The sequence below is a fragment of the Bacteroidales bacterium genome, from assembly GCA_029210725.1.
Taxonomy (GTDB): domain Bacteria; phylum Bacteroidota; class Bacteroidia; order Bacteroidales.
On sequence record JARGFM010000004.1, the window covers coordinates 57672 to 173014 of the forward strand.

Consider the following 115343-nt stretch of genomic DNA (forward strand, 5'->3'; position numbering starts at 1 on the left):
CTTTCATAAAGGCGGGAACCCGGAAACCGGTAAAAATACGCATCAAAAGTGGGTAGAATCCCAGAATCAGCAGAAATAGTCCGATGATCACGGTTAACATATACATGCCCAGGGCGGTGAAAATGTCCGCATCTCCGGAAAAATCCACAACCAGGGCCGCCATCAGGGCGAATACTCCGATAGGGGCAAATCGCATGATCAGATCCACAATCTTCAGAATCACGTCATTGAGGCCCTCAAAGAAGTCTTTGACTACCTCGGTCTTCGGGCCAGGTACCAGTACCAGCGCTATACTGAAGAGTATTGCAAAGAAAATGATCTGCAGCATTTTGGAGTTATCCCCGGCGGCTTTGAAGAAATTCTCCGGGATCATATCTTCGAAAAAGAAGAGTGGTGATTGTTTTCCTATTTCCCGGGCCGATTCCTGCGTGATCTCCAGCTGTCCGGCAAACTTTTCCCTGTATTGCTCCTGCTTCTCATCCGGAAATACATCTCCCGGTTTAAAAATATTCACCATGGCCAGTCCGACTGTTGTGGCAAACACCGTGGTTACTATATAGATGACAATGGTTTTGTATCCGATCCTGGAGAGCCTGGTAATGTCGGTCAGACTGGAAATTCCCTTGACAAGCGATACAAAAATAAGGGGAACAGCAATAAGTTTCAGCAGTTTAAGAAAGATTGTTCCCCACGGTTTTATCCAGTTGGTGGTGAAGTTTTCCCATCCTGTCCAGACGGCCACCAGACCGAAGAGGATTCCCAGTCCCATTCCCATAAAGATCTTTGCCCAGAGCGGTAGTTTTTTCAACATAATATCTCAGCTATTATTTTCGAATCTACTTTAATGCCTCAAACAGCACCTCAACCGGATGCAGGGCCCTTCGGCCCGTACCATCCGCAATCTGATGCCTGCAACTGGTTCCCGGTGCCACTATCAGTGCTGCTGTATCGGATTCACGCACAGCAGGAAACAACACCAGTTCCCCCACTTTCATGGACAGCTCATAATGCTCCTTCTCATATCCAAAGGAGCCAGCCATGCCACAGCAACCTGAAGGGATCTCCTCCACCGTGAAGTTCGCTGGTATGGAGAGCACACGTTTGGTCGGACCGGTACTGGCTATGGATTTTTGCTGACAGTGTCCGTGAAGCTTCAGAGTCCTCTTTTCTTCGGTAAACAGGGAGCTGTCAAACAAATGATTGTCAAATGCCTGTTCCAGGTACTCCTCGATGGTAAAACAGTGCCGGGAAAGTGCTTCGGCCTGCTCTTTCAAATCATCTCCCACCAGCTCGGGGAACTCATCCCTGAATCCCAGTATGGCAGAAGGCTCAATTCCAACCAGGGGGCGCTCCCCGGAAATGAGCACGGAAAAGATCTCCACATTTTTCCGGGCGATCTTCCGGGCTTTTTTCAACAATCCTTTGGATATGTAGGTACGCCCGCTAAGGGGATGCTTTACTATGAAAACCCTGATTCCCAAACGATTAAAAAAACGAATGCTGCATATCCCAAGGCTGGTGTCATGGTAATTGCTAAATTCATCCACATAGAGTACCAATTCAGGAGCATCAACGGGCAACACACTGTTCAGGCTCTCCAGGTTCCTGGCCGCCCAACTCCTGAGGGTGCTTCTGCCCAGGGTTGGTATGCTCCTCCTGGCAGCAAAACCAAGCAGTCTCTTCAGCAGCCGGGAACTCAGCCTGCCTGTGGCCAGATAGTTGAAGACTCCCGGAAAGAACATTCCCAGGCTGTTTATCCTGGATATATTGGCTATCAGCAAGGTACGCAATGGTACAGGATGGTGATTATACCAGTGTTGCATAAACTCCGCCTTGATCTTGGCCATATCCACACTGGATGGACACTCCGATTTACATGCTTTACAGGAAAGGCAGAGATCCAGCACCTTGTAGATATCGCTCTGGTCAAATGGCTTTTTCAGATCCCTGTCGGAGAGTACTTCGCGTAAGACATTGGCCCTGGCCCTGGTGGTTGCCATCTCGTCCCTGGTGGCCATGTAGCTGGGACACATGGTGCCTCCTGTAATCTCTGTCTTTCTGCAATCGCCTGATCCATTGCATTTTTCGATCAATTGCATGAATCCGCCTTCTCTGGAATAATCGAAATAAGTATGGAAGTCCGGCATCTGATAACCCGGCTCAAAACGTAAAAAAGAGTTCATGGGCGGGGTATCGGTAATCTTCCCTGTATTGAATATTCCCTCCGGGTCGAAAAGCTGTTTTACTTTCCGGATCAGGGCGAAATTCCTTTCCCCAACCATCAGCGGAATAAATTCCCCCCTCAATCTTCCGTCTCCATGCTCACCGCTCAATGAACCCCGGTACTTCTTCACCAGTCTGGCCGTATCCAGGGCAATGTCGTGGAAGATCTGAACATGTTTCGGATCTTTGAGGTTCATGATCGGACGGAGATGCAGCTCCCCTACCGAGATATGCGCATGATAAACGCATTCAAGATCGTATTTATCAAGTATTTGATTAAACTCAGCGATGTACTCTTCCAGCACTTCAACCCGGACACTGGTATCTTCGATTACCGACACAGGCCTTCCTTCTCCCGGGATATTGGAGAGCACTCCCAAACCCGACTTTCGCAAGGCCCAGACCTTCCCGATATCGGCCCCTGTGACCACCGGGAAATGGGTCCCCAGTCCCGCTGCCTTCATCTCCTTCTCCATCTTTTCAATTCGCTTCTGCAAAACGGCCTCATTCCGGTCCATCAGTTCCACGATCAGGATCGCCCCGGGATCGCCCGAAAGGAAAAAGCGGTTCTTGAGCTGGGTAAGGTTCCCTTTGGTACAGTCCAGGATGGTTTTATCCATCAGTTCCACGGCAGAGGGGCTGTGTTTCAGGGCTTCAAGATTCCCCCGGATGGCCTCCATTACCGAATTAAAATGTATGGGAACCAAGGCTTTATATGGCGGAGGAAGTGGAACCAGCTTCAGTTTTGCCTCGCTGATCAGCAGTAGTGTTCCCTCCGAGCCGGCCAGCAACTTACAGAGGTTGAAGTCCGGGTATCTGGCCTGCCCGCCGCGGTAAGGAGGCGAATCAAGCAACTCATCCAGGGCATAGCCGGTATTCCGTCTGACGACCGCCGGATCTGGAAATCCGGAGAGGATCTCCTGCTGGTTGACCGGATCCCTGAGCATGGAATGAAGTTCGCGGTAGATCCGGCCTTCAAGTCCTTTCTTTTCAAGTTTCTCCCGAAACTCATCCTTATTCAGGGGACCAAATTCTGTCACCGTGGAATCACTCAGAACGGCCCTTACAGAATGGGTGTGATCCCGGGTGGCCCCATACACCAGGGAACGAAGGCCGCAGCTGTTGTTGCCGATCATTCCTCCGATCATACTCCGGTTGGAAGTGGAAGTTTCCGGACTGAAAAAAAGTCCCGTGGAGCGAATAGCCAGGTTCAGTTCATCCAGGATAACACCCGGTTCCACCCGGACCCAGCACTCTTTTTCATTAAGCTCCAGGATGCGGTTCATATGCCTCGACATATCTACCACCAGGCCATTACCCACCACCTGTCCGGCCAGGGATGTTCCCGCCGTCCTGGGGATCAGGGATATCCCCTTCTCCCCTGCGAAGCGGACCAGTTCCCTCAGATCCGCTTCATGTTTCGGATAAACCACTGCTCCGGGAACCTCCCTGTAATCGGATGCATCCGTGGCATACATCAGCCGTCGCAGGCGATCGGTAAAAAGTTCCCCGTCGATGCGCGCCCTGAGCTGATCAAAATCTGCCTGCCCTATTTGAGTGGATTTTTTGATAATCCAACAAATATAGCAGATTCTAAATTTCCCTGGTTACCTGTAATCGGTGCTTTCAAAGATCTTATCGGCCGAGCCTGCAATGAACCCGCTGAATAGCTGACCGTTGGAATCCCTGTACCTCCTGGCAAATTCATAGTAGCACCCCGGAATCGTTCTCTTCGCGTCACTGAAACGGACCTCCACCTGGTCAGCAAGGGTGCTGGACTGCTCAAGCAGCTGAACCGGAGTTCCCTTCACCTCGCCCCCGGAACTGTTCAGCTGAAAACCATTCGCTTTCAGAAAGGAATTGACCTCTTCAATCGCGGTAAATTTCTCCAGGTAGTTGATGCTCACCGTAAAATGGTTGGCCCTGTAACCGAAAGCGCATATCCAGGCAGCATATTCGGACTCCTTCCTGAGCCGTTCATAAAGCTCAAAGGAAACAGGATCAAAAACTGCTCCCCGGAATATCAGTTCCGGTGAATTCAGCAAACCCTCCGGGAGCTTATCCAACAGAGCACGGATGGCAGTACTGAACTCATCTGAGAACTCATCCAGGATCAGCTCACTGATAAAAACCCGGGGAGCCTCAGGATTCCCCGGAAGCTCATAGTGCCTGGCTCTCAATTTCTTCGCTTCAAAATGGTATTCGCCGGCAGCCCGGTAACCTGCTTCGGTAAAAGGGCGGGCAATCACATCTATATGGACCCTGGGATCATCGAAGGTCCGGAAAGCCACATGGTCGTTGACGACTCTTTCTCCCTCTTTTACAAAAAGATCATGGATTTGCTGCACATGTGGATTTTCTCCTGCATATTGATCCCACAGGCGCATAAAAATAGTTTCTGTTTTCATCATTTTCGGCATATTTATATGGATAACCATTCTGCTCTAAAAGTGTTGAAAAAGATGTTTTACCAGGATAGGACTATGCTTTTTTTAATTAACTTTAATGCCTGCATTCATATAACTCAAATTACTGATAATCAATGGATTTAATTAATAGAATTAGGGATAAGGCCCGCCAGGATTGCCAGCGGATCGTGCTTCCGGAAGGAAATGAAGAGAGAACAATTATGGCAGCAGATGCCATTATCAGGGAAAAACTCTGTTACATCTACCTGATTGCGGATCCCGAGCTGCTGGAGCAAAAAGTGAAACAATACGGTCTGACAAATATTGAGAAGGCTACGATAATTAATCCCAAGGATCATCCTAAAAAACAGGCTTACACCGAGCTTCTTTACGAACTCAGGAAATCCAAGGGAATGACGATGGAGGAGGCGGGCAGACTGGTGGAGGATCCGCTTTACCTGGGAACCCTGATGATCAAAGCCGGAGATGCCGATGGCGAGGTTGCCGGAGCCTCCAATGCCACCAGCGATGTGTTGCGTCCTGCTTTTCAGATTGTTAAGACCTTGCCTGGTATCAGCATTGTTTCGGGAGCCTTTATCATGATCCTGCAGGACCGCTCCTTTGGAGAAGACGGGGTGCTCGTATTTGCCGATGGCGCCGTGCATCCGGATCCCGATGAAAAACAACTGGCTGAAATTGCCGTAGCTACAGCAGCCACCACGCGCTCCATCCTCGGTTTTGAACCCAGGATCGCCATGATCAGTTTTTCCACCAAAGGAAGTGCCAGTCACCCCATGGTTGACAAGGTGGCCAATGCAACCAGACTGGTCAGGGAGATGAATCCCTCGCTGATTATCGGCGGCGAAATGCAGGCCGACGCCGCTCTGGTTCCAGCCATCGCTGCCAGCAAGGCACCTGACAGCCCCATCCAGGGCGACGCAAACGTATTGATCTTCCCCGACCTGAATGTGGGCAATACGGCCTATAAACTGGTTCAGCGACTGGCCAAAGCCGAAGCTATAGGTCCCGTTTTGCAAGGAATGGCTGCCCCCATCAATGATCTTTCCAGGGGCTGCTCCGTAAGCGATATCGTTAACCTGGTGGCCATTACCGCCAATCAGGCATCCGGAATAAAAAAATCAGAAATAGATTGTGAATCACAGAATTTAACAGACTTATAGTCATGATTATATTAGTATTAAACTGCGGGAGCTCATCCATTAAGTACCAGTTATTCAATATAGGTGAAAGGGAGGAGGTTCTCGCCAAAGGGATCGTGGAACGGATCGGGTTTACCGATGCGGTGATCACTCATAAACCCACGGAGAAAACAAAGCACAAGCAGATACTTCCCATCATGGACCATAGCACGGGAATCAATCTGGTCATGGCTGCCCTGGTGGATACCGAACACGGGGTAATAAAAAACGTGGAGGAAATTTCCGCAGTGGGACACCGGGTGGTACAGGGTGGAGAGAAATACAAAGAAAGTGTGCTGATTACCAAGGAGGTAATCCAGGATATTGAAGCCTGTATTGATCTGGCACCCCTGCATAATCCGGCCAACCTGAAGGGAATCATCTCCGTGGACGCCCTGCTGCCCGGAATCCCCCAGATCGCCGTATTTGACACTTCTTTTCACCAGAGCATGCCGCCTCATGCCTATATGTACGCCATCCCGCGCGAGTATTATGAAAAATACGGGGTCCGGAAGTACGGCTACCATGGGACCAGCCACAAATTTGTATTCAAACAGGCCAGTAATATCCTTGGCAGGGATACCCGCGAGATGAAAGTGGTTTCCTGTCACCTGGGGAACGGTGCTTCGGTAACAGCCATTGAACATGGAAGATCCCTGGATACTTCCATGGGATTCACTCCGGTGGACGGACTGATCATGGGCACCCGCACCGGCGACATTGATCCCGGTGTACTGCTCTTTCTGGCCGATAAGGAGCACCTGAGCCTGAAGGGGATCAGCAACCTGATCAACAAGCGCAGCGGCATGATGGGGATTTCCGAAATCTCATCCGATATGCGCGACCTGGAGCTGGCCTATTATGAAGGAAACGAGCGCGCCAACCTGGCCCTGACCATGTATGCCTACCGGGTCAAGAAATTCATCGGTGCCTACGCGGCTATTATGAACGGGCTCGACCTGGTGATCTTTACCGGAGGTATCGGAGAAAACGATTTTAATATCCGGCGCATGATACTTCAGAATATGGAGTACCTGGGGCTCGATTTTGACGAGCCCGGGAACCATGGGGTAAAGGGAGAGGATAAAATTATCTCCAAACCCGATTCAAAGGTGACTGCCATGGTGTTAAGAACCAATGAAGAGCTGGTTATAGCCACTGATACCTTTAAGATTCTGGAGAAGTGTTGCTAAGGACACAAATGTGTTGAATATCATAAAGAAATGCCCGGTTTACACCGGGTATTTCTTTTTCTTTGTCATGGAAAAATTAAGAATATGCTGACAGAACTTTCTCAATTGCGCGACCTGCTGGACAGAAGCCACAAACCCAAGAAACTGGTACTGGCCGCCTCTGAAGATGCTCACTCCCTGAATGCGGTAGTGAATGCTGCCCTGGAAAAGATCATTCGCCCCATACTGGTCGGAGACCGGGAGAAAACCTATGGAATGGCAGAGATCCTGAATCTGGATATCAGCAAGTTTGATTTTATAGAGGCAGCCAGCCCTCTGGAGGCCATTGCCACTTCCGTAAAAATGGTTCATGATAAGAAGGCGGATGTACTGATGAAGGGAAAGGTAGGTACTTCCGATATGATGAGCTGTGTGCTGAACAGGGATTATGGGCTAAGAACCGGAAAACTCCTCTCCCATTTTGCCTATTTCGAGGTGGAAACCTATCACAAGCTGATTGCGGTGACCGATGTGGCTATGAATATCGCTCCCAATCTGGCAGAAAAGATCCAGATTCTGAACAACTCCGTAAAAGTCCTGAATAACCTGGGCATAGCAAGGCCTAAAGTGGCTGTCCTTGGAGCTGTTGAGAAGGTCAATACCGAAATGAGCGCTACGATGGATGCTGCACTGCTCTCGAAAATGAACCAAAGGGATCAGATTCTTAATTGCATTGTGGACGGTCCACTGGCCTTTGATAATGCGGTCTCTGTGGAGAGTGCCAGGCACAAAGAGATCAAAAGCGATGTGGCCGGAGATACAGATCTCTTATTGATGCCAGATATAGAAGTGGGGAATGTTCTATACAAATCACTGGTGTTTTTTGCCAAAGCCAAGGTAGCTTCCATGATTGTGGGTGCGGCAGCTCCCATCGTACTCACTTCCAGATCCGATTCTGAGCAGGCAAAATTCGATTCCATCCTCCTGGCGGCAGTAGCTGCCGAAAACTCAGGAAGCAAGGGAAAACAGGACTAAAAACAGTCTTAAAATGGATATCTCTTACATACTGGTTGTCAACCCGGGCGCAACTTCCACGAAAATTGCGGTTTACAGGGACAACAAATCGGTTTTTCTTAAAACCATTCGTCACGATACGGGCGAACTCGATGCCTTCAGTAAAACCAGCGATCAGCTGGAATTCAGGCTTAATCTGGTGCTTTCCGAAGTGAAGGCAAACCATATCCCCTTCGACCAGGTAGGTATTATTATCGCCAGGGGAGGATTGATCCACCCGATTGAATCGGGTGTATATGAAGTGAACCAGGCCATGATCCGGGATCTGGAGGCCGGGGTCATGGGAGACCATGCCAGTAATCTGGGTGGATTAATTGCCCACCGCTTACTTCAGACCTTTACCGGAGCCGGGGCCTTTATAGCCGATCCGGTGGTGGTGGATGAACTCCAGGATGTGGCCCGTATTTCCGGTCACCCCGAGTTTCAGAGAATATCCATCTTCCATGCCCTGAACCAGAAATCGGTTGCCCGCACCTATGCCCAGTCCAGGGGGTTGGAATATGAGGACCTCAACCTGGTCATTGCCCACCTGGGGAGCGGTATCTCAGTTGGAGCCCATCAGAAAGGCCGGGTAATAGATGTGAACAACGCTCTGGATGGTGAAGGCCCCTTCGGTCCGGAGCGGTCCGGCACGCTGCCGGCCGGAGCACTGGCCAAGTATTGCCTGGAAAAGGAGGTGAGCTGGCCGGATGTAAAAAAGATGCTGACCGGAGAAGGCGGCCTTTTTGCCTACCTGGGTCACAAGGATGCCCAGAAGGTGGAGAAAGGTGCCCGGGAAGGTGATCTCCGGTCCATGCTGCTTCAGGAAGCCATGGCCTATCAGATCAGCAAGGAGATTGGTGCCATGGCCACCGTCCTGAACGGTCAGCTCGATGCCATCCTGATCACGGGAGGTATCGCCCATAACCCGGATCTGACAGGTCAGATTAAACAGCGGGTTGGATTTATTGCTCCGGTATTCATTTATCCCGGGGAAGATGAGATGAGGGCCCTGGCACAGAACGGTGCACTTTTGCTCAGTGGAAAGATGCGTGCGCGGAACTACACGGCAAAAAAAGAGCATTCATGAAAAAATTCGCACTGCTGCTATTTCTGGCTGCTCTGACTTTTGCATCCAGGGCACAGGAGGATGCGACCGGCAGAAAAGGGAAATTTTTCCTGGTTCCGGAGCTATGGCTCTCTTTCGGGACTACCACTTATATCGAAGTGGCGCCGATGCTGGGCTACCATGTGCTGGATCGCCTGGCTGTGGGCCTTGGTCCCCACTATTTCTATCAGTCGCAGAAGGCCTCCCCGGGCTTTCCCTTTGCCTATAAGACGCACTCATACGGGCTTAAAGGCTTTGCCCGGTTCTCCCTCCTTACAAATGCTGAGGAGTGGCTGCCCATAAAACTCTTCAGTGAACTGTTTGTGCATGCAGAATATGAAGTGCTAAGCCTGGAAAAGCAATACTATGTTCCTCCCTATACGGATGAGGGACGGTTTATTTACCGGGGACTTTTACTGGGGGGAGGACTCTCACAGCGGGTAGGTATTTACAATACCGTCTCCTTTACTATACTCTGGGATATTAATGAATCGGTCATCTCACCCTATTCCAACCCGGTTTTCCGGGTCGGATTTAACTCCTATTTCTAATGGAACACTTTGATTCGAACGGACTGGTCATTATCGGGTCCCTGATTATTATTATCTCCTATCTCTTTAACCTGGTAGCCAGCCGCTTCAGCATCCCCAGCGTACTCCTGCTGATCATCCTGGGAGTAATCATGAAACTCGTGGTATCGGCAACCGGCATTAAAACCCCGGATCTCACCGGTATTCTCGAGGTTCTGGGTATCATCGGTTTAATTATGATCGTTTTGGAGGCCTCTCTGGACCTGGAACTGGAAAAGGAGAAGCGAAAGGTGATCTCCAGGGCCTTCTTCACTTCCCTGGTCACCCTGCTGCTCTCGGCCATACTTATTGGTCTGGTGATGACGGTCTACCTGAAGGTGGACATGACCACCGGCCTGCTCTATGCCGTTCCTCTCTCCATCATGAGCTCGGCCATCATTATCCCCAGCGTTTCGGCGCTCCATAGCAGCAAGCGGGAGTTCATGATCTATGAAAGTACCTTTTCAGATATCCTGGGCATTATGCTGTTCTATTTTCTGATCAGCAGCATGAAGGCAGAAAGTATTGGTCAAATGAGCCTGGAAGTGCTGCTGAACCTGAGCCTGACTGCCCTGGTCTCCATAGCTGCCAGTTATTTCCTGATCTTTCTCTTTCAGAAGGTCCGCACGGAGCTCAAGCTTTTTCTTTTAATTGCGGTATTGATTCTTTTGTATGCAATCAGTAAAGCATTCCATCTCTCCAGCCTGCTGATCATCCTGGTTTTTGGACTGATCCTTTCCAACCGCCATATTTTCTTTCCCGGAAAAATGAGCCGGTATCTGAACGAGGAGCAGATGATCACCATTTTTAAGAATTTCAAAATGATCACCCTGGAATCCTCCTTTGTGGTGAGGACCTTCTTCTTCGTCATCTTTGGTTTTACCATCGTGTTGACCAGTCTGCTGAATCTGAAGGTCTGGCTGGTCAGCATATTGATCCTGGGCATCCTTTTCGGCATTCGTTTTATATGGTTCAGGCTGGTCTTCCGGAAAAATATCTTCCCCGATATCTGGATGGCCCCCAGGGGCTTAATCACCATCCTGCTTTTTTACTCCATTCCCGAAACACTGGCCGTAAAGGAATTTAATGAGGGAATCCTCCTGCTGGTCATTCTCGCATCCAGCCTTCTTATGGCAGTCTCCCTGATCAGATACCGGAAAAGCGGACTGAAGGAGACAGAATTCGAGGTGAAAGATACGCTGGTGGAAGAATAATTTAAATAGTTGTTAAATAGATCCGGAGGGCTGCCGTTTCACTTCATAAAAAGAGAAATAATTCCTTTCTTTGCTTCTTCAAAAAATAAGAGAACATGATTGCTGAAAAAAATAGTGTTGTTTCTATTGTGTATGAACTCCGTGCAGGTTCAAAAGAGGGTGAAGTGGTGGAGTCGCTCAACAACGATAATCCGCTTACTTTTCTTTTCGGAACGGGCGGATTGCTCCCCAAGTTTGAAGAACAACTGAATGGCCTGAAAACCGGAGATAGCTTCGAATTTCTGCTGAACAGCGAGGATGCTTACGGACCGGTGGTTGAAAATGCCATCGTGCATGTGCCCCAGTCGGTATTCGAAATTGACGGCCAAATCGATGAAAATTTGATAAAGATCGGGAGTATGGTTCCCATGATGGATGCTGAAGGAAGGCGCCTGAACGGAAAAGTGATTGCCATTGAAGGCGACGCCGTCAGGATGGATTTCAACCACCCCATGGCAGGAAATGATCTCTTTTTCAAAGGAGAGGTAACCGACATACGCAGTGCTACCGAGGAAGAGCTCTCACATGGTCATATTCATGCCGGCGGAGCTTGTGGTTGCGGCGGAAACGGTGAAAGTTCCTGCGAGGACGGCAACTGTGAGGATAAAGGTTCCTGCAGCGACGATGGCGGCCACGGATGCGGGTGCTAAGGCATTACTGCTTCCAGCCGGGTTCAAAGTGATCCGCATCTTTCCACGCCGGGAATTTCTTTCTGAAATTCCTGAGTTTTTCCAGATTGAGTTCTGAGTATCCCAGTCCGGATGCAGCATTCATCCGGAGCATCTCCCCTCCCATGGGGTTTATGGAGCAGCTGCCCCCCAGGGACGGGATTCCTGTTCCATCGGTACCAACCCGGTTGACGCCCAGAAGATAACTCTGGTTCTCCATGGCCCGGGCCCTGCAAAGAGTCTCCCAGACCGGATGACGGGTGGCCGGCCAGTTGGCTACATAAAGCATCACATCATAATCGCCCCGGTTCCTGCTGAATACCGGGAAACGCAGATCGTAACATATCTGTGGCAGAATCCGGAAGGCACCCAGCCTGAAGATCTTTCGCTCTTCTCCCCGACTGAAGTTCTCCTTTTCCCCTCCCGGACGGAAGAGATGTCGTTTATCGTAAAAACCCTGGATTCCATCCGGTGAAACCCACAGCAGACGATTATAGATCCGTCCGTCCTTTTCCCTGAATATCAGACTTCCGGACATATGGCACTGCTTTTCCCTGGCCATCCGCAGCAACCACCGGACGGCTTTCCCATCCTCCCCTTCCGCCAGTTGTACCGAGCGCATGGTAAAGCCCGTTGAGAACGTCTCAGGAAAAACCACCAGGCCAGTATCCTTTTCAAGCGTTTCCAGCATCCCTTCCATCAAATGCAGATTGGCTTCAATATTTTCCCAGACCAAATCTGCCTGTACCAGGCATACCTTTAATTGCTCCTTCATCTTTGTATCCTTCCAACAGAACCTAAAAGTAATCGATTTTTTATACTTTTACATTTCGTATCATGCGGACATGAACTTAATATTAATTTAACATACCTTTTTCATTTTAACTCTATTTTTGGCTGGGAATCTAACAACTACTTTTCATGGAGGCATACTACATTCTTATTGTTGCTGTTCTTTTTCTTCTGGCTGTATCAGATCTGGTTGTCGGGGTAAGCAACGATGCGGTGAATTTTCTTAATTCGGCCATTGGATCCAAAGCTGCTCCCTTTAAAATCATCCTCACCATTGCTGCCGCCGGGGTCCTCGTAGGAGCTGTATTCTCCAACGGAATGATGGAAGTGGCCCGGAAAGGGATCTTCAATCCTCAGTTTTTCGCCTTTAACGAAATCATGATTATTTTCCTGGCTGTGATGCTTACCGACATCCTGCTGCTGGATTTCTTCAATACCATTGGCCTGCCTACCTCTACCACCGTCTCTATTGTTTTTGAGATCCTGGGAGCGGCTGTTTCTGTGGCTATCTACAAGGTTTCCAGATCTGTTGACGGTTTGTATCAGATCAGTGATTATATCAATGTAGAGAGCTCCGTGATGATTATTGCGGGGATTTTCCTTTCGGTGGTCATTGCATTCAGCGTGGGGACAATTATTCAGTGGATTGTCCGGCTTGCATTCTCCTTCAATGTCAAAAAGACCTTAAAATACTGGACCGGTGTATGGGGAGGTTTTGCGATCACCGCCATATTCTTCTTTCTGCTGATCAAGGGGGCCAAGGGATCAACCCTGATTTCGGCGGAGATGCTGGAAAACATCCAGGAGCACACCACCCGGGTGATGCTGATCAGCTTTGTGGGATGGACGCTCCTGTTCCAGCTGTTAACGATGTTTACCCGCGTGAATGTCCTGAAAATTACAGTACTGGTAGGTACTTTTGCCCTGGCCATGGCCTTTGCCGGCAACGACCTGGTGAATTTCATCGGAGTACCTCTGGCGGGTTTCGAATCCTTTAAAGCCTTTATGGCTTCCGGAAATGGTGATCCCTCGGGCTTCATGATGACCGCCCTGCAGGAAAAAGTGAATACCCCCCTTTATTTTCTGATCGCTGCCGGTTTGATCATGGTGCTTACCCTTCGTTTCTCAAAAAAGGCCAGGTCCGTGACCGCAACCACCATTGATCTGAGCCGGCAGGGCGAAGGATCGGAACGTTTTGCATCCTCTTCCCTGGCCAGGTTTCTGGTAAGACGCGCCATGGAGACCAGCCATGGAATTGCCAGAATTACTCCTTCGAAAGTGGTGAGTTTTGTGCAAAGCAGGTTCGATTCTGAGAAGAACCAGCCCGTAAAAGATGAGAAGCTGGCCTTCGACCTGATCCGGGCCTCTGTAAACCTGGTGGTAGCCAGTATCCTGATTTCCATTGGAACCTTCTTGAAGCTGCCGCTTTCCACCACCTATGTAACCTTTATGGTGGCTATGGGAACTTCCCTGGCCGACGGAGCCTGGGGAAGGGAGAGCGCCGTTTACCGGATCACCGGGGTGCTTACAGTGATCGGCGGATGGTTCTTTACTGCCTTCAGCGCCTTTTTAGCCTCCTTCCTGATTGCTTCGCTTATTTTCTTCGGGAAACTGCCGGTTATCCTGATTCTGATCGTTCTCGCCATCTTCATTTTGTTAAGGACACATGCCTTTCACAAGAGACGGTCGGCAAAGAGGGAACCCTACGACAGTCATTTAATATCAGCATCATACGCCGTACTAAAATCATGTGATGATGAAGTAAAAGAATCTGTTCTCAAGGTTGCCAGGATTTTTAACTCGACCTATTCAGCCCTTCTGAAGGAAAATCACAAGGAACTGAAGCACTTAAAAAAAGAGGCCAAGCACCTTGGGAAAGAGATTACCAAAATAAGAGAGAACATTCCCGAAAAGCTCCGGAAATTTGAAGAGACCGAACTTGAAAGCGGTCACCACTATGTTCAGGTGGTAGACCATATGAAAGAGATGAGCAACTCTCTGATGCATATTGTCCTGCCGGCCTTTAATCATCTGGATAACAATCACGCCATTGACAGGGAACAGCATGCATCCTTCCAGTCTTTTATTACTAAGTCGGGAGAATTCTTCAGTTTAATGCTGAATATTTTCAAAGACAAGAGCTTCGAAGGTATTCCCGAGCTGGTCAAGCAACGTGATGCGATCATCGAAAATGCAAACTTTCTTTTGCTGCAGCGCATCAAGATTCTTAAGAAAACACAAAAAGGGGTTAAGGTGAGCATCACTTATATGGAGATGCTTTCTGAGACCAAGAACCTGTTCCTTAATGCGGTCCATCTTGCAAAAGCACATTCACAGCTGCACGAATCCATGGGGAAAAACGGCGTCATTGTCGAATCTGAGTAATTTGGCTGTTGTTAATCTGAAATTAACATTAAGTTAGTGGCTTCGTTGAAATTATTAACATCTTAACGCGGATCGATGAGGCTGTTTTTTATCATGCTATTTATCAGTGTTTTACCTTTTGTCTACGGAGAAGACAGTATCCCGGAAGAGCCTCCGCCCGGTGTTGTTTCGGCCAGAATCTTCAGCCATTTTAACTACAGCCTCGACCCGGAAAATCATGCCAGCGGCTTCGAAGTGAAACGAGCCTATTTCGCTTATAAGAGGGAACTGGACTCCCGATTTACAGCAGAAGTCAAACTGGATGTCGGAAGTATCGACGATGCTTCCGAATTTGCGCTGATCCGCAGGTATGCCTACTTCAAGAATGCTTACCTGGGATACAGGAAGGGAAAGCTGATGACCTGGTTTGGCCTGATGGATATGTTGCAGTTTAAAGTCCAGGAAAAATTCTTCGGCTACCGGTACCTTTACAGGTCGTATCTGGATGAATACCGCTTCGGATCAAGTGCGGACCTGGGAGCCGGAATTCAGTACAGCCCTTCAGGGAAAGTTACAGCCGATCTGGTCCTGAGTAATGGCGAGGGCTATAAAAGCCTGCAGTTCGACAACGTTTACCGGCTGGGGGCGGGAATCACACTGTATCCCTCTGAGAAGCTCTTGTTCCGGGCCTATTATACCATACATACCACGAAAATTCCACAGATGATCTTTTCCGGCTTTGCAGGATACCGTCTCGACCGATTCAGAATAGGCGCTGAATACAACCATCAGCTTAATTACCAGTTTTTTGAAAACCGGCAAAGGTATGGCTATTCTGTCTACTCCACCTTTACCTTTTCCGAAAAATGGGAGGTTTTTGCCCGTTACGACCAGGTCTATTCCAACATTCTGCCTGAACAGGAGCTTCCATGGAACCTGGGGAAAGACGGCAGTGCCATTATCAGTGGTATACAGTATACGCCCATTAAATTTGTCCGCCTGGCCCTGAATTACCAGGATTGGGTGGAATATGCACAGAATGGCAGCTCCGAACCCTGTCTTTATCTGAATATTGAAATTGTCTTTTAGACCGATATTTCATGAATCATGGATTTAAAAAACAGAAATATAGCCCAGATTTCAATTATTCTCCTTCTGTCTGCCTGCCTGCTCTTTCCATCCTGCAGAAAGAGCGGCTACCTCATCGATAAGGTGGAAAGCATATCCGACCAGGGTGGCGGTACAGGAACGGTGACCTGGACCGCCGACAAGGAGTATCTGATCAACGGTTTTGTTTTTGTGAATGACGGGCAAACCCTGACCATAGAGGCAGGAACAGTGATCAGGGGGCGTACCGGACAGGGAAGCCTGGCCAGTGCATTGATTGTGGCCAGGGGGGGGACCATCATTGCCGAAGGCACTCAGCTTAAGCCCATTATTTTTACCGCGGAAGGGGATGACCTGGAAGGCAGTATTCCACTGGAAACTAGAGGTCTTTGGGGAGGTCTGATCATCCTGGGGAATGCCACCATCAATACGGAATCGGGTGAAGATCTCATTGAGGGAATACCCATCAGCGAACCCAGGGGGATTTACGGAGGATTTGATGATGATGATAACTCCGGTATTTTGCGTTACCTCTCCATCCGGCATGGAGGAACCAATATTGGCGAAGGCAATGAGATAAATGGATTAACTCTGGCTGGAGTGGGGCGTCAGACCATCATTGAATACGTGGAGGTGATATCCAATGCGGATGATGGGGTTGAGTTTTTCGGGGGGGATGTGAATTGCAGGAATATGGTCGTCTCCTTCTGCGGGGATGATGCCTTTGACATGGACCAGGGTTACCATGGGAAAGGTCAGTTCTGGCTGGGCATAAACAGCTCCGGCTCTGACAAATGTATGGAGATCAGCGGGGGCCTGCAGCCTGTCCCTGCGCTTCCTGACCTCATGCCCTTAATATACAATGCCACCCTGATTGGAAATAAGACTCCGGATGCCCATCCGTCCATCCTTTTCCTTCAATACGGGGGCGGACAGCTGCAAAACTCCATCTTCCTGGAACCGGGACCCGGTGTGGCCCTTCAGTATACCGGTCAGCCGGGTGATACCTGGTCCCTGTTTCAAACCGGACGGCTGACCCTGGAAAGCAATATCCTCTACCCGGCCACGGATCCGCTTCCATCCTATTTTACCTATTCTGAGCTGGGAATGGCTCTGGATGAAGAAAACCAGGTATTGTCCGATTCCTCTGCGGCCTGGTTAACCAGCTTCGAGGATCCCGGCATTTCAGCAAATGACGGATATAGGCTCCTCCCTCCATCTGCCGAATTCAGTAAGCTGGCTGCCTATTCGAATGATTGGTTCGAGAAGGTTCCTTATAAGGGGGCATTTGGCTCCAGCAACTGGATAGAGGGCTGGACCCTCCTGTATGAATCGGGCTATATTCAGGACTGATCCGGAATGGCTCTGTGTTCCTCCCGGAAAAGGTCAAAAACCGTTTTTACCGGAGAAAAGGTCTCCACGGGAACATCCACAAAGAGAGTAAGCCATCCTGCCATGGAGCCGTTCCAGAGACCGGGAAGCTCCAGGGCTTTCAGGGATCTGCCACCTTCCGATTTTTCTGAGATAAAACCCGTATTGGAGTCCACAAACTGGCTCAGACTGAACTTCTCTCCCCGGTAATTGCGAAGACTGCAAACCAGATCCACCGGATTAAAGTGGGTGGATCCGCGGACCAGGACCGCCTTCTCCGAATCCTCCATATCAATCTGGGAGGCCTCTACAATCTGCAGGCCGATTTCTCCCGATTCGTTCCGCACGTAGAAGGGGCCTCCTCCTGGTTCTCCCTGGTTCCGGACCATGCCACATACCCTTAAAGGCCGGTTCATGGCAGACACAAGCCAAAGCTTCAATTCACCGGCATCCCGGCTCTCCAGCATCTCCGGTATGGCAATTCCCAGATCTTCATGCAGGTAAGTTACCATGCTGGCCAGCTGCGACTTCCCGGGTATCTCCTCTCCATCGAGTTGCTGCAGGTAGTTAAATATCTTCGAACGGATCTCCAGCAATACCCCTCCAAGCACCTGTTTCTGTTCCACTCTCAGAGGCTTCAGCCGGTCGGGTGCCACATTGTCGATGTTGCTTATAAACACCAGATCCCCGTCCAGGGCATCCAGGTTCCTTATCAGTGCCCCATGTCCGCCCGGTCTGAATAACAAGGTGCCATCCGGCTTCCGGAAAGGTTCATTTTCCGGATCCACGGCAATGGTATCTGTTTCCGGCTTTTGAAAAGAAAAGGAAAGATGGATGCGTACTCCCATCTCCCGCTCTATCTTTGGCAGAATTCGAGCGGCCTCCGTCTGGAAGCCGTCCAGGTGATCGGGCGAAACAGTCAGGTGGATTCTGACGATCCCCTCGCGGTCCGCGCAATACTCAAGTGCTTCCCGGACATGTTCCTCAAAGGCAGTTCTCCGGTCCGATGCCTGGTACTTATGGAACTTCAGCAGGCCTTTGGGCTTGCCTGCGTAGTGGAGCCCCTCGCTGCCCAGTATCTGAGCCAGTATGGCAACGGGCTCCACCCCTTCCTGCAGAGACAGGTCCTCGTAAAAGGGGTAATGTTTCAGATTCATAAAAAAGCCTGCGAGGTCCTTCTTTTCTGAGATCCATGCCTGCTGCTCCTCCGCGTCTTTATCTTCCAGCATTTCAAGTGCATTAAAGAGGTCTTTAAACATCCGGGAGGCCGCTCCTGAGGCAGGAACAAAGCGAATAATACGCTCATCGGGAGCCTTATTTAAAAAAACATTCCGGTAGTGCTCCTGGTCGCCTTCTGCCAGCAGCATGATACCTGTTCCGGGCGTGGCCGGCATGGTGATATCCGCAGGGGGAAAGCCGGTCTGGAAATGCTTGATTTGTTGATGGATAGTTTCGACACTAATTCCCTTGGAACTTATTTGCTTAAGGTCTTTTTGCGTAAACATATAAAGAGGATTTATTCTATAACGCCGGTCCTGCCGAATTGTTTCAGATCCTGAGCGCGTTCCGGCCCGCATTCAGGGCCTCGATATTGAGCTGCACCACATCCTCCCCTTTAGGTCCGAAAAGCGCGTATAAAGCAGCTTCCAGTCGTTCCTGCTCGATTCCCAGATAGCCGGAGGCGGCTCCGAGCATTACCATATTGGAGACCTTCTGGGAGCCGATCTCCCGGGCGATGGAATAGGCATCTATAATCATATGATTCTCTACTTTACGGATCTCCCGGAAAAGGTCCTCCGCAGCAGGATAATCCTGAATGTTCTCAAAGCTTTTACTGCTGGTTATCAGCCAGCCCTCCGGTGCCAGGAAAGGAAGATAGCGTAAGGCCTCCATGGGTTCCACAGAAAGGATCATATCACAGCGGCCCACGGGAATTAAGTCGGACGAAACAGGCTGATCCGAAATGCGCAGATGTGACTGAACATCCCCTCCCCGCTGACTCATTCCATGCACCTCGGCCTGTTTCAGATAGAGTCCCGATTCAACAGCTGCCATCCCGATTACCGCTGCTATGGAGAGGATCCCCTGTCCCCCGACCCCTGCCAGTATAATGTCTCTTTTCATGTCGATGCTTTTTTGCTTTTTTCCTTTCGAAGTCGCCTGCCGGCGGTCTGGATACATTCCCGCTGGGAAATAATCACAGAAACACCCTCATAGGCCAGCTCCTCAGAAAGCATCATCCTGCTTTCCTCGTGGTGCTTCCTCAGGGGATTCATCACCCTCATATGTTCCTCTTCCACTCCGATTCCACGACAAATATCCAACAGGCGGTTGGTGGCATGCGATTTCTGTCCTCCCGTCATTCCGGTGGTGGAATTGTCTGAAATTATAACAGTCAGAGGGGTCTGTTCCACGACTGCATCCAGCAATCCGGTCATCCCCGAATGGGTAAAGGTGGAATCTCCGATAACGGCCACTGCCGGACGAAGACCTGCATCGGATGCACCCTTGGCCATGGTCACCGATGCTCCCATATCCACACAGGAGTTGATCGCATTGTAAGGCGGAAGTGCTCCCAGGGTATAGCAGCCGATATCAGAAAAGACCCGGCCCGGGCTATAAGGCTCCAGGGCCTCATTCAGGGCATTGTACATGTCTATATGGCTGCAGCCCTTGCAGAGTGCCGGAGGCCTGTTTTTTACAATTTCCGGGACCGCACGTACAGCTTCAACGGGCAGACCCAGTGCTTTCTTTACCAGCAGAGGATCCAGTTCACCATCCCGGGGCAGCAGTCCATTCAGGCGCCCCCCGATCCGATAGTCATTCTCCAGGATACCCGTAAGTGACTCCTCCATCAGCGGAGCCCCCTCTTCGAGGACCACGACCCTGTCCACCTGTTTGACAAAATCATTAAGCAGTCCGGCAGGTACCGGGTACTGGGATATTTTAAGCAGGGGATGTTTCAGACCTGCATCCGCGGCCACCTCCTGGTAGTAGTTGTAGGAGAGTCCGCATGCGATAATTCCCAGGGATGTATCCTCCTCTTGCTCCAGGCGGTTCAATCCTGAATCAAGACTTTCCATCTCCAGCTTTTCCTGCGTGGATAAGAGCAGTTTATATCTCTTCCGTGCCAGGGCAGGCAGCAGGATGAACTGTTTCAGATCGGCAGGCAGCCTGACATCGTTTTCCTTCCGGACTTCCGAGCGTTTCACTGCAGAGCGGGAGTGGGCCAGGCGCGTGGTGATTCGCAGCATCACAGGCAATCTGAACTTCTCGGAAAGGGCAAAGCCGTAAGGGGTCATTTGATAGGCCTCCTGCTGGGTGGCAGGCTCCAGAACAGGGACCATGGCAAACTTTCCGTAAAACCTGGAATCCTGTTCGTTCTGCGAGGAGTGCATGGAAGGGTCATCGGCCACCACCACCACCAAGCCCCCGTTGACACCGGTCATTCCCGCATTTATAAAGGCATCAGCAGCCACATTTAGTCCCACATGCTTCATACATACCAGGGCCCGCTTGCCGGCGTAGGACATGCCCAATCCCGCCTCCATGGCCGTTTTCTCATTGGCAGACCACTGGGCGTGGACATTTCTCTCTCCCGCCTCTTTCGATCGCTGTATATATTCGCATATTTCGGTGGAGGGGGTACCCGGGTAGGCATAGACCCCTGAAAGGCCCGCATCCAGTGCTCCCTGGCCAATAGCTTCATCTCCAAGCAATACCAATTCCTTCATGAAAAACAGGTTTTATATGACTCTAAAATATACAAAATAAGAACGGCAGGAAGCTATTCTATAACATGAACGAACAACAGGAAAGCAGCTGTTCAGGCGCTAATGGTGATCACCAGGCGACGCGAGCCTCCGCGATTTCTGAATTCGCAAAGGTAGATCCCCTGCCAGGTTCCCAGATTCAGTCTCCCGCGGGTGATGGGGATGCTGAGCGAACTCCCGGTCAGGGATGCTTTCAGGTGAGCCGGGATATTATAGTTAATATATATTAATACATATTAAACATCTGCGTTAGGCTTTGAATATTAACATCATAGCATATGTAATCTTCAACTGAAATTTCTTTTTTGTCAGGAATAACTTATTTGTAGGACCAAAAGGGTATATTTAAGTATTTGCTTAATATATAAAATAACGCTATATTTGCCATGTAGAATCAGAAAAGGGTGAACAATGGAAAGTAATCAATCATGTACAAGGGTATTTGCTGACCAAGAACAAATTAAAGAATGCAAAGACAAATTACAGTCAAATGCGCATGCTTTTAACGAATTGAGTAGTGTACTGGCATTAGCAGGAAATGAGGTAAGACTTAAGATTATGTTCTTACTTGAAGAAGAAGGGGAACTCTGTCCATGTGACCTTGCAGACATTTTAGGAATGAGTATCCCTGCTGTTTCGCAACACTTAAGAAAGATGAAAGACGGTTATGTAATTGAAGCGAGACGAGAAGGACAGACTATTTTTTATTCTTTAATGAAGGTTCAACTTGGATTGCTTCGTCCATTTTTCGATTACGTTCTTCAAAACTCAAAAAAGGAACTCGTATGAAATCAAAAAATAAATTTTCGAAATCAGGAAAACTTGCTGGAGCGAGTATCCTGACAGCAATTGCTTCTTCACTGTGCTGCATTACACCTGTCTTAGCACTTATATCTGGTGCTACTGGTGTAGCATCCTCATTTTCATGGTTGGAACCACTCAGACCATACTTAATTGGTGTTACGGTATTGGTGCTGGGATTTGCATGGTATCAAAAACTAAAACCAAGAACCGCAGATGAAATTGCCTGTGATTGCGATGAGGATGAAAAGAAACCATTTATGCAAACAAAAACATTTCTCGGGATTGTCACGGTTTTTGCAGCGTTGATGCTGACATTCCCTTATTACTCATCCATCTTTTATCCCGACAATAAAAAGGAAGTAGTAATTGTTAATGCGTTTGACATTCAATCGCTACAACTTGATGTTGAAGGAATGACCTGTGAGGCTTGCGATAGTCATGTTGTACATGCTGCACAAGAAGTTGAGGGAGTAACAGAGGCTCGTGCTGACCATAAAACAGGTAAAGCAATGGTGGAGTTCGACAAAAGTAAAACTTCCAAGGATGCCATCATTCAATCCATAAATGCGACCAGTTACAAAGTAGTTGGAGAAAATATTAAATGAAATTCTTACTAAAATGAAATTTGCAGAATTTAAAATAGCAGGTATGACTTGCGACCATTGCGCCCAAAATATTACTAAGAGGTTCGAAGGTAAAGAAGGTGTTAAATCAAAGAACGTTAGTTATCCTGACGGTACTGGTAGATTTGAATATGACCCTGAGAAAATAAGCAAAGATGAAATTGCTGACATTATTAATATCGGTGGGCATTACAGGGTTTCAGGAAACCTTCCTGATGAGAGCCACCAATCAAATCATTTCGATTTAATTATTATTGGCGGTGGTTCGGCAGCATTCTCAGCAGCCATAAAGGCAGAGGATTTAGGACTTAGTACTCTGATGGTTAACGGTGGTTTGAACTTTGGAGGTACTTGTGTAAACGTTGGTTGTGTTCCATCCAAGAATCTGATTCGGGCAGCCGAAACAGTGTATCATGCCTCGCATTCCAACTTCAGTGGAATTAAACCCAGAGGTGCTGATTTTAACTTTTCCCAAATAATAAAGGACAAGAAAAAATTGGTTGCTACCCTGCAAGAAAAAAAGTACATGGATGTAGTTAGTGATTTTAAGAGCCTTACAATGATAAAAGGTTGGGCAGAATTCGTAGACAATAAGACAATTATTGTTGACGGTAATGAAAAATATACCGCTTTGAAATTTCTCATTGCTACAGGTGCTAAAACTAACATACCAAACATTGAAGGGCTAAATGAGGTCGGTTATCTGACCAATGCTACACTTTTTGACATAGAAGAAAAACCTGAAAGCATAACCATAATGGGAGCAGGTTACATTGGTTTGGAAATCGCAATGGCTTACAATCGTTTGGGAGTTAAGGTTCGTATAATTGAATTTACAGACAGAGTATTACGAACTCAAACATCCGACATAAGCGAGGCATTGGAAACTCAAATGCAAAAAGAAGGTATTGAACTCCTGCCAAACTATCGAGCAGTTAAATTCGAAAAGAGCGGAAATGAAACCATTATTCACTGCAAGAATCCTGACGGGAAAATCATACAACTTGTGGAAAAAGGAGAAATCGTAGTTGCGACTGGCACAAAACCCAATACACAAAATTTAGGATTGCAGAATATTGGTCTGCAACTAACCAATAGCGGACACATTGCAGTGAATGCTGAAATGGAAACAAATCTTCCAAATGTCTATGGTGCAGGTGATGTAATAAATACTCCTGCCTACGTTTATACAGCAGCATATGAGGGGAAAGTTGCCATAGAAAATGCATTTGGCGGAGCAGGACGCAAAGTAGACTATTCATCATTACCTTGGGTTGTATTTACCGACCCACAAATTGCAGGTGCAGGTTTGGACGAAACACAAGCAGAAGCAAGAAACATTCCCTTTGAAGTTTCGAAATTGGAGTTGAAAGATGTGCCACGTGCCATAGCAGCCAACGACATGAGGGGTTTTATTAAACTCATTCGAAATACCGAGAATGACCAATTAGTTGGTGCAAGAGTAGTTGCTCCAGAAGGCGGTGAACTGATTCAGCAATTGAGTATGGCAATAAAACATGGAATTACTGTCAAAGAATTAGCAGATAGTTTTTACCCATACCTGACCTTGGGAGAAGGAATAAAATTAGCAGCCATTACATTCGGTCAAGATGTTTCAAAATTAAGTTGTTGTGCAAGTTGAGTTAGCACCAAAGATTTGATGCCATACCATAGTTAATGGTAATATCAATTGTAATAGTATAATCAATAAACTAACTGACGATTGTTACTACAATACTTCTGCTTCCCCCGTGATTTCGAAATTCGCATAGATAAATTCCCTGCCATGTGCCCAGATTAAGACGGTGATTTGTAATGGGGATGGTCAGTTCAGCACCAAATAATGAACTCTTAATATGTGCAGGAATATCATCGGCTCCCTCATATATATGGGTATAAAGGGGATGGTTTTCCGGCACCATCTGGTTCATAAAGGCTTCGAAATCCTGCCGCACAGAAGGATCGGCGTTCTCGTTCAGGGTCAGGCCCGCTGAAGTATGCTGTATCAGAATATGCATGATCCCGGTCTCCGGAAGCTCTCCTACTGCATCCTCCACCTTCCGGGTGATCAGGTGGTAACCCCTTGGGAAGGGTGGCAGGCTCAGGAATTTCTGTATGATCATAGGAATGTAACTGTTAATATTTCACAAAAATACTCCTTAAAAGCGGCTGCCGGCTCTGTTCCCGCTGTTTTTTTCTCTATTTTTGCCGCATGTTTTCGGGCAGATACAAAGCAGGCAGGCGGATTCTGATGGTTTTTTTAATCCTGGCGACATTTTCCATGCATACCGATGCCCAGAGAAGAAAGGAGCAGGAGAAAGAGCTGGATGAGCACCTGGTTCAGTTCTCGGGAATGGTCAGGGACCTGGAACACCGTCCCCTGTCTGAGGTGAATATCATTATACTTACAGAGAAACGCGGGACCACATCCGACAGCCGCGGGATGTTCTCCTTTGTGGTAAGGCCCAACGATACCATACTCTTCAGTCATATGGGCCATAAAGGAACCATTCATGTCATTCCGGATTCTCTCGGGGGACAGCAGTATCCTGCCGATATTTTTATGGTCAGTGACACCTTTCAGCTGGCAGAGGTCAGGATCTACCCCTGGAAAACCTACCAGGAATTCAAAGAGGCCTTTCTGGCCCTGGAACTGCCCGACGACGATGAAAAGCGTGCCTATCATAACATCGCCCTGATCAAGACTCAGATAAAAATGAATGATTTCGGCCCCAGTCCCAATATAAACTTCAGGGAAGTTATGAAACAACAGTACAACCAGCTGTATACAGCAGGACAGACCCCTTACTACACCATCTTCGACCCCATGCGCTGGGCCAAGTTTTTTGAAGCCCTGAAACGTGGGGATTTCAAAGAGGAGGATGATTAAGAATCTGCACAATTTTCCTTCACATTCCTTAGTTAGTACTATATTCGGAAAACTTCTCTCGTAAATATGCGCCTGCTCCTGTTATCGCTTGTTCTGATTGTCGCTTCCGCTGTCAGGGGACAGGATACAGGAGTGCTGACAGGGAGTATCAGGGACAGTACCGGGCAGCCGGTTGAATTTGCCAGTATAAGCCTGCTGGGCACCCGGCAGGGGACCATGAGCAATCCGGAGGGAAGCTATGATCTGAAGGTTCCGGCCGGTCGCTCCTACACGGTGATTATCTCCTGTGTTGGATACCGGACCAGGCAATTTGCCGTACGCCTGGAAGAGGGAGAGACCAGAACACAGGATATTTCGCTGATGAGGGATATCCGGGCCATCCGGGAGATTTCGGTCAGCGCCCGCCAGGAGAGAGGCAGTACCTTTCACCGGATTGATGTGGAGGAGCTCAACTATATGCCCACCACCACCGGAAAGGTCGAGACCATCATCAAATCCCAGGCCGGTGTCAGTTCCAACAACGAACTGAGTTCCCAGTATTCTGTAAGGGGTGGGAATTTCGACGAAAACATGGTCTATGTGAACGATATCGAAATCTACCGTCCCTTCCTGGTTCGATCCGGACAGCAGGAAGGGCTGAGCTTTGTGAACTCGGACCTGGTCTCTTCCATCAAATTCTCCGCCGGGGGGTACGATGCCCGGTACGGCGATAAAATGTCCTCCGCCCTGGATATCACCTATAAGCGCCCCGGGGCGTTCCGGAGGTCGTCCTCTGTCAGCCTGCTGGGTGCCGCTGCTCACATAGAGGGTGCTTCCAGGAAGGGACGTTTTACTTACCTGGCCGGTTACCGGTATAAAACCACTTCCTACCTCCTGAATACCATGGAGACCAGCGGAGATTACAAGCCTCAGTTTTCCGATTTCCAAAGCCTGCTTACCTGGCAGCTCTCCCGCACCCTGGAGCTGAGTTTCCTGGGCAACTGGTCGTCCAGTACCTACCAGTTCATCCCCAGCACCCGGAATACGGAATTCGGGACCAAGGATCTGCCCCTGAATCTGAAAATTTATTACGATGGCCAGGAAGTGGACAAGTTCGACACTTACCTGGGCGCCCTCTCCTTCCATTGGAAACCTGTAAAAGGTCTCTCCCTGAAACTTATCGGGTCGGCCTTCCGGACCTCTGAACGGGAAACCTTCGATATTTTGGGGCAATACTGGATCAACGAACTGGACAATACCATTGATTCAGAAACTTATGGGGACTCTATCCTGAATATTGGGGTGGGCACGGTATTAAGCCATGCGCGTAACTACCTGGATGCCTACGTGATATCTGTTTCCCACCTGGGCGCTTACCGCAGCGGATACAATCATTTTCAATGGGGCCTCTCCTACCAGAACCAGGATTTCTACGACCGCATCAATGAGTGGGAGCTGATCGACTCGGCCGGCTATGTGATTCCCTATAACGGAGAGCTGCTGGAGCTGACCAGCTCCAGCCGGTCCGAAAATCATATCTCCTATGACCAGTTTACCGGTTTTTTTCAGAACACCAGCGAGATCAGCGGAAAGAAGGCAGATCTGTTTATCACTGCCGGAATCCGCGGAACAGTCTGGAACTTCAGGCGAACCACCCTGCTGAGTCCGCGACTGACCATCAGCACCCAGCCCAACTGGGAACGGGATATGATGTTTCACCTGTCGGCTGGCTACTACTTCCAGCCCCCCTTCTATAAGGAGATGCGTATGCCAGACGGCCGGATCAATCAGGAGATCGAACCCCAGCGATCGATCCACCTGCTGCTTGGAGGCGACTATATTTTCAGCCTCTGGGACCGGCCATTCAAACTGTCCGGGGAAGCCTATTATAAATGGCTCAGCAACCTGATTCCCTATAAGATAGAGAACATAAGGCTATCCTATGCGGGAGAAAATATCTCCGAAGGCTTTGCCCGGGGAATAGACTTCAAGCTGAATGGGGAATTCGTTCACGGAGCGGAATCGTGGCTGACCCTGTCCCTGCTGCAAACCAGGGAGAATGTGGAGAACGATCTTATCCAGGTATGGAACGGAAGCGAATATGTCACCGCCCCGGCCGGCGAATTTTCCCGGCCCACCGATCAGCTCTTTACAGCCGGAATCTATTTCCAGGACTACTTTCCCAACAATCCGGGCTACAAGGTACATCTGAATGCATTTTACGGAACCGGCATCCCCCTGAGCAGTCCCATCGATGAGCAATACTATACCCGGCTCCGGATGCGCCCCTACCGCCGTGTCGATATCGGGTTCTCCAAGGTGATCAAGCGGGAAACAGATATGTGGGGAGAACGCAATCCCCTGCGCTTCTTTGAAAGCATCTGGATCAGCGGAGAGATATTTAATCTTTTGGGAATCAAGAATGAAGCATCTTATCTCTGGATAAGGACCATCTCTGACCAGGAGGGAATCCCGGGCATGTACGGAATACCCAACTACCTGACCGGCAGAAGATTCAACTTAAAGATTTCTGTCAGTTTCTAAGCCTATTTGCATTTACCCTGAACCAGGAACTTACTGATCTCCATACGGGTGCGCTGCCGCTCCTCCCAGGCAGCCACCTTTTTCGGAAGCCGGGCAGGATCGCCCTTATAGCCGATGGCCATCATGGCCGTGGGTTCATAACGGGTCGGAATCACCAGGGTTTCCTTGGCCCGGTCCACATCATAACCTCCCATCTGGTGAACCATCAGACCCATGGCAGTGGCCTGTGCCAGAAGGTTTCCCACGGCCATTCCAGTCTCATAAAAAGCCAGCCTGTTGGGCCGGTTCTTGTAGATGGAAATCACCTGGGCAAGCGGCAGAACGAGCAAGGGGGCCGTGGAGGCCCAGACCTGGTTAGGCTTATCCAGCAGATCCAGCAACACCTTGTAATCAGACATCTCCCTGGTGGCAATTATAAAGCGCCAGGGTTGTGCATTTCTGCCGGAAGGAGCCCATTTCGCGGCTTCAAAAAGCAGCTGTATCTTGTCATAGTCCACTGCCTGGTCGTCAAAAGCCACCGGGCTCCACCGGTCACTTATTAAATGATGTACTTTATCCATGGTGCATTTATAAGTAAATGATGAGAATACTCTATTATAACAGTCACACCTTGAAATATGTTTTATTACCTTTATCCCTTCAATATTACTAATAATCTCTGAACCGAATCAATTATGAATACAAAAGATTACATCCAGCGTGAAGATACCTATGGTGCACACAATTATCACCCGCTTCCCGTGGTGCTCGACCGTGGAGAAGGAGTCCATGTCTGGGACGTAGAAGGCAAGAGGTATTATGATTTCCTCTCTGCCTATTCAGCGGTAAACCAGGGACACTGTCACCCGAAAATTATTGCTGCCATGACCGAGCAGGCCAAAAAACTGACCCTTACTTCCAGGGCATTCTACAACAGCCTGCTGGGTGAGTTTGAACAGTATATCACCGAGTATTTCGGATATGATAAGGTCCTCCCCATGAACTCCGGGGCCGAGGGCGATGAAACCGCTTTAAAGCTTTGCCGCAAATGGGCTTACGAAAAGAAAGGCATTCCCGAGAACGAGGCCAAAATCGTTGTTTGTGAAGGGAATTTTCATGGCCGGACCATTACCATCATCTCCATGTCGACCGATCCCGATTCCTATAAAGGATTTGGTCCGTATACTCCGGGCTTTATTACGATCCCCTATAACGACACCGATGCCCTAGCAGAGGCTCTGGAAGATCCGAATGTGGCCGGGTTCCTGGTGGAGCCCATCCAGGGGGAGGCCGGGGTCTATGTGCCCGACGAAGGCTTCCTCAGTAAAGCTTACGAGCTCTGCAAAGAGAAGAACGTCCTCTTTATTGCAGATGAGGTTCAGACCGGACTGGCCCGGACCGGCAAGTTACTGGCCTGCGACCACGAGGAGGTCCGGCCCGATATCCTGATCCTGGGCAAGGCCCTTTCCGGCGGCGTCTATCCGGTATCCGTGGTGCTGGCAGATGATGAGATCATGCTCTGCATCAAGCCCGGCGAGCACGGGTCCACCTATGGGGGGAACCCGCTGGCGGCCAAAGTGGCCATGGCTGCCCTGGCGGTCCTGAAGGAGGAGAATCTGGCCGAACGGGCCGAGGAGCTGGGAAAGAAATTCAGGGCCGAACTGAAAAAAATTGATTCTCCCATGATCGAGCTGGTCAGGGGCAAGGGATTACTCAATGCCATCGTGATCAAACCCACCAACGGCAAGACCGCCTGGGATGTCTGCGTGGCGCTGAAAGAGAACGGACTGCTGGCCAAGCCCACCCACGAACACATCATCCGCTTTGCTCCTCCCCTGGTAATCACCGAAGAGCAGCTGATGGAGTGTGTGGAAATCATCAGGGAAACCATTACATCCTTCGAGGCCTAGGCGCTTAAGTTCACCATTCAAACTTTAGCTCCGTCTATCTCTTGATATACTTCAGGGTTTCATCCGTATCCGGACCTTCCAGCCGGATGAAATAGAGGCCATCGCCGGCGCCTGAAAGATGGATCGTTCTGGCACCGCCGGAGGATATAAATGCTTCCTTCAGAATCAATCTGCCATCGGCAGCAAAGACCCTCAGCTCATATTCCCCGGCTGCCGGAAGGTCCATCATGATTAAACCGGGACCGGGATTCGGATAGATGGTAAGCTCCTCGTTTTCAAGCAAAGACATGCCCACCGGATAACCAATGTATATGCCTTCTTCGCCGATGGTATAATTCAGTCCGGAAACAATCTGGTTTCCGGCTATGGTAACATCATGGATTTGCAGCATCTCCAGTCCGGTTACCTCCACATGGAGGAGATATTCCCCGTCGGGTACATCGCTAAAGCTGAACATCCCGAATTCATCGGTCTCCACATAAGCCACCACCTCACCGGCCAGGGTCGATTTCTTGTTCTTCTTCAGCAATATGACGGATGATTTCGGAGATGGACGCGCCCGGGTCCCTTTCAGGGCATCATCCAGGGTTTCTTCCAGGGAAATGGTCCCGGACATGCTGCCCAGGCCCGAACCTGAGGGATCCACATCCACCAGTTGTATATGCATGGTATTTGAAGTGTATTTGGGAACAAGATCCTGAAACAGGGCACTTTTCCAGCCGGTCTCATTCCCATAGTAGGTTGGCAGGGCTCCCGGATACTGTTCCCTGTCCGGCACGGCCAGTAAGGCATAATTCCCGGGATACAGGCCTTCAAACAGATAGCTTCCATCGTCCTTCAGCCATACCGAATCGACCCGTGGATAGATTCCCCACCAGGTGGATTTCATGGCCTTCACATAACCCGGGTAAACCGGGTTCGCACCGGCATCGGTCACCACTCCTCCCAACGTCACATCTGAAGCGAGCTCCAGCAGCCAGCTTGTATAAGCCGATGCCCCGGTGCTTAAACGTGATTCGCCAATAACCAGTTCATTGCTTGCCTGTAATTTCACAGAGCTGAATACCTCTCCATCGGGCAGGACCTCCAGATCCACTCCATAAAGATCGCTGTATGGCTCAGTCAACAGGCTGGTATTGCTGTACCAGAGAGGTTTTCCATGGTAATCAAGTCCCACATGAAACAGAAAGCCACCGGCCACCACGGCTGGAGAAACAATCCCGTCCAGATCCTGGGAGGCGTAGTTATATCCCATGAGCGATACATTTCCGGACCGGTCCACATCAAAGCCGTATATCTTGGCATCATCGGACGATAGCGCATAACCCCAAAGGTCTGAGCCATCCCATATATCCAGTGCAGCCACATAAATACCGGTTGGGTAGCTCAGGTTCATCGGCACAGCATTCACTGCAAAAACCTGGTTTTTAAAAGGGGCTGTCAGGTAAAGTATCCGGTTTTTCCAGCTTAAAGCATCGTAATAAATATTGTTATCCAGTACCTCGCTCGCTGTTGATTTTTTCTTTCCTTCCTGCGAAGGCCCCTGGCTGTCAAAGGGCCTTTTCCAGACAGGGTTTCCTGAGGCATCGATCCGGAACACAAACTGGTTATTGGAGGATGCATCTGCAAAACTGAATTCTGTCTCCCCCAGTTTGTAATAGCCCGTACTGGTGTTACCGGCCAGAACAAAATCACCTCCCGGCAGGGGAAAAGCCTTGAAAATCCGGGTGGAATAAGCGAAGCCGTTTATCACACCGTCCAGCACCCACCGGGACTGACCGCTCCAGTCAAGCGATACCGCGAATGTTGCCTTTGTATCGCTATAGGACGGAAGGGATCTGCCATGAATCAGGGGACTGCTTTCGCTTCCATAGCTTCCCGTAATCAATACCCCGCCGTCATGACCCGGAAAAACCTGGATCCGGTCATAAGAGGGAGAGGTCCCCGACTGATCCAGATCGAAGCCCGCCTGGTAAACCCATTCAAGATCCAGGCTGTGGTCATACTTGATCAGATAGAAGTAGCTGTTAGGCGTTTCCAGATTTTTGGCCATAGTCCCGAAACCCCTGTGTTCCACGGGCATACTGGCCTTCCCATATACATATATGGAACCGTCTTCGGGATCCATAACCGCCTCGGAGTTCATAAATTGATTGTCCGTCAGGGCCCAGATATTGATGATCCTCACCAGCTGGCAATCCGGATCGTAGCTGGCCAGAAACTCCACTTCGCTGGCACTGGGAATGGGAATGATGGTTCCGCTGGCATCCACCTCCAGATCCGCACTTGCCATCAGGGTGAACCCGCCCTGGTATGACCCGGCATAGACCGGAGTATTGGTTCCCTTCACGTAATTGGATTTCAGGGGTGTTCCCTCCTTGTCGTACTTGATAAAGTAGATGGTTTGGGCATCGGGATTAACCGCCTCACCCAACAGGGGATGGTCCGAGCTTGTATACGAAGCCCCCGACACCCTGTAAAAACTTCCGGCATCAGCCTCAAGCAGGTAGGCATCCTGGGGATAGACGCCCAGGCGCACCACATCATGGGTTCCGAGAACAAGCTGTTGAGCGGCCACAGAGCCGGCCAGCAATAAAATCAGGGCTGTAAATAGATCTTTTTTCATGGTAGACAGAGTTTAATTCTTCAAATAACGGATGCCTATGACCAGAATATCATCCACCTGAGGCTCCTCACCCATCCAGTTCCTCAGCTCATTTTCCAGCGTACCGGCCTGTTTCCTGACCACCTCGCTGCTGATCCTGATCAGCAGATTTTTAAAAGGTCTGGCTTTATACTTACCCACTTTCTCTCCTCCGAACTGGTCGGGAAATCCATCGGAATAGAGATAGATCATATCTCTGTCCTCCAGCTGCACCCGGTGGTTGGTAAATGATCTTTCTTCCACAATATGTTTTCCAACGGGCATATTATCCCCCTTATATTCAATTAGTTCTCCTTTGCGGATCAGGATCATGGGATTATAGGCCCCGGCAAATTCAAGCATATCCAGCTGCGGGTCGATCACCACCAGGGCCAGGTCCATTCCGTCCTTGGCCTGTTCCGCTTCATCCTTGTGGGACATAGCCCGGATTATATTGCTTCGCAGGCGGTTCAGGATTTCCGAAGCCTTCAGGACCCCCTCATGATTCACAATCTCATTGAGAAAGGTCAGTCCCAGCAGGCTCATAAAAGCACCGGGAACCCCGTGACCCGTGCAGTCGGCCGCACACACCACAATCAGCTCCTCTTTCTTTTCCACCCAGTAAAAATCCCCACTTACGATATCCCTGGGCTTAAAGAAGATAAAATGCTCCGGCAGGACTTTCTCCAGGGTTCTTTTTCCGGGAAGCACGGCGTGCTGTATTCTCCTGGCATACTGGATGCTGGAAGTAATCTCCGTGTTCTTCTCCTCAATTTCAATCTTTTGAGCCTCTATTTCCCTGGTCCGTCCCTTAACTTTTGCTTCCAGTATCCGTTTCTCTCTGATCAACTGCCGCTCCCTGTATTTGAAGGTGCCGTATATCAGGGCCAGACCGGTGAGCACCTCCAGAAAGATGAACCAGAAGGTTTTCCAGAGGGGAGGCTTAATGGTGAATGCAAAACTGGCCTCCTGTTCGACCTCCACTCCATCCAGGTTAAATGCCTTTACCCTGAACATATAATGCCCGTTGGGAAGCCTCATATAGGGAGCGGTCCGTTCGTTCCCCGGAAGCGACCAATCCTCGTCAAATCCTTCCAGGAACCACGAGAAACTGTTCCTGGAAGGATTGAGCGTATGAATCCCGGTAAAATTGAACTCCAGGGAATTTTTGCTGTAGGGAAAGGTCATCTCTCCGGGAAAGACCCCGCTGATGTCCGAAGCTCCTTCGGGTGATCCCCTGCAAATAATTCCATCCACCACCGGGGGATAGAGAACCAGCTCCGGTGGATTTGGGTCCCTGATATCATAGCGGGGATCGTAGTGAACCAGTCCCTCCACCGTACCAATCCACAACTCACCCCCCTCCCCTTTGGATATGGCTCTTTCATAGGTTTCCAGGGGGTAGAAACCCTCATCATCCCCATAGAGGGAGAATTCACCGGTCTCCATATGGAGTACATTGATGCCCAGGTTGGTCCCGATCCAGAGTGAAACACTATCCCTGAACTCCACAAAATAAGTAGAGTTAGAGACCATCCCATCGGTCGTATTGAAATTTTCCACAGCCTCCGGCAAACTCAGGTCAATCCTGGTGATCCCCCGGCTCTTCGTAGCCACCCAGAGATTATTCTTTGTATCACAGGCCACATCCAGGCACACCGCGGAAGCCAGACCATCCTCTTCGGTATAGTTCCTGATATGCTGCCCGGACCGGTCAAAGAGTGAGAGACCGCCTTCCGTGGCGCAGCAGATCAACTGATCCATCTGCAACATGCTGTTTACCTTCAGATTAACCAGACCATCCTCCAATCCCAGGTGGCGGAATTCGCCCTGATGGAGTATATGGACTCCTGAATCTGTGCCACACCAAAGCTGCTGATCGTTTGTATAGAGCAAACTGTTGATGGTGGCCTTAAGGCCGGCCTCCCGGATGGAACTACCATTGTACATGAACAATTCGAAACCTGTTCCGATATACACATTCCGCTGCCCGTCCTCCGCAAAACAGAGCGGATGGTAATCCTCGGGGTAACCCTCTTCGGCTCCGAAGGTTTTCAACTCATCACCCCGGATGCTCACTAAATTGCCATGCGCCCCCAGCCAGATTCTTCCCTGAGAATCATAATAAACGGCCTGAATGGAGTTGGCCGGCAATCCAAAGTCCAGGTCATATACCTCAAAAATGGCCCTGCCATACTTGGAAACACCTCCCATGGTCCCGATCCAGATACTCCCGAACCTGTCCTCGAAAATAGTATTCACATTGTTGTGCACCAGGTTATTTGCGATGTTAAAATGTTTCAGGTACTGGTCATCCAGCATCCATACTCCGTCATCAAATCCTGCAATCCAGATTCGTCCACGGCTGTCTTCCACCAGCTCTCTGGCAATCGGATCATAACTGCCCCGGGGCCGGATATGGTTAAACCTTTCGTTTTCATAAATAAACAGTCCCTCCGCGTAGGTTCCGCACCAGATCCTTCCCTGGCTGTCGCGGAGCATGCTCAGTACGATCTCATCGGCCAGTCCGTCTTCCGTTCCCAGCCTTCTCTCCTTCCCCTCTTCCATCACCAGGATGCCTGATCCCTGAGTGGCATACCATATCTCTCCCGGATCCGCCTCAATGATATCGCGAACAATCTGCTCCTGAGGCAGTTTCACAAAAGTGTAAGGATCCTTGAAAATGGTAATTCCCGGGCTGAAGTAAGTAGCCAGGTGAACCCATCCCCGGGAGTCCACAAAGGCTTTCTGAACATTGTTGTCTGTCAGCGCATCCTTTTTGGAGTAAGAAAGAATGGTATCCGGAGTAATCACCGATATCCCGTAGGCGGTCCATATCCAGATATTACCGGCCAGGTCCTCGATCATTCCATCGACCCGGTCATCGATCAGTCCCTTATCTTTGGTAATCTGTTTAAAACTCTCTCCATCATAGATCCCGATTCCTCCCTGGGTTCCAAACCAGATCCTCCCGCTTTGGTCCACCAGGATACAGTTTACTTCATCATCTGGCAATCCGTGGGAGAAATTGAAATGCTCGAAGGTGTAGCCGTCGTAGCGGGCCACCCCCACCTGCGTGGAAAACCAGATATATCCTTTTGGATCCTGGTCAATATCACTTACCGTATTCTGGGGCAATCCGGTCTTCAGGGTATGGTTCTCGAGGGCATATTTCTGAGCCTGAAGCCCGGAATAAGGAAGCAATGCCAACAGCATGCAGCTTAGCCCCAGGTATAGGGTAAACGCGAATCTTTTTCTAACTTGCATCGCCAATCTCTTATTCCGAAAATTTATGAAAAAATATCTATCACTTCTCATTTACTTATTAATAGCGTCCTCCTGCACCCATCCGGGGGGAAGAACCTGGATGATTCCTGTAAACATCGATCCTTCCGATCTGGATTATACGCCATCGCTTATGGAAAGTTTCGAGGAAAGACGGGCGCAGTTGCTTGATTCTTTGAATGGTGACTATATCATCCTGAGATCGGCAGACCAGGGTAGTTCGAACCGCCACGAATTCAGGCCCAACAACTACTTTTACTACCTGACCGGCTATGCAGCACGGGGCTCTTATGCCGTGCTGAGTGCGGACTCCGGTCTGTCCTACACCCTGTCGGTACCTCCGCAAAGCGTCCGTACCCTGATTTATGAGGGAGAAGAGCTTGAAGAAGAGGAACTCCGGGAGCGCTTCGGTCCCGACAGGACCCTCTCTTACGGGGAGATGAGAGCACTGATTGACAGTATTGTGCAGACAGGAGCCAGCCTCTATATGGACCGTTCCGACCGCACCTTTCTGGCAGACCTGCAGAGGATGGCAGGAGAAAACGGAAATCCGGATTTCAGGCATATTGGTGAGCTGGCCGATGAGCTCCGGGTGATTAAGGAGCCCCTGGAGGTGGAATTCCTGCAGAAGGCCTGCAATATTACTGCCAGGGCACTGACCAGGGTGATGAAGGAATGCCGACCGGACAGGTATGAATTTGAGATGGAGGCGGTGATCGAAGGAACCTTCCTGGAATATGGATCCTCCATGCCCGGCTTCAGTTCCATTGTGGGCTCGGGTCCCAATGCCACCATCCTGCACTACGAACCGAATACCCGGCTTATGAAGGACGGGGACCTCCTGTTAATGGACATAGGGGCCGAATATGGTTATTATACGGCCGATATTACGCGCACCATTCCTGTAAACGGAAAATTCTCACAAGAGCAGCGCACCATCTATCAGCTGGTCCTGGATGCCCAGCTGGCCGCCATCGAAAAGATGAAACCAGGTTCCATGCTCATGGACGGACACATGGCCGCCAAGGAGGTGATTGTAGAGGGACTGACACAGCTGGGCCTGATTACCGATCCGGACTCCCCCTGGCAGATTAAATTCTACATCCTCTATCCCTCTTCCCACTACCTGGGCCTGGATGTTCACGACGTGGGAGATATGCAGGGAAGCTTTTCACAATTTATGGAGCAGACTCCGCAGGAATCGCAGGAGAGCCGTTTGCTGGAGCCCGGAATGGTGCTCACCATCGAGCCCGGGCTCTATTTCCGGGAGAAGGGTCTGGAGCAGCTGCATGAGATCTTTGGAGAGGAAGCGGACAGCACTGAACTGGAGCAGTTTATAGAAAAAGTGGGACCCGTCTACGAACAATACAAGAATATCGGGGTTCGTATAGAGGACGATATCCTGATCACCACCGGGGGCAACATTAACCTCTCCAGGTACGCTCCCAAAGAAATGGAAGATATTGAACAGATAATGAGATAATAATTAAACTGAAAATCATGAGTAAAGCAGAGATCCACACCCAAAAGGGGATTATGAAGGTGGAATTTTATGACCAGGATGCCCCTGGTACGGTGGAAAACTTTATTAAACTGTCCAAAGAGGGTTTTTATGACGGCCTGACCTTTCACCGGGTAATACCCGATTTTGTCATCCAGGGAGGCTGTCCCGACGGGAATGGAATGGGTGGACCCGGCTACAGCATCAAGTGTGAACTGGATGGCGGAAATCAATACCATAATCGCGGTGTGCTCTCGATGGCTCATGCAGGAAAAGATACAGGAGGATCCCAGTTTTTCATCTGCCACTCCCGCAATAATACCTCGCATCTGGACCGGGTGCATACCTGCTTTGGTAAAGTATTTGAGGGCCTGGAAGTGATTGACGATATCCGCCAGGGCGATAAGATCGAAAAAATCGTCGTCGGAGAGTAGTTTGCCCGTGCGAAAAGTAACAGGATAAATCTTTACCGTTGTCTCTGTTCCAGGACGGAGACCACCTCCCGGATATCCTTTCCCTTTGCGGATAACAGTACCAGCAGATGATACAGCAGGTCGGCTGCCTCATTGAGGAAGAGCTCATCGTTGCTGTCTTTGGATTCAATTAACAGTTCAACGGCCTCCTCTCCCACCTTCCGGGCGATCCGGTTGATCCCGTCCCGGAACAGGGAGGTGGTGTAAGAACCTGCGGGCATCTCCGCTTTGCGCTTATGGATCAGTTGCTGGAGCTCCTGGATAAAAGCCATTTTATTCCTGTCCGGGGTGGCTTTGTTCTGCTCATCAAAGCAGGTGTCATTTCCGGTATGGCAGACCGGTCCGGCCGGGTTGGCCTTAATCAACAAGGTGTCCCTATCGCAGTCTTCCAGGATTTCCACAACATGCAGGAAATTCCCGCTCTCCTCCCCTTTGGTCCAAAGCCTGTTTTTCGTACGGCTGAAAAAGGTAACCTTCCCCTCCTGCCTGGTCTTTTCCAGGGCTTCGGGGTTCATAAAACCTAGCATTAACACAATATCTGTTTCGGCATCCTGTATAATGGCTGGCACGATCCCATTTAGTTTCTGAAAGTCCATATTATCTGATTGTTATATGATTTTTCTTTAAGTACTCCTTCAATTCAGGAACAGGAATCTCATTGTAGTGGAAAATGGATGCTGCCAGAGCAGCATCGGCTTTGCCCTGTTCAAACACCTCCACAAAATGTTCCCTTTTTCCGGCTCCTCCTGAAGCAATCACCGGAATGGTCAGCTGCTCCGACAACTCCCTCAAAGCTTCGCACGCAAAACCATTCTTGGTCCCATCGTGATTCATGGAAGTAAACAGGATCTCCCCTGCGCCACGCTCCTGTACCTCCCTGGCCCAGCTAAAGAGCTCCCTGCCGGTGGGGATCCTCCCACCGTTGATAAAGACGGTCCAGCGCTCCTCCTTCCAGCGGGCATCGATGGCCACCACCACAAACTGGTTTCCGAAACCTTTGGCTATACGGTCGACCAGTCCGGGATCCCGCACAGCCGATGAATTAATACTTACCTTATCGGCTCCTGCCGACAGCAGCAGTTCTGCATCTCCCACCTGGTCGATGCCGCCCCCCACGGTAAAGGGGATATTCAGCTCCTCCGAGATACGCCTCACCAGATCGGCAAAGAGTTTTCGCCCCTCGTGGGTGGCCGTGATATCCAGATAGACCAGCTCATCGGCGCCATCGCGGGCATACCTGGCCCCCAGTTCCACGGGATCACCCACATCCACCACATTTTCGAAGTTGATCCCCTTTACGGTCTTCCCGTTTCGGATATCCAGGCAGGGTATGATCCTTTTAGCCAGCATGTCAGCGTTGATTTAAAATATAAGTTTCAAGAGTTTTCAAGGGGATTTTTCCCTCATAGATCGCCTTACCGACAATGGCCCCGTCGATTCCCTCTTTCTCCAGGAGCTCCAGATCGTCCATCCCGCTAATCCCGCCACTGGCCACCAGGTGCAGCTCCCCGTCGCTGGCTTTAAGCTCCTTATAAATCTCCAGCGAAGGTCCCTCCAGCATTCCGTCCCTTTCAATATCGGTACAGATAACCTTTTTAATTCCTTCGGAACGATAAGCGGCAATAAACGCCCCCAGTTCGAGAGAAGTGTCTTCGTTCCATCCTGAAACCGCCAGCTTACCTTCCCTGAAATCGGCCCCCAGGATAATCCTGTCTGCCCCGTAGCGCTCCAGCCATCCAAGAAAGAGATCCCGCTCCCTGACAGCTACGCTTCCCCCGGTTATCATGTGGGCGCCCGAGTCAAATACGATCTTCAGATCCTTATCGCTCCGTATTCCCCCGCCCGCGTCGATCACCAGGGATGTCCGGGAAGCGATCCTCTCGAGGATCCGGTAGTTCACCACCCTGTTTTCCCTGGCCCCGTCCAGATCTACCAGGTGCAGTCTCCTGATCCCGTGATCCTCGAACAGCAGGGCCATTTCAAAGGGATCGCCATACTCCTTTTTCCGCCCGTAGTCGCCCCTGGTAAGACGGACACAACGCCCTTCAATAATATCTATGGCTGGTATAATCTCCATCATAGTTTCAAAAATTGTTTCAGTATCAACTCTCCCGGATCTCCGCTCTTTTCGGGATGGAACTGGGTGGCATAAAAATTATCTTTCTGCATGGCGGCACTGAAAGGAACGATATAATCGGTTTTCGCTGCGGTATCTTCACCCACCGGTACATAGTAAGAATGCACGAAATAAACATAAGCGCCCCGGAGTTCACCGGGAATCAGCTTCCCGTTCACCCAATCGAGGCTGTTCCAGCCCATATGCGGCACTTTTAGTCCGCCCGAAGGAAAACGCCTCACCGGCGCATCAAAGATGCCAATACAGGACGTATCACCCTCCTCCGACCAGCTGCACATCAGCTGTTGCCCCAGGCAGATTCCCAGAACCGGACAGCGAAGTTCCTTCAGCAATTTATCCAGCTCCCGCTCCTTCAGGTACTCCATGGTACCGGAGGCCTCGCCCACACCGGGAAAGATCACCCTGTCGGCCGAAAGAATCGTTGCAGGGTCGTCCGTAATCTTTGCTTCCACCCCCAATCTTCTGAGGGCATGGTCCACCGAGCGGATATTCCCTGCATTGTATTTAATAATGGCCAGCTTCATTCAGTGTTGCTTTTTAAAGTTTCCCTTTGGTGCTTGGCAGGCGCATACTCTCAGGATCCAGTTTAACCGCCTTTGCCAGGGCCCTGGCAAAGGCCTTGAAAAGGCCCTCGATTTTATGGTGTTCGTTTTTGCCTTTCACCTCCATGTTCAGGTTGCATTTTGCCGCATCGGAAAAACTCTTGAAAAAATGATAGAACATCTCCGTGGGCATATCACCGATTTTATCCCGACTGAATTTCGCGTTCCATTCGATCCATGGCCTTCCGCCAAAATCAATGGCCACGCTGGCCAGGGAATCATCCATGGGTAAGACAAAAGCATAACGCTCTATGCCCCGCTTATCTCCCAGTGCCTGCAGAAAGGCCTCTCCCAGAGCAATGGCGGTATCCTCAATGGTATGATGCTCATCCACATGCAGATCCCCTCTCACCTCAATGTCCAGATCCATTCCCCCGTGACGGCCGATCTGATCCAGCATGTGATCGAAAAATCCGAGTCCTGTGGAGATGGCAGTACGCCCCTCTCCATCCAGGGAAAGCCTGACTGAAATCTCCGTTTCGCTGGTCGAGCGCCGCACTGTGGCACTCCGCTGCCTGGTCCGGATAAAGTGATAGATCTCGTCCCATTCCTGGCAGATCAGAGATACATATCCGGCTACTCCGGCAGATTCCATCTCCTCAGCAGCTTCCTCCGTATTCAGAAAAATTCCCCTGGCCCCCAGGTTTTTAGCAAGCTCCATATCGGTGATCCGGTCGCCGATTACAAAAGAATTCTCCAGATCGTATTCTCCCTGCATATAGGAACTCAGCATTCCGGTCCGGGGTTTCCGTTTGGGTGAGTTCTCTTCCGGCAGGGAGGGATCCAGGTGAATGGCATCAAACTCCACCCCCTCATTCCTGAATGCTTGAAGGAATTTCTCATGGGGTGCCCGGAAATCTTCTTCCGGGAAAGCAGCGGTTCCCAATCCATCCTGATTGCTGACCACCACCAGCTCATAGTCCGTGTATTGCCTCAGCTTATACAGGTTTCTGAAAACGCCGGGCATAAACACCAGCTTTTCCAGGGAATCCACCTGGAAATCCACCGGGGGCTCCTTAATCAGGGTTCCGTCCCTGTCGATGAAAAGGACTTTCTTCATGAATGATAGGTTTTAAGGGCACTGATCAATGCCCGGTTCTCTTCCGCTTTTCCTATGGTGATACGCAGGCTCCCCCCGCAAAGGGGTACCGACGAGCGGTCCCGGACAATAATGCCCTTGTTCATAAGATACCGGTATATGGCTGAGGGCTTGTCCACCCGGACCAGCAGAAAATTGGCATCCGAAGGATACACCTGCTTCACAAAGGGGAGTCCTTCCAGCTCCAGGGCCATCCGCTTACGCTCCTCCAAAATCGTTCCGATCCATGCCCGGGTCCGGTCCCTGTCCTCCAGGGCTTTCAGGGCCGCCTCCATGCTCAGGCTGTTAATGTTGTAGGGATACTTTACAGCGGACAGATAGGCGATGAGCTCCGGATGGGCAAAGAGCATGCCCAGGCGTATCCCTGCCAGTCCCCAGGCTTTCGAGAGGGTCTGTAAAAGCACCAGATTGGGCTTCTCCTTCAACAGGGGAAGAAGTCCGGGACCACTACTGAAATCGATGTAGGCCTCATCCAGCACCACCATGCAATGTACCCCGTCCACGATCTTTAAGATCGCCTCCCGCTCAAAGGAGTTGGAGCTTGGATTATTGGGCGAACACAGAAATATAAGTTTGGTCTGCTCGTTCAATGCCTCCAGCACGGCCCCGGGGTTCAGGCTGAAATCCCTGTTCAGCAATACGCTTCGCCGTTCCACTCCGTTGATCTCCGCACAAACCCCGTACATGCCATAAGTAGGGTCTGCGGTAATGACATTATCCACTCCCGGTTCACAAAGTACCCTGAATAAAATATCGATCCCCTCATCGCTGCCGTTACCCAGAAAAATCTGCTCCGTGTTTACGCCTTTGATCTCTGCAATCCGGCCTTTCAGTTTCTGCTGACCCGGGTCCGGGTAACGGTTCAGCGGAGCATTAAAAGGATTTTCGTTGGCATCCAGAAACACGGAGGCCGAACCGGAGAATTCATCCCGGGCCGACGAATAGGGATGCAGATTCCGGATATTGGGCCTGACCCGGGATGCTATGCTAAATATCTCAGCCACCTTCTCCGGAACTTAAGCGGATGGAGACCGCATTGCTGTGCGCCTGAAGCTCTTCTGCCTCAGCCATGGCCATAATGGCATCCCCGATATTCACCAGTCCGTATTTGCTGATCTCCTGGAAGGTGATCTTTTTATAGAAACTATCCATATTGATCCCGCTGTAGGAACGGGCCCAGCCGTTGGTGGGAAGAGTATGATTGGTTCCGGATGCATAATCTCCGGCACTCTCGGGGCTATAGTCGCCCAGGAAAACCGATCCCGCATTCTCTACCTGTTCGGCCAGGTCCGGATAATTTTTGGTCACAATAATCAGGTGTTCCGGAGCATAGAGATTGACCATCTCCATAATCTCCTTCTGAGTCTTAAGAAGCACCATCTTGCTGTTATCCAGAGCCTTGGATGCTATCTCCTTCCTGGGAAGGTCTTTCAGCTGCTTCTGAAGCTCAGCCTGTACCCGCTCAATCATATCGGAAGAGTCGGTGAGCAGCAACACCTGGCTATCGGGGCCATGTTCGGCCTGGGAAAGCAGGTCGGAGGCTATAAAGGCCGGATTGGCCGCACTATCTGCCACCACCGTTAATTCGGATGGTCCGGCAGGCAAATCGATGGCCACCGTATCGAGGCTCACTATCTGCTTGGCTTTGGTCACGTACTGGTTACCGGGACCGAAGATCTTACTGACTGCAGGAATGCTTTCCGTTCCGTAAGCCATGGCTGCAATGGCCTGTGCTCCGCCAACCTTAAAGACCCGGTCGATCCCCAGCAGATCGGCGATATAGAGGATGGAGGGGCTAATCCTGCCGGCACTGTCGGGCGGCGTGCAAAGAATTACCTCCCCGCAACCCGCCAGCTTGGCGGGGATCCCCAGCATCAGGACAGTGGAAAGCAATGGTGCCGAGCCACCAGGGATGTAGAGCCCCACACTGCTCATGGGAACCGGTTTTCTCCAGCAGCGGACCCCGGCAGTGGTGACAATGACTTCGCTGTGCTGTATCTGCTTTTTATGGAAGGTCTGGATATTCCAGTGCGCTTCGTCAATGGCCTTCTTCAATCTGGGGCTCACTTCGTCCCGGGCTGCCAGGATCTCCTCCCCGCTTACCTCCATGGATACGGAATCATACCCGTCAAACTCCCGGGTAAAGGCCACTACGGCAGCATCCCTCTTCCTGGCCACTTCATCAATAATTTTCTGGACCTGGTCTTCCAGAGTATCATGATTCAGCCGGGGCCGCTGAAGCAGTTCTGCCCATTTGCTTTTTTCAGGATAACGAAGAATATTCATAGTTATATGTGTTGGTTAGACAATCATTTTCTCAATGGGTATAACCAGAATCCCCTGGGCACCCAGTTCCCGGAGGCGGTCGATGACTCCCCAGAACTCCTTTTCGCTTAATACCGAGTGAACCGAGCTCCACCCCTCTTCAGCCAGCGGCATTACGGTGGGACTCTTCATTCCGGGGATGGTTTCAATAATCTGCCGGAGGTTTTCATTAGGGGCATTCAGCAGAATGTATCTGTTACTGGAAGCGGCCATGACACTGCGGATCCTGAAGATCAGATCGTTCAGCACCAGCTGTATATCCTTCTCCATATCCCGGTTGGCAATGATCACGGCCTCCGACTTCATGACCACCTCCACCTCTTTCAGACCGTTGCTGATCAGGGTGCTTCCCGAGCTGACAATATCAAAAATGGCATCAGCCATCCCGATGGAAGGGGCCAGCTCCACCGAGCCGCTCAATACATGGATATCGGCCTTTACCCCGTGTTCCTGCAGGTACCTCTCCAGGATGACCGGGTAGGAAGTAGCGATCCTTTTTCCCTTCAGATCCTCCAGGCCGGAGTAGCTCTCTGATTTGGGAACGGCAATGGAGAGCCTGCAGCGCGAGTATCCCAGTCTTTCCAGCAGATCTACCTGACACTCTTTTTCCGCATATTCATTCTCCCCGACGATCCCGATGTGGGCCACTCCGTCCTCCACATACCGGGGGATATCATCATCCCGGAGGTAGATCACCTCCAGGGGAAAGGTCTGGGCCACCGACCTCAGTTTCCTGGAACCATTATTCAGGGAGATTCCGGCCTCTTTCAGAAGCAGTAAAGATTTCTCGCTGAGACGGCCCGATTTCTGTATGGCGATTCTTAGTTTTTTCATGCCGATTGTTTTAACAAAAAAAGGTCTGCAGTATCTGCAAACCTCTTAACTTTTTATCCGGATTACAATGTACTACACAGCTTCCTAACCAAACACATGGTGATGGTGGTGGTGATGAACGCTATGTTGCCTGTAAAACCTCATGCTTTTAAAATGTTTTGCAATATTAGCGAATAATATCTAAAATTCAAACGGCTGGGAGGAATAATTTAAACCGGAGCAGGGAATCAAAGATCCTTCAGCAGGATATTGGAGGGCGACTCCTTGATGGAATGCAGGATATGCTCATGGATCCGGGTAATCTTACGGAGCTCGTCAGACTCGGTCACAATCATATGGTCGCCACCCACCAGTTCCATTTGTTTGTAAATATACTCCACGGTGATCTTATTGATATCCACCGCAGGCTGGTAAGAACGCTCCTTGGGATTATCGGCCGCCAGCTCGGCCAGGATGCCGGCCTCCACCAGCTCATATACCAGTTCATTGACCAGGCGGATGGGGATGCCCAGTTCATGACTGAGCGTTTCTGAATTCCAGGGCTCGTTCCCCTCCTCGAAGTTCCGGATAATCTGATAGGAGATCAGCAGGGTCAGTATCCGCTTATTGTTATGGCTCAGATTCAGGGCATTTTCCTCAAACTCGTAATTCTCGATATTCTGATAGGCGAAGGAGAGTTCGGCACCCATCAGAACAATCAGCCAGGTGATCTGCAACCACATAAGAAAAAGCGGGATAAAGGCAATGGTCCCGTAGAGGGTCCCCCACCGGAGCACGCCCAGCTGCAGGGTCTGATAAAGCGACTGAAATATCAGGGCAATGGTGCCGGCTATCACCCCTGCAATCAGCGCATATTTAAACTTCACCTTGGTATTGGGCATCACGATATAGACAATGGTAAAAAGAATCCAGATCGAGACATAAGGGACCGATTTGATCAGGGTAACAATCAGCGGTTTAAAGAGCTCGATTTCATTGGCCGCACTTTGTATTTTTACCATGAAGCTTCCGGAAAGCCCAATGGCGAAAGGGCTCAGGATCATGATGGCCAGGTAATCTGAAAATTTTCGCATGGGGCTGCGGGCCTTGCGGATCTGCCAGATATCGTTGAAAGAAGCCTCGATATTGTTCAATACCTGGATCACCGACCAGAAAAGGATCACTCCCCCCACACCGGCGATGACCCCTTCCCTGGTTTCCGACAGGAGATTGTCCACCATACCGGTTACCCACTTCATCACCTCCTCCTGCTCCTTCATATTGCTATTGATGAAGTTATGCAGCATATCTTCAAAGCCGAAGTTCCGGGCAATAGCAAAAGCAATGGCAAAAATGGGCACCATAGAGAGCATGGTGAAATAGGTAAGCGCAGCGGCCCTTACGGCCGCCCTGTCCTCAAAAAACCCTTTAAATGCCAGTATGTATATCTTTGACTGCCTGATCAGAAAGTTCCGGCGGCGGGACTTGGAGGTGAGGTCATGGGACCAGATCTCCTCCTTGAAGAAAATCTTGAGCTTCTGAAGCATGGATTAGCTTTGGCAAACAAATATAATAAACTTGCACAAAGGTACAGGGAAAAACTATCTTTGCATGAAAATCTGAAAAAATGACCAAACTGAAAGAACGTTTTACCAAATGGAAAGAGAACAGGTCCATCTGGCAGAAAACCGGCGATATCCTGTTCTGGGTTTTGATCATTCTGTTCCTGATTCCGGGTCCGAGGAAAGCCATTCTCACCAACCTGAACAGGGTGGTTCTGAATGTGAAAGCACCCCGGATCATGGATGAAGAGAAACAGGCCATGCTGACCGATCTGGATTATAACTGGTTTCTTGCCTGGGAGGAAAATGAACCCTTCTATTTCAGTAATTTCAGGGATGAGGTGGTGTTCATCAACTTCTGGGCCACCTGGTGCCCGCCCTGTGTGGCCGAGATGCCCGAAATACAGTCCCTCTACAAGAAATGGGGGGATAAGGTGGCCTTTATGCTGATCACCGGCGAGCATCCGGATGTGGTAAAGCCCTTTATGGAAAAAAACAATTACCAGATGCCCGTTTTTTATATGGCCGGTGCTCAGCCACCCGAACCACTCTCCTTCAAAGCCTATCCAACCACATTTATCATATCCCGGGAAGGGCGCGTGGTGAGCAAAAAAACCGGGGCAGCCAACTGGGACTCCAAAGCCACCGAAAAGATTTTCGAAGAGCTGCTTAAGTAGTGTCTGCAAGAAAACTTACAATTAATTGTCACACAATAGATTAATGTTGAAAACTTGTTTGAATGTATCGCGGCTTTCGCTTGCTTGATTCACCGAAAATACAGATATTCAGTGTATTAAGCAAAGGAGATTCGGATATTTCCGATAAACCATCAAACGAGGTTCACCAATGAGAAAGAGATTCGAGCAACAATTCATACTGGGCCACCTGCCCATCCATGAGACTCCGGTTCCCAAAGGACCGAGAGGAGGAGCGCTACCCAAATTAGTTGCAGCATTGAAAGAGATCTATGTCACCCCAAAGTGGAACGAGCGGGTTTTCGAGATACTGGAGTCAAAAATAACTGTCGGCAAGAAGCAGACCGGCCGTCCCGGCATGGATCTGTGGCAGATTTTTGTATTGGCACAAGTACGGTTAGTCCAGAATATAGGCTACGATGAACTTCTCGATCTGGCAAATTATCACACTTTGATCCGTCAGCTCATGGGCGTTGAGAGCGGCTTTGGTTATGAGAAGTACCAGTTTGAGTATCAGAATATTTATGATAATGTAACGCTATTGGATGATGAGACCGTACGTGAGTTGAACCAGGTGATCCTGGAGTTCGGTCATGAGGTGTTTAAAAAAAAAAGAGGCGGCAGCATTGTGCTTAAAGACCGATAGCTTCGTTGTAGAGAGCAATGTACACTTCCCAACAGATTACAATCTGATGTGGGATAGTGGCCGCAAAGGACTTGATATCATCGGCAAATTCATGGCAAAGTATCCGGGCGAGGTTAAAGGATGGAGAAAGATACACGACTGGTATCGCCGGATGAAAAACGCAATGAGAGCTGTAGGAAAAGCAAGCTCATCGGGAGGCAGGAACAAGGAAGATCGGATCGGGCATGAAGAAAAGGTCTTCTCCATTTTTGAGGAATATACCGAATGGGTTACCAAAGGGAAACTGCATCCCAATGTGGAACTGGGGAAAAAGCTGTCTATTACTACAGACCAGTATCATCTGATTGTTGATTACCGTATCATGGAGAACCATTCCGACTCTGAGGTGGTAAAGCCGATTGTAGAAGATATGACAGAGAAATATAATCTCAGAAGTTGGAGCTTTGACAAAGGCTACTGGCACAAAGACAACAAGGCACTGCTGGAAGAGCATGTCGAAAGGGTTGTGATGCCCAAGAAGGGCAAGCCCAATAAGCAGGAAAAGGAGGAGGAGGGCCATCGACAGTTCAAGCTTTTGAGAAATAAGCACAGTGCCGTGGAATCTAACATCAATGAACTTGAAAACAGGGGATTGGACCGGTGTCCAGATCGGGGATATATGCACTTCAAACGGTATGTTGGCCTGGCAATCTCAGCCTATAACCTGAGAAGAATTGGACAGAAGTTGATTGAGATCCAGCGAAAAAGGGAACTGGCCGAACGAGAGTTAAGGGCGGCAGCCTAAAAGCTGTACCGAAATATATGATCAGATCGTCCCATAGATGGGAATGGTATGTCCTTGAAGGCGAAATTATGATCATAATTGTGAAATCCGCGGTGACGGAAACCGGAAACTGAGGAAAAAAGGTTCGCTCTGGGTCTTCAGAAGCATAGAGGACAAGAGCCGCCTAAACAGAAATTGAAAAAACAGGTGTTTTCTTAGAGGCACTATTTATGGAGAAAAAAATAATAATTGTATCTTTCGAGCCATTGAAATGAATATCCTGAAGCAGTTTAAAATACAATCATACAATATTTTAACTATGAAAAACATCCTTTTTCTCCTCCCCCTGGCCCTGCTGTTTGCCTGCAGGCCCGGATTTGAAGAGGAGATTACCATTGCGGAAATTGAAGGCCATTTCACCTATCTGGCTTCCGATGAATTAAAAGGACGCTACCCCGGAACCGCTGAGGACCAGCAGCTCGCTGAATACCTCTCTGCCGAATTTAAAAAAGCAGGACTGCAACTCTATGAAAAAACAGGGCTGCAGCATTTTGATATTGTCAGCGAAATTGAAGCGGGACCGGAAAACCTTTTTCAATGGGACGATGTGGAACTATCGCTGGGAACAGACTACTCCCTCTTCCCCTTTAGCCATGCCGGAACGGTCCGTGGCGAAGTGGTCTTCGCGGGTTATGGCTTCCAGGTCGATAAGGAGGAGCTGAAGTGGGACGATTATGCCTCTCTGGATGTGAAAGGCAAGTGGGTGATGATCCTCCGGGGTGTACCCGGATCGCAGGAGGCCACATCGCCCTATATGAATTACAGCGAGGACCGGGGAAAGGCCCTCCTGGCCTCTGATCTGGGTGCCTCGGGTGTTATTTTCCTTTCGGGAAGTTCCCTGGATCCGGATGATCAGCTGGTTGAGCTAAAAGGAAAACAGCACCCTCTGGCTATTCCCGTGGTACATATGAGCCGGGAGGCTGCCGACCGGCTTCTTAGTTCGGCCGGACAGGACAGTCTGTCCCGGATCGATGACCGTTTAAGCTCATCCCGGCAGGCCTCCTCCTTTCATACGGGGGTGGAGGTGAATATCAGCGTGGACCTTCAACCCAAAAAGATGGAAACATCGAATGTGATCGCCACCCTTGAAGGATCGCATGCTGATCTGAAAGATGAGTATGTGCTTATCGGCGCCCACCACGACCACCTGGGCCTGGGCGGTCCGGAGAGTTCCTCCCGGGCACCTGATACCCTGGCGGTACATTATGGAGCGGACGATAATGCTTCGGGAGTGGCCGGTGTGCTGGAAGCCTCAGAATGGTTAAGCGCCCATACCCCTGCAAGGAGTGTACTGTTCGCTACTTTTGGAGCGGAGGAGATGGGTCTGATCGGATCCAAATACCTGGCAGAAAACCCGCCTGTTGATATGGAAAAGATCCAGGTGATGATCAACCTGGATATGATCGGGAGACTCAATGAAGATCGCCAGTTGCAGGTTGGAGGTGTGGGAACATCACCGGGTTTTAAAATCCTCCTGGAATCGATCAACAGCAACTACGGCTTCAATCTGAAATTCGCCAACGAAGGCTTCGGTCCCTCCGATCATGCCGCCTTTTATGCCAAAGATGTACCGGTATTGTTTATCTCCACCGGCGCCCATTCTGATTATCATACTCCGGACGATCAGCCCGCCGCAATCAACCTGGAGGGAACCCGGGAGGTAATCTCCTTTGTTTCCGAGATAGCAGCCGCCCTGGCAAACCAGCATGAACGTGTTGCCTTTACCGAAGCAGGTCCCAAGGTAAGAGGTTCATCAAAGGGAAGGCGGGGCGGAATCACTCTGGGACTTATGCCTGATATGACCTATGATGGCAGTGAGGGGATGCCCGTGATGTTTGTGACCGAAGGAAGACCCGCTGCGGTGGGTGGTATCCAGAAAGGGGATGTCATCGTAGCCATTGAAGGAAAGAGCGTTGGAAATGTTTACGACTACATGGCCCGGCTCGACGGCTTGAAGGAGGGAATGTCCATCGTGGTCCAGGTAAAACGGGACGGTGATCTCATCGACCTGCTAATCCGAATTTAAAAAGAAACAAACAGCCATATGAAACTGAAAAAGGTATTGTTCTGGGTCCTGGCCGTAGTCATTTCGCTGGCCGCCATGTTTTACCAGCGTATGACCGGTCCCACTTATCCGAAAATATATGAAATAAATTATCAGAATGAAGCGTATCGCTTCGATCTTCCCCGTTCCAGCAACGGAAGGCCCGGCGATTACCCGGTGGAGATCGAGCTTCCTGAAATCTTTTCCGCCAGGCTGATCTGGCGGCTCTTCCCCACAGATAATCCCTGGGATACGCTGGTTATGGAAAGGCAGGGAGATATTCTGAGGACCACCCTCCCCCACCAGCCTCCGGCAGGCAAGATTGAATACCACCTGGAGCTGATGGCCGAAGGCACGCTCATTGACCTTCACGAAGAGGAGAATGTGGTCATCCGCTTCCGGGGCGATGTACCTGCCTGGGCGCTGCTTCCCCATGTACTGATGATGGTCCTGACGGTGATCTGGTCCATGGCTACCATCATTTTTGCCCTGGCTGGTATTCCCTCGTACAAGAAACATATGGGAGTCACCATCATCTTCCTGCTGATCGGCGGATTCATTCTGGGCCCCATTGTTCAGAAGTATTCCTTCGGACAGTTCTGGACCGGATGGCCGCTGGGTGAAGATATGACCGATAATAAGGTACTGTTCGCACTGATTGCCTACCTGGTTGCCTGGTTCCTCAGGAAGAAGTCCTACGGGAAGTGGCTGGCCATTGGCGCCGCCCTGGTGATGATGGCGGTCTACCTGATCCCCCACAGCCTGAACGGATCCGAACTGGATGTGGAGACGGGCGAAGTGATAACCGGATCTTTGCTGATTCTGGCCGGGAGGATGGGAATAAAACGAATTAATTAAACACTAGTTCCACTCTGAACATGCAAAAATACCAGTGTAAAGTTTGCGGTTATGTATACGACCCGGAAGAGGGCGATCCCGACAGCGGCATAGCTCCAGGCACCTCATTTGAAGATGTTCCGGAGGATTGGCACTGCCCTGTATGCGGGGTTTACAAAAACGACTTCGAAGCCGTAGAATAAATCCCGATTGTTAGGCCTTTGGAGCCTGTTTTAACATCTCCAGGAGAAAGAGCCAGAATTTGTCCACGGTATCGGTTTTGATCCGCTCATCGGGTGTATGGGCCCCCTTGATCGTGGGGCCGAAGGAAATCATATCCAGATCGGGATACTTCTGCAGGAACAGTCCGCACTCCAGTCCGGCATGGATCGCTTTGATATCAGGTTCCTGCCTGAACAGCCCTTTGTAGACCTTTTCGGATATCTTCAGAACCTCCGAAGAAGTATCGGGCTTCCAACCGGGATATCCTCCGGAATGCCTGACAGAGGCTCCCAGAAGTGTGAACAGGGATCCCATCCGATCTGAAATATCCTGCTTGGCCGACTCCACACTGCTGCGCTGACTGGTCACAATCTCCAGGACATCCTCGCTGGTATGTCTTACAGAGGCCAGGTTGGTCGAGGTTTCCACCAGTCCGGGAATGGCCTGGCTCATGGCAATGACCCCGTGCGGACAGGCATAAAGGGCATTAAAAAGTCGTCGCTGGAATTTCTTTCGCATCACCAGCTCCGGTGTCGGGACCGGTTCCATGATCATGGAAAAGTCAGGTTCCACCAGCGCCATCTCTTCCTGAAGGATCTGAACAAAAGAATCAAAATAAACCCGGATCAGTTCCTGGCTGCTTGCAGGGGCCACAATGACGGCTTCCGCTTCCCTGGGGATGGCATTTCTGGCCTTTCCACCCTCCAGGGATGCCAGCCTGATACTAAAGCGCTGATCTGCATTCCAGAGGAAACGGTTGAGTATCTTGACAGAGTTACCGAAACCGCGATGAATCTCATCGCCCGAATGTCCGCCCTGCAGTCCGCCTACAATCACCTTCAGGGCAATCCAGTTTCTTTTGAGTCTGCTCCTCTTGTAGTTAAAGCTAGCCACCGTATCGATGCCTCCAGCACAACCAATGAAGATCTCCCCTTCATCCTCTGAATCCAGGTTCAGCAACACCGAGCCCTGCAAAAACGCCGGCTGCAAACCCAGGGCACCTGTCATCCCACTCTCTTCATCTACCGTGAAGAGGCACTCCAGAGGGCCATGTTCGATGGTTTCCGAAGCCAGGATGGCCATGGAAGCAGCAATCCCGATTCCGTCATCGGCACCCAGGGTCGTTCCCCGGGCCCTGACCCATCCATCTTCCAGGTAGGCCTCGATGGGATCCTTATCAAAATCGTGACGGACCCCCGCATTTTTCTCTCCAACCATATCGGCATGCGACTGCAGGATTACTCCTTTCCTGCGCTCCATGCCGGCAGTAGCAGACTTGGAAATCAACAGGTTACCTACCTGATCCTGTTTATAGTCCAGATGGTGTTTTTTCGCAAATCCAATCAGGTGAGCGATAATTTTATCTTCTTTTTTCGAGATCCTTGGAATCTCCAGTATCTCATGGAAATAAGCCCATACCTCTGCCGGTTTAAGCTCTGTTATTTTTTGCATGTAAGAGTTGAAAAGTTGGCTTTATGTTTTGCAATATCTTTTATCTCAAATATGATCTTCGGGCATAAAAGAGATGGATTAAAATTCTATTTTCGCAAAGATAATATTTCTACTACCTCACTCTATACTGTTTATAAACATGCAGAAACGAACCATTGTAGTGCTTCCCGGGGACGGTATCGGGAGAGTTGTCCTAGAAGAAACCATCAGGGTACTGGAAAAAGCCGGATTTAACGCCGGATATGTGGAAGGAGATATTGGCTGGGAATTCTGGAAATCAGAAGGAAATCCCCTGCCCGACCGTACTGTTTCCTTACTGGAAGAACATAAGATCGGCCTTTTCGGGGCGATCACCAGCAAACCCAAAGATGCTGCTGCCGCAGAACTGGATCCGGCCCTCGCCGGTAAAGGATTGATCTATTCCAGTCCCATCGTTGGCCTCAGGCAACATTTCAACCTGGATATCTGTATCAGACCCTGCCACACCTATAAAGGAAATCCACTTAACTTCATTCGCAGGGGAGCCGGAGACAGTATCGAGGAACCAGAGGTGGATGTGGTGATCTTCCGCCAGAATACCGAAGGGCTCTACGGGGGAGTGGAATGGAGCAATCCTCCCGATATCGTATACCAGGGACTGCGTTCCCATCCCAAATTTGTGAAGAACTTCGGGGATGTTCCCGTGGAGGAGCTCTCCATCTCCACCCGGATCTTTACCAAAAAGGCCACCGGCCGGATCCTTCGGGCTGCGTTTGAATATGCCAGGAAGTTTGGCTATAAGAGTGTGACCGTCTGCGAGAAGCCCAATGTGATCCGTGAGACCTCTGGAATGATGTATAAAATGGCCCAGGAAATACAGGCCACCGGGTTCAAAGAGATTGAACTCTGGAACACCAACATCGATGCCCAGATGATGTGGCTGACCAAAAATCCGGAAAACTACGGGGTCATTGTAGCCGGAAATATGTTTGGTGATATTGTCTCGGACGGATTTGCGGGACTGATCGGGGGACTTGGTTTTGCCTGCAGCGCCAATCTGGGCGAGGAGGTCTCCGTCTTTGAACCCACCCACGGCTCGGCCCCCAAGTATGCCGGTTACCCTGTGAGTATTGTGAATCCCATAGCCATGATGGAGTCGGCCTGCATGATGCTGGATCATATCTCTGAAGCAGAAATGGCCCTTCAGATCCGGAAGGCCATCGCCGGCGTGATCCTGGAAGGAAAGGTGCGTACCTATGATATGAAAAAAATGGCCGGACGGCCCGATGTCATTGAAAAAGGCGCTGCCTCCACCAGGCAGATGGCTGATGCCATCATTGCAAAGCTGTAATAACCCTGTAAGCAAAATAACACCTATGGCAAGCATAAATCCGGAGGTCCTGAAACTATGGCCCGAGCTGGACTGGATTAAAAACCAGGAGCTGCGTGAAAAAACAGCAATGGTATGGGAGAACGCGCTGGAAAAGAGTGTGCTCACCCCTGCCGATCTGAACAGGATCCCCTTTACCCTCTTATGCGGACCCGGTCTGAAAGTCACCTTTATGGAGCACAAAAGAGCCGTGGTTCATATTGCCCGGGACAGCGGAAACAAGATGAATGAATTTTTTGGCGATGAACTGCCGGTGGATATGGATGTGCTGATCGCAGGAGCGATTCTGGCCGATGTGGGCAAGCTGCTGGAATATGTGCTGGACGAGAACGGGAAAGCAGTGCAGGGTTCCTATGGAAAATACCTCCGCCACCCCTTCTCCGGGGTCTCCCTGGCCGAAAGTTGCGGAGTTCCCCCGGAGGTTTGCCATATTATTGCAGCCCATGCAGGGGAAGGAAACATGGTCCGGCGGAGCACCGAAGCCTTTATCGTGCACCATGCCGATTTTATGACCTTTCTGCCCTTTAAGCAGCGGGCTTCCTGAAGTGAAAACCTGCTTAGGGAAATGACCTGGTTTTGTTTTATGAAACTCCTGTTTTGAATTGCTGTTTGATGGAAAGCCCTTTTATAATCAGAGCTCATTCAGTATAATTTTCCGTTTCTTACCCGCTTCAAACTCCCGTTTCAGATCCAGACGGGTGATTTTGCTGTTATCCAGCTGGTATACCAGGACAAACTCCAGATCAGATACATTGATAAAGCTCGAATAGAGGGTCCCGCCCGTCCGTCCGTCTTCATCCTTCCGGGGTAACTGGACCGCTCCGGCCATGGTCCTGCCAAGAACCTTTAAATTCATGGTCTGCCTGGACTCTTCCACCAAATTCAGCTGGCTCTGAATATATTGATAACGCGGACAGGGATGGTTCCCCCGGCTGGGATCAGAAAGAAGAAAGTTGGTCATCACCAGGCGGTTGTTATACATTGGCACGACCTTTCGTTCCCCGTCCAGCCACTCCACCAACACCGAATTTCCGTTGCCGTCCCCGATCATCATATGGGCAGAGTTCAGGAATATCTCCTTCTGCTCCAATAAGGCCAGGGCCTCATCCACCGTCCGGCAGGAGGCCAGCAGTTCATCCCCAAGGTTCCCCTTTGGTCCGCTCCTTCCCTCCGGCATATCCTGTTCCGGGGTCACCGCTCCATCGAAGAACAGTCCCGCTTCATTAATTCCCCCCTGGGCAAAATGATCCCAGCCATACCAGAGACGGGCCAGCTTCTTACCTGAACCCGGAACAATCTGAATATAAGCCTTTACATCATACCAGTAATCCTCATTACTGGCTGCATAAATCTTCCCGGATTGGGGATCCATATAGTAAAGAACCGAGCAGGCCCTGGTTTCCCGGCCGACTATAAGTCCGCACAGGATCAGAAATATGATTGCCAATTTTCGCATCTCCGGATGTCTAATCCTTAAATATGGCTACGATCCGTTCTCCCTCCGAATTCCCATAGGCCCGGAACATCCCACTGGTATTGGTCACCATGGCAGGACGGCCGTACTTGTCCAGGCAGATCACGCCACCTTCTCCTCCAACTTCCACCAGGGTTTTTTCCACTAATTCCCTGGCAGCCTGCTCCACAGGGTATTCTTTGTATTCCATCAGCACCGAGATCTGGTGGGCCACGGTCCACCGGATAAAATACTCCCCGTGACCGGTGGCTGAAACGCCGCAGGTGGCATTATTGGCATAGGTACCGGCCCCGATAATAGGAGAATCCCCGATACGCCCGTATTTCTTATTGGTCATTCCACCCGTGGAAGTCCCCGCACAAAGGTTCCCGGACTGATCCAGCGCCACACATCCCACCGTTCCATGCTTATCTTTAGCGACCGCTTTTTGAAAGGACTCATAACGGTCCTTGGTGAAAAAATAGGCAGGATCCACGAGCTCCAGTCCCGCCTGTTCTGCAAAAACCGATGCCCCGTGCCCGGCCATCATCACATGCTCCGATTGCTCCATCACCGCCCTGGCGGCCGAAATGGGGTGTTTGATATCCGTTACACCTGCCACGGCACCTGCATTGAGGTCCTGTCCGGTCATAATGGATGCATCCAGCTCATTTTTCCCTTCGCTGGTAAAAACCGCTCCTTTCCCGGCATTGAACAGCGGATTATCCTCCATGTACCGGATCACGGTCTCCACCGCATCCAGGCTGGAACCCCCTCTTTCCAGCACATCCAGTCCCCGTTGCAGGGCGCTGTCCAGTGCAAGTTCGTATGTTTCCTGGTAAGGCTCAGGCATATTCTGAAAATTCATTTTTCCCGCCCCGCCATGCAGCACCAGGGCATATTCGTAAGGTTCCGGATCAGGTGTTTTTTCAACGGACTGCTCCGTGGGACCTTTGCAGGAGCTGATCAGAACCGATATATAAAGCAAAATGGATAAAATCGTTCGGTGTTTCATATCTGGAGCTTATTAGAGATTGCAGAACAGAACCTAAAATATGAAATTTTCTGATCAAGCCTCTCGATAACTTCTCTTTTTCAAGGAAATATTGGCTTATAAGTCCATAAGAGGTGCCAGGGGTGAATTGATTCTCCTCGCAGCAAGCTGCGAGGAATCATCGATTAATTGTTTATTTTAAATGTGCTCGCTTACCCCGGGTTTTTGATTTGATTTATTCTCTGCAGAAGAAATCTTAATTTATAAATTAAACATCCCAGAATGATTAAAATTCCGGGATGTTTAATGACTTCCAGGATATTATCCTGTATCTATTCAAAAGTGGAGTTTCCGTATTTGGTGATTACGCGGATGCTGGATTTGGGGCTGGAGCCCACATTGCCCCAGATCCTTACATAATTGTTCTCCTTGGTTTTGCTCATCCGCTCGCTGGTGTCAATATGGACACTCCCGTATTTGGCTTCCCCTTCAAATTTAAAAGCAGCGCCCGATTCCAGTCCCACTGTGAGATTGCCGTAGACAAGTTCTGCATCCACCTTATCAAATCCCTTGGTCAGCGTTCCGATCTAGGCCCCCGTATAGGCCGAATGCAGGCTGAAAGTCTTGTTCAGCCTTTCAATCTTCACACCCGAATACTTCAGTTCCGCCACGAAGCTGTCCGTTTCCTCAAAGGTATATTTATCGTACATTCCTTCGGTAACGATCCCTCCGGCTTTTTCACCGAGCAGCTTGGAATATTTACTGTCCACAAAAAGCATGTTTGAGACATTAATCTCCATATCGCTGTAGGCAATGTCCAGTCCGAGCCAGCCGGCTTCGTCCACGGTCCCGTGTGAATAAACCAGAGAAAGCGCATTATAGGGCTTCTCATTGCCTCTGGAAAAACTACCTGCCTTCAGGTTTCCGTATTTCATGTCGACCTGCACCAGTCCGCTGGCCTCCTGGATAAACAGATCGCCATAGGAGCTTTCCATATCCAGGTTCATCCAGGCAGGAGCTTTGATGGTAATTTCGATGGAAGTCTTCACATTCCTCGACCAGCCGTTTTCCATCTCGGTTTCCAGGTATATGTTGTTCCCCGATTTGCTGATCTTTACTTCCACTTTACTTAAGGCCTCCTCTGCCCTGCTCCTGGAAGAGGCATCCACCTCCACCACCGCAAGGATATCCACCACATTCTGATCCCAGGTAATCAACTCCACATCCGAATACTTGGTGTCGCTGTTCAGGGTGACCCCCTTACTCACATCATAGCGTTCGGAGTACTCTTTCCTGGCTTCCTGGGCAGAAAGAGAAAAGCTTACTGTAACAATCAGGAGCAGTGACAGGAGCAAACTTTTCGATTTAAATACTCTCTTTTTCATGGTTTTCAGATATGATTGTTTTCACTTGATTCAATTGGGCAATGATCTGGTCCAGCACTTCCAGTTTAAGCTGGTAATGACGGATCAGGGCACTAAGCACCCGATCATCGTTGGGATTGGCTTTCAGGTCTTTCATTAATTGCTGATGGTAATTCTCCAGGTCCTTCAATTCTTTAAGCAGAAGCGCCTTCTCTTCCGCATCACCAAAATCAATTCCGCTGATCTCTTCATAACGGGCATCGACCTCTGAGGCATAATAGACATCAGCTTCCATCACGGCTGCCGGAATCTCCTGCTGAGCTACCTTGCTGCCTCTATTGTCCTTTTTAACCAGCACAATGGCAGAGGTAAGTATAAGGGCCACCGATGCTGCCACCTGGATGGCATGCCTGAAACGGATCCTGCGAACCGGACGCCCGACAGGCAATCTCTCGAGCTTCTGACGAAACCGGTCTTCGTGTCCCTTACGGGGACGGTCGGAATCGAGCAGCAGCCTTTGCTCTTTGATCTGTTTTTCTATATCACTCATGGTCATTATTATTATCCTCTAACAGTTCGATCAGTCTCTTTTTCGCCCTGTGGTACTGGGTCCTCGATGTGGCATTGGAGATATTCAGTATGCTTGAAACCTCTTCGTGGTCGTATCCTTCCAGAAGGATCAGCGATAGTACGATCCGGTACCCTTCCGGCAGCCTGTAGATCGCTTTTCTAATCTCCTCTGCCTTATATTCCACCTCTCGATTATCCTCCGGCTCATCTGCCATCTCTCCAATTTCACCGGCATCTTCCAGGGAAAGGTTCTCTTTCTTCAATCGTAAAAAATCAAGGGCCTTGTTAATCACAATGCGCTTCAGCCAGGCCCCGAAACTTACCTCTCCCCGGTAGCTGTCCAGTTTTAAAAATGCCTTTAAGAACGCTTCCTGCATGACGTCTTCTGCATCATCGGAATCCCCTACTATTCGCAGGGTCGTGTTGTACATGGCCATATGATAGAGCCTGTACAATTCGAATTAAGCTTTCTGGTCCCCTTTTTTACACGCTTTTATCAGATCCTGGTGTCTGGGTATAAAGGATCCAGATTTCTCATTTTCTGCCACAATGACGAGGGATTAGTTGAAATGTTGCACCTAAGATATAAAAAAGCACTTATTTGCTGACCTGCCGCACCACATCGATCACGGTGCCATCGACCCACTTGATGGCTGCCACCACATTTTCCTCCAGGGCAGGAGCAGCGGGCAGGCCGCAGATCCGGTCGGCCCCGGCCTTCAGCTCCTCGATGCTTTTGATGGGTAAGCCGCTGTTTCTGGTTGCATCTATCAGATCTCTGCGCAGCGGATTGATGGCGATGCCCCGTTCGGTAACAATCACATCAATCAGTTCACCGGGTCCGCACAGGGTGGTCACCCGGTCGCGGATAACCGGAACGCGGTCCCGGAAAAGCGGGATGGGCAGGATTACGGTTTTGGAGAAGAGACAGTTCTGCCATCCCCCGATCCCGTGCAGCAGGTAGCCGTCGGAATGGCTTACCACATTGGCATTAAACTCCAGGTCGACCTCGGTGGCTCCCAGGATCACCACATCCACCAGCTGGGCAAAGTTTCCTTTACCATGGTAATTGTAGGAGGTAAAGGGGCTGGTCCATACATGACCCGGGTTTTCGGCCATGGAGCGAACCCCGTCCAGGTCAAAGGTTTGTCCGTCGAGAATAAAATCCACCAGGCCCTCCTCCAGCATGGAAACCAGGTATTTATTGCTTCCTCCACGTGCAAAGCGGGCCTTGATCCCCTCCTTTTTCATGATTTCCCGGAAATACTCCCCGACGGCCAGGGAGGTGCCGCCTGCCCCCGACTGGAAGCTGAATCCCTCCCGGACAATCCCCGCTGCCTGGCAGAATTTTGCCGTTAGTTCGGCCAAAAGCAGGCGGTCGGGCGATCTGGTGATTTCCGTGGTTCCGGAGATAATCTGAGAGGGATCGCCCAGCTTCTCCACATGAACCACATAATCCACATAATTGCCCTGGATCTGCCAGGGGATGCAGGGGAAGGGCACCGGGTTATCGGTGGCAATAATCACCTTTTCGGCATACTGTGAATCGGCCAGGGCAAAGCCCAGTAATCCGCAGGCAGAATCGCCCGAGAGGCCATGGGCATTTCCAAACTCATCGGCAGCCGGAGCCCCGATCACCGTTATATCCACCTTCACCTCTCCATCCTGTATGGCCTGGTACCTCCCGCCGTGGGAACGCAGCACCCCGCATCCTTCCATGCCCCCTTCGGAGACAAAGCGGCCCAGGGGTCCGTTCATGCTCCCTTCGATGCGCTGAATGGTACCGTCCTGCAGGTACCGGATCAGGTGTTCGTGGCAGGGAAAGGAGGCCGAGGGAAACCAGCGGAGCCCCTTCACTCCCATCTCTTTGGCTATATCAAAGACCTGGTTGACCAGAAAGTCCCCGTTGCGGAAATGGTGGTGGGTGGAGATAGTCATCCCGTCGCTGAGACCCGCCTTTTCCAGGGCCGTGCGCAAATTCTTTACGACCTTATTTCCATCGGCCGGATAATCGCTGCAACTGGAGATGGAAGGAGCATGTTTCTTTCCTTTCGCTTTATACTTTCCAACTCCCTTAAAAGGGATGGCTGCTTCCCCGTTGATCTCAGACAGCACCTGGCGCCCTGCGGCATTGCTAATCATTTTCATACAAATAGAATTAGGATTTTAGTTTCCCGGCAAGTTCCAGGATCTTAAGCGCCCTCTTTACCACGGGGGGATCAATCATTTTACTTCCCAGGGCCACAACCCCCGATCCCTGCGCTTCGGCCTCCCTGAAAGCTTCCACAATCCGGCCGGCTTTTTCAATTTCTTCCTCCGTGGGGGTAAAGGCCTCCCTGATCACCGGAACCTGCCGGGGATGGATGCAGCCCATGCCTTCAAAACCCAGGGACCTGGAAGTCTCCACATTCTTCCGGAGTCCGTCCATATCGGCCACATCCGAATAAACCGAATCGATGGGCTGTATGCCGGCTGCCTTGCAGGCATTGACCAGCCTGGTACGGGCATAGAACGACTCCTCGCCCGATTCGCTGCGCTTCACGCCCAGATCGGCTGTATAGTCCTCCAGTCCGATGGCCATGGCTACCACGGAATCCGAGGCTGTGGCAATCTCAAAGGCATTCTCCACTCCCAGAGCACTTTCGATGATGGGCATCAGGTAGATCTCCCTTTCCTGCCTGTGTGCCTTCAGGATATTCTGAATCCGTTCTGCCACCTTCTCCACCTGGGAAGAATGCTCACATTTGGGAAGCAGGACCAGATGCAAATAATGGGGGACCACTGCATTCAGATCCTTCAGTCCTGCCGGCAGCTGATTGATCCGTACCATGCGTTCGGCCCCGTAAAAATCGACCTGGCACAGGGCATTACGGACCAGCAAACGGGCTTCCGCCTTCCGGTCGGGGGCCACCGAATCCTCCAGGTCCAGAATAATGCCATCGGGTTGATGAATCCCCGCATTCAGCATCATGCCGGGGGTATTGCCGGGAAGGTAGAGGCGGGAGAACCGGAAACGTTCCCGCGAACTTTCATACCTGTTTTGCTCAATCACCGGGGGGGTCCAGTTGAGATCTGTCTCCCTGAGCTGTTTCACGGCCGCCTCGATCCTGGCCCCGATTACAAAAGGAAGTGCCCCCGTATCATCGATCTCCAGCCGCGCATGGCTGATACCAAGCGATTCAAGCACTTCCTCGGCCTGTTGCCTGATCTGTTCGCCAAACATCCGTTCCACCTTGCTGTTTAATTTGATCTTTATGCCCCCCTTCTCCGGGAGCTGCAGTTTTACCTGGCAGTCGGACCGGATCCGGTCCCCGTGGTTTCCTGTAAGTGCGCTTTGTTTCATGCTCTGTCCGTTCATATCATCGTTACCATAAGAAGCTCAATAAAATACCGGCAGCCACTGCAGAACCGATCACACCGGCCACATTGGGTGCCATGGCATGCATCAGCAGGTGATTGGTGGGATCCTCTTTCAGTCCCATATTCTGCACCACCCGGGCGCTGTCGGGCACTGCCGACACTCCGGCCGCCCCGATCAGGGGATTCAGCTTGTTATCTGCTTTTGAAAACAGATTCATCACTTTGGCAAATATAATCCCCCCGGCAGTAGCTGCCATAAAGGAAAGGGCTCCCAGTCCGAAAATAACCAGGGAATCGGTGGTAAGGAAGCGGTCCGCCTGGGTGGAGGCCCCGACAGTAAGTCCCAGCATGATGGTCACTATATCGATCAGGCTGTTACGGGCCGTATCAGCCAGCCGCTTGGTTACGCCCGACTCCTTCAGCAGATTGCCAAAGAAAAGCATCCCCAGCAAAGGAAGCGAGTTGGGAGAGATAAAGGTGGTCACCAGCAGGCCGATCAAAGGAAAAAGAATCTTTTCCAGCCTGGAAACGGCCCGGGGCGGTTTCATGCGGATCAGGCGCTCTTCCCGGGTAGTGAGCAGGCGCATGATGGGCGGCTGGATAACCGGTACCAGGGCCATGTAGGAGTAGGCCGCGATGGCAATGGGCCCAATCAGGTTCTTTACAATAATGGGATCGCCATTGGCTGCCTGGCCAATCACATTTACCCCGTTGGCAAGCCTGGATGAAAGAAAAATAGCTGTGGGCCCGTCAGCTCCTCCAATAATCCCAATGGCACCGGCCTCCTGTGGATAGAAGCCCAGGGCCAGGGCTCCCAGGAAGGTCAGGAAGATCCCCACCTGGGCTGCGGCTCCCAGCAACATCAGTTTGGGTTTGCTGATCAGGGAGGAGAAATCGGTCATTGCTCCGATTCCCAAGAAGATAAGAGGTGGATAAACCCCTTTCAAAACCCCGAAATAGAGATAATTCAGTACACTCCCCTCCTGGTAGATGCCGATCTGCATATTCATTCCCTCCTCCTGAAAGAAGGGGATGTTCCCGAAAATGATCCCGATGCCGATGGGGATCAGCAGCAATGGTTCGTAGTCATAGCGAATGGCCAGGAAAATAAAGAACAGTCCCACCGCAATCATGATCAGGTGACCCGCTGTGGCATTACGAAAACCGGAGAACCTGATAAATTTCCGGATCCCCTTCCCGGCCAGCTCGAGAACACTCTCCTGCTCCTCCTCCCCGGACAACTCCGCCGTTCCAGGCTGATCCTGCAGGACCTCCGCTCCGGCAATGACTTTTTCCGTTTCTGCCGGATGGTCCGCCATGGAACCCGAGGCCTGCCCGGGGAAGGCCACCCATCGCGCCAGTACTATAATCAGGAAAACAGCTGTAAGTGTAAGGGCTCTTTTCATATCAGACGATCTCCATGATGATATCCCCCTGCAGCACTGAATCGCCCGGCTGCACCCGGATGTTCTCAACCACACCTGCCCTGTCGGCCAGAACCTGATTCTCCATCTTCATGGCTTCCATAATCAGTAATATCTGACCCTTCTTCACGATATCTCCCTTTCCGACTTCCAGCTTGCTGATGGAACCGGGCAGCGGGGCCAGGACGGGATACGACGATCCCCCCTCGCGCTTTTCTATCTGCGGTTTTGCTTCCTGCCTGATGGCCGAACGGACCAGGGTCGGGGTTTTGGAAGCCTTGATGGCCCGGTGCAGCTCCACCTGGTAGGGAGTCCCGTTGACCTCCAGCCGTGCCAGGTTATCTTCGATACCATGCATGTCCACGTTGTAGTCGTTTCCGTTTATGGTAAATTTGAACTTCTTCATCTTCGATCCGTTTAGATGCGGTTAAACTGATTTCTTACCGCATAAATTTTTGAACTCCAGGGGGAGTAAACCCTGGAAATCTGTTTAATGGTCAGCACCCCGCTCTCCTTATCATGTATCTCATCCAGGTAGAGGTAGAGCGCCACGGAGATCGCTGCGGTGGCTTCCCCGGAAATGGACTCTCCCTCAATAATCACAGGGGCTTTCCCCTGGCGCCCCCCTCTCCTGATCTTCCCCATGGAGATCAGTCTGGGAACCATGGAGAAAAGCCAGAACAGCAGGACCAGGGCGGAAAATACAATGAGGTAACCCGCAAGGGCAATCACCAGGGATTCCAGATCGATTTTACTCTTTAAAAGGACAAACAGACTTTCCATCAGAGCGGAATATTGGTATGTTTCCTGGGTGGATTTACCTCTTTCTTGGATGCCAGGGTCCGCAGGGCCCTGATGATGCGAAACCGGGTGTTACGGGGCTCAATCACATCATCGATATAGCCGTAGCGGGCAGCTTCATAGGGATTGGCAAATTTCTCCTTGTACTCCTGCTCCTTCTCTTCAATGAAACGCTGGGCTTCTTCACGCTCCTCCATGCTCTTCAGGGCTTTGCCCTCCAGAATTTCGATGGCTCCCTTTGGGCCCATCACGGCAATTTCGGCCGTGGGCCAGGCGTAGTTGATATCGCCCCGGAGTTGTTTGGAACTCATCACATCATGAGCCCCTCCGTACGACTTACGCAAAGTAATGGTGACCTTAGGTACAGTGGCTTCGCCATAAGCGAACATTAACTTGGCCCCGTGAAGGATGATTCCACCATGTTCCTGGGCACTTCCCGGCAGAAAACCGGGGACATCCACCAGGGTCACGATGGGAATATTGAAGCAATCGCAAAAACGTACAAAACGTGCCGCCTTCCGGGACGAATTAATATCCAGTACCCCGGCCATGTGATTGGGCTGATTGGCTACCACCCCCACGGGCATCCCGTTGAATTTGGCAAAGCCCACGATGATATTCATGGCATACTGCCTGTGTATCTCAAAAAACTCGTTGTTATCGACCAGTGAAAAAATCACATCCTTCATGTCGTAAGGCTCATTGGAATGATCGGGAATAACCTCGTTCAGGGCATCGTCGAGCCGGTCGACGGGGTCGTTACACCCGGTAACGGGAGGATCCTCCAGATTATTCTGGGGCATGTAAGAGAGCAGTTTCCGGATCATCAAGAGACCTTCCTCCTCATCTTCTGCCAGCAGATGAGCCACTCCCGAGCGACTGGCATGCATCTGGGCACCGCCCAGCGCTTCGGTGGATATGGTCTCCCCGGTCACGGTTTTGGTCACACGCGGTCCGGTTACAAACATATAGGAGGTCTGATCACTCATCAGAATAAAATCGGTCAGAGCCGGGGAGTAGACCGCTCCCCCTGCACAGGGGCCAAAAATGGCAGAAATCTGCGGAATGACACCGGATGCCAGGATATTGCGTTCAAAAATCTCCGCATAGGCTGCCAGACTCCTGACCCCCTCCTGGATCCGTGCCCCGCCACTGTCGTTGATACCGATGACCGGAGCCCCTACTTTCATGGCCTGGTCCATGATCTTGCATATCTTGGCAGCATGTGTCTCTGAAAGAGACCCCCCGAAAACAGTGAAATCCTGGGCATAGACATAAACCACGCGACCGTCGATGGTTCCATGGCCCGTAATGACCCCGTCGCCCAGGTAATGCTCGTCCTCGAGACCGAAATCGTGGGAACGGTGAGTGACAAACATGTCGTATTCCTCGAAGCTGCCTTCATCCAGAAGGATCTGGATCCTCTCCCGGGCCGTGTGCTTACCCTTGGAATGCTGCACCCCCACCCGTTTATCTCCACCGCCCTTACGGGCCTGCTCACGCCGGTCGATCAGTTTCTGAATCTTATCCCTGCTACTCATGACCGCAGAATTCAGTTAATACGCCCTGGGTTGATCCGGGATGCAAAAAGCCAATCTGAAGGCCTTCGGCACCCAAGCGGGGCTGCACGTCTATTAAGCGGACTCCCTGGGAAGCGGCGTGCAACAATGCTTCGCCCACATGGTCCACCGCAAAGGCCAGGTGGTGGACACCCGGCCCCCTCTTTTCAATGAATTTCCCGATGGGTCCCTCCGGATCCGTGCTTTCCAGCAACTCGATCTTGGTATCGCCCACCCTGAAAAAAGCAGTTCGCACCTTCTGATCGGCCACCTCCTCGATCTGATAGCACTCCAGTCCGAGCACCTTTTCATAATAGGGAATCGCCTCCTCCAGGCTGGTGACGGCAATTCCGATGTGTTCAATATGTGTAGGTTTCATAGTATGTAAAAGTATCCTTTGAAATTACACAAAGCTAGCTCTATCATGCTGTTGAAATCATGATAATTATCAAACATGGAGAGAATTCACCCCTGTTATGGAGCATCTAATCCATGAGGGCATTGTAGATCACCTGCTGCACATCGGTGCGCACGTTCATATCAATCAGCAGATTATTGCCCATATCGGGATGTACACGGTTGGAAAGAAAGATATAAACCAGTTCGTAAGCCGGATCGGCCCATGCCAGGGTCCCTGTAAATCCGGAGTGTCCAAAACTGAGCGGGGAGGCACTGTTGCAGGCAGGCCCTGCATCTTCCTCCCAGAACACGGGTTTATTAAATCCGAAACCCCGGTGGTTCTTCTCCTCACAATTGTAGCAGGAAGTATAGAGTTTCAGGGTGGACTCCCGGATATACCGTCGCTGTCCGTAGAGTCCCCCGTTCATAAACATCTGCATCAGCTTGGCCAGATCGTTGGCAGAGCCAAACAGGCCCGCATTGCCCGATACTCCGCCAAGCATGGCGGCCGCCTGATCATGCACATGTCCCTGCAGTAACTGTTTGCGGTAGAAATTATCATTTTCTGTAGGTACTATTCGCTCCCGGGGAAAGCGGCTCAAAGGTTTGTAGCCCAGGGTCTGAGCCCCCATGGGATTGTAAAAGTTGTGCCAGACATAAGGGTAAAGCATGGTATCGGTGGCAGCTTCGATGATCTGCTGGAACATCAGGAAACCCAGTCCGCTGTACCGGTACTCCCTGGAGAGCAGTTCCGAGTCATAAACCCTTTTATAAATGGTATCCCTCAGGTCGGCCCGCATATAAAACTTTTCGGCTGCCTGGTAAGGATATTCCGGGGAATAGTGATCCTGGTAAACACTGTCGACATACTTCACATGACGGTTAAAATAGGCCCCTTCCCCGATCTTCAGCGGATGGGTCCTGGAAAAGCTGGCTCTGAGCAGGGTCTGTGAAGTATCCAGGGGCTCCAGGGTCTCATAGTAGAAAGGAATATAGGGGATCATGCCACTCTGGTGGGCCAGCACATCGGCCACCAGTAATCCGGCCTTGTTGGAGCTGTCAGGAATGGGCTCGTAGGCTCCCAGTAGAGAATCTTCGTGAAACTTGCCCAGATCATGCAGGCGCATCAGGGCCGCAGTAATGGAAGCCATCTTCGTGATCGAGGCCAGGTCGTAAATATCATCGGCCTGTACGGCCCTCTTCCGCTGGTAGGTATGGTGCCCGTAAGTCCGGTGCCACACCACTTTTCCACGGCGTGCCACCAGCACCTGGCATCCTGGCATGGCCTTTTCCCTGAGGGCCCGGTGGATAATCTCCTCCATCTTTAAAAGGGTATCGGGGTGAAGCCCCACATCCAGCGGGGAAGCATATCCCAGCCTGGAGGCAGGCCCGGTGTCCGCACCTTCCCCTGCGGCCAGATAGCTTCCGGCAGACACCGGCATCCGCCCGGAAAAAGAGGCTCCTCCGAAGATGGCCTGCAGGGCCAGGTCCTGATAAAGCGAATCGTCTTTGTGTGACAGAACCAGGGCATCAAGGTGCTCCAGTCCGGAAAAACGTCCCAAGGCATAGGGTACGCCGGACACATTTACAATCAGTTTGACCGAAGGATCGAGCTGCTCCAGAAAAAGGAGTGTCTGATCGGTGATTCCATAATTCCGGGAAGCCCTGCTGCTGGTGTTCAGCACGTTTACGATCACTGTATTGTACTTATCCAGTTTCTGAATCAATTCCGACTGTTCGGAGAGAATGGCGGAGGAGGACAGGGTAAAATGATCGCCCTCCAGGAATTTATCGGTAGTACGCAGAGGCTCCGCTTTCCCCTCCTTGCTGATAGTTACCGTGGCCAGGAGGGTGCGTTCCAGTTCTTCAACGGGCAGCACTCCGTCCGCGTTCTTTGCCAGAATCAGCGAATGTTCCACCAGTTTTCTGAACAAAGGCTGGTAAGCCGGACTGTTCAGATCATCCAACAGGGAATCTATCCGGATGATTTCACGCCGGTGTGCCCCTGTCCAGTATTTGGCCTGAAGGATCTTCCGGCAACTCCCATTAATCTCCTCTTCAGAAATGCTTCCCTGCCTGACCGCCCTTTTTATGGCTGATATGGCTTTATCCACATCGGCCGGCATTAATAATATATCATTCCCGGCACGTACGGCTTCCACTTCCCTGATGCCCGGTTCAAAATAGCTGCTCAGTCCCTTCATATTAAGGGCATCGGTAATGATCAGTCCCCTGAATCCCATCTCTTCCTTCAACAGTCCCGTTATGGCAGGACGGGACAGCGTAGTGGCCCGGTTCTCCCGGTCATCCAGCTCCGGAACCCGCAGATGGGCCACCATCACCCCGGTAAGTCCCCGGTAGATGGCTTCCCGGAAAGGGAAAAGTTCCAGAGAATCGAGCCGTTCCCGGTCGTAGGGAATAAGCGGAAGTGCCTGATGTGAATCAGTGTCTGTATCGCCGTGACCGGGAAAATGTTTGGCTGCCACCAGAACCCCCTTGTCCTGCAAACCCTCCATCAGTGCCACCACCTTGGCGGTCACGTTCTGGCGCCCCTCGCCAAAGGACCTGCTGCCAATCACCGGATTGGCCGGATTGTTATTGATGTCGGCTACAGGAGCCAGGTTCATATGTACTCCCAGGCGGTTGAACTGGGTCCCCATATCTCGGCCCAGTCTATAGATCAGACTATTATCCGCAATACCACCCAGGATCATGGCAGCCGGATAGGTCATAGTTTCCCGGAGCCGCATGCCCAGACCACTCTCTCCATCCATGGCCACCAGCAGCGGAATATCGGCCGCCATCTGATAAAGATTGGTCAGCCTGGCCTGCTTCAGAGGTTCTCCCTGGAAGAAGAGGATCCCTCCCACCTTCTGCCTGTTTACCTGTTTCAAAACCGCTTTCTCATGGGCGGGCCCCATGTTGGAATAGCCGTAAACCATGATCATCTGGGCAATGCGTTCCTCCAGGCTCATCCCTTCCATCAGCGAATCGGCCCAGGCTCCTCCGGTATCCAGAAAGGGGGGATCGCTGCGGACAGGAGGATCCAGTACCGGCTGCAGTCCCTGTAATTCCGGCCTTAAAAGCGGATATAAGAGCAACAGCAGGGTAAGAATCGTTATTCGCAGGTATCTGTATCTCATCGTTTGTTCGAAGTAAGAAAAAAGCCTATTTTCAAAATTTCATTTTTACCAACCCACAGAATCGGAGGAGTCATGGAATGTAAAAAAGAACGAAACCTCGTTAACTGTAACTGCAGCTATCCCTGCGGCAAAAAGGGAATCTGCTGCGACTGCATCGCAGCCCACAGACGGGCCGGTGAACTGCCTGCCTGCTACTTCCCCGATGACATGGAACGCGGCTATGACCGCTCGGTGGATAACTTCATCCGAATCTACCGGGAGCGGGGCATCAGCTGGAATTAGCTTTTACGCTGAAAGCAGCAATCGGGTTACAATCCCAGCTTTTCTGCAGTTGCCGAAGGCACAGCCTCCTTATGGACCATAAAAAAGATGGTCTTGGCACGCATATAGGCCTCCGAAACGTAGTGGTATCCCTTATAGATGTGATTTCCGCTTCCCCAGGAGTTCTTCACCAGGTAAAACTTATTTCCTGCCTGGTCCCTGGCGATCCCGGTGATATGCATCAGGTGGTCGTCGGTGGTCCGGTAGTTATCGAACATCTCCTGGCGGTTCTCCTGGGTAATGGTCCGCTCCTTTTTGGGTGTGGAGAAGTCATAGAACAACGCCTCCTGCTCACTTTCCGAGAGTTCATCCCACCGGGCCCTTTCCAGTCCGTCCAGATCCTCAATCCCGGTGGAAGGCATCAGGGCCACTCCCTTTTTCCAGTCGTAGCTCCGCTCCCCCACATCGGCATCCCAGCACACGCTGTAGCCATTTTCCAGGGCAAAGTCCAGCAAGCCCATCATCTCGTCCAGGGGTACATTAGCAATGCTGCCCCACATCCAGTTATCGGGGATCTCCAGCAGGAAGTCCTGGTAGAACGGATGGTGGGTGTAGGAGCCAACTGCCACATAATCGCCGGGCTTCAGCTCCGTGGAACTCCCAAAAGAGGCCGGGGTAAATGATTCTCCCTGGTAGTCAAACTCCTCCGGAACCACTCCCAGATAGGCGTCCAGAATCCCCGTATAACCCGCCTTCCATACCGGAGATAGTTCCCGGTTGCGATTCTTGACCACCGCATCCACATAGGCCTTCAGCATCCCGTCCATCTCTACGTGAACGGGCAGCGAATCCCTGGTAGTAACTCCATCATACACCTCATCGGGCACCATGCCGTAATCCATCCAGATCTGGATCACATCCAGGGCGAGTCCTCCGGGTCCGAAATTCCCCTGGCCATGCAGTCGTACATACTTATCGGCCTTCATTTCATAAGCTTTCCTCACAAAAAACATCTCCGAAAGATCATGTGCCCCCTTACCGACGCGAAGAAGCTCCGATTCAATAAAACTGACCGATGCGAAGCTCCAGCAGGTCCCTGAGCGGTGCTGATCCTTCACAGGTGTAGCCGGTACAGAGGTGACCAAGGTGAATTCATACCCTTTGGGTGCTTCCTCTTTCTTCTTTTGCTGTCCGTACAGACCGGAACCTGAAACGGCCACACCGATTAATATCAGTGTCGTGTAAGGTATTAAATTTTTCATTTTGTTTGGTTTGGGTTCAAGCGCTTAAATTAGCAATATTCCTGAAGAATGGGGAAGTTGAACCCCGAAAATATTCGGGGAAGGGCCCGGTATAAATTTGAACCGGGAGATATTACAGGGAGACCCGGTTCAGGAACTCATGCACATGCTCGGCGTAGGACTTGGAGACGGGGAGGCGGATCTCTTCCGGTGAATCCATGTAGATGTAAAGGTTGGTACTGATCAGCTTCACCAGTTTGATATTCTCGAAATTCACCATGTAGGAGCGGTGGCAGCGCTGAATCAGGGTCCCCTCCAGCTCCTTCTCCAGCCGTTTCATGGTATTCCGAAGCATGATTTTTTTCACCTTACCCTTCTCCCTGCTATGCACCGTCACATAGTTGTCGGTCGACTCCACAAAGAGGATATCCTCCGATTTTATGGAAAAACGAAGCTTCTCGGTTTCATCGCGGAAGGTGATCATCTTCTTTTCCCGGAACTCCAGGGAGGTATTATTGGTCAGGTTCTCCAGCTTTTTGCGCTTATCCTTCATGGATAGGTAAAGCCAGGAGAGGGAGTAAGGAATGGCCAGAACCATCAGGGTAATAAAGAGGAGGCTGGTGAAGCGGTCCACCAGTTCCATGCCCGATTTCAGAAGGAGCAGGTCCACCGCCAGGTAGATCAGGGCCATAATCACGATCTCGGCCAGGTGCCAGAGCCCGAAGATCAGGTAGCTCATGCGGATTCTTCCCATCAACAGGAAAAAGACCAGCTTGCTGAGTACGATCCCCAGCATTCCGATAAGGATCATTACGCTGGAATTGAAAAAGAATTCCAGCCGGCTCATGTCAATCCGGGAAGCGGCATCAAAGGGGGCATAGGTATTAATAAACACGAGGGCGAAGATGGAGACAAACATCACCTGGGTAATGAGGATGGACTTATCTTTCAGATAGTCGGGGATTTCCTCGAAAATGATCTTCAAACTACTCATGGATCCTGATAATTTTAAGTTCGGTACGCCTGTTCCGGGCCCTTCCTGCCTCGGTGGCATTATCGTCCACCGGCAACATCTCCCCGTAACCGGCGGCCTCCAGCCTGCTCTGATCAATTCCTTTGCCTGTAAGATACTTCACCACACTCTGCGCCCTTTGCTCCGATAAGATCTGGTTATGTTCCGGTGTTCCGGTGTTGTCTGTATGTCCACTGATCTCCACCCCGATGGCCGGATTCAATGAAAGAAACTCATATACCCGCTTCAGTTCCACCCTCGATTCCGGCTTCAGACCAAAGGATTCGCTTTCATAAAAAATATTGTTCAGCACCACCCTGCTGCCTACCTGCACCGGATCAAGCGGGACATCCCTTCTCAAAGCTTCGGCCCGGCTGTGTATCCCGGTGAAAGTGAAATGCTCCGAATAGAACAGGTACCCGTCTGCCGAAACATTCAGGGCATAGTCCCGGCCGCTGGGCAGAGAGATCAGATAGTCGCCTTCGCCCGGGTAGGATTCCAGCTCCATGACTGCCTCTTCGCTCTCCAGGTCGATTAACTGTATAGCGGCCTTCAGTCCCTTCATATTTCGTGAATTGTATACCCGGCCCTTCATATAGGAAACAGGCACCGGTCTCATCTCCCGGGGCATTTCAAAGGAGTATATGTCTGTGTCGGTCCCCTCTCCCCTGTTGGATGCAAAATAGGCCCTGTTTCCCGCGGCATTCAGGCTCAGTCCGATATCATCAGCCCAGGTATTGATGGGATAGCCCAGGTTTACAGGCCGGCTCCATCCCGGGCTTCCATTGAACCTGGTAAGAAACAGGTCCCCCTGGCCCATACCCGGCCAGCCGGCGGATGAAAAATAGAGGCTCCGCTGATCAGGATGGATAAAAGGCGACTGTTCCAGTCCGGCTGTATTCACCGAATCGCCCAGGTTCACCGGATCGCTCCAGCTCTCCCCCATCCGTTCGGACATCCAGATATCATAAGAGCCCCGTCCTCCCGGACGGTTGGAAGTAAAATAGAGCCTGCGGCCATCGGCCGATATGGCAGGATGCTTCTCGCTGTAACGGCTGTTTACCGGGCTGCCGGCATTTTTTGGGCTGCTCCACCTTCCCTCTTCGAGCGTGGAGTAGTACAGATCGCACATTCCAAGCCCGTTGCGCCGGTTACAGGCGGTGAACCACAGGGTTTTTCCGTCAGCGGTCATGGACTGTGCTCCTTCATTATCGGGAGTGTTAAGGGGTGCCCCGGCATTTTTACGGGATTCCCAGGAATCCTCCTTCCGGGTGGAGTAGAAAAAATCCTCCTGCAGGGAGAGAGAATCTCCGCCCCAATGAATATCTGCCGGCAGCATGACCGTAAAGATCAGCATCTCCTCATCCACGGTCAGGGCGGGCCAGTACTCATTGAATTCCGAATTTACGGCAGGCCCCAGATTCTCTGGCTGAAAAGGTACCGGATTTTTCATGGCTTCCCGGGCAAAAAGGCATTTTTCTCTGATGGAAACAGCTGCATCCCTGTTCTTTAAGCGCTGAGGGGGGAAAGCAAGGTAACTCTCCGCCAGCTCCTCCGCCCCCCGGTAGTCGCCTGTCATCAGCTTCAGTCCCGCCAGAAGCCGGTAAGCCTCCGGATTACCTTCGGGATCAATTTCCAGGGTACGGGCATAATTGGAAATGGCCTCCTCCAATCGCCCCTGATCAAAGTAAAGCTGGGCCAGCATCTGGTAAGCCTCTATAAAATGCACATCCGCTTTTATGGCCTTTAACAGCGACTCCTCCACACAGGCATTATCCAGTAATTCATAGCAGGTTCTGGCCTCCTTAAACCGCTTGATGGCCTTTTTGGAGCTGGAACTGTAATACTGAGCCAGGAGCCCCTGCGCCAGAACCAGCAGTACGAAAAATCCTATGCCTCTTTTAAAGCCCATCTATGGGATGTGCATGTATTTGTGAGACTGTATGGAGATCATCCAGCGGGGATTCTGCTTGGAAAAATCAATAATCAGGGGCAGGATCTCTTCCCTCCGGCTCCATTCGGGCTGCAGGTAAAGCTTGCACTCCTCTCCTACCTTAGCCGCATTCTCCAGCGCCCAGGAAATATCATCCCCGGAAGCGATAATCACCTTCAGTTCGTCCGCCTCGGTGTAGATCGGCTCCAGGGGGGGTGCCTTCTTTTTTGGAGAGAGACAAATCCAGTCCCAGTGACCACTCAGTGCATAGGCCCCGCTGGTCTCCAGGAAGGTTTCGATCCCCCGTTCCTTCAACATTACGGTCAGGATTTCCATGTTAACCATTAAGGGCTCTCCGCCTGTAACAACCACAGCTGCAGCGGGATATTGCATCACATGATCGACAATCTGCTCCACCGGCACCACCGGATGAAGTGCTGGATTCCACGAAAACTTTGTATCGCACCAGCTGCAACCCACATCGCATCCGCCTACCCGTATAAAATATGCCGCTTTCCCTGTATGGAAGCCCTCACCCTGTATGGTATAAAACTCTTCCACCAGGGGGATCTGCCTTCCTCCCTCAAAAATCTTCTGATCAAAATCCATTTGTAAATAATCCCTCTTAGAAAACAAAGGTAATGAACAATTGGGGTCGGTAAATGCAGAATCCCGCTTTTTTATTAATTTGGACTTCTAAATATCCGACTCATGAAAGCAATCAATACTGCACTCTGCTCCTATGGAATGTCGGGCCTGGTCTTTCACGGTCCGCTCCTCGAAACCCATCCCGGTTATAAAGTGGGGAAAATTCTGGAAAGACACCGCCACGATTCCAGAGGCAGGCACCAGGGCGCCCGGCTGGTCAGGGATTTTGAGGCGATCATCGGGGATCCTTCCATCGAACTGGTGGTGGTCAACACTCCCGATCACCTCCATATGGATATGGCTTCCCGGGCCATGGAGGCAGGCAAACATGTGGTGGTGGAGAAGCCCTTCACCCTGAAGACCGGTGACGCGGACCGCCTGATAGAGATTTCCGAAAAACAGGGCGTTATGCTAAGTGTATATCAGAACAGGCGCTGGGATGGGGTTTACCTCACCGTAAAGGAAGTGCTGGCTTCGGGAAAACTTGGGCGCCTGGTGGATTTTGAGGTACACTTCGACCGCTTCAGAAACTATATTAAGGAGTCGTGGAAGGACCAGTCCAACGGAACCGGAACCCTTTACAACCTGGGGTCGCACCTGATCGATCAGACCCTGAACCTTTTTGGCATGCCCGACCGTTTGTTCTGTGATACCCGGATGCTGCGCGACGGGGCTCTGACCGACGATAGTTATGATCTCTGGCTGCATTATCCGGAGTTCAAATGCATGCTGCGCTCCAGCTATCTGGTGCGGGAGCAGGGTCCCAGCTTTATGCTCCACGGGACCGAAGGCTCTTTCCTGGCCTGGGGCTCCGATCCCCAGGAGCGGGACCTGAAAGCCGGATTGATCCCGGGATCCGAAGGCTGGGGTATGGATCCCGATTTCAGCCATGCAAGAATCAATACCGATGTGAACGGGGAGCACCTGGAAGGCGATTACCCGCTGCAGGCCGGCAACTATATGGCCTATTATGACAACATCTATGAGGTCATTCGAAACGGCGCCCCGCTGATAGTCACACCCCGTCAGGCCAGGGATGTGATCCGGGTCATCGAAGCGGCCTATGAAAGCAGCCGGAAAGGCGAAGTGGTCAGATTAAGCTAGCTACCTGGCGGAGAAATCCTTAAAGATGGCCTCTATCTCCTGGCGGTTCAGCTCTCCGGAAGCCACGACAAAACGGTGACGAAAGCTCAGGGATTCCCCCTTTTTCAAAAGCAGATGAAACTTGTCAAGCTCCCGGTTATAAACCTGACGGCCCAGGTTATTTATGGAAAAAAGCCCATAGTCCCTGGCATGCCAGCAGGAAGGGTAAGAGATATTCTCCGGGTGGTCCATAAGGATCAGTGAACAGGCGGAACCCCCTCTGGTCCCGGTCAGCCTGACCCACCGGGCCCTTTTCCCCCAGACTTCCCTGCCCTGATCTCCTTCACTGTTCAGGTACCATCCGGTGAGCCCCTCCTTATCCAGAGCCGCCACTCCGTCAGAAACCTCCGGGGGGAGTTCAAAAGCCCGGTCGACCCGGATAGCCAGCATCCCTTCCTTATTATCGGTAAACTCGACCCGGTCGGCTACGGCGGTAAGCCTGGTGATCCGGTCCACCATCCAGACACCCTCACTACCCCGGAAAAGATAAGTGGCAGACTCTTCAAGCATTCGGATGGAATAAGCATTATCCGGGGCCACCCAGTCCATCCTGACCTTCAGAACCCCAAGCTCACCCACAGTTTCCGCCTGTTCGACAGTCCGGTGAACAATCCTGCCATAGGCTCCTTTGCGTTCCTCGGCCACGGCATTGGAGTTGTTCCAGAAGTCATATCCGTTCACATCCCCGAAATTGAACCAGAGCCCCACGTGATGCGGATGATCGACACGTTCCTTTTCCCTGGGAGCTATGGGAAATCCGCGGGTGACCGGCAGGCCATCCGGCGCATAAATGGGATAAAGCACCGGTTTCTCCAGGGCAGCGTAGAAACGGTACGATGTAAACAGCTCTCCGTCCATCCAAACCTCCACCCGGTCCAATTCTTCCTGAAGCTTTAACTGGACAGAAGCATTTATCTGTGCAAAAATGGATGGTGCCAAAGAGAGGGCCACGCAGAGCATAAGAACTGGTTTTTTCATGAGATCGGGAATTAGCTTGTTAAGGGCCGGAAGGAGCGGCCCGTCTCACGGTAAATACATATCCGTCCTTTTCCATAAGCACCTCCAGTTCCGGATAGCGCTCCAGGTAAATATCCTTCTTATTTACTTTAATCACAAAATAGGCATCCCGGTCCAGGGAACCGGTCATCAGTCGCTCTATACTGTCATCCTCCTCACCGGGTTGTTTGTCGAAATAAAAGAGGTGCGTAAAGCTCTTGAATCCCAGAGTATTCACATAAACATCCTGTCCCCGGAGACTCTTATAGAATTTAACAGCAACTCTTTGATTATAACCTTCCACACGTTCGGTAAAGAGTGAGATGGAGGCAAATACAAACAGGAGAACCACCAGATGGAGGATCACCATCCCGCTCCAGTCTCTGCGGAGAATCTGAACCGATGCAAAGATGACACCCAGGAAGAGAAAAAGGCCGGTGATCCATTCATAACCACTCCAGTGAACATTCCGCTTGAGTGCTTCCGTAGCGAAGGGCCCTATGAATGAGAAATTCTTGCCAAGCAGCCAGTTGTAATGGTCGGTGATCAAGGGGAAAACGATGGCCATGCCGGAAAGCAGGAGGGCAATCAGAAAGATCAGCAGCACCTGCCAGCCACCAATCTCTATTTTCCGGTCGAGCCATTTGTCCCACACCCAGGCAGCCAGGAAGGTCAGTGGAAAATAGCCCAGTGAGCTGTAGTGAAGCAGCTTGGTATTAACCATGGAGAATACGATCAGGATCACCAGCAACAGAATGTACATCCACTGCCGGAACAAGCGTTGTAATTCGGTATCTTCCGCCTTCTTGGTAATGCTCTTCATGGCAATCACCGAGGCAGGGAAGACCCCGACGAGAAGAACCACCAGGTGATAACCGAAGAATCCGTCATGGACACTGCTTTGTGTGGAAAGCAGCTTGATCTGGTAGTTGATAAACTCCCGGATGATCCCGGAATTTCCGCTGGCCGCCTGGAACAGGAACCAGCTCCCCCCTACTGCTGCCAGAACCAAGAAAAAAACAAGTACATGAACCACCGTGGTGGATATCCGGAAGCGTTTCAGAGCCAGGAAGGCCAGAAAACAAAGCAGGAAGATCAGGATGGCCACCGGCCCTTTGGTCATCACAGCAAGCCCGAAGAAAACAGCTGATATAATCAGGTTCTTTACCTGTCCCGTCGCACGGTCCGGGTCAAAGTAAAAAATAAACCTGGAAATCCCAATGAAAATAAAGAGGTTGAACCATGGATCAATGATCCCGGATTTAAAGAAGAAAAAGGGAAGTATGGCTGCCGCGTAGGAGAGGATCCATAACAGTCCGAAGCGGTGTCCGTAAATTTTACGTCCGAAGGAATAAAGCATCATCAGGGATAAAATTCCACAGATAACATTGGGAAATCTGGCAGCGAATTCATTGATTCCGAATATTTTCATGGAGACTGCCTGAAGCCAGAAAAAGAGCGGGGGCTTTTCCGGAGAAGGTTCAAAATCTATCTGTACCGTCAGATAATCTCCGGTAACAATCATTTCCCTGGCCGATTCGGCATAGTTGGTCTCATCGGAATCGAAGAGATGAACCGAACCCAGAAAAGGAAGAAGGAAGAGAAGTGAAAGCACCACAATCCCCGCGTAAACCAGAATCCTCCGAAGTATAGTATCACCCAGCATAGACCCCAAAAGTACTAAAATTTTGTCCCATTTAGGATCAGATAATTTTTCATACTTTTACCTTCCTAAAAGGACAGGGATATGAACACAGCGCAGCTAAAAGAGACTTTCTACAGTTTATATGGAGAGAATGAACACAGAACCCGCCTCTTTTTCTCCCCCGGACGGGTAAACCTGATCGGGGAGCACACCGACTACAACGGTGGGTATGTATTTCCGTGTGCACTCTCCTTTGGCACCTACCTGGCATTAAGAAAAAACAACAAACGCCTGGTTCGCTTTGCCACTGCCAATTTTGACCACCGGGGTGAGGTGAATCTCGACGAGCCCTTTGAAAAAGAGGGCAAATCCTGGATCAATTATCCGGTGGGTGTGTTAAACGAGCTGCGAAAAAAAGCAAAAGAGATCGAGGGAGTGGACCTGTTTTACTCCGGAGATATTCCTAACGGGGCCGGGCTCTCCTCATCCGCCTCCATCGAGATGGTTACCGCTTTTGCCGTGAACGAGATTTTTGCTTTTGGGATGGACCGGATGGAGCTGGTTAAACTCTCACAAAAGGCAGAAAATAATTTTGTGGGAGTAAACTGCGGCATTATGGACCAGTTTGCCTCGGGGATGGGAGCCGCTGATCATGCCCTGTTTCTGAATTGTGACACACTTGATTACGAGCGCGTTCCACTGAAACTCAAGGGAATGAAGATCGTCATTGCCAACACCAATAAGCGGAGGGGACTGGCCGACTCAAAATACAATGAGCGAAGGGCACAGTGTGAATCGGCCGTAGAGATTCTTGGCAGCGGGAAAAAGATCAGGAACCTGAGCGATCTGAACCTGGAGGAGTTTAACGGCCTTTCCCCCCTCATTGAGGACGAAACCATCCGGAAACGGGCCCGCCATGTGATTACCGAAAACAACCGTACCCTGGGTGCCATAGAAGCCCTCAGCCAGGGGGATATCGTGTCTTTTGGCCGGTTGATGAACCAGTCGCACGATTCGCTGCGGGACGATTATGAGGTAAGCGGAACCGAGCTCGACACCCTGGTGGAGGAGGCTCGTAAAATAGAGGGGACCATCGGCAGCAGGATGACCGGTGCCGGATTTGGCGGATGCACGGTAAGCATTGTCAAAGAGGAGCAGGTGGAGACCTTTATCCGGGAGGTTGGCCGGGCCTATAAGGAGCGGACCGGCCTTACTGCCGATTTCTACGTGGCAGAGGTGGGCGACGGGTCCAAAGAGATCGTCTGATCCTTAGCGGACCATCAGCTCTGTTCTCAGCAGATCCTCAGAGGCCGACGAAGGCCCCACCAGGATCTCGTACATCCCGGGTTCCACCACATAATCCCCCGCTTCCGGATCCCAGTAGGATAATTCCTCCGGACCCAGTGTCATGGTTGCCACAATCGTTTGTCCCGCTTTCACCTTTATCCGTTCAAATCCCCGGAGATCTTTTACAGGTCGGGCCTCCTCTGATTCCACATCCCGGATATAGAGCTGCACCACCTCTTCTCCGTCCCGCTCCCCGGTATTGCTCACCTCCACACTTACGGTAAGGGATTCGCCCTGGCCAATCTCGTTCCGCTCCAGGATCAGATTATCATAGAAAAAAGTGGAATAACTCAGGCCATAGCCAAAGGGATAGAGCACCTCCCCTTCGAAATAGCGATAGGTGCGAGCGGCCATATCATAGTTCTCAAAGGGCGGCAGGTCATTCACGGACCTGTAGAAAGTCACCGGCAGTCTTCCGGCCGGATTATAATCCCCGAACAGGACATCGGCAACTGCTTCGCCAGCTGCCTCGCCTCCATACCAGGCCTGCAGGATGGCCGGAACCGTTTTTTGTTCCGCTGTAACAGAAACGGCCGAACCGGTCATCAGCACCAGGCTTACCGGCTTGCCGGTGGCCGCGATCTGCCGGATCAGTTGCCGCTGGACAGCCGGCAGATCCAGCGAGGTTCTGTCCCCTGCCTGGAAACCCTCCAGTTCCAGTCCCCGCATCTCCTCCCCTTCCAGCCGGGCAGTAAGCCCCATAACCAGTACCACCTGATCGGCCCAGCGGGCAGCCTGCAGGGCTTCCCAGGCCAGGGGCAACCCGGGTTCCTCCCAGTGCAGGGTGCAGGTGAAATCGCCGTGAATGTCCTGCCCCAGAACCTGAATCTCATAGGCCCTGCCTGCCACCAGGTCCACTTTTTGGTAAACCTGGTTGGGATGATGAATATTGTGATGACGAATCAGAGTATCGCCCTCAAAAACAAACTTAAAGAACTTACCATTTACTCCCAGAGCATGGGTGCCGCTCTTTTCCGGAACCAGGTATCCGCTCCACTTCACCGTATAATTGTCGTCTGTCAGCCCCTCCACCGGAGGCTCCCCGTCCCACCAGTAAAAATCCACCTGCTCATCGGTCCGCTCCAGAAGAGGCGGCCCCAGCAGATTTAAATCCGGATAGAAAGCAGCCTTCATCCCATTTTCATGCATCTCCTCCGAAGTAAACAGGTTTTCGGGTGGTACGGCAGTCAGGTAGGGTAAAGCGCTGTGATGCGGACAGCCCTGTGCATAACGCACTTCGGCAGCGGCTCCCAGCTTGGCCCTGATGCCGTCCAGCACGCTCACCGGGGCCACCGGTGTCCCGTTGTAGTTCCCGTTCTGTACATCCACGTTATGAGCATTCGGACCAATCACGGCCACACGCTTCAGCTCCTTGCTCAGGGGGAGCGTATTCCTGTCGTTCTTAAGCAGCACCATGGACTTACGTGCCATCTCCCTGGCTATCTCTTTATGAGCTTCCGCAGCCAGGGTATCCACCGGGATGGAGGACCAGGGAAGCATCTCATCCGGATCGAACATGCCCAGTTTCATACGGGCCAGCATCAGCCGCCCGGTTGCCTCATCAATTTCCTTCTCAGTGATAAGCCCCTGCTTAACTGCCTCAACCAGGCCTTCATACTGATCCCCACAGTTCAGATCTGTCCCCGACAGGACCCCCAGGGCCGCTGCCTCCTCCCTGGTCTCAACTACCTGATGGCCCTGGTGAAAATCATAAATGGCCCCGCAATCGGAGACTATGTACCCCCGAAAACCCAGCTCTCCTCTCAGCAGTTCCTCCTGCAAAGGGGCACTGCCGCAGCAGGGTTCTCCCTGGTAACGGTTATAGGCACACATGACCGAATAGACCTGTCCTTTCTCGACGGTTTTCTTAAATGCAGGCAGATAGGTATCCCTGAAATCCCGCTCACTGACCACGGCATCAAACTCGTGCCGCAGGGGCTCGGGTCCGCTGTGCACGATATAATGTTTGGAAGTGGCCACCGTTTTCAGGTAACGGGGATCATCTCCCTGCAGTCCCCGGATAAACTGTACCCCCATCTCGCCGGTCAGGTACGGATCCTCCCCGTAAGTCTCATGTCCCCTGCCCCAGCGGGGATCCCTGAAGATATTGATATTGGGCGACCAGAAAGTAAGGCCCTGGTACATCCCGTGCTTCCCCCTGGAGAAGTAGTCGTGATACTTGGCCCTGGCCTCCGTGGAGGTCACATCGGCCATGCGAAACATCATGTCCCGGTCAAAGGTGGCCGCCATCCCGATGGCCTGAGGAAAGACAGTTGCCTTTCCGGAGCGGGCCACCCCGTGCAGACATTCGTTCCACCAGTTATACTCCGGAATACCCAGCCGCTCCACCGCATCGGCATAGTGGGTGAGCTGACCCACCTTCTCCTCCAGGCTCATCCGGGAGACCAGGTCGGCCGCCCGGGTTTCAAAATCAAGATCAGTATCCAGGTAAGGCAGGCGCTTCCCTTCACAGGAGAAAAGCAATAAAAACAGGCAAAAGATGGACAGGGTCTTCAGTTTCATGACAAGCCGCTTAAAAGGTTTATCAATGTTACAAAATTTATTGTTAATCGCTCTGATCTCACTATCTTGAGCGATGGCTTGTAAACAAATTAAGCATTCACGATGAAACACGCATTTACCACCATTTCCCTTTTTTTTATACTTGCAGCGGCAGTTCAGGCACAGGAGCAAGCATCACTTACAGAAGCAGACTACCGGCAGGCTGCAGCCATGCTCCGGGGCAATGTCGATAAACTTATTGATAAGGACATCAGGCCGCAATGGACTGCCGACGGAAGGATCTGGTACCGCTGTCTGACCGAAACCCGGGGGGAGTATAAACTGGTAAACCCGCAGAACGGAAAAGTGATCACTGCAGAGTCCAGGGAAGATTTGTTTGAAAAAGGATCGGTGGAACAGGAAGAGAGGAGAGGATCGCGCACGGAGTCCCTTTCTCCCGATGGCAGGCATGTGGTTTTTATTAAGGACTGGAACCTGTGGATCAGAGAGGTGGAAAGCGGTGAGGAAAGGGCCCTGACCACCGATGGAATCAAGAACTTTGGCTATGCCACCGACAATGCAGGATGGAAACGCAGCGACAGGCTCATCCTGAGCTGGTCGCCCGACTCCAGAAAGATCGCCACCTTTCAGCAGGATCAAAGACATGTCAGCAGCATGTACCTGGTGAAAACCACGGTAGGCGCCCCGGAACTGATGGAATGGAAGTATCCCCTGCCCGGTGATGAGGATATCATCCGGATACACCGGGTAATCATCGATATTTCCGGAGAGCCCGGGGTGATCCGTCTGAAACTGGCTCCTGATGCCCGCAGGGGAACCCTCTGCGATGATATCTCCTGCGAAGGAGGCCTGGACGATGTGGCCTGGAGCGAGGACAGCAAAAAGCTGGTTTTTGTGTCCACCAGCCGCGACCACAAAGAGGAACATGTGCGGATTGCCGATTGCGAGACCGGGGAGGTCAGGGATATTTTTGAAGAAATCGTTGAGACCCAGTATGAATCGGGCCAGGGGACTATCAACTGGAAATACTTTTCCGGAACCAATGAAATCATCTGGTATTCGGAACGAAGCGACTGGGGCCATCTCTACCTCTACGACGCCCTTTCGGGAAAGAAAAAACATCCCATCACTTCAGGGGATTTTGTCGTCAGGGAAATACTGGAAATCGATAAGGAAAAGCGCCTTATCTACTTTATTGCCAGCGGAAAGGAGGAAGGTAATCCCTATTACCGCTACCTCTACCGGGTGAATTTCAGCGGAGAAAACCTGACCCTGCTGACGCCCGAAACCGGCGATCACAGCATCCGGTTTTCCCCGGATGGAAAGGCCTTTATCGACTCCTACTCGCAATCCCACATCCCCCCGGTGCACCTGGTACGGAATACCAGCGGTGAACTGCTTACCGGGCTGGAGCAAACCGATATTTCCAGGCTGCAGGCCAGTGGCTGGAAAGTTCCCCTTCCATTCACCGTCCGTTCGGCCAACGATCGTTGGGATTTGTACGGAATTATGCATACTCCTTCTGAAATGGATCCGGATCAGAAGTACCCGGTGATCGTCTATATCTATCCGGGGCCCCAGGGTGGCAGTGTGCGCTCCTGGAGCTTTATGGCCGCCCGGGGAGATAATCAGGCCCTGGCCGAACTGGGATTTGTGGTGGTGGCCCTGGAAGGAAGCTGCAATCCCAACCGGTCGAAATCCTTCCACGATGCCTGCTACGGGGATATGGGTGAAAATACACTCCCCGACCAGGTGGCCGGCCTGAAACAGCTGAAGCAGAGATTCCCCTTCCTGGATCTGGACCGCGTGGGAATCTGGGGCCACTCCGGGGGAGGATTTGCCACCGCTGCTGCCATGTTCAAATACCCGGATTTATTCAAAGTGGGGATCGCCGAATCGGGCAATCACGACAACCGGAATTACGAAGACGACTGGGGGGAACGGTACATCGGACTTGAAGTCCCGGACAGTGAAGGGCTAAGCAACTACCACCGGCAGGCCAACCAGACCCATGCAGAAAACCTGAAGGGTAAACTATTCCTGATTCACGGGGGCATGGACGACAATGTTCCGCCCTACAACACCTACCTGGTGGCCGATGCACTGATCAAAGCACAGAAAGATTTTGATTTCCTGCTGCTCCCCAATGCCCGTCATGGCTATGGCAGCGACGGCAACTACATCATGCGCAGGCGCTGGGACTATTTTGTGTTCCACCTCCTGCGGGCAACGCCGCCAAAGGAATTTAAAATTGAGATCGATTCAGACCCGAGAACCAGTTAAAACCGGAGCGCCCCGTGATGATATATGGATCCTCCGGAAGGGTCCGCTATGATTTCTAAACAGATCGGCTCATGGAAAAGAAAAGCGAAATAAGCCCCCGGGAACGGAAAGCTCTACTGCGAAAAATGCTGGTCCGCTTTTCCTTTCTTCCTCTGGTGTTTGCCCTGAGGATTCTCAACGAAGAAAAAGTCCTCAAAGAGAATCCGGAGGGATATAAGAAGTACTGTCAAAAAATCAGGTACCGGCTAATCCCCGGTATTTGGTAAATTCTTCAGACCATATAGAAACATATCAGATGAAAACAAATGTAAGAGTATTGCTTTTGGTGCTGCTCCCTGTGTTTGGGCTTCCCTCCTGCGCAGAGGAAGAGGGCTGGACCAGCTTGCTGGATGAGAACCTTTCTCAATGGGACAGGTACCTGAGCTACAGTCACGAAGTGGGCTATGACGGGCAACAGCCCGTGGACCAGCATGGAAATTTAATCGCTCCCATTGGTCTGAACCAGGAAGGGTACGGGGTTTTTACCATGATCCAGGAGGACCAGGCACCGGTTTTAAGAGTCAGCGGAGAAGTATATGGCTGTGTGATCAGCAAACAGAGCTATTCCAATTATCATCTCCGTTTGCAGGTGAAATGGGGAGAAAAAAAGTGGGATCCAAGGAAAAACCTGCTGATGGACTCCGGAGTGCTCTACCATTCCATAGGGGACTACGGAATTGATCACTGGAGATCCTGGATGCTATCCCAGGAATTTCAGATTATGGAGGGTCATATGGGCGATTACTGGGGGATCGCAAACTCTGCCATCGACATCCGGGCCTTTATCCCGGAGTATATCATGAATCCGGTTGCCGATCCGGGCCAGGACTTTCTCAAATTTGGAGCCGGCGAAGAGCTCCCGGGCTTTTGCCTTCGAAGTGCCAGTTATGAAAAACCTCGTGGAGAGTGGAATACACTGGAGCTAATATGCTATGAAGATAAGAGCCTGCACCTGATCAATGGCGAGGTGGTCATGGTACTCCGGAATTCCAGATATGTGCAGGATGGAGAAAGCTTTCCCCTGACCAGAGGAAAGATCCAGTTGCAGAGCGAGGCTGCCGAAGTCTATTTTAAATCGATCGAAATCAGACCCCTGGAAACCCTTCCTGAGAGATTCAGATCTTTGTTTTAGCATGTCAGGACAGAAATCTGAAACCAGGAGTTGATAAAGAATTCTACTCCAACACCGTGTAGTATACCTCCAGTTTGGGCCGGAGTTGCTCCTCTTCATGATCACTGGACGAGAGGACCAGTATCTTGTAGGGGGATTCCTCCACAAACTTCAGACAAAACCCGTAACTGTCCGAGGGATGGCTTGTGTAATCTTCCACCAGGGAACTTATGTCCATATCCGGGAAACTCTGGTTCGGGTAAATGGCACCACTCACTTGTACCAGATTGGAATACGACACAGCGGGCTGGGTGCTCCAGCTCACCGTCGACTCGTCCCAAGCGGTGATCAGGCGCTGAATGGTAAAACTGGTTTCTCCCGAATGGCCCGTCGCATAGGCGGAACCCGGATTGAAGAATATAGACAGGTAAGCACTGTCAATGCTGGCTTCAGACGGAATGCCGCTCAGATCAAAATCTATGAGCGACCGGTTCACATTCAGAATTCCTTCCTGAGTCCAGGCATAGAGAAGCAGGTTCTCCATGCTTCCGTAGTTGTTGTCCGGCACCAGGAAACTGATAACCGCATCCCTCCCGCTGGCGGCGTCCGGCTGGACACTGAAATAGTATTGTTTTGGTTCGGGCATATCATTCAGCTGGATGGTCATCAGGGCGGTGGAGGACAAAGACTGCTCATGGGAATCACTTACGGTGACCCGGACCAGTAAACTAGCTTTTGTTTCGTAGTCAAATCCGGTCGAATCCATTACATACAGGATCCCGCTGGCTGAATCAATGCGGACACTGGCAAAGTCGTCCGTTTCCTCCACCTGGAAGGACAGGCTTTGATGAGACTCCTGGTCCGTGGCTGCCACCTGTCCGATTTCCTGACCCTTGCCCGGATTTTCATCGATGGAGAATTCCTGGGATTCAAGTTCCGGAGCGAATTCGTTCACATCCTCTATGCTGACCCGAATCTCCGCAGATGATTCCAGTGCTTCCTTCCTGTGCTCATCCGATACTGAAACTCTCAGGGTAATTGAGTTATATGCTCGTAATTCAGGTTCGCCGGATCCAGCACGGATAAGGTTCCGCCTGATGGGTCTATGGTACAGATTCCTTCGTCGTTGCCATCAATGATCGCATATGCCAGGACCTGGCCTTCGTCCCGGTCAGAGGCTTCCACCCTGCCAATGACGGTTCCGGCCGGACTGTTTTCTTCCACGCTGAACTCCTGATCAACAATTTCCGGGGCAAACTCATTTTTATTACACGAAAAAAAGAGGGTACTTAACAGGAACGCGCCTGCAATTCTGCTGAGGGTTTTCATAAATGTGCCGGTTTTGAATGGTTCATATAAGTAAGATACGGGCCAAAGAGACTAATAGTTGCTCCAGTTTTACTGTTTCAGGGCAAAATATTGAGCGTCACTCCCTGCAATGTTCAGTATTTATGATCTTTCCGTTGTTTCTGATAGGTTTTTACCATTCTTCCAAACTCCTTTTCTTTTCTTTTTCTTTCCATCGCATCGGATTCAAAATGCTCTTTCTCCTTTTCCATTTTTCGGAAATTGAGATAGGAATCCTGCTCCAGTTCACCTCTTTCAAGGGCCGCAAGCACCGCACATCCTTTCTCACTGAGGTGTGTACAATCTTTAAACCTGCAGTTTTGAGCAAAGGCCAGGATGGATTCAAAGGTAGTTTCCAGTCCGCCTCCTGCATCCGCTATTCCCACCTCCCGCATGCCGGGATTATCTATCAGGATACCTCCCTGGTCGAGCACGACCAGCTCCCGGTGGCTGGTGATGTGCCTTCCTTTGTTCACACTTCCACTGATCTCACCTGTTTTCATTTGCTGATTGCCGCAGAGATGATTGATCAGGGTGGATTTCCCGGCCCCGGAGCTACCAAGCAGGCAATAGGTCTTCCCTTTTTCGATAAGTCCGCCTATGGAGTCATAGCCGATGGTCCGACTGCTGACCGGAAGGATGGGTACCCCGATAATCCGTTTCCCAAGCTGATCGATTTTTGACTGCAGCCGGGAGTCGCTGATCAGATCGGTTTTGCTCAGTACAATAAAGGGTTCGATCCGGGCGGAATAGCATATGGTCAGGTACCTTTCCAATCTGTTTATATTAAAATCCCGGTCGACAGCCTGCACCAGCAGGGCAACATCTATGTTCGCGGCAATGATCTGGCTCTGTCCGGGCTTCCCGGCCGCTTTTCTTTCCAGGACGCTTTTCCGCGGGTAAATCGTATGGATCAGAGCTTTTCCCTCGTCATATTGGGGAAAAGCCACCCAGTCACCCACCGCAGGAAAGTCCTTCCGGCTTTCTGCCGTGAAACGCAGATTACCGATGAGCTCCGCATCCAGCTCCCCGCCGGGGCTTTTAAGCACATACCGCTCCTTGTGTTCAGAAATGACCCTCCCCAGTTCAAATCTGTCCAGGCCCTCCTGTTTTCTATATTGCTCAAGCTCGGGGGTGTATCCTAAATCCTGGTAAGTTCTTGTTTGCACTTTGATATCTTTAATGGGTGGAAATCTTTACAATTCTCTCCTGGAAGGTGTCATAGGGGGTCGAGAGTTCAAGCAGGTAGGGCCCGTCGGCCAGGCTGGAGAGGTTGAGGGTGAGTGGATTGCTTACCCTGCTTAACTGATAAATCTCCTGTCCCGCCAGGTTGGTGATGCGCACGCCATCGATGGATGACAGATTGGGAAACTGAATGTGCAGCAGGCTGACGACCGGATTGGGTCCGTAACGGAAGGGCTTTCCCTCCGGAAGTTTCTGAACCACCGTTGCGGTCTTCAGGAGCTGTTTTCCGGGATCAAATACGATCCGCTCCACATATCCTTCTACCGGAATCCGGAACTCCTCCCGGGGATGCTCCTGCATGAGTCTGAACCGCTCTGTCTGACCGTTGTTCAATATTATATCCAGTTCAAAAGGAACCTGGAACAGGGGGGTTACACCGGAAGCCGACCCGATCTGTTCGCTGACAAGCAGCAGACTGTCCCCCTGCTGCTCCCAGAAGAGCTGAAAGACCGGATAGCCTTCGCCGTAATACCATTGCTCGAAAAAACAAGAAAAATCCAGCTCACTCACCTCCTCCAGCACCGCCTGGAAATCTGCCCCTGTAGCATGTCCGTTCTGGTAACGTAAGAGATAAGTCCGGAGAACCCGGTAAAAGAGATCATCATCGTCCAGGATGAAGCGGATCATATGCAGCAGGACGGCCCCTTTCTTATAGCTCAGGGCATAGGAGAAGAGCCTGTAGTCGGACTCCACCTCCGCTTTCGGAACATAGACCGAGCCTTTCTTCTCTCCCAGGGCAATGGAGATGGCATCCTCCATCCAGTCATCGGCAGCCTCCCGGCCCTGCAGGTGCTCCGCAGCCACATACTCCATATAGGAGGCAAATCCCTCGTTGATCCAGATGTCCTGCCAGTTGCCACAGGTAAGGTAATCGCCGAACCACTGGTGGGCCAGTTCATGGGCCACCAGGGAAAACCTGAAATTCTGAAGCGTGGTCATGGTCTGGTGCTCCATCCCCCCTCCCATGGGTGCCATGGCATGTCCGTATTTTTCTTCTGCAAATGGATAGTCGATCAGTAGTTTTGAAAAGAGCGTGATCAGGGCTCCGGTCTTGTCGATCTGCTCCTTCCAGTCGCTCAGCACCTCTTCGGTGTCGTACAGGTAATTCTGCACCAGCACCGAATCGCTTTCATCCGAAAGCGGAGCATAAAAGGAGTAATCGACATAATCGGCCACTGCAAAGGAGAGCAGATAATAGGCCATGGGATAATGGGTTTTCCAGGTCAGCATATGTTTTCCGCCCACCTCCTCCCGGGTCACCAGCAATCCATTGGAACCAGCCAGAAGCTCCTTATCGCAAATCAGCCTGAAAGTAACGGAGTCGATCTTATCCTCAAGGATCTGTTTTACCGGAAACCAGTCCCTGGCATTGTGCGGCTCCGAAAGGGTATAGGTGACATCAAAGTTATAATCGCTTCCCTTCTTGTTGGTGATTCCGGCAAAAAAGCCCCGGTCCTGTCCCGCATCGCCCCCGTACTCTATTTTTACCCGGAAGAGTTCTCCCTGCTGATAGGTTCGGTCCAGCACCAGAAATAAGACTGCCTGAATATGTTCGAAATCAAGGGAATTCTCCGGCAGGTAGATCTGAGTATTTATCTCATCGCTGATTAATACCTGCGTAACTTCCAGCTTATCCTGCAGTTCCAGCACCAGTGTATCCAGGTCCCGGTTAGCTTCCAGCACCACCTCTGCCGCACCGCCGATCCAGGTATTTTTATTGGAAACCTCCAGTGTCAGTTCGTAGTGTTTTACATCATAAGCTGACAGCCACTTTTCAAAAAGGGGGTTCTCATATCCGGACTTCAAAGCTGGATGGAGCGGACAGGAGTGGTAAACCTGCGTCCTTGCTGAAAAAAACAGGGCCAGGAGCAGGAAGGTGGTCAGGATCCTGGACATCAGCTGCTGAATCGGTAAATGGTAAGGGCCGAATACTCCTGGCCAGGCATCAAAACAGTGGAAGGAAAGTGAGGGTAGTTGGGACTGTCGGGAAAAAACTGGGTTTCCAGGCAAAGTGCAGCATGTTTCCCGTACACCTTGCCTCCCTTACCCGGAATGCCATCCACATAGTTGGAGGTATAAAGCTGAACTCCCGGAAGGGTGGTCAACACCTCCATATTTCTCCCGGATACGGGATCATGAACGGCGGCCACCCGGGTAAGCTCCCTGGCTTCCATGTCCAGCACATAATTCATATCATAACCCGGTTCCACCTGTCCGATGCGTTCGCCAATCTCCCTGGAAAGCCTGAAATCGTATGGAGTTGATTCCACCGGGAGTATCCTTCCTGTGGGGATGCTTTCCCGGTTCAGCTCGGTCATGCGGTCGGCATCAATCATCAGTTCATGCCCCAGGATGTTCCCCTCACCGTTATTCAGGTTGAAATAGCTGTGGTTGGTCAGGTTCACATGTGTGGGCTTATCTGTCTTGGCCCGGAAGCTGATTCCCAGCTCATTGCGATCATTCAGCGAATATTCCGCTTCCACCATCAAAGCCCCCGGGTAGCCCTCCTCCCCGTCTGCGCTTTCATATCCGAGCATCAGTGAAACCTGGTCGGGAGTCTTATTGCTGTAAGCGGTCCACAGCTTTTTATCAAATCCGCTGGTCCCTCCATGAAGCTGATTGACACCCTCATTGGCCCTTATATGAAAGATCCTTCCATCCAGTTCGAAGCGTGACCTGCCGATGCGGTTGCAGACTCTTCCCACTATGGCTCCAAAATAAGGATGGTCGCCCAGATACTCCTCCAGGGTTTCGAATCCCAGAACCACATCGCCCGGTTCGTTCTTCCGGTCAGGTACCCGGATGGCCGTGATAATGCCTCCATAGCTGATTATATCCACTTCCATTCCCCGGTTGTTTTTCAGGGTATATTTATTTACCTCTTTCCCATCTGGTGTTGCTCCAAACGGCTGCTTTTCAATATTCATAAGCCAGACATTGTGTGGGAATAAAGATAGAAAATATAATGCAGTGGATTTTATGGTGAAAACTTTTGTTCCGATTTATAAAGCGGAAATGAAAAAAGATTGTATTTTGTGTGGACGAAAATTTGTGCGTGAAGTATTGCATATAAAATTCTAAAGATATGAGTAGGATAATTACTATTGCAGCTGCTCTCCTTTTATCTCTGCCATTCCTGCAGGCGCAGGAAAGCATGTTTAACATGGGCGACAAGGTTGTCAACCTGGGCATTGGTCTGGGAAACACCCTCTATTCCGGCACCTTTTACACCAGAGGGGTTCCCCCCGTTTCATTTTCCTATGAACAGGCCGTGGCCGATGAGATCCTTGAAAAGGGGGTGATTGGAATTATGGGGTATGCGGGGTACAGCTCCTATAAATACGAATACCAGGGTTGGGGCTACAAATACTCCAACTTCATCCTCGGTGCGGGAGGGCTTTTCCATTATCCGCTGGTTGACAAACTGGATACATATGCCGGAATACTGCTTGGATATAACATTGCCACTGCCAAGGAATTCGGTACATATACCGGTTACGATTATAACGTAAACTCCGGGGGAATCGTCTTTTCAGGTTTTGTGGGTGCCCGTTACTATTTCAGTGAGAAATTTGCTGCCTTCGGCCAGCTGGGCTATGGCATTGCATACCTTACGCTTGGGGTTAGCATTAGACTCTAAAACTACCGACTCCAAACTACTCCAGGATGAGGCTGTCCCGAACCCGGGACAGCCTCTTTGTTTTCTAATAGATATTTTTCAGATCCTCCGCCCTGCGGTCCTCCCGTGCAGGTGCCGGGGTCATTCGTGGAGGCCACTCTTCAAGCAGGTTCATCACTTCGGTAACCACCCGTTCCACTTGCGGATCGCGACCCTGCATCAGGACATTGGGATCGTCCCATACCTCCACATCCGGTGACACTCCTTCACCCTCCCAGAACCAATGACCATCATTATCATACAAGCGGGCGCCTGGAATCGTGATTCCTCCTCCATCAATAAGCTGGTGACCGGTTGCTGGTCCAACCAGGATACCCAGGGTGCGCTCGCCAACAATGGGACCGGCTTTCAACTCCTGGAAAGCCCATGGCAGGCCATCTCCACCGGATCCGGCCCATCCGTTGATCAACATGCCCATGGGGCCTGTATTCGTCATAACAGGTTGTGTATGGTCTTTACCGTGACGCCAGTGCAGATTGTAGATTACCGGACGCTGCAGCAGCTCGAGGAAGCGGTCGGCCAGGGAACCTCCTCCATTGAAACGTTCATCAATGATAAAACCCTCTTTGTCCAGCTGGCCATAAAACATGCGAACAAGTTCCAGGGTCCCGCGGCTGGCTGTATTGGACATATAGATATATCCCAGTTTACCCTGGGAGAGCTGGTCCACCCACTTCCGGTTGTTCTCGACCCACTCCAGGTAGCGGAGATTGACCTCTTCGCCCTGATCCAGACATTTGACCACCGTCTGAACCGCCTCCTCGCTCTTCCCCGTAATACTGACAGAAAGAGAAACCGTTTTTCCGGCAAGGCCTTCAAAGGCCGCGTAGGGATCCCTGTCGGGATCCAGAGGAATCCCGTTTACCGCATGGATATAGTGGCCCTCCTTCGTGTTTATGCCCGGTTTATCGAAGGGAGAACGGACCTCTGTATCCCAAACGGCCGGTCTCACAATCCTCTGAATACGATAAGCCTGATCTGTCAGTTCCCAGTCGATCCCCAGGAAGCCGGTGCTGATCGGCTTGACCTGGTCGGGACCATCCCCGAAGGTATAGGTATGCCCTGCACTGAGCTCCGCCAGCAGGTTGGATCCGATAAAGGAGAGATCCCAGCGCGAACGCGCGTCTTCCACCAGGGCTCCGTACTGAAGCCGCATGGCTTCCCAGTCCACACCATGCATCTGCGGATCGTAAAAGAAATCACGGTAACGGCGCCAGCTGTCATTAAAAATCTGGCGCCACTCCTCCCTGGGAACCAGCTCCATAGCCAGGTCGCCCGTAGATACAGGATCCTCCACTTTCTGGTTTTCGGCAACCTTGATCACAGCGAATTTTCCACCTGCACGCACCAGAATCATTTTTCCGTCGGCCGTGAGCTCTGCACTCTGCACTCCCTTCATGATCGACTTTTCCTCTCGCTCCTCTATATCATAATAGGCCAGCGAAGCATCGCGCGATTCCGATCCGGTATTGGGATGACGCAGGAACACCACTTTTCCCTCCACGGGTGCCAGCCAACGGATATTTCCCGCTTTGGGAGGCAACAGTTCCACCCTGGACTCCAGACCTTCCGGGGCAACAATCACTTCTGGTTTTTTTTCATCCGATGCCCCGTTTTCTTTTTGCTATCGGGCGACCAGTAGGGCTGGTTTGCCATCGATGGCCGGACTCTTGGTGAGGTTCTTTGCCTGCTTACCCTCCAGATCAAAGAGCAGGATGTCGGAGGTGAGTCCGCCCCGGTACCGTTTAAAGGGATAATTCTCGGTAATCTTAGTGATATAGGCCAGGTGCTTCCCGTCGGGTGAGAAGGTGGCCAGCTCTCCATAGGGAATCGGGAGTTTTTCCGGCATGCCGCCTGTTTTATCGACCAGATAGAACTGGGAATAGGACTGCCTGCCGCTCTCTCGTTTGGTGGCAAAAAGCAGTCGTTTTCCGTCGGGGTGCCATTCCACCATCCGGTCGTCAAAAGAGTTATAAGTGACCCGGGTGGGTACTCCCCCGCCGGCTGGCATCACAAAAAGGTCCATATTTCCGTTGTAGCCGGCCGAAAAAGCCAGCTCTTTTCCATCCGGTGAGAATCGGGGCCATGATTCTTCTCCCGGAGAAGAGGTGAGCTGGTGGGCTGTTCCCCCCTCTTTGGGCATGATCCAGATATCCCCTCCGTATACAAAAGCAATCTGTTTTTCGGAAACATCCACATAGCGCATCAGCCGGGCACTGACCTGTCCGGATACCAGTTGCACGGCCATCAGGGCCATTAAAAGCATCAATGATTTTTTCATGGAGATTGTATATGCTAAGAAAAAGAATTTGAAACTCCAAGATACGAAATCGGTGCGTTTTATCTAATTTCGCCAGCAAAGAAAGATGAGATAATGATTCATGAGCTGGTGATTGCATGGATGCTGGGACTCATCGGGGGAGTCATCCCCGGTCCGGTGATTACAACAGTTTTCACAGAGATCCTGCAGTCGGGTTATCTGAAGAGCCTGAGAATCATTATGATCGCCCTGATCACCGAAACCCTGGTGGCCCTGGTAAGCCTGCTGGTCCTCGAATCCCTGAATTTCAACGAGGCCTTTTTCAGAGGATTATCTCTGGCCGGGGCAGCTATTCTGGTCTGGATTGCCATCTCCTTATGGAAAGTAAAAAGCCTGGATAGTGAACAGAAAGTTCATTTTGGCCTTTGGAAAGTGGTCCTCATGATCCTGTCCAACGGGGTCCTCTGGACCTACTGGATCACCATTTGCATTCCCAAGGCCATCCTTCTGGGAGAACAGCTGAACCTGGGACAGTACCTCTTTATGGGCCTGGTCCAGCTGGGCTGGCTGGTCTCCACCCTAGTGGTGGCTTTTCTGTTCTCCCGCTTCCGGAAGGTCCTTTCACGTCCCCGGATTATTCCCCTTTTGTTTAAGCTTTTTGCGCTTGCATTTGCTTACTTTGCCATAGATATGCTCTATAAATCCTTACATTTCTTCCTGCAATGCTGACTCCAAAAGACTTTAAAAATGTATCGGGACAGGTGGTGGACTGGGTCGACCACTATCTGAGTAACATCCATAGCTATCCTGTCAAATCTCAGGTAGCCCCGGGCGATATCTATTCGGCTATCCCGGAGGAGGCCCCGCAGCAGGGTGAATCTCTGGAACAAATCATGGAGGACCTGGACCGCATCATCGTTCCCGGGATGACCCACTGGCAGCATCCCGGATTCCATGCCTATTTCCCGGCCAACTCTTCGGTGGAATCCATCCTGGCCGAAATGCTTACCTCGGCCCTGGGAGCGCAGTGCATGATCTGGGAGACCTCCCCGGCAGCGGCTGAACTGGAGCAAAGGATGGTGGAGTGGCTGCGCGATGCCATGGGGCTCCCTTCCGGTTTCGAGGGAGTCATACAGGACAGTGCCTCCTCGGCATCGCTGGTCTCCCTGATTACTGCCAGAGAAGTGGCCACCGGCTTTCGATCCAACGAAGAGGGAGTGCCACCCGACCTTCGCGTATATTGCTCCACGGAGACCCACTCCTCCATCGAAAAGGGAGTAGTTGTTTGTGGAATTGGCAGAAAAAACCTGGTAAAGATCGGCGTGGACCGGCAGATGAGAATGGATCCTGAAGAACTGGAGCGAAAGATTCGTGAAGACCTGGAAGCAGGGTTAAATCCCTGCGCGGTGGTTGCAGCCATTGGCACCACGGGAACGGTGGCTGTGGATCCCCTGGAACAGATTGCTGAGATTTGTAAAAAATATGAAATCTGGCTGCATGTCGATGCGGCCTTTGCGGGAACAGCCCTGCTCCTGCCCGAACACAGGTGGATGATCAGGGGAATTGAACAGGCCGATAGTTTTGTGTTTAATCCGCACAAATGGATGTTTACCAATTTCGACTGTTCGGTCTACCTGGTGAAGGATGCCAGCCTGTTAATTAAAACCTTTGAGATCCTGCCCGAATACCTGAAGACCAAAACCAGGGGGGCGGTGAACGACTACCGGGACTGGGGAGTGCCTCTGGGCCGCAGGTTCAGGGCCCTGAAACTCTGGTTTGTGATCAGGAGCTACGGTCTGGAGGGTATCCGGGAGAAACTCAGAAGTCATATCCTGTTGAACAACAAGTTTTCCAGGGAGTTGTCACAAATAAAAGGAATGCATCTTCCCCTGGATCCCTTTCTTAATTTCACCTGCTTCAGGCTGCAACCCGAGGGGGTGGACGATCCGGATTTGCTGAACCGGCTTAACGAATCCTTCCTGGAGGAAATCAACAGGGATGGGAAGCTCTTTCTGACCCATACCAAAATCGGGAATCTGTACACCATCCGGATGATCATCGGGCAGACCTATGTGGAGGAGAAGGATGTGGAAGTGGCACTGAAGCAAATAGCGCTGGCCGCAAGAACCGCTTTAAAAGACCGTTTTTGAGGATGCAGGCAGAAGTTGTATTTTTATCTCCTCATGAACCATGCAAATCCAGATCATTCTATCTTCCTGGTCACCGGGAACGTCCAGGGAGGAAAAACAAGTTACCTGTCAAAGCTGGTTAATCTACTGGAAAATAAAAATTTAAGGATAGCAGGATTCCTTTCACCCGGCAGTTTTGACTCCGGCACCAGATCGGGATTCCGCCTGAAAGACATCGGGACAGGTGTGGAGATTCCATTGGCTGCCGTCCGGGAGACCCCCGGGTGGTTCAAATACAGGAGGTTCTGGTTCAACCCGGATGCCTTCCGGCAGGGCCGGGAGTGGATCGAATCGGGCCTGTTCCTGGATCCGGATGTGGTGGTGATAGATGAAGTGGGCCCCATGGAACTGGAAGGTGCCGGCTGGTCAGAAAGTCTGGAATTTCTTCGGAACAGTTCCATACCCCTGCAGATCTGGAATGTCCGGGATTCTCTGAGCGCTGAAGTGTCGCAAAGGTGGAATATTTCTTCTGCCAGGCATCTGCATATTGAAAAAACAGATCCGGTCCATGCTGCAGAGAAGATCAGCGGGATCGTAAAAAGAAACAGATCATCTAATCCATAAAGCTAAGATGAAAAAAAGGGCTTATCCCCTGCCGGAGCAAATGACTGCGATCAGGCAATATACACCGGGAGGTGAATTAAAGACGGAGCAGCTGAACCTGTCATTTCCCGGACCGGGCCAGGTGCTGGTAAAGATGGATGCGGCACCCATAAATCCCTCTGACCTGGCTCTGATTGCCGGGGGCTACCTGGAGCGCAGCTATCCTTTTACTCCCGGGCTGGAGGGAAGTGGTACCGTGGTGGCTGCCGGAAGCGGACTCCTGCCCCGCCTGAGGCTGGGAAAAAGGGTGGCCTGTTCGCCCAGGCATGGCGGTGACGGTACCTGGGCGGACTATATGCTGACCTCCGCCATGAATGTGGCACCCCTTCCCCGTGGTATTTCCGGTGATCAGGGAGCAATGATGCTGGTGAATCCCATGACTGCCATGGCATTTATTCATCTTGCAAGGAAGGGGAAACACCGGGCCATGGTAAATACGGCAGCTGCCAGCTCGCTGGGTAAGATGCTCATCAGGCTGGCCCGCAAGAACGAGATTCCTCTGATCAATATCGTGAGGAAAGAGAAGCAGGTGACTGAACTGAAAGAGTTGGGAGCAGTCCATGTTCTGAACAGCAGTTCAGAACGTTTTTCGAAAGAGCTGTCGGGACTGGCAAAAGAGCTGCAGGCCACTCTCTTCCTGGATGCGGTGACCGGAAGTCAGAGCTCTGTCCTGCTGGATGCGGCCCCATATGGCTCCACCCTGATTGTTTATGCCCGCCTGTCCGGCCATCCCATTACGGCCGATCCCGGGCCTTTAATCCGGGAGGAGAAAACAATGTCCGGCTTCCAGCTTGGAAACTGGTTACAGACCAAAGGACTATTGTTTAAGTTCAGGTTTATAAGGAGTGTCAGCCGGCAGCTGGCGGGTGATCTCTCCTCACAAATCAGCCGGACCTACCCCCTGGAGAGTGCCGGGGAGGCGATTGCCCATTATAAAGCTCATATGTCGGAAGGTAAAATCCTTCTGAAGATTGGATCCTAATGCCTATATTTAGTTCTTATTCCTAATCGTTCTGACTTATGAAAAAAGTGTCGATTCTGGCCTGTGTGGCCTGTCTGGCTGTCAGCGGAAGTCTGGGTTCCTGCCGCTCAGCCCCAGGCAGCGATCCTGCTCCTCAGGAAAAAACAACGGAGGCTCCCTTTCTCTGGGAAAATGCCAACATCTATTTTCTCCTTACCGACCGCTTTTATAACGGCGATACCTCCAATGACATCCAGTTTGACAGAAGTGGAAAAACAGCCATGCTTCGTGGCTTTGAAGGAGGCGATATCAAAGGAGTCATTCAAAAAATGGAAGAAGGATATTTTGACCGGCTGGGGATCACTGCCCTCTGGATGACCCCATGGCTGGAACAGATTCATGGGGGTACCAACGAAGGAACCGGGCTTACCTATGGCTTTCATGGCTACTGGATCAGCGACTGGACCAGCCTGGATCCCAATTTTGGAACGGAAGAGGATCTGGCCAGACTGGTAGAGACGGCTCATAAACAAGGCATCCGGGTGGTGATGGATGTGATCATCAACCATACGGGTCCCGTCACAGAACAGGATCCAGTCTGGCCCGGTGAGTGGGTCAGGACCGAACCCCGGTGTACCTACCAGGATTATGAAAGTACGGTTACCTGTACCCTGGTAAGGAATTTGCCCGATATCCGCACAGAATCGGATCAGGAGGTAGAGCTCCCGCCTCAGCTCATAGAGAAATGGACCAGGGAGGGCAGACTGGAACAGGAAATGGAGGAACTGGATGCCTTTTTTGCCCGCACGGGCTATCCCAGGGCCCCCAGGTATTATCTGATTAAATGGCTGACCGATTTTGTCCGGAAATATGGCATTGACGGATACCGGCTGGATACCGCCAAACATATTGAAGAGCATATCTGGAGCGAACTGGGGAAAGAGGCACAGGCTGCCCTGGAAGAGTGGAAAGAAGCTCACCCCGGCCAGGTTCTGGATGACAGGGACTTCTATATGGTGGGTGAAGTCTATGGATATGGGATCTCAGGAGGAAGGCTCTTCGACTTTGGTGACAGGCAGGTGGACTTTTTTGCACAGGACCTGGATGCCCTGATCAATTTCGAGTTCAAAGAGAGTGCAAAGCTGCCCTATGAGCAGCTCTTCTCCTCCTACTCGAACAAACTGCATGGCCCCTTGCTGGGCTGCAGTGTACTCAACTATATCAGTTCGCATGATGACGGAGCACCCTTTGACAAAAAGCGTTCGAAATCGATGGAAGCAGGGACCAAACTGCTACTCGCACCGGGGGCCTCCCAGGTGTATTACGGGGACGAAAGCAGCCGGGAGCTTGAGATTCCAGGGACACAGGGAGATGCCAATATGCGCAGCTTTATGAACTGGGAGGAGATAGAATCGAATGTAAGCAGGAAGGGCGTACCCATAGCCGAAGTAATGCTCCATTACCAGAAACTGGGGCAGTTCCGCAGGGCCCACCCTGCCGTTGGTGCGGGCGAACACCGGATGATCTCGGAGACTCCTTATATATTCTCCAGGATTTATGAAGGAGCTGACTTCAGCGACCGTGTGGTGGCCGGTCTGGATCTGAAACCCGGCAAAAAGCAGATCGAATTGAATGGGCTCTTTGACGAGGGAAGCATCCTGAAAGATTACTATTCCGGAGAGAAAGCAGCCGTCCGGGAGGGCCATGTGGAGCTGGATACGCCCCATGACATCGTGTTACTGGGGCTTTAACAGGAAATTCCGTGAAGAGCTTTAGTCCCGATCCGGACCGGATCAGCCTGGAGGAATTCAGGGAACTGACAGCAGGCAGGAAGCTTCTGCCCGGAAGGCTCATGCTCGGGGAGCAGATGGAAGAGCGCTTTAAAATCCTGAAAGGGGCCGGCATACAACAGCTGGGCGATCTGCTCCGGGTTCTGGGCTCAGGGCCGAAAATCCGGAGCTTTTCTCTCCGGACAGGACTCGCCGTGGATTACCTAATTTTGCTGAAACGGGAAGCGGGAAGCTATCTGGCCCGTCCCTGTCCACTCTCCGGTTTTCCCGGCATTCCTTTTGAATACGTGGAATTACTGAAGTCCAGGGGGATCAGGCACAGCAAAGATCTCTTTGAGCAGGTGCAGACCGCCCGGCAGCAGGAGCGGATGGCCGAAAGTACAGGGATTCCCTCTTACAGGATCAGGGAGCTGCTAATGCTCTGCGATATTTCAAGGATTACCGGTGTTGGGGGAGTCTTTGCCAGGATCGTCTATGAAGCCGGTATCCGCTCGGTGGAAGAATTTGCCCGTACCCCTGCTTCTGAGCAGCTCAGCCGTTACCAGGCTGTGATTAAGAAATATAAATACCCGGCTGGAAAGCTTGGTGAGGAGGATATCCGTTACGGGATCCACTATGCCAGGGTCCTCGCAGCCTTTGACAACAAACAGCATTAAAAATGAAACAGTCCGTTCCCGTATTCTTCATTCTCATTCTCCTGAGCATTCAGCCTGCAGCAGCGCAGCGCGACTTTTCCGATTCGGAGATTACCAAACTGGTATTGCTGGGCACCGGCAATCCAAATCCCTCACCCGATCGGTCGGGATGCTCCCTGGCCCTGGTGGTCAACCAAAGCCCCTATGTGATCGATTTCGGGCCGGGCCTGGTACGCAGATCGGCCAGTCTGAGCCCCAGTTACGGGGGAAATATAGCAGCCCTGGAGACCCGGAAGCTGAAGACTGCCTTCCTGACCCACCTGCACTCCGATCATACCGCCGGTTATGCGGATCTGATCCTGACACCCTGGGTTATGGGCAGAGAGGAGCCCATGGAGGTATACGGTCCGGTGGGGATCGGAGCTATGACGGAACATATTCTTCTGGCCTACCAGGAAGATATCAGTTACCGGGTCTATGGGGATGAGCCTGCAAACGATCAGGGATGGAGGGTCAACTGGCACGAGTTCAAAGCGGAGGGGGAGATTTACCGCGACAGCAACATCGTGGTGGAGGCCTTCCCGGTGACCCATGGATCCTGGCCCAATTCCTGGGGCTTCCGCTTTACAACACCCGATAAGGTGATTGTGATCTCGGGCGACTGTAAGCCTTCTCCCAAGGTGTTGGAATATGGAAAAGGGGCCGATATCCTGGTCCATGAGGTATACTCTCAGGCCGGCTATGAGACCAGGAGTGCAGATTGGAAGGCGTATCATGCGGTGCACCACAGCTCCACCCTGGAACTGGCAGAGATAGCCAGAGAGACCCGGCCTGCAAAAGTGGTTCTCTACCATATTCTCTTCTGGGGAAGCAGTGAAGCCGGTTTGTTGAATGAGATCGCTTCTCAGTATAAAGGCGAGGTCTATGTAGGACAGGATCTGGATATCTTCTGAAACCGTACTCCTGAAAAGGAAAAGATCTTTGTCAGGGTTCAAATATATGAACCTGTTGATAGAGATCTCTCCAGGCCCAGTCAGCTGCTGTAAAAAAGAGCGGAGCTTCCAGTTTCTCCCCGGCATGTTCCCCTTCTGTCCCCTCTCCGAAAATGTTCCAGACAGTACCGCTGTCATCCTTCATAATGAAGGGAAATGCACCCTCCAGGGGTTCCATGAGATAATTGGTCCGGAAGGCAAGCATGAAATGATGGTCTCCGGAGCCGGCAACCACAATCTTCCCCCCGGGCGACTAAACAGTTTCATGCAAAACAATTTCACCTGGAAACATATCCATCGTAAAAAGCTGCACAGACTCCCTTTGGATAATACCCAGCTGCTGCTCCAGGGGAGCTGACCCGGCCGACTTGCTGCCGCTGTTGTTGACATAGACCCTGGCCTGTGGAAAATGATCCTTTACCGTGAGCCAGGTGGTCTCGATCATGGGAAAGGTATTCAGCTCCCTGAATGCAAAGAGATCCCCCTGCCGGGCAGTTCCCTGAAAGCGACGCATAAGCATCTGCGACCAGATATTTCCCGTATTTACATACAGGGGCATCAGGTTCTCCCTGTAAAGATATCCGGAAGCGGTCAGCAGCAGGGTATCTGCTCCCACCAGGCGGTTCCAGTTGATTCCGCTGCGGGTAATGGGACAATAGGTGATGGCCATCAATACCCCGTTTGCCTCTTCATTGACCACCTCCACATGCATGTGACGATGCGGATAAACCTTCACCTCTCCGTCAGCTTTTGTGATAAACACCATATCATTGTCCCGCAGATGCCCGGCCTCCTCCACAGCAGAATACAAGGGGTTCTCAATCAATCTGAAAGGATTCAGTCCGCCTCTTACATCCTCCTGGTCCTCCAGCTGCTTCACAATATCCTCAGCTGTTTGTGAATCTGCGGGCGGCGGAGGATCAGTCTGACAGGCGGTCGCAAACAGCAGGATAATCCCGATTGTGCAAAGAGAGAATATTTTCATTTTTTCCAGGTCTTGGTACATTCCCTTTGTCGGGAGATCAGGTTTTATCTTACAGCTATGTTTGGACGCCACATTTTTGTTAGATTTGTTTCTTGCAAAACCAATTCCAAAAAAAAATGAGGAAATCGACCCTGGTCCTGATGCTGGTCCTGATGAACCTGAGCCTTGTTGCCCAGAAGAAACAGTATGATTCTTTAATGGAAGCCTTCATGAGTGGAGGGGCACTCCGGGGCGACCGGGGTCCTTCCGGCGTGGAGTGGATCGAAGACAGCGATCAATACTCCTTTACCAGGCGGGAAGGAAGAAGTCAGCAAATCTGGACCTACGATATCAAAACCGAATCGGAAAAGCTGGTATTTAATGAAGCTGATTTTACCTTTCCGGGTACGGATGATCCATTCCGGTATCGTTCCTTTCAGTGGACCAGGGACTACAAGTTTCTGCTTTTTCAAAGCAATTTTGAACCCATATGGAGATATTCCGGGAATGCAGATTATTACCTCTACTCCATGGACAACAACAGCCTGACTGCCATCGTGAAAGGAGCCTTCACCGCAGAAGTTTCACCCGACGGGCTAAAGGTGGGATACGGGAAGAATGGCAATCTTTTCACCTTTGATCTGGCCACGGGGAAACATACACAGCTTACCACCGATGGAGCTGATAAATATTACAACGGCCGTTTTGGTTGGGCCAACGAGGAGGAGTTCGGCCTGGTGCAGGCCTGGGAGTGGTCGCACGACAGTAAATACATGGCCTTCTGGCAGACAGACGAACGGGAGGTTCCGGTCTATCGCCTGACCGATTTTTCGGGTCAGCATCCCGAATATATGGAGGTTCCTTATCCCAAGGTGGGCGACAATCCCCCCGTGGAGAGACTGGGGCTTATCAATACCGTTGACGGGAGCAGAAAATGGCTGGACTTTGACCCGGAGGGTGGTTATATGCCCAGGATCTACTGGACTTCCAGGGAAAATACCCTGGCGCTTGTCTGGATGAACCGGGCCCAGGATCACATGAAATTGTACCTGTTTGATGTGGTGACCGGAAAGCAGTCCATGATCCTGGAGGAGAAAAATGAAGCCTGGATTGATATTTTTGACTTTTTTGCCGGGGAACTGCACCTTTTCTACTTTCCCCGGGAGATGAACTCCTTCTTCTGGATCTCCGACCGCGATGGGTATTCACACGTCTACCAGTATGATTATGAAGGAAATGTGCTGGGACAGGTCACCAGTGGTGCTTACGATGTGGTGTCTGTGAAAGCCATTGATCCTGCCAGAAAAACCCTGTACTACCTCTCCTGTGAAATCTCCCCGATGGAACGCCATCTCTACAGCGTGAAATTTAATGGAAAGGGAAAAAAACAGATCACCACAGCGGCGGGCAACCACCGGGTTGATGTGGCTCCTGCAGGCCGTTACTTTATGGACAGCTACTCCAGTATAAACACCCCTTCGATCATAGACCTCCGGGATGACAAGGGGAAGCTGATAAAGAATCTGGCCGGGCACCAGGGTGCTCTGGACCACCTGGAGAAGTATGAATATGCCCCGAGGGAACTATTCACCTTTACCACTTCGGACGGACAACAAATCGATGGATATGTGATCAAACCCATGAATTTTGATCCCGGGAAATCCTATCCGCTACTGCTTGCCGTGTATGGCGGACCAGGATCCCAGGGGGTATACAACAGCTTTGAAAGCAGCTCCTGGAACCAGTACCTGGCTCAACAGGGATACGTGGTGGTCAATATAAACAACCGGGGTAATGGCGGATATGGAAGCGCCTTTGAAAAGGTAGTCCATAAGCAGCTGGGCAAATGGGAGACCCACGATTTTGCTGAAGCAGCGCTCTACCTCTCCCAAAAATCCTGGATCGACCGTGAGCGGATTGGTATCATGGGACATAGTTTTGGAGGTTTCTCCGCCGGCATGTCCCTGCTTCTCCATCCCGAGGTATTTAAGGCAGGAATTGTGACGGCAGCCATTTCCGACCACCGCAATTACGATTGTGTACTAACCGAGAAATACATGGGGCTGCTCGAGGGGAACGAAGAGGGCTACGAGAACAGCTCCATGGTCGCGCTGGCTGAAAAGCTGGAAGGCAACATGTTGCTGGTGCATTCCCTGATGGATGATAACGTACACCCCCAGAACACCTTTCAGCTGGTTAACGCCCTGATCGATGCCGGTAAAAACATCGACCTGAAAATCTATCCCCCCGGAGCCCACGGGGTAGCCTATGATATGAACAGCCAGATGCACCTCTACCAGGTGTACCTCGACTGGCTGAACAAGAATCTGAAAGGGACTGAATAGACCGAAGCGTATGAATCTCCGGATCCTGTTACTTAGCATTTCCATTCTGATGTCAGGCTGCATCACTGTAGAGCTGTGTGATGAAAGCTACGATTCGGAGCTGGTAGCCAGGTTTAAAACAGAGAAAGAAGGGGTAATATCAGACAGCACGGTGAGTTCCCTGACCCTTTACGGGATTCGGGAGGGCTTGCCTGACAGTCTGTTATACAACTCTATATCCGCATCGGGTTTTGAGGTGCCCCTGGATCCCGGCCATAACTATTCCAGGTTTGCCATTCAGGTGGATACCCTGTATGACACCCTGACTATCTTCCATCGGCATGAGATCTATCTGATCTCCTACAGCTGTGGTTTCGGGAGCCTGTTCACCCTGGAAAAGCCTGCCGTATCGGGCAGCGGGATCATCAAGAAAGATAGCATTCTGGAAGAGACCATTGATGCTGTATATGAAAGTAATGAAGAACATATCTGGCTATTTCTCTAGGGCAACTGTGTTGCTGCTGGCACTGATCCTTTTCTCTCCGGCACGGGGACAGGATACCCTGCGCACTTTCGGTCCCCGTTTCGGCATCGACCTGGCCCGTTTTATCTATATTCTGGCAGATCCGTCGGAGGCCGGCGCAGAATTTTCTGCCGATTTTGAGATCTATAAGAATATTTATCCCGTGCTTGAACTGGGCTACAGCAGTATTTCCGAGAGTGAAGAATTATTTGATTACCAGGCAAGCGGGCTTTATTTCCGGGGAGGGATCGATTATAATATCCTTCCCCGAAAGAACCGTTCCGCACATCACAGCATTACGGTGGGTTTTCGCTATGGCATAAGTCCGTTCACCCACCGCATTGAAAATATGTTAATTCATAACAAGTACTGGGGCGACTACCAGCCCGGTCCCTACGAGAACAGTCTGACGGGGCACTGGCTGGAACTGGCGGGAGGGATGAAAGCGGAGGTGCTTCCCAATTTCTTCCTGGGATGGTCGGTCCGGTACAAATTACTGCTGAACGAGAACATGGACCCGCTTCTGGTTCCGGAGCTTATTCCCGGCTTCGGAAGCGGCGGAGAGAAAAGGTCCTTCGGATTTTCCTACTCGGTTTTCTATAAAATTCCACTTATTAAAAAATAAAATCAATTAACGCATATGAGCTACCTGGCATCTACTACACGTTACGATCAGATGAAATATAATCGCTGCGGTCACAGCGGACTACTCTTACCAGCTGTTTCGCTGGGACTTTGGCACAATTTCGGAGGAGGGGCTGACTTTCAAAAGATGAAGGATATACTGCTCAGAGCCTTCGATCTGGGGATCACCCACTTTGACCTGGCCAATAATTACGGCCCCCCTCCCGGAAGTGCCGAATCAAACCTGAAGCACATTCTGCAGGGGGAACTGGCCCCGCACAGGGACGAGTTGATCATCTCCACCAAGGCGGGCTATCTGATGTGGGAAGGACCCTACGGGGAGTGGGGAAGCCGGAAATACCTGCTGGCCAGTCTGGACCAGAGCCTCCGGAGGATGGGGCTCGATTATGTGGATATCTTCTACTCACACCGCCCCGACCCGGAGACCCCTCTGGAGGAGACCATGATGGCTCTTCACACGGCTGTGCAGCAAGGAAAGGCACTCTATGCAGGGATCTCCAACTACAATAAACAGCAGACCGAGAGGGCCGTTGACATACTGGAGGGTCTGGGGACCCCCTGCCTGATCCATCAGCCCCGCTACAATATGTTCGACCGCTGGGTGGAGGAGGGTTTGCTGGAGGTACTGGAGAAACGGGGGGTGGGCTGCATCCCCTTCAGTCCACTGGCCCAGGGCCTGCTGACCGACCGTTATCTGGATGGAATTCCCGCAGGTTCCAGGATCGACAGCGAAAGTATTTTCCTGGGTAAGCAAGACCTGGATCCCTCCACCATGGTTAAGATCAAGGCACTGAATCAGCACGCAGAGCAGCGCGGACAGTCGCTGGCCCAGATGGCTCTGGCATGGATCCTGCAAAAAAAGCAGGTTACTTCAGTTCTTATAGGAGCCAGCTCTGTGCAGCAGCTGGAAGCCAATGTGGCCACCTTGCACAAACTGGACTTTAACAGGGATGAACTGGCCTATATAGATAATATCCTGGCTTGATCCTACTGCTGCTCCTGTATGGGATTCGAAGCTCCATTTATTCTGCCTGAGCCCCTGAAAAGCTCAAAACGGCTCTCCTGGACCCTGGGCGGCCAGTGATTGTTATTTAAATCGCAGTCGGCTGTCTCCAGATAGGGATCCAGGGTAACACCGGAAAGCTCCTTCTCCAGCAAAAACACCTTGGAAGTCCTGAGATTGTCCTGGTTCCAGATCAGAGCCGGAACTCTGACCAGCTCGCGGCTACCATCCTTGTATTCAAACTGTATGATCAGAGGCATCACCATTCCGCCCAAATTGGAAAAGTCCAACTGGTAGACAAAACCCTTCATGGCCCGCCAGGACTTCTCCGTTTCAGACATGGAACGCTGATAATGCAGGGTAGCTTCCACATCTGATTCATCCGGAGCAAAAGGGTCATAATCATTATAAAAATCTTTCATGGCAGGATCTCTCTCCACCATGGATTGCATGCTGGCACGGTTGCGCTGTACGGCAATCTCTTCTGGCAGGGCTTCTGCCTCCTTCTTCCTGAGAGCCTTTTCTTCGGCCGGATTTCCCGAAGAAAGCTTCATGGCAGTCACCTTGTCAAGCGAGATATCCACATGATCGGTACCATAGAACCAACCTCTCCAGAACCAGTCCAGGTCCACTGCCGAGGCATCCTCCAGGGTACGGAACAGGTCCTCCGGCGTGGGATGCTTGAACATCCATCGCCGGGCATACTGCTTAAATGCATAATCGAACAGCTCCCTGCCCATGATGGTCTCCCTGAGAATATTCAGGCCGGTGGCCGGTTTTTCGTACGCATTGTTGTTAAACTGTCTGATCAGGTCCCCCTGGGTCATAATGGGGGAGATATTGGACTTATCCCCTTTCATATAAGACACGATATCGGCCGGTCGGCCACTGGGGGATGGATGATCGTGATCCCATTCCCGTTCGGCTATCCCCTGGAGAAAGGTGTTCAAGCCCTCGTCCATCCAGGTCCACTGACGCTCGTCGGAATTGACGATCATGGGGAAAAAGTTGTGACCCACTTCGTGTATGATAACCCCGATCATCCCCCATTTGGTTCTCTCTGAATAGGTGCCATCGGCCAGCGGACGGCCTCCGTTAAAACAGATCATCGGGTACTCCATACCAATCTGGTCGGTATGCACCGAATAGGCCACCGGATAGGGATAGTCAAAGGTGTGTCTGGAATAAACCTGCAGGGTATGGGCCACCACCCTGGTGGAGTATTTCTCCCACAAAGGATTCCCTTCTTTCGGATACAGGGAGGTGGCCAGCACTTTTCGCTCCCCGAACTGCACGGCCATGGCATCCCAGATAAATTTGCGGGAACTGGCAAAGGCAAAATCCCTCACATTATCGGCATGAAATTTCCAGGTAAGTTTGGATTTTGACCTCTTTTTCTCCGCAGACCGGGCCTCCTCCTCCGTAACAATAAGGACAGGCTGGTCCAGGGAGTTCCGGGCCTTCTCCAGGCGCTCCAGCCGGGTTTCCGAAAGCACCTCCTCTGCATTCACCAGCACCCCCGTGGCTCCAACCACATGATCGGAGGGTACGGTAATTTCCACATCGTAGTTCCCGAAGGGTAGTGCAAATTCAGATCTCCCGGTAAACTGGTGGTTTTGCCAGCCCTCCAGCTCACTGTATACGGCCATCCTCGGAAAGAACTGTGCGATAGTGTAGATATAATTGTTGTCTTCCGCGAAATACTCCATTCCCGAGCGTCCTCCTCCGTCCTTAAAACGGTCATTCACCCTATACCACCAGCGGATTTCCAGCTCCGTTTTTCCTCCCGGTTCGAGGGGTTCCGGCAGATCAATGCGCATCATGGTATAGTTGATGGTATAGGACAGCCCGGATCCCGAACCATCCCCCACATATTCGATTTTAAATCCCCCGTCGAATTCACTTAAAAACATCCCCATGTAATAGGGATGCATGCGCTGACCCAGGCTCATGGGCATGCTCAGCCTGCTGAGGCTCTCTTTCTGTCGCACATTCTGATCCAGCTGTACCCAGAGATAATCCAGTTTATCGGGCGAATGGTTGATATACTCGATCTGCTCCTCACCCCTGATTTGCTGCTTTTCATCGTCCAGTTCGATGGCGATCTTATAGTTGGCCTGCTGCTGCCAGTAAAGCTGTCCGGGCGCTCCTGAACCGGTTCGGTAGGCGTTGGGGGTGTTAAATTCGGTACGCATCTGCCTGAACTGGTTCTTTGAAGGGTCCATCTTCTCCTGGGCCAGCAAGGAAACTGCCAGAAGGCCGATCATCAGAATAGTCGTAAATCTTTTCATCCTAAGCATCCTTTAAACACTCCAAAGTTAATAAAAGATTTGCCATATTTGCTTGAGCTAAACTTGCTTATGTTACACCAGAAAAAGGGAATATTTCCCGGATTGCTCCTGCTTTTCCTGCTGATCTCCGGAGGCTGGTTACTGCATGAGTTTTATGTGAGTCTGACCGAAATCCGTTATAATCCACATACCGAGCGATTTGAAGTTTCCATGAGGATATTTCCCGATGACCTGGACCGGGCCTTACTGGAGCGAAGCGGGCTCCATACCCATCTGGCCACCGAACTGGAACATTCCTTTGCCGACAGTCTCCTGAGCCTTTATATCCTGGAAGATTTTGCCCTGGAGGTAAACGGAGAAAAACTCTCCCTGAATTACCTGGGAAAAGAACCCGAATCGGATGCCATCTGGTGCTACCTGGAATCCTCCAGGGTGAGTGCTCCTGAAACCATCACCGTACAGAATGCCATTCTTATGGAGTACTTCCCCGACCAGCTTAATATGATCCAGGTCTACCTGGGAAAATGGAACAAAGGGCTCATGCTCGATCGCGATCAAAGGAGCGGCAGGCTGCTAATCCCGGGCAGCTGATTAATCCAGTTCCAGTTTGAGTTGCTCCAGCTGCCTGTTGATATAAGCCAGTTCTTCATCCGATACATGCAAGTTAAGCGCAGCGGCATTCTGCTTCACCTGCTCGTCGGTCCTTGCACCCACCAGTGCCACGGTAATCCCCGGCTGGCGAAGGGTCCATGCAATTACCAGTTGAGAAAGTGTGGCACCCTTCTCCCCGGCAAGGGGCTTGATCTTCTCCAGGAACTTATTGGTCCTGATCAGGTTATTGATCTTGAAATGAGGTGTTTCAGGACGGTTATCTCCGGGGGCAAAAGGATAGTCAGGCGTAATTTTCCCGGTGAGCAGTCCTCGCTGAAGCGGACTGTAGGCCAGGATTCCGCAGTTGTTTTCGAGGCACCAGGGCACCACATCCTGCTCAATCTCCCTGTGGACCATGCTGTAGGGAACCTGGTTGGAGCTGAGTTCCACCACCGACCTGGCCTGGTCCATTTGTTCCACGGAATAATTGCTGACCCCGGCAGCCCTGATCTTTCCCTGCTCCATCAGTATTCGGAAAGCCTCCATGGCCTCCTCAATGGGGGTGGTATGATCGGGCCAGTGAATCTGGTAGAGATCAATGTAATCGGTTCCCAGGCGCTTCAGGCTCTCTTCGCATTCAGCGATCAGGCTGTCACGCCCGGAATATTTATAAATATCCCTTTGGACTCCGCTATTGTCATTGGTTGTAAAAAAATACTCCCCCTTTTTTCCCTCCCAGCGCATACCGGCTTTGGTCAGAATCTCATACTTGTCACGCTTCCCCTTTATGGCTTCGCCAATGAGCTCTTCAGACTGCCCAAACCCGTAAATGGGGGCTGTATCCAGGGAGCTTATCCCGTAGTCGAGACAGGCACGGATTGCTTTTAAGGAATCTTTCTTTTCGGATCCCCCCCACATCCATCCTCCGATGGCCCATGCTCCTAGTGCAATGGGAGATAGCTGCAAAGCGGATAAACCTAATCTTCTCTTTTCCATAATCAGTTGCTTTTTTTGTAGTGATTTACAAAAGCCCGGGGCAAATAGTTTTCATAGCTCAGACAAACCTCCCTGGAAAACTGAATGGCCGTTGCAATCAGTTCCTCCCACTGACCCTGGTTTAATGACTGTATCATTTCCCTTCTGTACCCCCTTTTCCACAAGCCATACAGGAGTCCTGCATTGAAAGTGTCACCGGCACCAATGGTGCTTAACGGCTCGATGCGCTCCACCTCCATATGAAAGCTGAGCGAAGGGGTACGAAGATGAACCCCTCCGGCATTGGCGGTATATACCAGGACACTGGTATGGGCGCCGAGCACTTTCCAGGCGGCATCGGGATTTTTTGTATCAAACAAATTGACCAGGTCCTCATCGGAGGCCCTGACCAGGGTGGAGTAGCCCAGATTTTCCCTGACCAAAGGGATCAGCTTATCTCTCTCCGCAGCATGACTGCTTCGGAAATTCGGATCATACAAAATGGTGACACCTGCCCGTTTTGCTTTCTCGAGCAAGTCCATGACCCTGTGGCGAATACCTGGATTCAGGGAATAGAACGAGCCAAACATTAAGAGATCATCCTTCTGAAATTCAGGAAATTCCACCGAGAGGCGCTGAGAGGGATAATCCTTATAAAATTCGTATTCGGCATCCTTGTGATCATTCAGAAATGCGAGGGCCACAGCCGTTTGCCCGGGGCTGTACCTGGAAATGTAAGTGCTTGCCACCCCATTCTCTTCCATAAACTGAAGGATGATATCCCCCACCTTGTCTTTACCCGTTTCACTGATAAAATGGATAGGTGCCCCCAGACGGCCCAAGGTGACGGAGGTATTAAAGGCAGAACCACCCGGTTTGGCTGTCTGAGGTTCCACTCCTTTGAAAATAATGTCGAGAAGGGTCTCTCCTACGGCATAAATCTTTTGCATAAACCTCCTATTTTACAAGTCGTGAAATGGCTTTAAATTCTTCAGTGCCAGCAAGCCTTGCAAGTTCAAACAGGAGCGATTCGCAGGTGGTGATCACAGCCCCTTCGGCACGCATCCGTTCTACTGCCACGCGCTTGTCCTCAGGCTTGCGGGAAGAGATACAATCCTCGACCACCACCGCGGCGTATCCTGTGGCCAGCAGATCAACCACGGTTTGCAGCACACAAACATGTGCCTCAATTCCGCCAACGATGACCGTACGGGACGTTTTGAAGGCCGTGGTCTGCATCACTGCAGGTTCATCGCAGCAGGAAAAGGAAATTTTCTCTATAAGCGGCTCCTGATCCAAGCGTGCAGCCAGCGCTTCTACGGTGGCCCCCAAACCTTTGGGGTACTGCTCGGTGAGCACCAGCGGAACCCCCAATACACGCATTCCCTCCAAAAAAATGCTGATCTTTTTGAGCAGAGCCTCCTTCTGATCCATATGTGAGAAAAGCTTCTCCTGCACATCAATAATCAAGGCCGCAGCATTCTCCCTGTTAATCCTCATTTCCGGCCTCCCTTGATTTCTCCCCCAGATATCCTCCGTGGTGGCGGCGGGCATAGTCCCTGGGGGTAAATCCAATTCTCTTCATCATGAGAACCACCAGCACATCACCGATCACTGCCATGGCAGTAGCCGAAGTGGTTGGGGTAAGCCCCAGCGGACAGACTTCGGCCGGGTTTCCCGTATAAAGTACCAGTTTTGATTCCCTGGCCAGGGGACCTTCCGGATTACCCGTGATAATCACCACCGGAATCCCGGCATGCAGTGCATGAGCCAGCTCGACCAGTTCAAGGATCTCCCTGGTCTTTCCGGAATTGGACAGAACCAGGAGTATATCATTTTCCCGGATAATACCCAGATCTCCGTGCTGGGCTTCGCTGGGATGAAGAAACAGGGCCGGAGTTCCAGTGGAACTGAACGTGGTGGCCATATGATTGGCCACATGACCCGCCTTTCCCATTCCACTGGCTATGACCTTGCCTCCCCTCTGGTGAACTTTCTCATATATTAATTCAACCACCTCCTCATAATCGGTACTTATTGGAATGGATCGAATGGCTTCCGCCTCCTGATCCAGCACCCTTCTGATTTCTTCTCTGCCGGTACTGCTCATTTCTTTGCTTATCTGGTCAGCAAAGGTAATATAAAAGCAGAAAAATGTTAAACCTACTGTTCGTTTTCGGAGAACTCCTTGATCAGAGCATCAGTGGTAAGCACCCGTGCATAGGAGCCCTGCAGGCTACTGAGAGTGGAGAAGTGGACACTTTTTGCCGGGATGATATGCTCTTCGAATTGCAGGGCCCTGGCAGCACATGCATCTGAAGCAACCAGGCAGCTGTATCCCAGGTCGTGTGCAGCCCTCACGGCAGCCTCCAGGCACATATGGGTTTGCATTCCGCAGATCACCAGTTGCTCCACCGAATCCTTCTGAATCAGCTCCAGTAGTCCGGTCCCCATAAATGCATTGACCTGGTCTTTGGAAATAACCGGTTCATTGCCCTGAGGCTTGACAAAGGGATGAATATTCCCTCCCGGTTCGAAATTATGGCGCACATGGTAAACCGGCATCTTATTCTGCCTGAAATGGTCCAGCAACAGACCGGCATTCATTCCGGCCAGCTCCGGATTTTCCAGCTGCATCCTCCCTCCCGGAAAGTAGAATTCCTGAATATCGATGACTAAAAGCCCTGTTTTCTGAGCTGTCAGAGAAACGCTTAGCGGAAGGAGCAGGAATAAAAAAAAGGTATATCGTCGCCACATATCCGGCCAATTTACGGAAATGAGAAGAACCAATCAAGAGAAAGCACGATGTAAATATGCAACACAAACAGGGGGGTGTGTGTTGAATTTTATCTTTTTTTTGACTTTACCCCTATTTATTATGGGGGTCTTATTTATATTTTATCTATTTATTTACTTTATACTCTATTTTAATTAGGGGTAGTAAGAAATATTTATACTTTTGTTTCGGTTTATAATTAATCTCACTTAAAAAATTACAGTTATGAAAAGAACCCATTTAACCGCAGGAGTTCTGATGCTCCTTATTGCCTAACTGATATCAATCCCCTCCAGGCTGCATGCCCAGCAGGTTTCATCTTCACCCTTTAGTGTGGGAGGCGACTTTGTCAGCTCTTACCTCTGGCGGGGCACCAGGTTCGGAACCGGTCCTGCCATACAACCCTATGTGGAGTTGAGCCTGGGAAATTTTTCAGCGGGCGGCTGGGGCTCCTACTGTTTCACCACCAATGAAGCAGCCGAAGCCGACCTCTATCTCTCCTATGGCTTCGACTTCGGTCTCAGGATCGGGGTAACGGATTATTACTTCCCGGGAAGCGACTATTTCGACTATTCCGCAGAAAGCGGAAACCATGCCTTTGAGGTAAATCTGGGCTATGAGATTAAGGGTCTGTCCCTTTCGGCCAACTATTTCCTGAATGAAGCAGGTGGCGCAGGAACTGCAGGGGGTGATCTGTATTTCGAAGCCGCCTATGGCTTTGATTCCTTCTGCTTTGTCCTCGGAGCCGGAAACGGGTGGCATACCATGGAAGTCACTGCCGGTGAGTCAGATTTTAATATCTGTAACATCGGGGTGACCGCTTCCTCCGAGATCCAGGTAACGGACTCCTTCTCCCTACCGCTTAGCGGAGCCCTGATCCTGAATCCGGACACAGAGCAATTCCATGTTGTTATTGGCAATTCATTCTAAAATACAGAATCCATGAAAAAAATTGAAGCAATCATTCGAAAGACAAAATTTGAAGAGGTCAAAGAAACCCTACACAACAACGGTATTGAGTTCTTCTCGTTCTGGGATGCCAGGGGCGTGGGGATGGCCCGGGAAAGCCGGGTATACCGGGGTATTACCTATGATACAAGCAGTATTGAACGGCTTTACCTGGAGATTGTAGTCCGTGACGTAAATCTGGAAAAAACCATTCAGGCGCTGCTGGACTCTGCAGCCACCGGAAAGGTGGGCGACGGGAAGATTTTTGTTTCTACACTGGATGAGAGTATCCGAATCCGCACCGGTGAGAAAGGGGATGAATCGCTCTATATAAAAGACTGATTAGCTAAGTATTAACAGAATTAAACAAGCATATTATGGAAGATATTACAACCGTCGTTTCTGAATTTGCCGTTTCCATCGACACCATATGGATTCTGATTGCAGCTGTCCTGGTAATGTTTATGCAGGCTGGATTTGCTCTGGTCGAAGCAGGCTTCACCAGGTCCAAAAACACCGCAAATATATTGATGAAGAACCTGATGGATTTCTCCAATGGATCTCTGATCTTCTACATAATGGGATATACCCTGATGTATGGAGAGGATATAGGTGGTTTTATGGGAAAAATCTCTCTCTTTTTCGGAAGTAATGAGATTAACAGCGTTCCTGATAAAGCATCGCTGATGTTTCAGACCGTATTTGCAGCTACCGCTGCTACTATTGTTTCGGGAGCAGTTGCTGAACGAACCAGGTTTTCCACCTATCTGATCTTTAGTATGGTCATTACGGCTATTATCTATCCCATTTCCGGCCACTGGATCTGGGGTGGTGGCTGGCTCTCCGGCCTGAGCACACCCTTCCACGACTTTGCCGGATCCACCGTGGTCCATTCAGTGGGGGCCTGGGTTGGATTGATGGGAGCCATTGTCATCGGTCCCCGCCTGGGTAAATATAGCAGCGATGGAAAAGCCAGAGCCATTCCCGGACAGAACCTGGCCTTTGGCGCGCTGGGTGTCTTCATCCTCTGGTTTG

105 protein-coding genes and 1 pseudogene (2 of these 106 cut by a window edge) are annotated in these 115343 nt (G+C 51.1%); 48 read left to right on the forward strand and 58 right to left on the reverse strand.

Going from position 1 to position 115343, the window contains the following annotated elements:
- The 3 genes from P1P86_03300 to P1P86_03310 all read right to left on the reverse strand — a co-directional run.
- Window positions 1-811, reverse strand: the 5' portion of a protein-coding gene (locus P1P86_03300; protein MDF1574200.1) for a dicarboxylate/amino acid:cation symporter. The gene continues 458 nt to the left of window position 1, outside the view; only the first 811 of its 1269 coding nucleotides appear in the window; its start codon is at window positions 809-811; its stop codon lies beyond the left edge, outside the window.
- 25 nt (window positions 812-836) lie between these two features.
- Window positions 837-3701 (reverse strand): FAD-linked oxidase C-terminal domain-containing protein, encoded by a 2865-nt coding sequence (locus P1P86_03305; protein ID MDF1574201.1) that lies wholly within the window; start codon window positions 3699-3701, stop codon window positions 837-839.
- A gap of 129 nt (window positions 3702-3830) precedes the next feature.
- On the reverse strand, window positions 3831-4634 hold the full coding sequence (locus tag P1P86_03310) for a DUF1338 domain-containing protein (protein MDF1574202.1): 804 nt from the start codon (window positions 4632-4634) through the stop codon (window positions 3831-3833).
- Between the two features lie 131 nt (window positions 4635-4765).
- On the opposite strand from P1P86_03310, the gene pta reads away from it, so the two are divergent.
- The 7 genes from pta (at window position 4766) to P1P86_03345 (ending at window position 11635) form a co-directional block, all read left to right on the forward strand.
- A complete protein-coding gene (gene pta, locus P1P86_03315; protein MDF1574203.1) occupies window positions 4766-5812 on the forward strand; it encodes a phosphate acetyltransferase in 1047 nt (348 codons plus the stop codon).
- A gap of 2 nt (window positions 5813-5814) precedes the next feature.
- A complete protein-coding gene (locus P1P86_03320) occupies window positions 5815-7023 on the forward strand; it encodes an acetate kinase (GenBank protein ID MDF1574204.1) in 1209 nt (402 codons plus the stop codon).
- An 84-nt stretch (window positions 7024-7107) separates the two neighbouring features.
- A complete protein-coding gene (locus tag P1P86_03325; protein MDF1574205.1) occupies window positions 7108-8037 on the forward strand; it encodes a bifunctional enoyl-CoA hydratase/phosphate acetyltransferase in 930 nt (309 codons plus the stop codon).
- A 13-nt stretch (window positions 8038-8050) separates the two neighbouring features.
- Window positions 8051-9145 carry a butyrate kinase gene (gene buk / locus P1P86_03330; GenBank protein ID MDF1574206.1) on the forward strand — a complete coding sequence of 365 codons (1095 nt, stop codon included), beginning with the start codon at window positions 8051-8053 and terminating at the stop codon, window positions 9143-9145.
- Complete coding sequence (locus tag P1P86_03335; protein ID MDF1574207.1) at window positions 9142-9714, forward strand: hypothetical protein; 573 nt, start codon at window positions 9142-9144, stop codon at window positions 9712-9714. Before buk ends, P1P86_03335 begins: the two co-directional genes overlap by 4 nt.
- Window positions 9714-10946: a cation:proton antiporter gene (locus P1P86_03340; protein MDF1574208.1), complete on the forward strand. Its 1233-nt coding sequence runs from the start codon at window positions 9714-9716 to the stop codon at window positions 10944-10946. Before P1P86_03335 ends, P1P86_03340 begins: the two co-directional genes overlap by 1 nt.
- A gap of 95 nt (window positions 10947-11041) precedes the next feature.
- Entirely contained in the window at window positions 11042-11635 is a 594-nt protein-coding gene (locus P1P86_03345; GenBank protein ID MDF1574209.1) for a peptidylprolyl isomerase, read from the forward strand.
- A 4-nt stretch (window positions 11636-11639) separates the two neighbouring features.
- Here P1P86_03345 and P1P86_03350 read toward each other — a convergent pair whose 3' ends face one another.
- Entirely contained in the window at window positions 11640-12428 is a 789-nt protein-coding gene (locus P1P86_03350; protein MDF1574210.1) for an amidohydrolase, read from the reverse strand.
- A 146-nt stretch (window positions 12429-12574) separates the two neighbouring features.
- Between P1P86_03350 and P1P86_03355 the strand changes: the two genes are divergently transcribed.
- From P1P86_03355 to P1P86_03365, 3 genes are all read left to right on the forward strand, one after another.
- Window positions 12575-14830: an inorganic phosphate transporter gene (locus P1P86_03355; GenBank protein ID MDF1574211.1), complete on the forward strand. Its 2256-nt coding sequence runs from the start codon at window positions 12575-12577 to the stop codon at window positions 14828-14830.
- 75 nt (window positions 14831-14905) lie between these two features.
- On the forward strand, window positions 14906-15898 hold the full coding sequence (locus P1P86_03360) for a hypothetical protein (protein ID MDF1574212.1): 993 nt from the start codon (window positions 14906-14908) through the stop codon (window positions 15896-15898).
- A gap of 18 nt (window positions 15899-15916) precedes the next feature.
- Window positions 15917-17269, forward strand: a complete 1353-nt coding sequence (locus tag P1P86_03365; GenBank protein MDF1574213.1) for a hypothetical protein — start codon at window positions 15917-15919, stop codon at window positions 17267-17269.
- On the opposite strand, the gene P1P86_03370 is transcribed toward P1P86_03365, so the two are convergent.
- From P1P86_03370 to P1P86_03385, 4 genes and pseudogenes are all read right to left on the reverse strand, one after another.
- Window positions 17260-18792, reverse strand: a complete 1533-nt coding sequence (locus tag P1P86_03370) for a DUF4301 family protein (GenBank protein ID MDF1574214.1) — start codon at window positions 18790-18792, stop codon at window positions 17260-17262. The genes P1P86_03365 and P1P86_03370 overlap by 10 nt on opposite strands.
- A gap of 43 nt (window positions 18793-18835) precedes the next feature.
- Complete coding sequence (locus tag P1P86_03375; GenBank protein MDF1574215.1) at window positions 18836-19411, reverse strand: indolepyruvate oxidoreductase subunit beta; 576 nt, start codon at window positions 19409-19411, stop codon at window positions 18836-18838.
- Window positions 19408-21021, reverse strand: a complete 1614-nt coding sequence (locus tag P1P86_03380; GenBank protein ID MDF1574216.1) for a thiamine pyrophosphate-dependent enzyme — start codon at window positions 21019-21021, stop codon at window positions 19408-19410. Before P1P86_03380 ends, P1P86_03375 begins: the two co-directional genes overlap by 4 nt.
- 92 nt (window positions 21022-21113) lie before the next feature.
- Window positions 21114-21272: pseudogene (locus P1P86_03385) on the reverse strand (YjbQ family protein).
- Window positions 21273-21471: 199 nt separating this feature from the next.
- On the opposite strand from P1P86_03385, the gene P1P86_03390 reads away from it, so the two are divergent.
- The 3 genes from P1P86_03390 to merA are packed head-to-tail and all read left to right on the forward strand — an operon-like array spanning window position 21472 to window position 24129.
- Complete coding sequence (locus P1P86_03390) at window positions 21472-21849, forward strand: metalloregulator ArsR/SmtB family transcription factor (protein ID MDF1574217.1); 378 nt, start codon at window positions 21472-21474, stop codon at window positions 21847-21849.
- Window positions 21846-22469, forward strand: a complete 624-nt coding sequence (gene merTP / locus P1P86_03395) for a mercuric transport protein MerTP (GenBank protein MDF1574218.1) — start codon at window positions 21846-21848, stop codon at window positions 22467-22469. Before P1P86_03390 ends, merTP begins: the two co-directional genes overlap by 4 nt.
- Before the next feature lie 13 nt (window positions 22470-22482).
- Entirely contained in the window at window positions 22483-24129 is a 1647-nt protein-coding gene (gene merA, locus P1P86_03400; protein ID MDF1574219.1) for a mercury(II) reductase, read from the forward strand.
- 70 nt (window positions 24130-24199) lie between these two features.
- Here the strand turns inward: merA and P1P86_03405 are convergent, their stop codons facing one another.
- Window positions 24200-24610, reverse strand: a complete 411-nt coding sequence (locus tag P1P86_03405) for a secondary thiamine-phosphate synthase enzyme YjbQ (GenBank protein MDF1574220.1) — start codon at window positions 24608-24610, stop codon at window positions 24200-24202.
- Between the two features lie 89 nt (window positions 24611-24699).
- On the opposite strand from P1P86_03405, the gene P1P86_03410 reads away from it, so the two are divergent.
- Entirely contained in the window at window positions 24700-25377 is a 678-nt protein-coding gene (locus P1P86_03410; GenBank protein ID MDF1574221.1) for a hypothetical protein, read from the forward strand.
- A 66-nt stretch (window positions 25378-25443) separates the two neighbouring features.
- Window positions 25444-27900, forward strand: a complete 2457-nt coding sequence (locus tag P1P86_03415; protein MDF1574222.1) for a TonB-dependent receptor — start codon at window positions 25444-25446, stop codon at window positions 27898-27900.
- A 2-nt stretch (window positions 27901-27902) separates the two neighbouring features.
- Here the strand turns inward: P1P86_03415 and P1P86_03420 are convergent, their stop codons facing one another.
- Complete coding sequence (locus P1P86_03420; protein ID MDF1574223.1) at window positions 27903-28460, reverse strand: nitroreductase family protein; 558 nt, start codon at window positions 28458-28460, stop codon at window positions 27903-27905.
- A 114-nt stretch (window positions 28461-28574) separates the two neighbouring features.
- Here P1P86_03420 and rocD point away from each other — a divergent pair, with 114 nt between their 5' ends.
- On the forward strand, window positions 28575-29789 hold the full coding sequence (rocD, locus tag P1P86_03425; GenBank protein ID MDF1574224.1) for an ornithine--oxo-acid transaminase: 1215 nt from the start codon (window positions 28575-28577) through the stop codon (window positions 29787-29789).
- A 34-nt stretch (window positions 29790-29823) separates the two neighbouring features.
- Here the strand turns inward: rocD and P1P86_03430 are convergent, their stop codons facing one another.
- Complete coding sequence (locus P1P86_03430; protein ID MDF1574225.1) at window positions 29824-32415, reverse strand: T9SS type A sorting domain-containing protein; 2592 nt, start codon at window positions 32413-32415, stop codon at window positions 29824-29826.
- A gap of 12 nt (window positions 32416-32427) precedes the next feature.
- Window positions 32428-35700 (reverse strand): two-component regulator propeller domain-containing protein, encoded by a 3273-nt coding sequence (locus tag P1P86_03435; GenBank protein ID MDF1574226.1) that lies wholly within the window; start codon window positions 35698-35700, stop codon window positions 32428-32430.
- 25 nt (window positions 35701-35725) lie between these two features.
- Here P1P86_03435 and P1P86_03440 point away from each other — a divergent pair, with 25 nt between their 5' ends.
- Complete coding sequence (locus P1P86_03440; GenBank protein MDF1574227.1) at window positions 35726-37201, forward strand: aminopeptidase P family protein; 1476 nt, start codon at window positions 35726-35728, stop codon at window positions 37199-37201.
- Window positions 37202-37218: 17 nt separating this feature from the next.
- Complete coding sequence (locus P1P86_03445; GenBank protein MDF1574228.1) at window positions 37219-37653, forward strand: peptidylprolyl isomerase; 435 nt, start codon at window positions 37219-37221, stop codon at window positions 37651-37653.
- A 32-nt stretch (window positions 37654-37685) separates the two neighbouring features.
- On the opposite strand, the gene hisIE is transcribed toward P1P86_03445, so the two are convergent.
- The 9 genes from hisIE to P1P86_03490 all read right to left on the reverse strand — a co-directional run bounded on the left by hisIE (window position 37686) and on the right by P1P86_03490 (window position 46215).
- Window positions 37686-38288: a bifunctional phosphoribosyl-AMP cyclohydrolase/phosphoribosyl-ATP diphosphatase HisIE gene (gene hisIE / locus P1P86_03450; GenBank protein ID MDF1574229.1), complete on the reverse strand. Its 603-nt coding sequence runs from the start codon at window positions 38286-38288 to the stop codon at window positions 37686-37688.
- A gap of 1 nt (window position 38289) precedes the next feature.
- On the reverse strand, window positions 38290-39042 hold the full coding sequence (gene hisF / locus P1P86_03455) for an imidazole glycerol phosphate synthase subunit HisF (protein MDF1574230.1): 753 nt from the start codon (window positions 39040-39042) through the stop codon (window positions 38290-38292).
- A 1-nt stretch (window position 39043) separates the two neighbouring features.
- Window positions 39044-39772 (reverse strand): 1-(5-phosphoribosyl)-5-[(5-phosphoribosylamino)methylideneamino]imidazole-4-carboxamide isomerase, encoded by a 729-nt coding sequence (hisA, locus tag P1P86_03460; GenBank protein MDF1574231.1) that lies wholly within the window; start codon window positions 39770-39772, stop codon window positions 39044-39046.
- Window positions 39769-40353: an imidazole glycerol phosphate synthase subunit HisH gene (gene hisH, locus P1P86_03465; GenBank protein MDF1574232.1), complete on the reverse strand. Its 585-nt coding sequence runs from the start codon at window positions 40351-40353 to the stop codon at window positions 39769-39771. Before hisH ends, hisA begins: the two co-directional genes overlap by 4 nt.
- A gap of 13 nt (window positions 40354-40366) precedes the next feature.
- Entirely contained in the window at window positions 40367-41491 is a 1125-nt protein-coding gene (gene hisB, locus P1P86_03470) for a bifunctional histidinol-phosphatase/imidazoleglycerol-phosphate dehydratase HisB (GenBank protein ID MDF1574233.1), read from the reverse strand.
- Complete coding sequence (hisC, locus tag P1P86_03475) at window positions 41488-42525, reverse strand: histidinol-phosphate transaminase (GenBank protein ID MDF1574234.1); 1038 nt, start codon at window positions 42523-42525, stop codon at window positions 41488-41490. The genes hisB and hisC overlap by 4 nt, the downstream gene beginning before the upstream one ends.
- A 1-nt stretch (window position 42526) precedes the next feature.
- Entirely contained in the window at window positions 42527-43816 is a 1290-nt protein-coding gene (gene hisD, locus P1P86_03480) for a histidinol dehydrogenase (protein ID MDF1574235.1), read from the reverse strand.
- A 15-nt stretch (window positions 43817-43831) separates the two neighbouring features.
- A complete protein-coding gene (gene hisG, locus P1P86_03485) occupies window positions 43832-44689 on the reverse strand; it encodes an ATP phosphoribosyltransferase (protein ID MDF1574236.1) in 858 nt (285 codons plus the stop codon).
- Between the two features lie 227 nt (window positions 44690-44916).
- The gene (locus tag P1P86_03490; protein MDF1574237.1) at window positions 44917-46215 is read right to left on the reverse strand and encodes a YihY/virulence factor BrkB family protein; all 1299 of its coding nucleotides are present in this window, start codon (window positions 46213-46215) and stop codon (window positions 44917-44919) included.
- An 80-nt stretch (window positions 46216-46295) separates the two neighbouring features.
- Between P1P86_03490 and P1P86_03495 the strand changes: the two genes are divergently transcribed.
- The 6 genes from P1P86_03495 to P1P86_03520 all read left to right on the forward strand — a co-directional run bounded on the left by P1P86_03495 (window position 46296) and on the right by P1P86_03520 (window position 51478).
- Window positions 46296-46907, forward strand: coding sequence for a TlpA disulfide reductase family protein (locus P1P86_03495; GenBank protein ID MDF1574238.1), 612 nt, complete (start codon window positions 46296-46298; stop codon window positions 46905-46907).
- A 169-nt stretch (window positions 46908-47076) separates the two neighbouring features.
- Entirely contained in the window at window positions 47077-47571 is a 495-nt protein-coding gene (locus P1P86_03500; GenBank protein MDF1574239.1) for a hypothetical protein, read from the forward strand.
- Between the two features lie 91 nt (window positions 47572-47662).
- The gene (locus P1P86_03505) at window positions 47663-48355 is read left to right on the forward strand and encodes a transposase (GenBank protein ID MDF1574240.1); all 693 of its coding nucleotides are present in this window, start codon (window positions 47663-47665) and stop codon (window positions 48353-48355) included.
- Window positions 48356-48653: 298 nt separating this feature from the next.
- Window positions 48654-50420 (forward strand): M20/M25/M40 family metallo-hydrolase, encoded by a 1767-nt coding sequence (locus tag P1P86_03510; GenBank protein MDF1574241.1) that lies wholly within the window; start codon window positions 48654-48656, stop codon window positions 50418-50420.
- Between the two features lie 18 nt (window positions 50421-50438).
- Complete coding sequence (locus tag P1P86_03515; protein ID MDF1574242.1) at window positions 50439-51296, forward strand: hypothetical protein; 858 nt, start codon at window positions 50439-50441, stop codon at window positions 51294-51296.
- A 20-nt stretch (window positions 51297-51316) separates the two neighbouring features.
- Window positions 51317-51478, forward strand: a complete 162-nt coding sequence (locus tag P1P86_03520) for a rubredoxin (GenBank protein ID MDF1574243.1) — start codon at window positions 51317-51319, stop codon at window positions 51476-51478.
- 10 nt (window positions 51479-51488) lie between these two features.
- Here the strand turns inward: P1P86_03520 and P1P86_03525 are convergent, their stop codons facing one another.
- Window positions 51489-52949 carry an aminoacyl-histidine dipeptidase gene (locus P1P86_03525; protein ID MDF1574244.1) on the reverse strand — a complete coding sequence of 487 codons (1461 nt, stop codon included), beginning with the start codon at window positions 52947-52949 and terminating at the stop codon, window positions 51489-51491.
- A gap of 139 nt (window positions 52950-53088) precedes the next feature.
- On the opposite strand from P1P86_03525, the gene P1P86_03530 reads away from it, so the two are divergent.
- Window positions 53089-54279 (forward strand): isocitrate/isopropylmalate family dehydrogenase, encoded by a 1191-nt coding sequence (locus P1P86_03530; GenBank protein MDF1574245.1) that lies wholly within the window; start codon window positions 53089-53091, stop codon window positions 54277-54279.
- A gap of 25 nt (window positions 54280-54304) precedes the next feature.
- The gene (locus P1P86_03535; protein MDF1574246.1) at window positions 54305-54862 is read left to right on the forward strand and encodes an HDIG domain-containing protein; all 558 of its coding nucleotides are present in this window, start codon (window positions 54305-54307) and stop codon (window positions 54860-54862) included.
- Window positions 54863-54949: 87 nt separating this feature from the next.
- On the opposite strand, the gene P1P86_03540 is transcribed toward P1P86_03535, so the two are convergent.
- From P1P86_03540 to P1P86_03605, 14 genes are all read right to left on the reverse strand, one after another.
- The gene (locus tag P1P86_03540) at window positions 54950-55774 is read right to left on the reverse strand and encodes a hypothetical protein (GenBank protein ID MDF1574247.1); all 825 of its coding nucleotides are present in this window, start codon (window positions 55772-55774) and stop codon (window positions 54950-54952) included.
- A 10-nt stretch (window positions 55775-55784) separates the two neighbouring features.
- Entirely contained in the window at window positions 55785-56786 is a 1002-nt protein-coding gene (locus P1P86_03545) for an isoaspartyl peptidase/L-asparaginase (GenBank protein MDF1574248.1), read from the reverse strand.
- A 311-nt stretch (window positions 56787-57097) separates the two neighbouring features.
- On the reverse strand, window positions 57098-57322 hold the full coding sequence (locus tag P1P86_03550; protein MDF1574249.1) for a hypothetical protein: 225 nt from the start codon (window positions 57320-57322) through the stop codon (window positions 57098-57100).
- A gap of 30 nt (window positions 57323-57352) precedes the next feature.
- On the reverse strand, window positions 57353-58150 hold the full coding sequence (locus tag P1P86_03555; protein ID MDF1574250.1) for a hypothetical protein: 798 nt from the start codon (window positions 58148-58150) through the stop codon (window positions 57353-57355).
- Window positions 58131-58679 carry a hypothetical protein gene (locus tag P1P86_03560; GenBank protein ID MDF1574251.1) on the reverse strand — a complete coding sequence of 183 codons (549 nt, stop codon included), beginning with the start codon at window positions 58677-58679 and terminating at the stop codon, window positions 58131-58133. The genes P1P86_03555 and P1P86_03560 overlap by 20 nt, the downstream gene beginning before the upstream one ends.
- Window positions 58672-59154 (reverse strand): RNA polymerase sigma factor, encoded by a 483-nt coding sequence (locus P1P86_03565; protein MDF1574252.1) that lies wholly within the window; start codon window positions 59152-59154, stop codon window positions 58672-58674. The genes P1P86_03560 and P1P86_03565 overlap by 8 nt, the downstream gene beginning before the upstream one ends.
- A gap of 142 nt (window positions 59155-59296) precedes the next feature.
- Complete coding sequence (locus P1P86_03570) at window positions 59297-60847, reverse strand: citrate lyase subunit alpha (protein ID MDF1574253.1); 1551 nt, start codon at window positions 60845-60847, stop codon at window positions 59297-59299.
- Between the two features lie 10 nt (window positions 60848-60857).
- Window positions 60858-62042, reverse strand: coding sequence for a citrate lyase acyl carrier protein (gene citD / locus P1P86_03575; protein MDF1574254.1), 1185 nt, complete (start codon window positions 62040-62042; stop codon window positions 60858-60860).
- A gap of 22 nt (window positions 62043-62064) precedes the next feature.
- Window positions 62065-63465 carry a sodium ion-translocating decarboxylase subunit beta gene (locus tag P1P86_03580; GenBank protein MDF1574255.1) on the reverse strand — a complete coding sequence of 467 codons (1401 nt, stop codon included), beginning with the start codon at window positions 63463-63465 and terminating at the stop codon, window positions 62065-62067.
- A gap of 1 nt (window position 63466) precedes the next feature.
- On the reverse strand, window positions 63467-63889 hold the full coding sequence (locus tag P1P86_03585; protein ID MDF1574256.1) for a biotin/lipoyl-binding protein: 423 nt from the start codon (window positions 63887-63889) through the stop codon (window positions 63467-63469).
- Between the two features lie 11 nt (window positions 63890-63900).
- A complete protein-coding gene (locus P1P86_03590; protein ID MDF1574257.1) occupies window positions 63901-64266 on the reverse strand; it encodes a hypothetical protein in 366 nt (121 codons plus the stop codon).
- The gene (locus P1P86_03595) at window positions 64266-65825 is read right to left on the reverse strand and encodes an acyl-CoA carboxylase subunit beta (protein ID MDF1574258.1); all 1560 of its coding nucleotides are present in this window, start codon (window positions 65823-65825) and stop codon (window positions 64266-64268) included. Before P1P86_03595 ends, P1P86_03590 begins: the two co-directional genes overlap by 1 nt.
- Window positions 65818-66222 carry a methylmalonyl-CoA epimerase gene (mce, locus tag P1P86_03600; protein ID MDF1574259.1) on the reverse strand — a complete coding sequence of 135 codons (405 nt, stop codon included), beginning with the start codon at window positions 66220-66222 and terminating at the stop codon, window positions 65818-65820. The genes P1P86_03595 and mce overlap by 8 nt, the downstream gene beginning before the upstream one ends.
- 106 nt (window positions 66223-66328) lie before the next feature.
- Window positions 66329-69385, reverse strand: coding sequence for a glycoside hydrolase family 3 N-terminal domain-containing protein (locus P1P86_03605; protein MDF1574260.1), 3057 nt, complete (start codon window positions 69383-69385; stop codon window positions 66329-66331).
- Between the two features lie 72 nt (window positions 69386-69457).
- Between P1P86_03605 and P1P86_03610 the strand changes: the two genes are divergently transcribed.
- Window positions 69458-69667: a DUF6485 family protein gene (locus P1P86_03610; GenBank protein ID MDF1574261.1), complete on the forward strand. Its 210-nt coding sequence runs from the start codon at window positions 69458-69460 to the stop codon at window positions 69665-69667.
- 26 nt (window positions 69668-69693) lie between these two features.
- Here the strand turns inward: P1P86_03610 and P1P86_03615 are convergent, their stop codons facing one another.
- From P1P86_03615 to P1P86_03630, 4 genes are all read right to left on the reverse strand, one after another.
- Window positions 69694-70908 carry a C1 family peptidase gene (locus P1P86_03615; protein MDF1574262.1) on the reverse strand — a complete coding sequence of 405 codons (1215 nt, stop codon included), beginning with the start codon at window positions 70906-70908 and terminating at the stop codon, window positions 69694-69696.
- 112 nt (window positions 70909-71020) lie between these two features.
- On the reverse strand, window positions 71021-71881 hold the full coding sequence (locus P1P86_03620) for a LytTR family DNA-binding domain-containing protein (protein ID MDF1574263.1): 861 nt from the start codon (window positions 71879-71881) through the stop codon (window positions 71021-71023).
- Window positions 71874-73811, reverse strand: a complete 1938-nt coding sequence (locus P1P86_03625; protein ID MDF1574264.1) for an OmpA family protein — start codon at window positions 73809-73811, stop codon at window positions 71874-71876. The genes P1P86_03620 and P1P86_03625 overlap by 8 nt, the downstream gene beginning before the upstream one ends.
- Complete coding sequence (locus P1P86_03630; GenBank protein MDF1574265.1) at window positions 73812-74441, reverse strand: 7-carboxy-7-deazaguanine synthase QueE; 630 nt, start codon at window positions 74439-74441, stop codon at window positions 73812-73814. It lies immediately after the preceding gene.
- Window positions 74442-74543: 102 nt separating this feature from the next.
- Here P1P86_03630 and P1P86_03635 point away from each other — a divergent pair, with 102 nt between their 5' ends.
- Complete coding sequence (locus tag P1P86_03635) at window positions 74544-75584, forward strand: Gfo/Idh/MocA family oxidoreductase (GenBank protein MDF1574266.1); 1041 nt, start codon at window positions 74544-74546, stop codon at window positions 75582-75584.
- Here P1P86_03635 and P1P86_03640 read toward each other — a convergent pair whose 3' ends face one another.
- Together P1P86_03640 and P1P86_03645 are read right to left on the reverse strand one after the other, a co-directional pair.
- A complete protein-coding gene (locus P1P86_03640; GenBank protein ID MDF1574267.1) occupies window positions 75585-76601 on the reverse strand; it encodes a PmoA family protein in 1017 nt (338 codons plus the stop codon). It lies immediately after the preceding gene.
- A gap of 19 nt (window positions 76602-76620) precedes the next feature.
- Complete coding sequence (locus P1P86_03645) at window positions 76621-78285, reverse strand: glycosyltransferase family 39 protein (GenBank protein ID MDF1574268.1); 1665 nt, start codon at window positions 78283-78285, stop codon at window positions 76621-76623.
- An 81-nt stretch (window positions 78286-78366) separates the two neighbouring features.
- Here P1P86_03645 and P1P86_03650 point away from each other — a divergent pair, with 81 nt between their 5' ends.
- A complete protein-coding gene (locus P1P86_03650) occupies window positions 78367-79530 on the forward strand; it encodes a galactokinase (protein ID MDF1574269.1) in 1164 nt (387 codons plus the stop codon).
- Window positions 79531-79533: 3 nt separating this feature from the next.
- Here P1P86_03650 and P1P86_03655 read toward each other — a convergent pair whose 3' ends face one another.
- Window positions 79534-82134 carry a glycoside hydrolase family 3 C-terminal domain-containing protein gene (locus P1P86_03655; GenBank protein ID MDF1574270.1) on the reverse strand — a complete coding sequence of 867 codons (2601 nt, stop codon included), beginning with the start codon at window positions 82132-82134 and terminating at the stop codon, window positions 79534-79536.
- A gap of 102 nt (window positions 82135-82236) precedes the next feature.
- On the opposite strand from P1P86_03655, the gene P1P86_03660 reads away from it, so the two are divergent.
- The 3 genes from P1P86_03660 (at window position 82237) to P1P86_03670 (ending at window position 85588) form a co-directional block, all read left to right on the forward strand.
- Entirely contained in the window at window positions 82237-84417 is a 2181-nt protein-coding gene (locus P1P86_03660) for a DPP IV N-terminal domain-containing protein (protein ID MDF1574271.1), read from the forward strand.
- A gap of 71 nt (window positions 84418-84488) precedes the next feature.
- Entirely contained in the window at window positions 84489-84683 is a 195-nt protein-coding gene (locus tag P1P86_03665; GenBank protein ID MDF1574272.1) for a hypothetical protein, read from the forward strand.
- A gap of 29 nt (window positions 84684-84712) precedes the next feature.
- Window positions 84713-85588 carry a DUF1080 domain-containing protein gene (locus tag P1P86_03670; GenBank protein MDF1574273.1) on the forward strand — a complete coding sequence of 292 codons (876 nt, stop codon included), beginning with the start codon at window positions 84713-84715 and terminating at the stop codon, window positions 85586-85588.
- Between the two features lie 43 nt (window positions 85589-85631).
- On the opposite strand, the gene P1P86_03675 is transcribed toward P1P86_03670, so the two are convergent.
- The 5 genes from P1P86_03675 to P1P86_03695 all read right to left on the reverse strand — a co-directional run bounded on the left by P1P86_03675 (window position 85632) and on the right by P1P86_03695 (window position 91086).
- Window positions 85632-86522, reverse strand: coding sequence for a DNRLRE domain-containing protein (locus P1P86_03675; GenBank protein MDF1574274.1), 891 nt, complete (start codon window positions 86520-86522; stop codon window positions 85632-85634).
- Window positions 86523-86596: 74 nt separating this feature from the next.
- Entirely contained in the window at window positions 86597-86896 is a 300-nt protein-coding gene (locus P1P86_03680; GenBank protein MDF1574275.1) for a cadherin domain-containing protein, read from the reverse strand.
- A 113-nt stretch (window positions 86897-87009) separates the two neighbouring features.
- On the reverse strand, window positions 87010-88083 hold the full coding sequence (gene rsgA / locus P1P86_03685) for a ribosome small subunit-dependent GTPase A (GenBank protein ID MDF1574276.1): 1074 nt from the start codon (window positions 88081-88083) through the stop codon (window positions 87010-87012).
- A 10-nt stretch (window positions 88084-88093) separates the two neighbouring features.
- Complete coding sequence (locus tag P1P86_03690) at window positions 88094-90055, reverse strand: M1 family aminopeptidase (protein MDF1574277.1); 1962 nt, start codon at window positions 90053-90055, stop codon at window positions 88094-88096.
- Window positions 90055-91086, reverse strand: coding sequence for a galactose mutarotase (locus tag P1P86_03695; protein MDF1574278.1), 1032 nt, complete (start codon window positions 91084-91086; stop codon window positions 90055-90057). The genes P1P86_03690 and P1P86_03695 overlap by 1 nt, the downstream gene beginning before the upstream one ends.
- 158 nt (window positions 91087-91244) lie before the next feature.
- Here P1P86_03695 and P1P86_03700 point away from each other — a divergent pair, with 158 nt between their 5' ends.
- Complete coding sequence (locus tag P1P86_03700) at window positions 91245-91799, forward strand: hypothetical protein (protein ID MDF1574279.1); 555 nt, start codon at window positions 91245-91247, stop codon at window positions 91797-91799.
- A 64-nt stretch (window positions 91800-91863) separates the two neighbouring features.
- On the opposite strand, the gene P1P86_03705 is transcribed toward P1P86_03700, so the two are convergent.
- Window positions 91864-93423: a PDZ domain-containing protein gene (locus tag P1P86_03705; protein ID MDF1574280.1), complete on the reverse strand. Its 1560-nt coding sequence runs from the start codon at window positions 93421-93423 to the stop codon at window positions 91864-91866.
- A 39-nt stretch (window positions 93424-93462) separates the two neighbouring features.
- Window positions 93463-94119, reverse strand: a complete 657-nt coding sequence (locus P1P86_03710; GenBank protein MDF1574281.1) for a hypothetical protein — start codon at window positions 94117-94119, stop codon at window positions 93463-93465.
- Between the two features lie 93 nt (window positions 94120-94212).
- Between P1P86_03710 and P1P86_03715 the strand changes: the two genes are divergently transcribed.
- Genes P1P86_03715 through P1P86_03745 form a run of 7 tightly spaced genes read left to right on the forward strand, consistent with a single transcriptional unit; the run spans window position 94213 to window position 101229 of the window.
- Window positions 94213-94827, forward strand: a complete 615-nt coding sequence (locus P1P86_03715) for a LysE family transporter (GenBank protein MDF1574282.1) — start codon at window positions 94213-94215, stop codon at window positions 94825-94827.
- Window positions 94821-96248 (forward strand): aminotransferase class I/II-fold pyridoxal phosphate-dependent enzyme, encoded by a 1428-nt coding sequence (locus P1P86_03720; GenBank protein MDF1574283.1) that lies wholly within the window; start codon window positions 94821-94823, stop codon window positions 96246-96248. The genes P1P86_03715 and P1P86_03720 overlap by 7 nt, the downstream gene beginning before the upstream one ends.
- A gap of 33 nt (window positions 96249-96281) precedes the next feature.
- Window positions 96282-96851 (forward strand): nucleoside-triphosphatase, encoded by a 570-nt coding sequence (locus tag P1P86_03725; protein ID MDF1574284.1) that lies wholly within the window; start codon window positions 96282-96284, stop codon window positions 96849-96851.
- A 7-nt stretch (window positions 96852-96858) separates the two neighbouring features.
- Window positions 96859-97872, forward strand: coding sequence for a zinc-binding dehydrogenase (locus tag P1P86_03730; GenBank protein ID MDF1574285.1), 1014 nt, complete (start codon window positions 96859-96861; stop codon window positions 97870-97872).
- 38 nt (window positions 97873-97910) lie between these two features.
- Window positions 97911-99602 carry an alpha-amylase family glycosyl hydrolase gene (locus tag P1P86_03735; GenBank protein MDF1574286.1) on the forward strand — a complete coding sequence of 564 codons (1692 nt, stop codon included), beginning with the start codon at window positions 97911-97913 and terminating at the stop codon, window positions 99600-99602.
- 11 nt (window positions 99603-99613) lie between these two features.
- Window positions 99614-100297 (forward strand): DUF4332 domain-containing protein, encoded by a 684-nt coding sequence (locus P1P86_03740; protein MDF1574287.1) that lies wholly within the window; start codon window positions 99614-99616, stop codon window positions 100295-100297.
- A 2-nt stretch (window positions 100298-100299) separates the two neighbouring features.
- Complete coding sequence (locus P1P86_03745; GenBank protein ID MDF1574288.1) at window positions 100300-101229, forward strand: MBL fold metallo-hydrolase; 930 nt, start codon at window positions 100300-100302, stop codon at window positions 101227-101229.
- A 31-nt stretch (window positions 101230-101260) separates the two neighbouring features.
- Here P1P86_03745 and P1P86_03750 read toward each other — a convergent pair whose 3' ends face one another.
- Window positions 101261-101473, reverse strand: a complete 213-nt coding sequence (locus P1P86_03750) for a hypothetical protein (protein MDF1574289.1) — start codon at window positions 101471-101473, stop codon at window positions 101261-101263.
- Between the two features lie 48 nt (window positions 101474-101521).
- Window positions 101522-102253 (reverse strand): DUF3179 domain-containing (seleno)protein, encoded by a 732-nt coding sequence (locus P1P86_03755; protein ID MDF1574290.1) that lies wholly within the window; start codon window positions 102251-102253, stop codon window positions 101522-101524.
- Between the two features lie 116 nt (window positions 102254-102369).
- On the opposite strand from P1P86_03755, the gene P1P86_03760 reads away from it, so the two are divergent.
- From P1P86_03760 to mgrA, 4 genes are read left to right on the forward strand one after another with little or no spacing between them, the layout of a single operon-like run.
- Window positions 102370-104577, forward strand: coding sequence for an alpha/beta fold hydrolase (locus P1P86_03760; GenBank protein ID MDF1574291.1), 2208 nt, complete (start codon window positions 102370-102372; stop codon window positions 104575-104577).
- Window positions 104578-104587: 10 nt separating this feature from the next.
- Entirely contained in the window at window positions 104588-105061 is a 474-nt protein-coding gene (locus P1P86_03765) for a DUF6452 family protein (GenBank protein ID MDF1574292.1), read from the forward strand.
- Window positions 105033-105704, forward strand: coding sequence for a DUF6048 family protein (locus P1P86_03770; protein ID MDF1574293.1), 672 nt, complete (start codon window positions 105033-105035; stop codon window positions 105702-105704). Before P1P86_03765 ends, P1P86_03770 begins: the two co-directional genes overlap by 29 nt.
- Before the next feature lie 15 nt (window positions 105705-105719).
- A complete protein-coding gene (gene mgrA, locus P1P86_03775) occupies window positions 105720-106709 on the forward strand; it encodes an L-glyceraldehyde 3-phosphate reductase (GenBank protein ID MDF1574294.1) in 990 nt (329 codons plus the stop codon).
- Between the two features lie 2 nt (window positions 106710-106711).
- Here mgrA and P1P86_03780 read toward each other — a convergent pair whose 3' ends face one another.
- Complete coding sequence (locus P1P86_03780; GenBank protein ID MDF1574295.1) at window positions 106712-109018, reverse strand: M1 family metallopeptidase; 2307 nt, start codon at window positions 109016-109018, stop codon at window positions 106712-106714.
- 69 nt (window positions 109019-109087) lie between these two features.
- On the opposite strand from P1P86_03780, the gene P1P86_03785 reads away from it, so the two are divergent.
- Window positions 109088-109609 carry a hypothetical protein gene (locus P1P86_03785; GenBank protein MDF1574296.1) on the forward strand — a complete coding sequence of 174 codons (522 nt, stop codon included), beginning with the start codon at window positions 109088-109090 and terminating at the stop codon, window positions 109607-109609.
- On the opposite strand, the gene P1P86_03790 is transcribed toward P1P86_03785, so the two are convergent.
- The 5 genes from P1P86_03790 to P1P86_03810 are packed head-to-tail and all read right to left on the reverse strand — an operon-like array spanning window position 109610 to window position 113341.
- Window positions 109610-110605 (reverse strand): aldo/keto reductase, encoded by a 996-nt coding sequence (locus P1P86_03790; protein MDF1574297.1) that lies wholly within the window; start codon window positions 110603-110605, stop codon window positions 109610-109612.
- A 2-nt stretch (window positions 110606-110607) separates the two neighbouring features.
- Window positions 110608-111534, reverse strand: coding sequence for a carbohydrate kinase (locus P1P86_03795; GenBank protein ID MDF1574298.1), 927 nt, complete (start codon window positions 111532-111534; stop codon window positions 110608-110610).
- Window positions 111535-111541: 7 nt separating this feature from the next.
- Window positions 111542-112084: an isochorismatase family protein gene (locus P1P86_03800; protein ID MDF1574299.1), complete on the reverse strand. Its 543-nt coding sequence runs from the start codon at window positions 112082-112084 to the stop codon at window positions 111542-111544.
- On the reverse strand, window positions 112074-112694 hold the full coding sequence (locus P1P86_03805) for an SIS domain-containing protein (protein ID MDF1574300.1): 621 nt from the start codon (window positions 112692-112694) through the stop codon (window positions 112074-112076). The genes P1P86_03800 and P1P86_03805 overlap by 11 nt, the downstream gene beginning before the upstream one ends.
- Before the next feature lie 53 nt (window positions 112695-112747).
- On the reverse strand, window positions 112748-113341 hold the full coding sequence (locus tag P1P86_03810) for a cysteine hydrolase family protein (protein ID MDF1574301.1): 594 nt from the start codon (window positions 113339-113341) through the stop codon (window positions 112748-112750).
- A 316-nt stretch (window positions 113342-113657) separates the two neighbouring features.
- Here P1P86_03810 and P1P86_03815 point away from each other — a divergent pair, with 316 nt between their 5' ends.
- The 3 genes in view from P1P86_03815 to P1P86_03825 are tightly spaced (at most 35 nt apart) and all read left to right on the forward strand, a layout consistent with a single transcriptional unit that may run on beyond the window.
- On the forward strand, window positions 113658-114290 hold the full coding sequence (locus P1P86_03815) for a hypothetical protein (protein ID MDF1574302.1): 633 nt from the start codon (window positions 113658-113660) through the stop codon (window positions 114288-114290).
- Between the two features lie 12 nt (window positions 114291-114302).
- The gene (locus P1P86_03820; GenBank protein ID MDF1574303.1) at window positions 114303-114650 is read left to right on the forward strand and encodes a P-II family nitrogen regulator; all 348 of its coding nucleotides are present in this window, start codon (window positions 114303-114305) and stop codon (window positions 114648-114650) included.
- A 35-nt stretch (window positions 114651-114685) separates the two neighbouring features.
- Window positions 114686-115343: the 5' portion of an ammonium transporter gene (locus P1P86_03825; protein ID MDF1574304.1), read on the forward strand. It continues 587 nt past the right edge of the window; 658 of the gene's 1245 nt are visible here — the first part of the coding sequence; it begins with the start codon at window positions 114686-114688; its stop codon lies beyond the right edge, outside the window.

Excerpts from the sequence above, each read along its gene's own strand:
- P1P86_03305 (MDF1574201.1), bottom strand. The coding sequence starts at position 3,701 with ATGTATGCCACGGATGCATCCGATTACAGGGAGGTTCCCGGAGCAGTG.
- P1P86_03310 (MDF1574202.1), bottom strand. The coding sequence starts at position 4,634 with ATGATGAAAACAGAAACTATTTTTATGCGCCTGTGGGATCAATATGCA.
- pta (MDF1574203.1), top strand. The coding sequence starts at position 4,766 with ATGGATTTAATTAATAGAATTAGGGATAAGGCCCGCCAGGATTGCCAG.
- P1P86_03320 (MDF1574204.1), top strand. The coding sequence starts at position 5,815 with ATGATTATATTAGTATTAAACTGCGGGAGCTCATCCATTAAGTACCAG.
- P1P86_03325 (MDF1574205.1), top strand. The coding sequence starts at position 7,108 with ATGCTGACAGAACTTTCTCAATTGCGCGACCTGCTGGACAGAAGCCAC.
- buk (MDF1574206.1), top strand. The coding sequence starts at position 8,051 with ATGGATATCTCTTACATACTGGTTGTCAACCCGGGCGCAACTTCCACG.
- P1P86_03335 (MDF1574207.1), top strand. The coding sequence starts at position 9,142 with ATGAAAAAATTCGCACTGCTGCTATTTCTGGCTGCTCTGACTTTTGCA.
- P1P86_03340 (MDF1574208.1), top strand. The coding sequence starts at position 9,714 with ATGGAACACTTTGATTCGAACGGACTGGTCATTATCGGGTCCCTGATT.
- P1P86_03345 (MDF1574209.1), top strand. The coding sequence starts at position 11,042 with ATGATTGCTGAAAAAAATAGTGTTGTTTCTATTGTGTATGAACTCCGT.
- P1P86_03350 (MDF1574210.1), bottom strand. The coding sequence starts at position 12,428 with ATGAAGGAGCAATTAAAGGTATGCCTGGTACAGGCAGATTTGGTCTGG.
- P1P86_03355 (MDF1574211.1), top strand. The coding sequence starts at position 12,575 with ATGGAGGCATACTACATTCTTATTGTTGCTGTTCTTTTTCTTCTGGCT.
- P1P86_03360 (MDF1574212.1), top strand. The coding sequence starts at position 14,906 with ATGAGGCTGTTTTTTATCATGCTATTTATCAGTGTTTTACCTTTTGTC.
- P1P86_03365 (MDF1574213.1), top strand. The coding sequence starts at position 15,917 with ATGGATTTAAAAAACAGAAATATAGCCCAGATTTCAATTATTCTCCTT.
- P1P86_03370 (MDF1574214.1), bottom strand. The coding sequence starts at position 18,792 with ATGTTTACGCAAAAAGACCTTAAGCAAATAAGTTCCAAGGGAATTAGT.
- P1P86_03375 (MDF1574215.1), bottom strand. The coding sequence starts at position 19,411 with ATGAAAAGAGACATTATACTGGCAGGGGTCGGGGGACAGGGGATCCTC.
- P1P86_03380 (MDF1574216.1), bottom strand. The coding sequence starts at position 21,021 with ATGAAGGAATTGGTATTGCTTGGAGATGAAGCTATTGGCCAGGGAGCA.
- P1P86_03390 (MDF1574217.1), top strand. The coding sequence starts at position 21,472 with ATGGAAAGTAATCAATCATGTACAAGGGTATTTGCTGACCAAGAACAA.
- merTP (MDF1574218.1), top strand. The coding sequence starts at position 21,846 with ATGAAATCAAAAAATAAATTTTCGAAATCAGGAAAACTTGCTGGAGCG.
- merA (MDF1574219.1), top strand. The coding sequence starts at position 22,483 with ATGAAATTTGCAGAATTTAAAATAGCAGGTATGACTTGCGACCATTGC.
- P1P86_03405 (MDF1574220.1), bottom strand. The coding sequence starts at position 24,610 with ATGATCATACAGAAATTCCTGAGCCTGCCACCCTTCCCAAGGGGTTAC.
- P1P86_03410 (MDF1574221.1), top strand. The coding sequence starts at position 24,700 with ATGTTTTCGGGCAGATACAAAGCAGGCAGGCGGATTCTGATGGTTTTT.
- P1P86_03415 (MDF1574222.1), top strand. The coding sequence starts at position 25,444 with ATGCGCCTGCTCCTGTTATCGCTTGTTCTGATTGTCGCTTCCGCTGTC.
- P1P86_03420 (MDF1574223.1), bottom strand. The coding sequence starts at position 28,460 with ATGGATAAAGTACATCATTTAATAAGTGACCGGTGGAGCCCGGTGGCT.
- rocD (MDF1574224.1), top strand. The coding sequence starts at position 28,575 with ATGAATACAAAAGATTACATCCAGCGTGAAGATACCTATGGTGCACAC.
- P1P86_03430 (MDF1574225.1), bottom strand. The coding sequence starts at position 32,415 with ATGAAAAAAGATCTATTTACAGCCCTGATTTTATTGCTGGCCGGCTCT.
- P1P86_03435 (MDF1574226.1), bottom strand. The coding sequence starts at position 35,700 with ATGCAAGTTAGAAAAAGATTCGCGTTTACCCTATACCTGGGGCTAAGC.
- P1P86_03440 (MDF1574227.1), top strand. The coding sequence starts at position 35,726 with ATGAAAAAATATCTATCACTTCTCATTTACTTATTAATAGCGTCCTCC.
- P1P86_03445 (MDF1574228.1), top strand. The coding sequence starts at position 37,219 with ATGAGTAAAGCAGAGATCCACACCCAAAAGGGGATTATGAAGGTGGAA.
- hisIE (MDF1574229.1), bottom strand. The coding sequence starts at position 38,288 with ATGGACTTTCAGAAACTAAATGGGATCGTGCCAGCCATTATACAGGAT.
- hisF (MDF1574230.1), bottom strand. The coding sequence starts at position 39,042 with ATGCTGGCTAAAAGGATCATACCCTGCCTGGATATCCGAAACGGGAAG.
- hisA (MDF1574231.1), bottom strand. The coding sequence starts at position 39,772 with ATGATGGAGATTATACCAGCCATAGATATTATTGAAGGGCGTTGTGTC.
- hisH (MDF1574232.1), bottom strand. The coding sequence starts at position 40,353 with ATGAAGCTGGCCATTATTAAATACAATGCAGGGAATATCCGCTCGGTG.
- hisB (MDF1574233.1), bottom strand. The coding sequence starts at position 41,491 with ATGAAGAAAGTCCTTTTCATCGACAGGGACGGAACCCTGATTAAGGAG.
- hisD (MDF1574235.1), bottom strand. The coding sequence starts at position 43,816 with ATGAATATTCTTCGTTATCCTGAAAAAAGCAAATGGGCAGAACTGCTT.
- hisG (MDF1574236.1), bottom strand. The coding sequence starts at position 44,689 with ATGAAAAAACTAAGAATCGCCATACAGAAATCGGGCCGTCTCAGCGAG.
- P1P86_03490 (MDF1574237.1), bottom strand. The coding sequence starts at position 46,215 with ATGCTTCAGAAGCTCAAGATTTTCTTCAAGGAGGAGATCTGGTCCCAT.
- P1P86_03495 (MDF1574238.1), top strand. The coding sequence starts at position 46,296 with ATGACCAAACTGAAAGAACGTTTTACCAAATGGAAAGAGAACAGGTCC.
- P1P86_03500 (MDF1574239.1), top strand. The coding sequence starts at position 47,077 with ATGAGAAAGAGATTCGAGCAACAATTCATACTGGGCCACCTGCCCATC.
- P1P86_03505 (MDF1574240.1), top strand. The coding sequence starts at position 47,663 with ATGGCAAAGTATCCGGGCGAGGTTAAAGGATGGAGAAAGATACACGAC.
- P1P86_03510 (MDF1574241.1), top strand. The coding sequence starts at position 48,654 with ATGAAAAACATCCTTTTTCTCCTCCCCCTGGCCCTGCTGTTTGCCTGC.
- P1P86_03515 (MDF1574242.1), top strand. The coding sequence starts at position 50,439 with ATGAAACTGAAAAAGGTATTGTTCTGGGTCCTGGCCGTAGTCATTTCG.
- P1P86_03520 (MDF1574243.1), top strand. The coding sequence starts at position 51,317 with ATGCAAAAATACCAGTGTAAAGTTTGCGGTTATGTATACGACCCGGAA.
- P1P86_03525 (MDF1574244.1), bottom strand. The coding sequence starts at position 52,949 with ATGCAAAAAATAACAGAGCTTAAACCGGCAGAGGTATGGGCTTATTTC.
- P1P86_03530 (MDF1574245.1), top strand. The coding sequence starts at position 53,089 with ATGCAGAAACGAACCATTGTAGTGCTTCCCGGGGACGGTATCGGGAGA.
- P1P86_03535 (MDF1574246.1), top strand. The coding sequence starts at position 54,305 with ATGGCAAGCATAAATCCGGAGGTCCTGAAACTATGGCCCGAGCTGGAC.
- P1P86_03540 (MDF1574247.1), bottom strand. The coding sequence starts at position 55,774 with ATGCGAAAATTGGCAATCATATTTCTGATCCTGTGCGGACTTATAGTC.
- P1P86_03545 (MDF1574248.1), bottom strand. The coding sequence starts at position 56,786 with ATGAAACACCGAACGATTTTATCCATTTTGCTTTATATATCGGTTCTG.
- P1P86_03555 (MDF1574250.1), bottom strand. The coding sequence starts at position 58,150 with ATGAAAAAGAGAGTATTTAAATCGAAAAGTTTGCTCCTGTCACTGCTC.
- P1P86_03560 (MDF1574251.1), bottom strand. The coding sequence starts at position 58,679 with ATGAGTGATATAGAAAAACAGATCAAAGAGCAAAGGCTGCTGCTCGAT.
- P1P86_03570 (MDF1574253.1), bottom strand. The coding sequence starts at position 60,847 with ATGAAAATGATTAGCAATGCCGCAGGGCGCCAGGTGCTGTCTGAGATC.
- citD (MDF1574254.1), bottom strand. The coding sequence starts at position 62,042 with ATGAAACAAAGCGCACTTACAGGAAACCACGGGGACCGGATCCGGTCC.
- P1P86_03580 (MDF1574255.1), bottom strand. The coding sequence starts at position 63,465 with ATGAAAAGAGCCCTTACACTTACAGCTGTTTTCCTGATTATAGTACTG.
- P1P86_03585 (MDF1574256.1), bottom strand. The coding sequence starts at position 63,889 with ATGAAGAAGTTCAAATTTACCATAAACGGAAACGACTACAACGTGGAC.
- P1P86_03590 (MDF1574257.1), bottom strand. The coding sequence starts at position 64,266 with ATGGAAAGTCTGTTTGTCCTTTTAAAGAGTAAAATCGATCTGGAATCC.
- P1P86_03595 (MDF1574258.1), bottom strand. The coding sequence starts at position 65,825 with ATGAGTAGCAGGGATAAGATTCAGAAACTGATCGACCGGCGTGAGCAG.
- mce (MDF1574259.1), bottom strand. The coding sequence starts at position 66,222 with ATGAAACCTACACATATTGAACACATCGGAATTGCCGTCACCAGCCTG.
- P1P86_03605 (MDF1574260.1), bottom strand. The coding sequence starts at position 69,385 with ATGAGATACAGATACCTGCGAATAACGATTCTTACCCTGCTGTTGCTC.
- P1P86_03610 (MDF1574261.1), top strand. The coding sequence starts at position 69,458 with ATGGAATGTAAAAAAGAACGAAACCTCGTTAACTGTAACTGCAGCTAT.
- P1P86_03615 (MDF1574262.1), bottom strand. The coding sequence starts at position 70,908 with ATGAAAAATTTAATACCTTACACGACACTGATATTAATCGGTGTGGCC.
- P1P86_03620 (MDF1574263.1), bottom strand. The coding sequence starts at position 71,881 with ATGAGTAGTTTGAAGATCATTTTCGAGGAAATCCCCGACTATCTGAAA.
- P1P86_03625 (MDF1574264.1), bottom strand. The coding sequence starts at position 73,811 with ATGGGCTTTAAAAGAGGCATAGGATTTTTCGTACTGCTGGTTCTGGCG.
- P1P86_03630 (MDF1574265.1), bottom strand. The coding sequence starts at position 74,441 with ATGGATTTTGATCAGAAGATTTTTGAGGGAGGAAGGCAGATCCCCCTG.
- P1P86_03635 (MDF1574266.1), top strand. The coding sequence starts at position 74,544 with ATGAAAGCAATCAATACTGCACTCTGCTCCTATGGAATGTCGGGCCTG.
- P1P86_03640 (MDF1574267.1), bottom strand. The coding sequence starts at position 76,601 with ATGAAAAAACCAGTTCTTATGCTCTGCGTGGCCCTCTCTTTGGCACCA.
- P1P86_03645 (MDF1574268.1), bottom strand. The coding sequence starts at position 78,285 with ATGCTGGGTGATACTATACTTCGGAGGATTCTGGTTTACGCGGGGATT.
- P1P86_03650 (MDF1574269.1), top strand. The coding sequence starts at position 78,367 with ATGAACACAGCGCAGCTAAAAGAGACTTTCTACAGTTTATATGGAGAG.
- P1P86_03655 (MDF1574270.1), bottom strand. The coding sequence starts at position 82,134 with ATGAAACTGAAGACCCTGTCCATCTTTTGCCTGTTTTTATTGCTTTTC.
- P1P86_03660 (MDF1574271.1), top strand. The coding sequence starts at position 82,237 with ATGAAACACGCATTTACCACCATTTCCCTTTTTTTTATACTTGCAGCG.
- P1P86_03665 (MDF1574272.1), top strand. The coding sequence starts at position 84,489 with ATGGAAAAGAAAAGCGAAATAAGCCCCCGGGAACGGAAAGCTCTACTG.
- P1P86_03670 (MDF1574273.1), top strand. The coding sequence starts at position 84,713 with ATGAAAACAAATGTAAGAGTATTGCTTTTGGTGCTGCTCCCTGTGTTT.
- P1P86_03680 (MDF1574275.1), bottom strand. The coding sequence starts at position 86,896 with ATGAAAACCCTCAGCAGAATTGCAGGCGCGTTCCTGTTAAGTACCCTC.
- P1P86_03690 (MDF1574277.1), bottom strand. The coding sequence starts at position 90,055 with ATGTCCAGGATCCTGACCACCTTCCTGCTCCTGGCCCTGTTTTTTTCA.
- P1P86_03695 (MDF1574278.1), bottom strand. The coding sequence starts at position 91,086 with ATGAATATTGAAAAGCAGCCGTTTGGAGCAACACCAGATGGGAAAGAG.
- P1P86_03700 (MDF1574279.1), top strand. The coding sequence starts at position 91,245 with ATGAGTAGGATAATTACTATTGCAGCTGCTCTCCTTTTATCTCTGCCA.
- P1P86_03710 (MDF1574281.1), bottom strand. The coding sequence starts at position 94,119 with ATGAAAAAATCATTGATGCTTTTAATGGCCCTGATGGCCGTGCAACTG.
- P1P86_03715 (MDF1574282.1), top strand. The coding sequence starts at position 94,213 with ATGATTCATGAGCTGGTGATTGCATGGATGCTGGGACTCATCGGGGGA.
- P1P86_03720 (MDF1574283.1), top strand. The coding sequence starts at position 94,821 with ATGCTGACTCCAAAAGACTTTAAAAATGTATCGGGACAGGTGGTGGAC.
- P1P86_03725 (MDF1574284.1), top strand. The coding sequence starts at position 96,282 with ATGAACCATGCAAATCCAGATCATTCTATCTTCCTGGTCACCGGGAAC.
- P1P86_03730 (MDF1574285.1), top strand. The coding sequence starts at position 96,859 with ATGAAAAAAAGGGCTTATCCCCTGCCGGAGCAAATGACTGCGATCAGG.
- P1P86_03735 (MDF1574286.1), top strand. The coding sequence starts at position 97,911 with ATGAAAAAAGTGTCGATTCTGGCCTGTGTGGCCTGTCTGGCTGTCAGC.
- P1P86_03745 (MDF1574288.1), top strand. The coding sequence starts at position 100,300 with ATGAAACAGTCCGTTCCCGTATTCTTCATTCTCATTCTCCTGAGCATT.
- P1P86_03750 (MDF1574289.1), bottom strand. The coding sequence starts at position 101,473 with ATGCTTGCCTTCCGGACCAATTATCTCATGGAACCCCTGGAGGGTGCA.
- P1P86_03755 (MDF1574290.1), bottom strand. The coding sequence starts at position 102,253 with ATGAAAATATTCTCTCTTTGCACAATCGGGATTATCCTGCTGTTTGCG.
- P1P86_03760 (MDF1574291.1), top strand. The coding sequence starts at position 102,370 with ATGAGGAAATCGACCCTGGTCCTGATGCTGGTCCTGATGAACCTGAGC.
- P1P86_03765 (MDF1574292.1), top strand. The coding sequence starts at position 104,588 with ATGAATCTCCGGATCCTGTTACTTAGCATTTCCATTCTGATGTCAGGC.
- P1P86_03770 (MDF1574293.1), top strand. The coding sequence starts at position 105,033 with ATGAAGAACATATCTGGCTATTTCTCTAGGGCAACTGTGTTGCTGCTG.
- mgrA (MDF1574294.1), top strand. The coding sequence starts at position 105,720 with ATGAGCTACCTGGCATCTACTACACGTTACGATCAGATGAAATATAAT.
- P1P86_03780 (MDF1574295.1), bottom strand. The coding sequence starts at position 109,018 with ATGAAAAGATTTACGACTATTCTGATGATCGGCCTTCTGGCAGTTTCC.
- P1P86_03785 (MDF1574296.1), top strand. The coding sequence starts at position 109,088 with ATGTTACACCAGAAAAAGGGAATATTTCCCGGATTGCTCCTGCTTTTC.
- P1P86_03790 (MDF1574297.1), bottom strand. The coding sequence starts at position 110,605 with ATGGAAAAGAGAAGATTAGGTTTATCCGCTTTGCAGCTATCTCCCATT.
- P1P86_03795 (MDF1574298.1), bottom strand. The coding sequence starts at position 111,534 with ATGCAAAAGATTTATGCCGTAGGAGAGACCCTTCTCGACATTATTTTC.
- P1P86_03800 (MDF1574299.1), bottom strand. The coding sequence starts at position 112,084 with ATGAGGATTAACAGGGAGAATGCTGCGGCCTTGATTATTGATGTGCAG.
- P1P86_03805 (MDF1574300.1), bottom strand. The coding sequence starts at position 112,694 with ATGAGCAGTACCGGCAGAGAAGAAATCAGAAGGGTGCTGGATCAGGAG.
- P1P86_03810 (MDF1574301.1), bottom strand. The coding sequence starts at position 113,341 with ATGTGGCGACGATATACCTTTTTTTTATTCCTGCTCCTTCCGCTAAGC.
- P1P86_03820 (MDF1574303.1), top strand. The coding sequence starts at position 114,303 with ATGAAAAAAATTGAAGCAATCATTCGAAAGACAAAATTTGAAGAGGTC.